96 protein-coding genes, 2 rRNA genes, 1 other RNA gene, 2 pseudogenes and 1 riboswitch (2 of these 102 cut by a window edge) are annotated in these 115,343 nt (G+C 67.6%); of the genes and pseudogenes, 77 read left to right on the plus strand and 24 right to left on the minus strand.

Annotation, left to right across the window (positions count from 1 at the left end; all coding sequences use genetic code 11):
- From BA022_RS17460 to BA022_RS17500, 9 genes are all read left to right on the plus strand, one after another.
- A 23S ribosomal RNA gene (locus tag BA022_RS17460) occupies window positions 1-838 on the plus strand (it extends 2,038 nt beyond the left edge of the window).
- A 120-nt stretch (window positions 839-958) separates the two neighbouring features.
- Window positions 959-1,071: ribosomal RNA gene (gene rrf / locus BA022_RS17465) — 5S ribosomal RNA — on the plus strand.
- Between the two features lie 209 nt (window positions 1,072-1,280).
- Window positions 1,281-1,691, plus strand: a complete 411-nt coding sequence (locus tag BA022_RS17470; RefSeq protein WP_011806870.1) for a MerR family transcriptional regulator — start codon at window positions 1,281-1,283, stop codon at window positions 1,689-1,691.
- Between the two features lie 129 nt (window positions 1,692-1,820).
- On the plus strand, window positions 1,821-3,011 hold the full coding sequence (locus BA022_RS17475) for an isovaleryl-CoA dehydrogenase (protein ID WP_088888287.1): 1,191 nt from the start codon (window positions 1,821-1,823) through the stop codon (window positions 3,009-3,011).
- A gap of 55 nt (window positions 3,012-3,066) precedes the next feature.
- Window positions 3,067-3,729, plus strand: a complete 663-nt coding sequence (can, locus tag BA022_RS17480; RefSeq protein WP_015914330.1) for a carbonate dehydratase — start codon at window positions 3,067-3,069, stop codon at window positions 3,727-3,729.
- A gap of 37 nt (window positions 3,730-3,766) precedes the next feature.
- Window positions 3,767-5,596 (plus strand): bifunctional isocitrate dehydrogenase kinase/phosphatase, encoded by a 1,830-nt coding sequence (aceK, locus tag BA022_RS17485; RefSeq protein ID WP_088888288.1) that lies wholly within the window; start codon window positions 3,767-3,769, stop codon window positions 5,594-5,596.
- Entirely contained in the window at window positions 5,593-6,783 is a 1,191-nt protein-coding gene (locus BA022_RS17490) for an acetyl-CoA C-acyltransferase (RefSeq protein ID WP_088888289.1), read from the plus strand. The genes aceK and BA022_RS17490 overlap by 4 nt, the downstream gene beginning before the upstream one ends.
- Window positions 6,784-6,885: 102 nt before the next feature.
- Window positions 6,886-7,554 carry an SDR family oxidoreductase gene (locus BA022_RS17495; protein ID WP_088888290.1) on the plus strand — a complete coding sequence of 223 codons (669 nt, stop codon included), beginning with the start codon at window positions 6,886-6,888 and terminating at the stop codon, window positions 7,552-7,554.
- A 50-nt stretch (window positions 7,555-7,604) separates the two neighbouring features.
- Entirely contained in the window at window positions 7,605-8,735 is a 1,131-nt protein-coding gene (locus BA022_RS17500) for an acyl-CoA dehydrogenase family protein (RefSeq protein ID WP_088888291.1), read from the plus strand.
- A gap of 70 nt (window positions 8,736-8,805) precedes the next feature.
- On the opposite strand, the gene BA022_RS17505 is transcribed toward BA022_RS17500, so the two are convergent.
- Window positions 8,806-9,273 carry a DUF421 domain-containing protein gene (locus BA022_RS17505; RefSeq protein WP_015914325.1) on the minus strand — a complete coding sequence of 156 codons (468 nt, stop codon included), beginning with the start codon at window positions 9,271-9,273 and terminating at the stop codon, window positions 8,806-8,808.
- A 55-nt stretch (window positions 9,274-9,328) separates the two neighbouring features.
- On the opposite strand from BA022_RS17505, the gene BA022_RS17510 reads away from it, so the two are divergent.
- Together BA022_RS17510 and BA022_RS17515 are read left to right on the plus strand one after the other, a co-directional pair.
- Window positions 9,329-9,730 carry a YchJ family protein gene (locus BA022_RS17510; RefSeq protein WP_088888292.1) on the plus strand — a complete coding sequence of 134 codons (402 nt, stop codon included), beginning with the start codon at window positions 9,329-9,331 and terminating at the stop codon, window positions 9,728-9,730.
- Between the two features lie 12 nt (window positions 9,731-9,742).
- On the plus strand, window positions 9,743-11,596 hold the full coding sequence (locus BA022_RS17515) for an ATP-binding response regulator (RefSeq protein ID WP_228403650.1): 1,854 nt from the start codon (window positions 9,743-9,745) through the stop codon (window positions 11,594-11,596).
- Here the strand turns inward: BA022_RS17515 and BA022_RS17520 are convergent.
- Complete coding sequence (locus tag BA022_RS17520; RefSeq protein WP_088888660.1) at window positions 11,590-12,201, minus strand: response regulator transcription factor; 612 nt, start codon at window positions 12,199-12,201, stop codon at window positions 11,590-11,592. The two genes, BA022_RS17515 and BA022_RS17520, sit on opposite strands and share 7 nt — an antisense overlap.
- 326 nt (window positions 12,202-12,527) lie before the next feature.
- Between BA022_RS17520 and BA022_RS17525 the strand changes: the two genes are divergently transcribed.
- Window positions 12,528-13,514, plus strand: a complete 987-nt coding sequence (locus BA022_RS17525) for a hypothetical protein (RefSeq protein WP_148665199.1) — start codon at window positions 12,528-12,530, stop codon at window positions 13,512-13,514.
- A gap of 292 nt (window positions 13,515-13,806) precedes the next feature.
- On the opposite strand, the gene BA022_RS17530 is transcribed toward BA022_RS17525, so the two are convergent.
- Entirely contained in the window at window positions 13,807-15,318 is a 1,512-nt protein-coding gene (locus BA022_RS17530; protein ID WP_088888294.1) for an ABC transporter substrate-binding protein, read from the minus strand.
- A 125-nt stretch (window positions 15,319-15,443) separates the two neighbouring features.
- Here BA022_RS17530 and BA022_RS17535 point away from each other — a divergent pair, with 125 nt between their 5' ends.
- The gene (locus tag BA022_RS17535; RefSeq protein WP_088888295.1) at window positions 15,444-17,495 is read left to right on the plus strand and encodes a diguanylate cyclase domain-containing protein; all 2,052 of its coding nucleotides are present in this window, start codon (window positions 15,444-15,446) and stop codon (window positions 17,493-17,495) included.
- Window positions 17,485-18,165, plus strand: coding sequence for an HAD family hydrolase (locus BA022_RS17540; RefSeq protein ID WP_088888296.1), 681 nt, complete (start codon window positions 17,485-17,487; stop codon window positions 18,163-18,165). Before BA022_RS17535 ends, BA022_RS17540 begins: the two co-directional genes overlap by 11 nt.
- Window positions 18,166-18,224: 59 nt before the next feature.
- Here the strand turns inward: BA022_RS17540 and BA022_RS17545 are convergent, their stop codons facing one another.
- Window positions 18,225-19,295 carry an AraC family transcriptional regulator gene (locus BA022_RS17545; RefSeq protein WP_088888297.1) on the minus strand — a complete coding sequence of 357 codons (1,071 nt, stop codon included), beginning with the start codon at window positions 19,293-19,295 and terminating at the stop codon, window positions 18,225-18,227.
- A 144-nt stretch (window positions 19,296-19,439) separates the two neighbouring features.
- Between BA022_RS17545 and BA022_RS17550 the strand changes: the two genes are divergently transcribed.
- From BA022_RS17550 to BA022_RS17585, 8 genes are all read left to right on the plus strand, one after another.
- On the plus strand, window positions 19,440-21,176 hold the full coding sequence (locus tag BA022_RS17550) for an AMP-binding protein (RefSeq protein WP_088888298.1): 1,737 nt from the start codon (window positions 19,440-19,442) through the stop codon (window positions 21,174-21,176).
- Between the two features lie 14 nt (window positions 21,177-21,190).
- Entirely contained in the window at window positions 21,191-22,795 is a 1,605-nt protein-coding gene (locus tag BA022_RS17555; RefSeq protein WP_088888299.1) for a carboxyl transferase domain-containing protein, read from the plus strand.
- 10 nt (window positions 22,796-22,805) lie between these two features.
- The gene (locus tag BA022_RS17560; protein WP_088888300.1) at window positions 22,806-23,315 is read left to right on the plus strand and encodes a DinB family protein; all 510 of its coding nucleotides are present in this window, start codon (window positions 22,806-22,808) and stop codon (window positions 23,313-23,315) included.
- Entirely contained in the window at window positions 23,312-24,094 is a 783-nt protein-coding gene (locus BA022_RS17565) for an enoyl-CoA hydratase/isomerase family protein (RefSeq protein ID WP_088888301.1), read from the plus strand. Before BA022_RS17560 ends, BA022_RS17565 begins: the two co-directional genes overlap by 4 nt.
- 6 nt (window positions 24,095-24,100) lie before the next feature.
- Complete coding sequence (locus tag BA022_RS17570) at window positions 24,101-24,820, plus strand: DUF4126 domain-containing protein (protein ID WP_088888302.1); 720 nt, start codon at window positions 24,101-24,103, stop codon at window positions 24,818-24,820.
- Between the two features lie 115 nt (window positions 24,821-24,935).
- The gene (locus tag BA022_RS17575) at window positions 24,936-26,954 is read left to right on the plus strand and encodes an acetyl/propionyl/methylcrotonyl-CoA carboxylase subunit alpha (protein WP_088888303.1); all 2,019 of its coding nucleotides are present in this window, start codon (window positions 24,936-24,938) and stop codon (window positions 26,952-26,954) included.
- A gap of 38 nt (window positions 26,955-26,992) precedes the next feature.
- Window positions 26,993-27,913 (plus strand): 2-hydroxyacid dehydrogenase, encoded by a 921-nt coding sequence (locus BA022_RS17580; protein WP_015914313.1) that lies wholly within the window; start codon window positions 26,993-26,995, stop codon window positions 27,911-27,913.
- Window positions 27,914-27,941: 28 nt separating this feature from the next.
- Window positions 27,942-28,856 carry a hydroxymethylglutaryl-CoA lyase gene (locus BA022_RS17585; RefSeq protein ID WP_088888304.1) on the plus strand — a complete coding sequence of 305 codons (915 nt, stop codon included), beginning with the start codon at window positions 27,942-27,944 and terminating at the stop codon, window positions 28,854-28,856.
- 14 nt (window positions 28,857-28,870) lie between these two features.
- Here the strand turns inward: BA022_RS17585 and BA022_RS17590 are convergent, their stop codons facing one another.
- On the minus strand, window positions 28,871-30,391 hold the full coding sequence (locus BA022_RS17590) for a diguanylate cyclase (RefSeq protein WP_088888305.1): 1,521 nt from the start codon (window positions 30,389-30,391) through the stop codon (window positions 28,871-28,873).
- Window positions 30,392-30,716: 325 nt separating this feature from the next.
- Here BA022_RS17590 and BA022_RS17595 point away from each other — a divergent pair, with 325 nt between their 5' ends.
- The 6 genes from BA022_RS17595 (at window position 30,717) to BA022_RS19375 (ending at window position 35,830) form a co-directional block, all read left to right on the plus strand.
- Window positions 30,717-31,205 carry a YbaK/EbsC family protein gene (locus BA022_RS17595; RefSeq protein WP_088888306.1) on the plus strand — a complete coding sequence of 163 codons (489 nt, stop codon included), beginning with the start codon at window positions 30,717-30,719 and terminating at the stop codon, window positions 31,203-31,205.
- Window positions 31,202-31,486, plus strand: coding sequence for a DUF1289 domain-containing protein (locus BA022_RS17600; RefSeq protein WP_088888307.1), 285 nt, complete (start codon window positions 31,202-31,204; stop codon window positions 31,484-31,486). Before BA022_RS17595 ends, BA022_RS17600 begins: the two co-directional genes overlap by 4 nt.
- Window positions 31,483-32,136 carry a 2-hydroxychromene-2-carboxylate isomerase gene (locus BA022_RS17605; protein ID WP_015914308.1) on the plus strand — a complete coding sequence of 218 codons (654 nt, stop codon included), beginning with the start codon at window positions 31,483-31,485 and terminating at the stop codon, window positions 32,134-32,136. The genes BA022_RS17600 and BA022_RS17605 overlap by 4 nt, the downstream gene beginning before the upstream one ends.
- A 446-nt stretch (window positions 32,137-32,582) precedes the next feature.
- Window positions 32,583-34,277, plus strand: a complete 1,695-nt coding sequence (locus BA022_RS17610) for an MFS transporter (RefSeq protein ID WP_015914307.1) — start codon at window positions 32,583-32,585, stop codon at window positions 34,275-34,277.
- 238 nt (window positions 34,278-34,515) lie between these two features.
- Window positions 34,516-35,520 (plus strand): porin, encoded by a 1,005-nt coding sequence (locus BA022_RS17615; protein ID WP_088888308.1) that lies wholly within the window; start codon window positions 34,516-34,518, stop codon window positions 35,518-35,520.
- A 142-nt stretch (window positions 35,521-35,662) separates the two neighbouring features.
- On the plus strand, window positions 35,663-35,830 hold the full coding sequence (locus BA022_RS19375) for a hypothetical protein (RefSeq protein ID WP_172734575.1): 168 nt from the start codon (window positions 35,663-35,665) through the stop codon (window positions 35,828-35,830).
- Between the two features lie 86 nt (window positions 35,831-35,916).
- Here the strand turns inward: BA022_RS19375 and BA022_RS17625 are convergent, their stop codons facing one another.
- Window positions 35,917-37,041: an ABC transporter substrate-binding protein gene (locus BA022_RS17625; protein WP_088888309.1), complete on the minus strand. Its 1,125-nt coding sequence runs from the start codon at window positions 37,039-37,041 to the stop codon at window positions 35,917-35,919.
- 134 nt (window positions 37,042-37,175) lie between these two features.
- Window positions 37,176-38,288, minus strand: a complete 1,113-nt coding sequence (locus tag BA022_RS17630; protein ID WP_088888310.1) for an ABC transporter substrate-binding protein — start codon at window positions 38,286-38,288, stop codon at window positions 37,176-37,178.
- Window positions 38,289-38,446: 158 nt separating this feature from the next.
- Between BA022_RS17630 and uvrA the strand changes: the two genes are divergently transcribed.
- From uvrA to BA022_RS17665, 7 genes are all read left to right on the plus strand, one after another.
- A complete protein-coding gene (gene uvrA, locus BA022_RS17635) occupies window positions 38,447-44,272 on the plus strand; it encodes an excinuclease ABC subunit UvrA (protein ID WP_088888311.1) in 5,826 nt (1,941 codons plus the stop codon).
- 137 nt (window positions 44,273-44,409) lie between these two features.
- Window positions 44,410-44,919, plus strand: coding sequence for a hypothetical protein (locus BA022_RS17640; protein WP_088888312.1), 510 nt, complete (start codon window positions 44,410-44,412; stop codon window positions 44,917-44,919).
- A gap of 138 nt (window positions 44,920-45,057) precedes the next feature.
- A complete protein-coding gene (gene pyrC, locus BA022_RS17645; protein WP_088888661.1) occupies window positions 45,058-46,101 on the plus strand; it encodes a dihydroorotase in 1,044 nt (347 codons plus the stop codon).
- 35 nt (window positions 46,102-46,136) lie between these two features.
- Window positions 46,137-47,000 carry an NYN domain-containing protein gene (locus BA022_RS17650; RefSeq protein ID WP_088888313.1) on the plus strand — a complete coding sequence of 288 codons (864 nt, stop codon included), beginning with the start codon at window positions 46,137-46,139 and terminating at the stop codon, window positions 46,998-47,000.
- Window positions 46,997-47,770: a DUF3025 domain-containing protein gene (locus BA022_RS17655; protein ID WP_088888314.1), complete on the plus strand. Its 774-nt coding sequence runs from the start codon at window positions 46,997-46,999 to the stop codon at window positions 47,768-47,770. The genes BA022_RS17650 and BA022_RS17655 overlap by 4 nt, the downstream gene beginning before the upstream one ends.
- Before the next feature lie 127 nt (window positions 47,771-47,897).
- Window positions 47,898-48,776, plus strand: coding sequence for a protease HtpX (gene htpX, locus BA022_RS17660; RefSeq protein WP_088888315.1), 879 nt, complete (start codon window positions 47,898-47,900; stop codon window positions 48,774-48,776).
- Window positions 48,777-48,870: 94 nt separating this feature from the next.
- Complete coding sequence (locus BA022_RS17665) at window positions 48,871-49,233, plus strand: YXWGXW repeat-containing protein (protein ID WP_011806832.1); 363 nt, start codon at window positions 48,871-48,873, stop codon at window positions 49,231-49,233.
- A gap of 13 nt (window positions 49,234-49,246) precedes the next feature.
- Here the strand turns inward: BA022_RS17665 and BA022_RS17670 are convergent, their stop codons facing one another.
- The gene (locus BA022_RS17670) at window positions 49,247-50,185 is read right to left on the minus strand and encodes a LysR family transcriptional regulator (RefSeq protein WP_088888316.1); all 939 of its coding nucleotides are present in this window, start codon (window positions 50,183-50,185) and stop codon (window positions 49,247-49,249) included.
- 132 nt (window positions 50,186-50,317) lie between these two features.
- On the opposite strand from BA022_RS17670, the gene BA022_RS17675 reads away from it, so the two are divergent.
- From BA022_RS17675 to BA022_RS17730, 12 genes and pseudogenes are all read left to right on the plus strand, one after another.
- A complete protein-coding gene (locus tag BA022_RS17675; protein ID WP_088888317.1) occupies window positions 50,318-52,435 on the plus strand; it encodes a 3-hydroxyacyl-CoA dehydrogenase NAD-binding domain-containing protein in 2,118 nt (705 codons plus the stop codon).
- A 142-nt stretch (window positions 52,436-52,577) separates the two neighbouring features.
- On the plus strand, window positions 52,578-53,777 hold the full coding sequence (locus BA022_RS17680; protein ID WP_011806829.1) for an acetyl-CoA C-acyltransferase: 1,200 nt from the start codon (window positions 52,578-52,580) through the stop codon (window positions 53,775-53,777).
- 10 nt (window positions 53,778-53,787) lie between these two features.
- Entirely contained in the window at window positions 53,788-54,987 is a 1,200-nt protein-coding gene (locus tag BA022_RS17685) for an acyl-CoA dehydrogenase family protein (protein WP_088888318.1), read from the plus strand.
- A gap of 25 nt (window positions 54,988-55,012) precedes the next feature.
- A complete protein-coding gene (locus tag BA022_RS17690) occupies window positions 55,013-56,143 on the plus strand; it encodes an acyl-CoA dehydrogenase family protein (RefSeq protein ID WP_088888319.1) in 1,131 nt (376 codons plus the stop codon).
- 109 nt (window positions 56,144-56,252) lie between these two features.
- On the plus strand, window positions 56,253-57,083 hold the full coding sequence (locus BA022_RS17695; protein WP_088888320.1) for an oxepin-CoA hydrolase, alternative type: 831 nt from the start codon (window positions 56,253-56,255) through the stop codon (window positions 57,081-57,083).
- 35 nt (window positions 57,084-57,118) lie between these two features.
- Window positions 57,119-58,354 (plus strand): CaiB/BaiF CoA transferase family protein, encoded by a 1,236-nt coding sequence (locus BA022_RS17700; protein WP_011806825.1) that lies wholly within the window; start codon window positions 57,119-57,121, stop codon window positions 58,352-58,354.
- A 70-nt stretch (window positions 58,355-58,424) separates the two neighbouring features.
- Entirely contained in the window at window positions 58,425-59,420 is a 996-nt protein-coding gene (locus tag BA022_RS17705) for a Bug family tripartite tricarboxylate transporter substrate binding protein (RefSeq protein ID WP_011806824.1), read from the plus strand.
- An 11-nt stretch (window positions 59,421-59,431) separates the two neighbouring features.
- Entirely contained in the window at window positions 59,432-60,406 is a 975-nt protein-coding gene (locus BA022_RS17710) for an NAD(P)H-dependent flavin oxidoreductase (protein ID WP_011806823.1), read from the plus strand.
- A 21-nt stretch (window positions 60,407-60,427) separates the two neighbouring features.
- Entirely contained in the window at window positions 60,428-61,177 is a 750-nt protein-coding gene (locus BA022_RS17715) for an electron transfer flavoprotein subunit beta/FixA family protein (protein ID WP_015914289.1), read from the plus strand.
- A gap of 21 nt (window positions 61,178-61,198) precedes the next feature.
- Complete coding sequence (locus BA022_RS17720; RefSeq protein WP_088888321.1) at window positions 61,199-62,131, plus strand: electron transfer flavoprotein subunit alpha/FixB family protein; 933 nt, start codon at window positions 61,199-61,201, stop codon at window positions 62,129-62,131.
- Window positions 62,132-62,398: 267 nt separating this feature from the next.
- Window positions 62,399-63,152: pseudogene (locus BA022_RS17725) on the plus strand (amidohydrolase); the annotation flags it as partial.
- A 56-nt stretch (window positions 63,153-63,208) separates the two neighbouring features.
- A complete protein-coding gene (locus tag BA022_RS17730) occupies window positions 63,209-63,460 on the plus strand; it encodes a trimeric intracellular cation channel family protein (RefSeq protein ID WP_302076988.1) in 252 nt (83 codons plus the stop codon).
- Window positions 63,461-63,472: 12 nt separating this feature from the next.
- Here the strand turns inward: BA022_RS17730 and BA022_RS17735 are convergent, their stop codons facing one another.
- The 5 genes from BA022_RS17735 to cysK form a co-directional block, all read right to left on the minus strand.
- Window positions 63,473-65,254, minus strand: coding sequence for an NAD(P)/FAD-dependent oxidoreductase (locus tag BA022_RS17735; RefSeq protein ID WP_088888322.1), 1,782 nt, complete (start codon window positions 65,252-65,254; stop codon window positions 63,473-63,475).
- Between the two features lie 102 nt (window positions 65,255-65,356).
- Window positions 65,357-66,409: a lysylphosphatidylglycerol synthase transmembrane domain-containing protein gene (locus BA022_RS17740; protein WP_088888323.1), complete on the minus strand. Its 1,053-nt coding sequence runs from the start codon at window positions 66,407-66,409 to the stop codon at window positions 65,357-65,359.
- 13 nt (window positions 66,410-66,422) lie between these two features.
- Window positions 66,423-67,640, minus strand: coding sequence for a cardiolipin synthase ClsB (clsB, locus tag BA022_RS17745; protein WP_088888324.1), 1,218 nt, complete (start codon window positions 67,638-67,640; stop codon window positions 66,423-66,425).
- On the minus strand, window positions 67,640-68,410 hold the full coding sequence (locus BA022_RS17750) for an endonuclease/exonuclease/phosphatase family protein (RefSeq protein WP_187305987.1): 771 nt from the start codon (window positions 68,408-68,410) through the stop codon (window positions 67,640-67,642). The genes clsB and BA022_RS17750 overlap by 1 nt, the downstream gene beginning before the upstream one ends.
- Window positions 68,411-68,606: 196 nt before the next feature.
- On the minus strand, window positions 68,607-69,524 hold the full coding sequence (gene cysK, locus BA022_RS17755; RefSeq protein ID WP_011806815.1) for a cysteine synthase A: 918 nt from the start codon (window positions 69,522-69,524) through the stop codon (window positions 68,607-68,609).
- A gap of 243 nt (window positions 69,525-69,767) precedes the next feature.
- On the opposite strand from cysK, the gene BA022_RS19380 reads away from it, so the two are divergent.
- Both BA022_RS19380 and rnpB read left to right on the plus strand, forming a co-directional pair.
- Window positions 69,768-69,938 (plus strand): hypothetical protein, encoded by a 171-nt coding sequence (locus BA022_RS19380; protein WP_015914283.1) that lies wholly within the window; start codon window positions 69,768-69,770, stop codon window positions 69,936-69,938.
- A 49-nt stretch (window positions 69,939-69,987) separates the two neighbouring features.
- Window positions 69,988-70,329, plus strand: an RNA gene (gene rnpB / locus BA022_RS17760) — RNase P RNA component class A.
- Between the two features lie 65 nt (window positions 70,330-70,394).
- Here the strand turns inward: rnpB and BA022_RS17765 are convergent.
- The 6 genes and pseudogenes from BA022_RS17765 to BA022_RS17790 all read right to left on the minus strand — a co-directional run bounded on the left by BA022_RS17765 (window position 70,395) and on the right by BA022_RS17790 (window position 75,999).
- Entirely contained in the window at window positions 70,395-71,519 is a 1,125-nt protein-coding gene (locus BA022_RS17765) for a M48 family metallopeptidase (protein ID WP_088888325.1), read from the minus strand.
- Between the two features lie 58 nt (window positions 71,520-71,577).
- A complete protein-coding gene (locus BA022_RS17770; RefSeq protein WP_088888326.1) occupies window positions 71,578-72,837 on the minus strand; it encodes a YjgN family protein in 1,260 nt (419 codons plus the stop codon).
- A 147-nt stretch (window positions 72,838-72,984) separates the two neighbouring features.
- Window positions 72,985-73,784: pseudogene (locus BA022_RS17775) on the minus strand (rRNA pseudouridine synthase).
- Complete coding sequence (locus BA022_RS17780) at window positions 73,777-75,483, minus strand: MBL fold metallo-hydrolase (RefSeq protein WP_088888327.1); 1,707 nt, start codon at window positions 75,481-75,483, stop codon at window positions 73,777-73,779. Before BA022_RS17780 ends, BA022_RS17775 begins: the two are co-directional and overlap by 8 nt.
- 34 nt (window positions 75,484-75,517) lie before the next feature.
- On the minus strand, window positions 75,518-75,718 hold the full coding sequence (locus BA022_RS17785) for a hypothetical protein (protein WP_011806784.1): 201 nt from the start codon (window positions 75,716-75,718) through the stop codon (window positions 75,518-75,520).
- Between the two features lie 83 nt (window positions 75,719-75,801).
- Window positions 75,802-75,999, minus strand: a complete 198-nt coding sequence (locus BA022_RS17790; protein ID WP_015914278.1) for a hypothetical protein — start codon at window positions 75,997-75,999, stop codon at window positions 75,802-75,804.
- A gap of 194 nt (window positions 76,000-76,193) precedes the next feature.
- On the opposite strand from BA022_RS17790, the gene dapF reads away from it, so the two are divergent.
- The 24 genes from dapF to ftsZ all read left to right on the plus strand — a co-directional run bounded on the left by dapF (window position 76,194) and on the right by ftsZ (window position 104,369).
- Entirely contained in the window at window positions 76,194-77,072 is an 879-nt protein-coding gene (gene dapF, locus BA022_RS17795) for a diaminopimelate epimerase (RefSeq protein ID WP_088888328.1), read from the plus strand.
- Window positions 77,069-77,761: a DUF484 family protein gene (locus tag BA022_RS17800; RefSeq protein WP_088888329.1), complete on the plus strand. Its 693-nt coding sequence runs from the start codon at window positions 77,069-77,071 to the stop codon at window positions 77,759-77,761. The genes dapF and BA022_RS17800 overlap by 4 nt, the downstream gene beginning before the upstream one ends.
- 99 nt (window positions 77,762-77,860) lie before the next feature.
- Complete coding sequence (locus BA022_RS17805; RefSeq protein WP_088888330.1) at window positions 77,861-78,832, plus strand: tyrosine recombinase XerC; 972 nt, start codon at window positions 77,861-77,863, stop codon at window positions 78,830-78,832.
- Between the two features lie 91 nt (window positions 78,833-78,923).
- On the plus strand, window positions 78,924-80,111 hold the full coding sequence (locus BA022_RS17810; RefSeq protein WP_088888331.1) for a class I SAM-dependent rRNA methyltransferase: 1,188 nt from the start codon (window positions 78,924-78,926) through the stop codon (window positions 80,109-80,111).
- Between the two features lie 107 nt (window positions 80,112-80,218).
- Entirely contained in the window at window positions 80,219-81,295 is a 1,077-nt protein-coding gene (locus tag BA022_RS17815) for a CobW family GTP-binding protein (protein WP_088888332.1), read from the plus strand.
- A gap of 23 nt (window positions 81,296-81,318) precedes the next feature.
- Window positions 81,319-82,164: an RNA polymerase-binding protein DksA gene (dksA, locus tag BA022_RS19520; RefSeq protein ID WP_228403853.1), complete on the plus strand. Its 846-nt coding sequence runs from the start codon at window positions 81,319-81,321 to the stop codon at window positions 82,162-82,164.
- A gap of 53 nt (window positions 82,165-82,217) precedes the next feature.
- Window positions 82,218-84,026, plus strand: a complete 1,809-nt coding sequence (locus BA022_RS17825; protein ID WP_088888333.1) for an STAS domain-containing protein — start codon at window positions 82,218-82,220, stop codon at window positions 84,024-84,026.
- Between the two features lie 93 nt (window positions 84,027-84,119).
- The gene (gene hslV, locus BA022_RS17830; protein ID WP_088888334.1) at window positions 84,120-84,665 is read left to right on the plus strand and encodes an ATP-dependent protease subunit HslV; all 546 of its coding nucleotides are present in this window, start codon (window positions 84,120-84,122) and stop codon (window positions 84,663-84,665) included.
- Between the two features lie 95 nt (window positions 84,666-84,760).
- Window positions 84,761-86,101, plus strand: coding sequence for an ATP-dependent protease ATPase subunit HslU (gene hslU, locus BA022_RS17835; RefSeq protein ID WP_088888335.1), 1,341 nt, complete (start codon window positions 84,761-84,763; stop codon window positions 86,099-86,101).
- A gap of 264 nt (window positions 86,102-86,365) precedes the next feature.
- The gene (gene mraZ, locus BA022_RS17840) at window positions 86,366-86,794 is read left to right on the plus strand and encodes a division/cell wall cluster transcriptional repressor MraZ (RefSeq protein ID WP_011806773.1); all 429 of its coding nucleotides are present in this window, start codon (window positions 86,366-86,368) and stop codon (window positions 86,792-86,794) included.
- A 9-nt stretch (window positions 86,795-86,803) separates the two neighbouring features.
- A complete protein-coding gene (gene rsmH, locus BA022_RS17845) occupies window positions 86,804-87,730 on the plus strand; it encodes a 16S rRNA (cytosine(1402)-N(4))-methyltransferase RsmH (RefSeq protein WP_088888336.1) in 927 nt (308 codons plus the stop codon).
- 109 nt (window positions 87,731-87,839) lie between these two features.
- The gene (gene ftsL, locus BA022_RS17850; RefSeq protein WP_088888337.1) at window positions 87,840-88,142 is read left to right on the plus strand and encodes a cell division protein FtsL; all 303 of its coding nucleotides are present in this window, start codon (window positions 87,840-87,842) and stop codon (window positions 88,140-88,142) included.
- Window positions 88,139-89,887: a peptidoglycan D,D-transpeptidase FtsI family protein gene (locus tag BA022_RS17855; protein ID WP_088888338.1), complete on the plus strand. Its 1,749-nt coding sequence runs from the start codon at window positions 88,139-88,141 to the stop codon at window positions 89,885-89,887. The genes ftsL and BA022_RS17855 overlap by 4 nt, the downstream gene beginning before the upstream one ends.
- Window positions 89,884-91,389 carry a UDP-N-acetylmuramoyl-L-alanyl-D-glutamate--2,6-diaminopimelate ligase gene (locus BA022_RS17860; protein ID WP_088888339.1) on the plus strand — a complete coding sequence of 502 codons (1,506 nt, stop codon included), beginning with the start codon at window positions 89,884-89,886 and terminating at the stop codon, window positions 91,387-91,389. Before BA022_RS17855 ends, BA022_RS17860 begins: the two co-directional genes overlap by 4 nt.
- On the plus strand, window positions 91,386-92,834 hold the full coding sequence (locus tag BA022_RS17865; RefSeq protein ID WP_088888340.1) for a UDP-N-acetylmuramoyl-tripeptide--D-alanyl-D-alanine ligase: 1,449 nt from the start codon (window positions 91,386-91,388) through the stop codon (window positions 92,832-92,834). Before BA022_RS17860 ends, BA022_RS17865 begins: the two co-directional genes overlap by 4 nt.
- The gene (gene mraY, locus BA022_RS17870; protein WP_088888341.1) at window positions 92,825-94,003 is read left to right on the plus strand and encodes a phospho-N-acetylmuramoyl-pentapeptide-transferase; all 1,179 of its coding nucleotides are present in this window, start codon (window positions 92,825-92,827) and stop codon (window positions 94,001-94,003) included. Before BA022_RS17865 ends, mraY begins: the two co-directional genes overlap by 10 nt.
- The gene (gene murD / locus BA022_RS17875; protein WP_187305988.1) at window positions 94,000-95,904 is read left to right on the plus strand and encodes a UDP-N-acetylmuramoyl-L-alanine--D-glutamate ligase; all 1,905 of its coding nucleotides are present in this window, start codon (window positions 94,000-94,002) and stop codon (window positions 95,902-95,904) included. Before mraY ends, murD begins: the two co-directional genes overlap by 4 nt.
- Window positions 95,901-97,181: a putative lipid II flippase FtsW gene (ftsW, locus tag BA022_RS17880; RefSeq protein WP_015914263.1), complete on the plus strand. Its 1,281-nt coding sequence runs from the start codon at window positions 95,901-95,903 to the stop codon at window positions 97,179-97,181. Before murD ends, ftsW begins: the two co-directional genes overlap by 4 nt.
- Window positions 97,182-97,275: 94 nt before the next feature.
- On the plus strand, window positions 97,276-98,475 hold the full coding sequence (murG, locus tag BA022_RS17885) for an undecaprenyldiphospho-muramoylpentapeptide beta-N-acetylglucosaminyltransferase (RefSeq protein WP_088888342.1): 1,200 nt from the start codon (window positions 97,276-97,278) through the stop codon (window positions 98,473-98,475).
- Window positions 98,472-99,905: a UDP-N-acetylmuramate--L-alanine ligase gene (gene murC, locus BA022_RS17890; RefSeq protein ID WP_088888343.1), complete on the plus strand. Its 1,434-nt coding sequence runs from the start codon at window positions 98,472-98,474 to the stop codon at window positions 99,903-99,905. Before murG ends, murC begins: the two co-directional genes overlap by 4 nt.
- Entirely contained in the window at window positions 99,902-100,900 is a 999-nt protein-coding gene (locus BA022_RS17895) for a D-alanine--D-alanine ligase (protein ID WP_015914261.1), read from the plus strand. The genes murC and BA022_RS17895 overlap by 4 nt, the downstream gene beginning before the upstream one ends.
- Entirely contained in the window at window positions 100,897-101,730 is an 834-nt protein-coding gene (locus BA022_RS17900; RefSeq protein WP_015914260.1) for a cell division protein FtsQ/DivIB, read from the plus strand. Before BA022_RS17895 ends, BA022_RS17900 begins: the two co-directional genes overlap by 4 nt.
- A gap of 17 nt (window positions 101,731-101,747) precedes the next feature.
- On the plus strand, window positions 101,748-102,977 hold the full coding sequence (ftsA, locus tag BA022_RS17905; RefSeq protein ID WP_015914259.1) for a cell division protein FtsA: 1,230 nt from the start codon (window positions 101,748-101,750) through the stop codon (window positions 102,975-102,977).
- 162 nt (window positions 102,978-103,139) lie between these two features.
- Complete coding sequence (gene ftsZ, locus BA022_RS17910) at window positions 103,140-104,369, plus strand: cell division protein FtsZ (RefSeq protein WP_011806759.1); 1,230 nt, start codon at window positions 103,140-103,142, stop codon at window positions 104,367-104,369.
- Window positions 104,370-104,510: 141 nt separating this feature from the next.
- Here ftsZ and BA022_RS17915 read toward each other — a convergent pair whose 3' ends face one another.
- Complete coding sequence (locus BA022_RS17915) at window positions 104,511-106,250, minus strand: methyl-accepting chemotaxis protein (RefSeq protein WP_088888344.1); 1,740 nt, start codon at window positions 106,248-106,250, stop codon at window positions 104,511-104,513.
- Window positions 106,251-106,469: 219 nt separating this feature from the next.
- On the opposite strand from BA022_RS17915, the gene lpxC reads away from it, so the two are divergent.
- The 3 genes from lpxC (at window position 106,470) to thiC (ending at window position 109,677) form a co-directional block, all read left to right on the plus strand.
- Complete coding sequence (gene lpxC / locus BA022_RS17920) at window positions 106,470-107,393, plus strand: UDP-3-O-acyl-N-acetylglucosamine deacetylase (RefSeq protein WP_088888345.1); 924 nt, start codon at window positions 106,470-106,472, stop codon at window positions 107,391-107,393.
- A gap of 18 nt (window positions 107,394-107,411) precedes the next feature.
- Window positions 107,412-107,588, plus strand: coding sequence for a hypothetical protein (locus BA022_RS19385; protein WP_011806756.1), 177 nt, complete (start codon window positions 107,412-107,414; stop codon window positions 107,586-107,588).
- Window positions 107,589-107,621: 33 nt separating this feature from the next.
- A riboswitch (TPP riboswitch) is annotated at window positions 107,622-107,731 on the plus strand.
- 101 nt (window positions 107,732-107,832) lie between these two features.
- On the plus strand, window positions 107,833-109,677 hold the full coding sequence (gene thiC / locus BA022_RS17925; RefSeq protein ID WP_088888664.1) for a phosphomethylpyrimidine synthase ThiC: 1,845 nt from the start codon (window positions 107,833-107,835) through the stop codon (window positions 109,675-109,677).
- Between the two features lie 51 nt (window positions 109,678-109,728).
- Here the strand turns inward: thiC and BA022_RS17930 are convergent, their stop codons facing one another.
- Window positions 109,729-111,354 carry a methyl-accepting chemotaxis protein gene (locus BA022_RS17930; protein WP_088888346.1) on the minus strand — a complete coding sequence of 542 codons (1,626 nt, stop codon included), beginning with the start codon at window positions 111,352-111,354 and terminating at the stop codon, window positions 109,729-109,731.
- 254 nt (window positions 111,355-111,608) lie between these two features.
- Here BA022_RS17930 and BA022_RS17935 point away from each other — a divergent pair, with 254 nt between their 5' ends.
- Window positions 111,609-113,261 (plus strand): methyl-accepting chemotaxis protein, encoded by a 1,653-nt coding sequence (locus BA022_RS17935; RefSeq protein ID WP_088888347.1) that lies wholly within the window; start codon window positions 111,609-111,611, stop codon window positions 113,259-113,261.
- Window positions 113,262-113,297: 36 nt separating this feature from the next.
- Here the strand turns inward: BA022_RS17935 and ruvC are convergent, their stop codons facing one another.
- The 3 genes from ruvC to aroE all read right to left on the minus strand — a co-directional run.
- Complete coding sequence (gene ruvC, locus BA022_RS17940; protein WP_015914253.1) at window positions 113,298-113,858, minus strand: crossover junction endodeoxyribonuclease RuvC; 561 nt, start codon at window positions 113,856-113,858, stop codon at window positions 113,298-113,300.
- 79 nt (window positions 113,859-113,937) lie between these two features.
- Entirely contained in the window at window positions 113,938-114,660 is a 723-nt protein-coding gene (mtgA, locus tag BA022_RS17945; protein WP_088888348.1) for a monofunctional biosynthetic peptidoglycan transglycosylase, read from the minus strand.
- Window positions 114,661-114,663: 3 nt separating this feature from the next.
- On the minus strand, window positions 114,664-115,343 hold the 3' portion of the coding sequence (gene aroE / locus BA022_RS17950; protein ID WP_088888349.1) for a shikimate dehydrogenase. Its footprint extends 169 nt past the window's final position; the window shows 680 of its 849 coding nt (coding positions 170-849); its start codon lies beyond the right edge, outside the window; its stop codon occupies window positions 114,664-114,666.

A 115,343-nucleotide genomic window follows, 5' to 3' on the forward strand; every position in this document is an offset into this window, starting at 1 on the left:
CATGAACCTTTACTGTAGCTTTGTATTGGACTTTGAACGGATCTGTGTAGGATAGGTGGGAGGCTTTGAAGTGAGGTCGCTAGATCTCATGGAGCCAACGTTGAAATACCACCCTGGTGCGTTTGAGGTTCTAACCTAGGTCCATTAGCTGGATCGGGGACAGTGCATGGTAGGCAGTTTGACTGGGGCGGTCTCCTCCCAAAGCGTAACGGAGGAGTTCGAAGGTACGCTAGTTACGGTCGGACATCGTGACGATAGTGCAATGGCATAAGCGTGCTTAACTGCGAGACTGACAAGTCGAGCAGATGCGAAAGCAGGACATAGTGATCCGGTGGTTCTGTATGGAAGGGCCATCGCTCAACGGATAAAAGGTACTCTGGGGATAACAGGCTGATACCGCCCAAGAGTTCATATCGACGGCGGTGTTTGGCACCTCGATGTCGGCTCATCTCATCCTGGGGCTGTAGTCGGTCCCAAGGGTATGGCTGTTCGCCATTTAAAGAGGTACGTGAGCTGGGTTTAAAACGTCGTGAGACAGTTTGGTCCCTATCTTCCGTGGGCGCTGCAGATTTGAGGAAGCCTGCTCCTAGTACGAGAGGACCGGAGTGGACACACCTCTGGTGTATCGGTTGTCACGCCAGTGGCATTGCCGAGTAGCTAAGTGTGGAAGAGATAACCGCTGAAAGCATCTAAGCGGGAAACTCGTTTCAAGATGAGATCTGCCGGGGCCTTGAGCCCCCTGAAGGGTCGTTGTAGACCACGACGTTGATAGGCTGGGTGTGGAAGTGCAGCAATGCATTAAGCTAACCAGTACTAATTGCCCGTGCGGCTTGACCCTATAACTTTGACTGCCAATCGCAGCTCAAGACTGTTATGCCAAGTACGCAATCAAATCCACGCTGATTCACAGACTCTATGAATTCGCTGTGCAGTCCTCACTGCTCAGCAACCCTTTATGCCTGATGACCATAGCAAGTTGGTCCCACTCCTTCCCATCCCGAACAGGACAGTGAAACGACTTCGCGCCGATGATAGTGCGGGTTCCCGTGTGAAAGTAGGTCATCGTCAGGCTCTTACAGCCCAAACCGCCCTCCCACTAACATAGTGGGAGGGCGTTTTGCTTTGGGCTTGAGCGGTCAACATCAGCTGGCGCACAGCATTCAACAACTCCCCTGTAGATCTGCAGCCGCTTGATGTGTTGACGGGGATGTATCTGCTGTAGCATTGACGTTCACGTCAACTAACACGCTACATTGGAGCAGCCTCCCGGTCTGCAATGCATGGCTACCTACACCATCAGTGATCTTGCCAAAGAATTCGATCTCACCACTCGCGCTATGCGGTTCTACGAGGACATGGGCTTGCTGCGTCCGGAACGGGCAGGTCCAGGGGGGCGGAATCGGATTTACAGCGCACGCGATCGCACACGGCTCAAATTGACACTGCGGGCAAAGCGCCTGGGTCTATCGCTCACTGAAGCCAAAGAAATCATCGACCTCTACGACAGCCCTCGTGACACGGGGGTGCAACTGCGCAAGTTCCTAGAGGTTCTCGCGGTTCATCGTAGGCAGTTGGAGTCCCAGATGACGGACTTGCAAGCCAATCTGGACGAGGTGCGGGAGCATGAGCGTGAGGCTCAGGAACTGCTTCAAAAAATTGAAGCCCCAACGCCCAAAGTCGTGGATAATTGACGTTTACGTAAACGTCATATTTGCGCGTCCTGGCTTTGTCCGGCCTGTAGCGTCGTCGTCTTGGGCGTATCGCAGTGGGGACATATCGAGCCAACGACCCGTGAGAGATCATCTTCCGAGGAGACACCCATGAGCACCGCCACCCAGTTGCCAGGCCTGAACTTTCAGTTGGGCGAAGACATTGACGCCCTGCGCGACGCGGTGCGCGAATTCGCGCAAGCCGAGATTGCGCCTCGCGCTGCCGAGATCGATCGCAACGACCAGTTTCCCATGGACCTGTGGCGCAAGTTCGGTGATCTGGGCGTGTTGGGTATCACCGTGCCGGAGCAATACGGTGGTGCCGACATGGGCTACCTCGCGCACATGGTGGCCATGGAGGAGATTTCTCGCGCCAGCGCATCGGTGGGTTTGAGCTACGGCGCGCACAGCAACCTGTGCGTGAACCAGATCAACCGCAATGGCAACGAAGCACAGCGTAAGAAATACCTGCCCAAGCTGATCAGCGGGGAGCACGTTGGCGCCCTCGCCATGAGCGAGCCCGGTGCCGGCTCCGACGTGATCAGCATGAAGCTGCGTGCGGAGGACAAGGGCGGCTACTACCTGCTCAACGGTTCCAAGATGTGGATCACCAATGGTCCGGATGCCGACACGCTGGTGGTGTACGCCAAGACCGAGCCTGAACTGGGTGCGCGCGGCGTGACCGCCTTCCTTATCGAAAAAGGCATGCAAGGCTTCAGCGTTGCGCAGAAGCTCGACAAGCTCGGCATGCGCGGCAGTCATACGGGGGAGCTGGTGTTCCAGAACGTCGAGGTACCGGCTGAGAACGTGCTGGGCGGCGTGAACAACGGTGCCAAGGTGCTGATGAGCGGCCTGGACTACGAGCGCGCCGTACTGACGGGTGGGCCGCTCGGCATCATGCAGAGCGTGATGGACAACGTAGTGCCCTACATCCACGACCGCAAGCAGTTCGGCCAGAGCATTGGCGAGTTCCAGCTCATCCAGGGCAAGGTGGCCGACATGTACACCGTGCTGCAGGCGGGCCGCTCGTTCGCCTACACGGTGGCCAAGAACCTGGACATGCTGGGTTCCGACCACGTGCGCCAGGTGCGCAAGGATTGCGCCAGCGTCATCCTCTGGTGCGCCGAGAAAGCCACTTGGATGGCTGGCGAAGGTGTGCAGATCTACGGCGGCAACGGCTATATCAACGAATATCCGCTCGGTCGCCTGTGGCGGGATGCGAAACTCTACGAAATCGGCGCCGGTACCAGCGAGATCCGCCGCATGCTGATCGGCCGGGAGCTGTTTGCCGAAACCTGCTGATGGCCCGCGCCGACGCCGCTCATTCATTCACAGCAAGAAGAAAAGGATTGCCTTTATGACCACCGCCTCCATCGACGAGCTGTTTGCCCACAACCGCGAGTGGGCGGAACGGATGGAGCGTGACCGGCCAGGGTTCTTCACCGGCTTGCTGGCGCAGCAGAAACCGCGCTACATGTGGATCGGTTGTTCAGACAGCCGCGTACCGGCCAACCAGATCACGGGGCTGGAGCCGGGCGAGGTGTTCGTCCACCGCAACATCGCCAACGTGGTCGTGCCCACCGACCTCAACTGCCTGTCGACCATCCAGTACGCGGTCGACCAGCTCAAGGTCGAGCACCTGATGGTCGTGGGCCACTACGGCTGCGGTGGTGTATTGGCGGCGCTGCAGGACGCACGCATTGGTTTGGCGGACAACTGGATCCGCCATGTGAAGGACGTGCGCGACAAGCACGCTGCCCTGCTTGAAGGCATGGACGTGCAATGGCGCCACGACGCGCTGTGCGAACTCAACGCGATCGAGCAGGTGATGAACATCGCCCACTCCACGGTGATGCAGGATGCCTGGGCGCGTGGTCAGAAGGTGCAGCTGCACGGATGGTGCTACAGCCTGAACAACGGCTTGATCACCAATCTGCAGATGTCCGTACCTGACGTGGCGGGGCTCGGCGAGGCGCACCGCCAGGCGGTGGCCCTGGTGGCCAGCCGCGTGCGCCAATAGGGCGCACCGCACTGCGCGCGGTTCTGCAGGCACGGTCATGTTTCCCGAGCGACTCGATGCCCCGCAGGCCTACGACATCGCCAAGGCGATGATGGATGGCTTCAACCGCCACTACCGCCTGTTTCGCGCCGAGTCTGCGCGCGCCAAGCACCGCTTCGAGACCGCCGACTGGCATGGCCAGCAACGCGCCCAGCGCGAGCGCATCGAGTTCTACGACCTGCGCGTCAAGGAGTGCGTGCGCCGCCTCGACAAGGAGTTCCACGCGGGCGACCAGTCCATGGAGGTGTGGCACCAGATCAAGCTGCACTACATCGGGCTCATGGTGAACCACCTGCAGCCCGAGCTGGCCGAGACCTTCTTCAATTCGGTCACCACCAAGATCCTGCACCGCACGCACTTCCATAACGACTTCATCTTCGTGCGACCCGCGGTGAGCACGGAGTACATCGAAAGCGACGACCCCGGGGCGCGGCCCACCTATCGCGCCTACTACCCGTCGCGCGACAACCTGCACGAGACCGTTGTGCGCATCGTCGAGCACTGCGCCCTGCAGCGGGACTTCGAGGACCTGCCGCGCGATGCGGGCTACGTGGTGCAGGCCCTGCAGCAGCGCCTGGGCGCGGTCAAGCTGCGCACCAACTTTCAGGTCCAGGTGCTGTCCAGCCTGTTCTTTCGCAACAAGGGTGCGTACCTGGTCGGCAAGGTCATCAACGGCTATAACGAACTGCCGTTTGCGTTGCCCATCCTGCATGGTGAGGATGGTCGCCTGCTGATCGACGCCGTGCTGTTCGGCGAGAACGACCTGCAGATGCTGTTCTCCTTTGCGCGGGCCTACTTCATGGTGGACATGGAGATCCCCAGTGCCTACGTGCAGTTCTTGCGCAGCCTCATGCCGCGCAAGCCCCGTGCCGAGCTCTACACCGCGCTGGGCTTGGCCAAGCAGGGCAAAACGCTGTTCTACCGCGATTTCCTGCACCACCTGCGTTATTCCACCGACAAATTCCGCATCGCCCCCGGCATCAAGGGCATGGTGATGCTGGTGTTCGACCTGCCGAGCTTTCCTTACGTCTTCAAGCTCATCAAGGATCAGTTCCCAGCACCGAAGGACACCACGCGTGAACAGGTGCAGGGCAAGTACCTGCTGGTCAAGCAGCACGACCGCGTGGGGCGGATGGCCGACACGCTGGAATACAGCCTGGTTGCCTTTCCCCGCGAGCGTTTTTCCGACGAACTCATCGAGGAGATCCGCAGGCACGCGCCGAGCCAGATGGAGATCAGCGACCGCGACGGCGATGGCCGCCAGGAGGTCATCATTGCGCACCTGTACATCGAGCGGCGCATGATCCCGCTGAACATCCACCTGCAGGAATGTTTCGATACCGGGCTGGACAAGCCCGAGGCACGCAGCGCGCTGGAGCATGCCGTCACCGAATACGGCAACGCCATCAAGGACATGGTCGCCGCCAACATCTTCCCCGGGGACATGCTCTGGAAGAACTTCGGCATCACCCGCAATGGCAAGGTCGTGTTCTACGACTACGACGAGATCGAATACCTCACCGACTGCAACTTCCGCCGCGTGCCGCCGCCGCGTTGTGAGGAGGACGAAGTGTCTGGCGAGGTCTGGTGGCCCGTGGGGCCGCACGATGTGTTCCCCGAGACCTTCGGCCCGTTCCTGCTGGGTAACGACGCCGTGCGCGAGGCGTTCATGCGCCATCACGCCGACCTGCTGGACGTGGAGTTCTGGCAGTCGCACAAGGAACGCATCCAGGCCGGCCACGTGTACGACGTGTTTCCCTATGACAGTGCGCGGCGCTTTCGCTGCGCAAACCCTTCTTCATTTCAAACCCAAGGAGATTCCACATGAGCCAACACCACGACCCCGTCGTCATCGTCAGCGCCGCGCGCACGCCCATGGGCGCCTTCATGAGCGACTTTGCCGACCTCGCGGCGCATGACCTGGGCGGCGCTGCCATCAAGGCCGCCGTCGAGCGTGCCGGCATTGCCCCCGAGAAGGTGGACGAAGTGCTGTTCGGCAACTGTTTGATGGCCGGCCAGGGCCAGGCGCCTGCGCGCCAGGCGGGCTTCAAGGGTGGGTTGCCGCAGAGCACCGGCGCGGTGACGCTGTCCAAGATGTGCGGCGCGGGCATGGAGGCCACCATCCTGGCCCATGACCAGCTGATCGCCGGCAGCCGCGACGTGATGGTCTCCGGCGGCATGGAGAGCATGACCAACGCCCCCTACCTGCTCAAGAAAGGGCGCGGCGGCTACCGCATGGGCCATGACAAGGTGTACGACCACATGATGCTCGACGGCCTGGAAGACGCCTACGAGGCCGGCCGCTCCATGGGCACCTTCGGTGAGGACTGCGCCGTCAAGTACAGCTTCACGCGCGAGCAGCAGGACGCCTTTGCCATCGAAAGCGTCAAGCGCGCGCAGCAGGCGACGCAAAGCGGCGCCTTCGCCACCGAGATCACACCCGTAACGGTCAAAACCCGCAAGGGCGATGTGACGGTGAGCATCGACGAAGGCCCGGCCAAGGCCAAGCTGGACAAGATCGCCGGCCTCAAGCCCGCGTTCAAGAAGGACGGCACCATCACCGCCGCCTCCAGCTCCAGCATCAACGACGGCGCCGCCGCCCTGGTGCTGATGCGCCAGTCCACCGCCCAGCAACTGGGCTGCAAGCCGCTGGCGAAGATCGTGGCGCACGCTACGCATTCGCAAGCGCCCGAGTGGTTCACCACCGCCCCCGTGGGCGCAACCCAGAAGGCCCTGAAGAAGGCCGGCTGGAAGGTCGAGGACGTGGACCTGTGGGAGGTGAACGAGGCCTTCGCCGTCGTGCCCATGGCGCTGATGGCCGAGCTGAACGTGCCGCACGACAAGGTCAACGTGCATGGCGGCGCTTGCGCTCTGGGCCACCCCATCGGCGCCAGCGGCGCGCGCATCATCGTCACATTGATCCACGCGCTGCAGCGCCATGGCAAGAAGAAGGGCCTGGCCACGCTGTGCATCGGCGGCGGCGAAGGCACGGCCATGGCCATCGAACTGGTCTGACCCGCCAGCCATGGGCGCCCCTGCACACGCAGTGGCGCTCTCTTTTTAATAGCTGCTAGCGTTTGCTGAATAAGCGCTGGCGGCCTATTTGGCTTATCACTTATGTCCACAGTCCTGGTGATTGGAGCGTCGCGCGGCATCGGTCTGGAGCTGGTGCGCCAGTACGCGGCCGACGGCTGGCGCGTGCTGGCCACGGTGCGTGACGAAGCCGGCCGCGCGCGCGTGCAGGCGGTGGGCGCGCAGGCCCTCACCGTGGACGTGGCCCAGCCCGCCAGCGTAAGCGGACTGGCCTGGATGCTGGACGGCGAAAAGCCCGACCTGGCGTTGTATGTCGCAGGCGTGATGCGCCGCCCCGGTGCGCGCACCCCGCCCACGCGCGAGGACTTCGACGCCGTCATGCATACCAACGTGCTGGGTGCCATGCAGGTCATTCCGCAGGTGGCGCCGCTGGTGGAGGCCGCGGGCGGCGTGTTTGCCTTCGTGTCCTCGTCCATGTCGCTGATCGGCGGCGTGCCGGACAGCAACGCCTGGCTGTACCGCACCAGCAAGGCGGCGCTGAACATGGCCGTGGCAGCGGCGCAGCACGATTACCCGGCCGCGACGCTCGTCACCATCGACCCCGGCTGGGTGCAGACCGACATGGGCGGCGAGGCCGCTCCGCTCACCGTGGCCGACAGCGTGCGCGGCATGCGCGCGGTGCTGGCGCAGGTCACACCCGCGGACCGCGCACGCCTGCTGCACCACGACGGCCGGCGCGCCACGCACTGGTAAGCCCCGCGCAACGCGCCACTTCAAGAACCACTGAACCCTACGGAGACACGATGCTGCTGACCCAAGACCAGGAAATGATCCGCGACGCCGTGCGCGACTTCGCCCAGCAGGAGCTGTGGCCGAATGCCGCGCGCTGGGACAAGGAACACCACTTTCCACGCGAGGCGCACCAGGGCCTGGCCGCACTGGGCGCTTACGGCATCTGCGTGCCCGAGGAGCTGGGCGGTGCGGGCCTGGACTACCTGACGCTGGCCCTGGTGCTGGAGGAAATCGCCGCCGGCGACGGTGGCACGAGCACCGCGATCAGCGTGACCAACTGCCCGGTCAACGCCATCCTCATGCGCTACGGCAACGCACAGCAGCAGCGCGACTGGCTCACGCCCCTGGCGCGCGGCGAGATGCTGGGCGCGTTCTGCCTGACCGAGCCGCATGTGGGCTCCGACGCTTCGGCCTTGCGCACGACGGCCGTCAAAGAAGGCAACGAGTACGTCATCAACGGCGTCAAACAGTTCATCACCAGCGGCAAAAATGGGCATGTGGCCATCGTGATTGCCGTGACCGACAAGGGCGCGGGCAAGAAAGGCATGAGCGCGTTCCTGGTGCCCACGAATACGCCCGGCTACGTGGTCGCGCGCCTGGAGGACAAGCTGGGCCAACACAGCAGCGACACGGCGCAGATCAACTTCGACCACTGCCGCATCCCGGCCGAGAACCTCATTGGCGCGGAGGGCGAGGGCTACAAGATCGCGCTGGGCGCGCTCGAAGGTGGCCGCATCGGTATCGCCGCGCAAAGCGTGGGCATGGCGCGCAGCGCGTTTGATGCGGCGCTGGCGTACTCGAAAGAGCGCGAGAGCTTCGGCCAGCCCATCTTCAACCACCAGGCCGTGGGCTTTCGCCTGGCCGACTGCGCCATGCAGATCGAGGCCGCGCGCCAGCTCATCTGGCACGCCGCCGCGCTGCGCGATGCGGGGCGCCCCTGCCTGAAGGAAGCTGCCATGGCGAAGCTCTTCGCCAGCGAAATGGCCGAGCGCGTGTGCAGCGCCGCCATTCAGACATTGGGCGGCTATGGTGTGGTGAACGACTTCCCGGTGGAGCGCATCTACCGCGACGTGCGCGTGTGCCAGATCTACGAAGGCACGAGCGACGTGCAGAAGATCATCATCCAGCGTGCACTGGCGTGATGGTGCTATTGTTTGAATAGCTGCTCGCGCCCGCCAGACGGGCGCGACAGGCCATTTTGATGTAGATGCGTCAGCGCTTCTTGAGCACCACGGTGATGGTGCCGTTGGTCTCCAGCGTGGCACGCTCCACCTCGTGGGTATGCAGGCAGCCGCCCATGCGCAGCGCGGCAGCCAGGTCGCTGGGAGAGATCAGCTCGCGCCGCAACAGCGCCTCGTCCACCTGTCCGTCCTGCACGACCACCTGCGCGTGACCGTCGATCAGGCGTTCCAGCCACCGCATGCGGAACGTGAGCTGCGCCAGCGCCACATGGCACAGGATCAATGTGGAGGCCGAGATCAGCCCGCCGATGAGCGAGTTGTCGCCCGCGTTCATCGAGTTCTGCACCGCGTTCGAGAGGATCAGGAGCAACACCAGATCGAACGGTGCGTACTGCCCCGTCTGGCGCTTGCCCGTCAGGCGCAGAAACACCAGCAAAAAGACATACACCACCACGCCGCGCAGCACGAATTCCCACCACGGAACACCCATAGACCACATGCAAGGCCCCCCATCTGCAACGTGAGGGGGGCAGTCTACGTTCAATAATCGCCGCATGACCTTGCAGCCCTGCCCCTGCGGCGCCACTCACCGGCGCCGGCCCCTGGCCTATGCCGACTGCTGCGGCCGCTACGTGGAGCATTTCGACACCGAGCCCGCGCCCAGCGCCGAGGCGCTCATGCGCTCACGCTACACCGCCTTTGTGCGCGAGGATGCCGGCTACCTGCTGGTCACCTGGCATGCCACGCAGCGGCCGACAGCGCTGCCGTTCGAGCCTGGCGTGCGCTGGCTGGGGCTGCAGGTGCGCGCCTACCTGCCGCTGAGCGAGACGCATGCCGAAGTGGAGTTCGTCGCCCGCCAGCGCGACGGCAGTGGCCGCGCCCACCGTCTGCACGAGCGTAGCCGTTTCGTGCGCGAGGGCGGGCGCTGGTACTACGTGGACGGCGACCTGCTCTGAGCGGGGTACCGCATGAGGGCACGCGACAGCCTGCATCCGCACGCCTGGAGCAACTCGCTGCCGCCCGGCAGCGGAGCCTCGGCCTTCGACCTGGCCATGCGCCGGCGCTTGCTCAGGTCGCTGGCGCAGCGCGGCTCCTCGGAGGTGGCGGTGCTCATCGTTCCCGGTGTGTTGTGCTGGGTGTACGGACGCGACGCGCCCGCCGCCCCCATGCTGGTGTGGTGGGCGTCGTTCATCCTGCTGATGCTGGTACTCATGGCGCTGCGGCGGCGCATGGAGGCCGAGGCCTCCGTCCCCGACAGCGTGGCCGTGCCGCGCTGGGAGCGCCTTTTCGGCTGGCTGGCGCTGGCGGTGGGCGCCTTCTGGGCCGCGCCCATCGGCATTGCCCTGCACCCAGGATCGAGCGACTTCCGGCTGCTGCTGTACCTGACACTGACCGCGGTGCTCGCCTCGGCGACCACCTTCCTGGCTCCGCTGCCCGGCCTCTTCTGGCGCTTCTTTGCCGCCCTGTACCTGCCCCTGCTGGGCGGAGTGTTCTGGTTCTTTCCCACGCGCTGGCCCTATCTGCTGCCCCTGCTGCTGGCTTTCGGCGCGGTGATCGCCCGCCATGCTGCGGGCGGGCGGCGGTTCGTGCAACTGCAGGCACGCCAGGAGCGCCGGCGCCTGCGGCTGGCGGAGCAGTACCGCACCGCCAAGGAGCAGGCCGAGCGGGCGCTGGCGGACAAGAACCGCTTCATTGCCATGGCCAGCCATGACCTGCGCCAGCCGCTGCACGCCATGGGCCTGCTGACGGAGACGGCGCGGCAGCGCAACCGGGACCCGTCCTTGGCTCCGGTGTTGCAGGACATGCATGGTTGCGTGCGCTCGCTGAGCTTTCTTTTCGAGGCGCTGCTGGACCTGTCGCGCCTGGAGGACGGCAGCATGCGCCCGCGCATGGAGAGCGTGTCCCTGGACATGCTGTTCGGCGAAGTGGCCACCGTGTTTACGCCGCAGGCCGCGCAAAGCGGGCTGCGCCTGCGCTGCCGCGCTCCCCTCAGGGGCACCGCGTGGGTCCATGCCGATCCCGCACTGCTGCGCCAGATGGTGTTCAACCTGCTGCACAACGCGCTGCGCTACACCCGTGAAGGTGGCGTCCTGCTGGGTGCGCGCCGGCGGGGTGCGCGCTGGCGCATCGAGGTCTGGGACACGGGCTCCGGCATCGCGCCCCAGGAGCGGGCGCGCATCTTCATGCCGTACGCGCGCGGACGCGCAGGTGCCTTGGTCGGCGGCCCTGGCTACGGCCTGGGCCTGGCCACGGTGGCGCTGTGTGCGGGCAGCATGGGGGTGGAATATGGCGTCGACTCGGTACCCGGCCGCGGCGCATGCTTCTGGCTGCTGGTGCCGGCGGTGCCGCCGCGGCTGCACCACGGGGCACCGCCCCCGGCGGATCAGGACAGGCCGCAGGCAGGCCCCGCCCACCAGCTGCTCGCCGGGGAATGCCTGGTGGTGGACGATGATCCTCAAGTGCGCGCGGCCCTGGCGCTGCTGATGCAGTCGTGGGGCTTGCAGGTGGAAACGGTCGCCAGCGGTGCCCAGGCGCTGCAGTGGCTGGCGCAGGGCGGCCGGCCACAGGCGGTGCTGTGCGACCAGCGCCTCCAGGGGGGCGAAAGCGGCTTTGCCGTGCTGTGCGCCGTGCTGGAGCACTGCGGTCACGCGCGCGGAGTCATGCTCAGCGCGGAACATGACTCGCCGCAGCTGCGACAGGCCGAGGAAGAAGGCTATCTGGTGTTGTCCAAGCCCGTGTGCCCCGATCTGCTGCATGCGCTGCTATCACGCTGGCTCGGGGAAGGCGCGCCTTCCGGCGCTGCGCAACGGGCGCCTCAGTAAGGCAGTTCCAGCCGCACGCCGCGCAGCCGGGCGATGGCCTCCACCCGGTTGCGGGCGCCCAGGCGCTCCAGAATGGCTGCCACATGGTCCTTGACTGTGTGTTCCGACAGGTTCAGCGCCGCAGCGATCTGCTTGTTGGCCAGGCCTTGCAGCAGCAGCTCCAGCGCCTGGCCCTGGCGCAGCGTCAGCCCCAGGTCGGCGGGATGGAGTGCGACCTCGCGCGCGCTTGTGGAACTGGCCGCAGCTGAAGGGGACGCCGCGGGAAACCAGGTGCCTCCCGCCAGCACTGCGGCGACGGCCTGGGCCACGACCTCGGGCGGCTGCTGCTTGTGCACAAAGCCATGGGCGCCACTGGTGCGCGCCTTGAGCGCCACCGCCGGATGGTCGTCACCGCTGGTCATCAGCACGCGCATCTGGGGGGCCAGGGCCAACAGCTCGCGCACCAGTCCGTCCGTGGCGCCCTCGGGCAGCCAGAAGTCCACCAACGCCAAGACCGGCCGGCCGCACCGCACGATGGTGTGCAGCGCCTCATGGGCGGAACCGGCATGCACGGCCTCGTCCAGCCCCTCCTGCAGGCCCAGGAAGGTCGTCAGGCCGTGCGCCATGAACGGGTGGTCATCCACGACCAGCGCGTATCGACGGGGTGGGGTGAGATGGGGAATTTCGGGGTTGGAGAGACACGTCACGAAGAGGGCCTGCGCATCGGATGCCTGCCCGCACGGGGTGCGCTGCGGGAGTAACAAATACCCCTCTAGCGGGGGATAGGGCAAGGGCGGGACTGTAACCACAATTCTGGGCGCTGCGCCACATTCGCACCCATGTGGTGCCAAAAGGGTCCACCGCCGCTGGCGGGACGCGCCTCCAGACCCGCTGCCAGCGCACCCGCGACGGCGGCCTCACAACACCCCATCACAACGACAAGGGAATACCCATGATGACTGCAGACATCCACCGCCGCGCGGCATTGACCGCTATCACCGCCCTGTTGGCGGGTTGCGGCGGCGGCGGCGACAACGACGACACACCAGGTGAGTCTCCTGCCCCATCACCCGCGCCAGCCCCATCCCCAGCTCCTGGCATGCTAACGGGACAGTATCGCTGCGAGGAGCCCTCGGAGGCGCTCGATACCTCGCTGGCTGCTATGAACGCGCTGGGCGCACGAGGCTACGCGTTCGTGTCCGTGCTGGCGCAGGCAGATGGCTCGGGGGACTTCTACCTTTCCGACTCGGCGCACCAGGGTGTGCGCCTGGAATACGCCCTGGCCCCCCAGGCCGCATCGAGCGAGGCGGAGCTGGCACGCTGCAACCAGCAGGGTGCGAGCGGCTGGGCTTTCAAGGGGCCTGTAGGTTACGGCGGCGCGGTGTACACGCTGTTCGTGCGCGAGATCGGCGGCAAGCAGCGCTTCGTCTATGAAAAGATGCCCCTTCCCACGGCCTTGTCCCAGGCAGGCTTCCAGGCGCAGCTCAATGCGCAAGGGGCCCGGGGCTTCCGCCTGGTGGGACCCATGTCTGTCGGAGGGGAGATCTTCAACCTGTACGTGAAGGATGCGTCCACCACCACTTACAGTTACTCCCTGCAGGACGTCACCGACATGCACCTGCCGCAAGTGCTGCTCAAGCGCCTGGAGACCATGGGTGCACAGGGCTATCTCTATCTGGGAGGCATGGTGCTGGCGGGATCGACGGGTGCACAGGTCTACGAGAAAAGTTCGGCGCAAAGTGGCCGGGTGGACTACCACCTGCAGGAGCTTCCAGATCAGACCTCGCTGGCACAGTTCCTCGACGGCCTGAACGAGCGCGCGGCCCAGGGCTATTTCTTCTACGGCGAACTAGTACTTGGCGGGCAGCGCGTGCACAAGCTGTCCGTGCGCGGCGCAGTGGCCCTGCGGCATCCGCTGGCAGGGATCACCTTCCCCTGACGCCTTGCCCTCAGCACCCTGGTCGACCGCCAACCCATTGCCCACGGCGCGCGCTGCGAAACGCGGGGCGCGTCGGGCAGCTTCTGTCCCCCAGAGGCCTTGCGCCTGCTCCTCGGCAGGCACTGGGTGCGGCGGCGACTCATTCACCGCTGGCACGAAAGCGACCTTCCGGCGCAGGCCAGAGGGCTGATGGTTCGTGGTCGGGCAGCCTGGAGATCGGCTAGATGTCAAATTCGGTCGCGAGCCATTGTTGATAAGTGCCAACAGCTATGAAATAGAGAGTGATGGTTGCTCACTCCCACCACATGGCGGCGATCTGGTGCGCAAAGATGGGGTAATTCATCCAGGTGCCGCGCAGGCCCTTGCGTACCACGGTGCCGATCTGCGGGGCAAAGATCCAGGCGTTGACGGCATCCTGCGCCAAGTGCCGCTGCATCTGGGAGAACAGCATCTGGCGCTCGCGCGCGTTGGTGGCGCTGGCGTGGCGCTCCACCAGGGCGCGAAAGGCCGGGCTGTCGTAGCCGAAGTAGTAGCCCGGATCGGTGTAGATGCGGTAGTCCAGCGGCTCCACATGATTGATGAGAGTCATGTCGAACTGGCCCTTGAACGGGCCCTGCAGCCACTGCTGCCAGCTCAGCTGCTGGATGTTGGCCTCGATGCCCACCTGGGCCAGGTCGCGGGCGATCAATGGCCCACCCACGTGTGCGTACGGTGCGGGAGGCAGGGCCAGTTCCAGCCGCAGCGGCGTCTGCACCCCGGCCTGTTTCAGCAGGGCGCGTGCGCGGGCGGGGTCGTAGGGGTGCAGGCTGGCCAGGTGCACGTAACCCGCGTCCGTGGGACTGAAGTGGCTGCCGATCACCACGCCGCGCCCATCCAGCGCGGTGCGGATAAAGCCCTCGCGGTCGATGGCGTGGGTGATGGCGCGGCGCACGCGCACGTCGTCCAGGGGTTTGCTGCGGTGGTTCAACGCCAGCATCCCCTTGCCGCCGGAGGCCCCGATCAACACCTGGTAATGGCTGTTGTCCTGAAAGCGCCGCACCGTCTGCGTGGCGAAGTTGAACAGCACGTCGATCTCGCCCGCACGCAGGGCGTTGTCCTGCGCCTCCAGGTCGTGCAGAAAGCGGTACACGGCACGCTCCATGCGCACCTGGGCTGCGTGGCGGTGGGACTCGGCCTTGACCAGCGTGATGCGTTGGCCGCGCTCCCAGCGCTGTACGCGGTAGGGGCCCGTGCCCACCGGGGCGCTGGCCGCCTGTGCGGCCGTGTCCGGGTGCAGGATCACGGCCGGCCCCTCGCCCAGGCGGAAGAGCAGGTGCGGATCGGGGTGGTGCAGCGTGAGCGTGACGGTGTGCGCATCGGGCGTGACCACCGTGGCGATGTTGTCGAAGAGCGCCTTGCGGGACTTGTTGGTGGAGCCGGGCGCGACGGCACGCTCGAAGCTGAAACGCACGGCCGCGGCGTTGAGCGCGCTGCCGTCGTGAAAACGCACCCCCTGGCGCAGCCGGAAGGTGCACGCGAGGCCGTTCGGGTCGGTGTTCCAGGACTCGGCCAGCAGCGGCTGTACCGCGCCGTTTTCCGTGATCTGCGTCAGCCCCTCCAGCACGTTGTAGTGCGTCACCTCGCCCACGGCGGCGGCAGCGGCCATGGTGGGGTCCAGGCTGTCGGGCTCCAGGGAGAGGTTGATCACCACGGAGCGTTCCGCGGCACGCGGTGAGACCTGCGCGGCGGCCGGCGAAGCGCACAGCGCGAGGGCCTGGGCCAGGCAGGCACGGCGGGTGAGGGAAGTGGGAGGCTGCGCAGGCATGGGCTACACCATCAGGGATGGGGGCCTGTGGCCCCGGTGCTCGAATGCTACAGACTGTGACATAGTAGGGGCACATTGGCTATTCCTATCGTCCCCTGGGGGTTCAACCCGCGCCGTTTTCACCCATGACTTCGCCTGTGGCCTCGCTCCGCCTACCGGCGCCTGCCCGCGCGTGGTGGGCGCTCGGGTTGCTTGTCGCCCTGCTGTTTGCGGCGATTGGCTGGGGGGTGCATGCCATCTACCAGGCGCGTGAGCAACGCTACCGCCACCAGATCGAAGGCGGCCTGCAGGCCGTGAACCACATGCAGGTGCGGGGGGTGACGGACTGGCGGCGCCGGCGCTTGCAGGAGGCGGCGGCACTCACCGACGACCGCCTTCTGGCACAGGCGGTGGCCCGCTGGCGCGCAACGGCGGCGCCTGACGCCGAACAGGCGGTGCGTGAGCGGTTGCGCATCCTGGTCGAGCATGTGCGCTATACCGCTGCCTATTTCGTCGATCCGCAGGGCCGGCTGATCCTGGATGCCGGCGGGCCGGCCACGGGCGCGCTGCAGCCACCCGAGATGCGCGCGCTGGAGGGCGCGCTGGCGCGGGCCGAGCCCGGCATTGTCGAGCTGCGCCGCGACCCGGCCTTCGCCTTTCCGTTCTTCGGATTGCTGGCGCCGCTGTATGACGGAACCGCGTCGCTGGGGGCCATCTGGCTGGTGATGGATGCGCGCACCACGCTCTACCCATTGCTGGAGACCTGGCCCACCAGCAGCCGCACCGCCGAATCGGTGCTGGTGGAGCGGCAGGACGATACGGCCTTGTTCCTCAGCCCCCTGCGCCATCGCAGCGATGAACCACTGGCGCTGCGCCTTCCGGCGGAGCCGGGCAGCCGCGATCCCATGGTGCTGGCCGTCGCGGGCGTGCGGGGCGCCTTCTACGGCAGCGACTATCGCAACCAGCCGGTGCTGGCGGTGGCCAGCGCGGTGCCGGACTCGCCCTGGCTGCTGGTGTCCAAGGTGGACGTGGCCGACGCCTTCACCGCTGCCCAGCGGCGCGAATGGCTGGCCCTGAGCCTGTTCGTCAGCCTGGGGCTGCTGTCGCTGGGCTGCGTCGTGGTGCTGTGGCAGGGGCGGGCCTGGCGGCGCGAACGGGCGTTGAAGGCGGAGCTGGAGCGCAACCTGCGCTGGCTGGACAACGCGCAGAAGGCGGCCTCGGTGGGCTACTTCGTCTATGAGGGGCAGAGCGAGGCATTCATCATGTCGCGCATGGCCAGCGCCATCTTCGGCCTGCCATCCGACGGGCGCATGACGCTGCGCCAGTGGGTGGGGATGCTGCACCCCGACGAGCGCGCGCAGACCCTGGAGATCCACGGCCGTGCCATGAGCGAGCGCATTCCGCTGCGCACCCAGTACCGCATCCAACGCAACGGCGACGGCCAGGTGCGCTGGATCGAGGTGTGGGGCGAGTACGGCGACTCCGCCGGCAACGGCGAGCCGCTGCTGATGACCGGCACCGTGCAGGACATCACCGACCGCAAGCACACCGAGGACGAACTCGCGCGTTACCGCAACGCGCTGGAGTCGCAGGTGCGCATGGACCCGCTCACCCAGGTGGCCAACCGCCTGGCGCTGGACGAGGCCGTGGCGCGCGCCTGGAGCCAGGCGCTGCGCGAGGGTTCGTCGCTGGCGCTGCTGATGATCGACGTGGACCATTTCAAGGCCTACAACGACTATTACGGCCACGTGGCGGGCGACCGCTGCCTGCAGCGCGTAGCGTCGGCGCTGGCGTCGGCCTTGGGGCGGCCGGGTGACCTGCTGGCGCGCTATGGAGGCGAGGAATTCGCCGTGCTGCTGCCGGGCGCGGACGCCGATGCCGCCCTGGCCGTGGCGCACCGCCTGCAGGAGGGGCTGCGCGCCCTGTCGCTGGAGCACCGCGCCAACCCGGGCGGATTCACCGTCACCGCAAGCATGGGCCTGGCCCACCTGCGTCCGGCCGACGTCGTGTCCGCAGGCACCGAAACGCGCGCCGGCGTGGACGCGGCCCAGCCCCTGTTCCAGCAGGCAGACGCCGCGTTGTACCGCGCCAAACAGCTGGGCCGCGACCGCGTGGTGAGCTACGACGCGCAGTGCGCGGCCACCCTGTACGAGGCCGGGCAGCCCGCGCCTGCGATCATGCTGACCTATGACATTTGAAGCGATATTGTTCGATTGCGATGGCGTGCTGGTGGACAGCGAGCCCATTACCAACGGCGTGCTGTGCGAGATGCTCAATGAAGCCGGCTGGCTGCTGGCGCCCGAGGAGTGCATGCGCCTGTTCATCGGCAAGACCGTGCGCAGCGAGGCTGCGCGCATCGAGGCCGAGACCGGCCGCCCGCTCACCGACGCGTGGATGGCCGAGTTCTACGCGCGCCGCAACGCACGCCTGCAGGCCGAACTGGTGGCCATCCCCAACGCGCCCCAAGCCGTGCGCGCCGTGCACGGGCTGCTGCAGGGGCGCATCGCCTGTGCCTCCGGCGCCGACCGGCAGAAGGTGGAGATGCAACTGGCGCAGGTGGGCCTGGCGCCGCTGTTCGCGGGCCGCGTTTTCAGCGGCCACGAGATGCCCGCCACCAAGCCTGCACCCGACGTGTATCTGGCAGCGGCGGCAGCCGTGGGCTTGCCGCCCCTGCGCTGTCTGGTGGTGGAAGACACGGTGACCGGCGTCACGGCCGGCGTGGCCGCGGGCGCCACGGTGCTGGGCTACAGCCCGTCGCCCGTGGGCCATGGCTCTGCCGAGGCGCTGCGCGCCGCTGGCGCCGTGCAGGTCATGGCCGATATGGCAGAACTGCCCGCGCTGCTGCAGGCCATGCGGGTTGCGGTTTAAGCCAAATTGGGCTCTAGCGCTTGCTGGGTAGGCGCTAGCAGCTACTAATAAATGAGCGTCTATACCGCTACGGAGCGCGCGCCGCGGCGGAACTCCGCGGGCGACTGGCCTGTCCAGCCGCGAAACGCGCGGATGAAGCTCTTCTCGCTGGCAAAGCCCGTGGCCTGCGCCACCTGCTTGATGGGGCGGTCGCTGCGGTGCAGCAGCTCGATCGCGCGGCTGCGGCGCACCTCGTCTTTCAGCGACTGCAGCGACGCGCCTTCCTCCTTGAGTTGGCGGTGCAGCGTGCGCGCCGAGACGTGCAGCTGCTCGGCCAGCGTGTGTGCGCTGTGGGTCGCGTCGGGCAGGGCGGCCAGCACCTGGCGCACGCGCTGCACCAGCAGCCGGTCGCGGCGGTACTGGCGCACGGTGAGGGGCAGCGCGTGCTGCAGCATCTGGCGCATGGCCGCCTCGTCGCGCGTGATCGGCAGCGCGAGGTAGCGCGCATCGAAATGCACGGCCGCGTGCGGTGCCTGAAAGCGCGTCGGGCCGCTGAAGAGCACGCCATAGGCCTGCGCATGGGGCGGTGGCGCGAAGGGGAACTCGGCCGCCAGCACCGGCAAGCGCGAGTCGATGAACCAGCTGGCCAGCCCGAGCGCGTTGCGCAGCGTGGAAACCAGGCAGAACTCGCGCAGCGTGCCCAGGTCGCGCTGCTCGGCGATGGTGAGCGTGGCCTGCTGGCCCTCGGCGTGTAGGTGCAGCGTGATGTCGTCCGTCAGCAGCGCGTGGTGGCGGCACCAGCGCGCCAGCGCCAGGCCCAGTGTGGGTGCACTCAGCGAGGCGCGCGCCAGCAGGCCGTAGCTGCCCCAGGGCAGGCGGCGGGAGAACCAGCCCAGGGCTTCGTCGTCCAGCTCGCGCATCGCACCGGCGGACAGCACCTCCATCTGCTGCGCCGTGATGCGGCCCGCAGAGTTGCCAACCTGCTCTGGCGGGATTTGTGCCAGCGCCAGCACCTGCGCCGCGTCCATTCCGCGCGCTGCGTAGGCCTGCACGATGGCCTGCACAAACGCCATGGGCGTGGCGGCCGTGGGTGTAGCGAGGAGTGCGGTGGGTGCGGGCGGTGGCGGCGCGGGGTCAGGGTGGTTGGGCATGCGTGGAGTCTGCAACTCCGTGGCGCAATTTGCAACCTTTCTGACCCATCTCGGTCACCGCGCGTGCGGGGGTGCGGCGTATGCTGTGCAGCCTGTTGCCGGGCCCCGCGCGGGCGCTGGCCCCCCCGACCAGGAGACAAGCCCATGGAACCCGCATCCACCCCATCGGCCGCGTTGAGCCATGCGCGTGGCAGTGCCGCCACCCCCCTCATCGAGCAGACGCTGGGCGACTTCTTCGCCGGCATGGCGCAGCGCCAGCCCACGCGCGAGGCACTGGTCAGCCGCCACCAGGGCCTGCGCTACACCTACGCCGAGCTGCACCAGGCGGCCCGCCAACTGGCCAGCGCGCTGCTGGGCCTGGGGCTCGCCAAGGGCGACCGCATCGGCATCTGGTCGCACAACAACGCCGAATGGGTGCTGATGCAACTGGCCACGGCGCAGGTGGGCCTGATCCTGGTGAACATCAACCCGGCTTACCGCACGGCCGAGGTGGAGTACGCGCTGAACAAGGTCGGCTGCAAGGCACTGGTGGCCATGCCGCAGTTCAAGACCAGCGACTATCTGGGCATGCTGCGCGAGCTGGCACCCGAATTGGCCGCGTCCCAGACCGGCGCACTGCAGGCCGCGCGCCTGCCCACGCTGCGCACGGTGGTGTGGATCGACGTGGCCGGCTCAGGCGTGGCGGGCCAAGGCGACGAACAGCCGGGCATGCTGCGGTTTTCCACGCTGATGGCGCGGGGCGACGCGCAGGACGCGCGCATCGACGCCATTGCCGCCCAGCTGCACAACACCGACCCCATCAACATCCAGTTCACCAGCGGCACCACCGGGTTCCCGAAGGGCGCCACGCTCACGCACCGCAACATCCTGAACAACGGTTTCTTCATCGGCGAGTGCATGCGCCTCACGCCCGAGGACCGGCTGTGCATTCCCGTGCCGCTGTACCACTGCTTCGGCATGGTGCTGGGCAACCTGGCCTGCCTCACGCATGGCAGCACCATCGTGTACCCCAACGACGGCTTCGACGCCCTGACCGTGCTGGAGACCGTGCAGGCCGAGCGCTGCACCGGCCTGCACGGCGTGCCCACCATGTTCATTGCCGAGCTGGACCACCCGCGCTTTGCCGAGTTCGACCTGCGCACCCTGCGTACCGGCATCATGGCCGGCAGCCCGTGCCCGATCGAGGTGATGAAGCGCGTGGTGGGCGACATGCACCTGTCGGAGATCACCATCGCCTATGGCATGACCGAGACCAGCCCCGTGAGCTGCCAGAGCGACGCCGAAACGCCGCTGGCCAAGCGCGTGTCCACCGTGGGCCGCGTGCAGCCGCACCTGGAGGTGAAGATCATCGACCCCGAGACCGGCGCCGTGGTGCCGCGCGGCGAGCGCGGCGAGCTGTGCACCCAGGGCTACTCCGTCATGCACGGCTACTGGGGCGACGAGGCCAAAACCCGCGAGGCGATCGACGAAGGCGGCTGGATGCACACGGGCGACCTGGCCACCATGGACGACGAGGGCTACGTGAACATCGTCGGCCGCATCAAGGACATGGTGATCCGCGGCGGAGAGAACGTGTACCCGCGCGAGATCGAGGAATTCCTCTACCGCCATCCCATGGTGCAGGACGTGCAGGTGGTGGGCGTGCCCGACCAGCGCTTCGGCGAGGAACTGTGCGCCTGGATCATCGCCAAGCCCGGCACGCGCCCCAGCGAGGACGACATCCGTGCCTTCTGCAAAGGCCAGATCGCGCACTACAAGGTGCCGCGCTACATCCGCTTCGTTACCAGCTTCCCGATGACGGTGACGGGCAAGATCCAGAAGTTCAAGATCCGCGACGTCATGAAAGACGAGCTGGGCCTTGCCGAAGACAAAACCGCTTGAAACGAGCCACTGCCATGATTCTTGAATCCCAACTCAACCCGCGCTCGGCCGACTTCCAGGCCAACGCCGCCGCCATGCGCGCCGTGGTGGAGGACCTGCGCGCCCAGATCGAGCGCGTGTCCCAGGGCGGCGGCGAGGCCGCCCGCGCCAAGCATGTGGCGCGCGGCAAGCTGCTGCCGCGCGAGCGCGTGGAGATGCTGCTGGACCCCGGCACGCCGTTCCTGGAGATCGCCCCGCTGGCGGCCCTCAACATGTACGGCAACGACGCGCCCGGCGCGGGCCTGATCGCGGGCATCGGCAGCGTGGCCGGCATCGCCTGCATGATCGTGTGCAACGACGCCACGGTGAAGGGCGGCACCTACTACCCCATGACGGTGAAGAAGCACCTGCGCGCGCAGGAGATCGCGCAGCAGAACTGCCTTCCGTGCATCTACCTGGTGGACTCGGGCGGCGCCAACCTGCCCAACCAGGACGAGGTCTTCCCCGACCGCGACCACTTCGGCCGCATCTTCTACAACCAGGCCAACATGAGCGCGCAGGGCCTGGCGCAGATCGCCGTGGTCATGGGTTCGTGCACGGCCGGCGGCGCCTACGTGCCGGCCATGAGCGACGAGACCATCATCGTCAAGAACCAGGGCACCATCTTCCTGGGCGGCCCGCCGCTGGTGAAGGCCGCCACGGGCGAGGTCGTCAGCAGCGAAGACCTGGGCGGCGGCGACGTGCACACGCGCCTGTCCGGCGTGGCCGACCACCTGGCACAGAATGACCTGCATGCGCTCTCGCTGGCGCGCGGGGCTGTCAAAAATTTGAATAGAAATCAGCCCGTAGCGCCCACGGATCAAGCGCCAGTAGCTCCTAAATATGCAGCAGAAGAGCTGTATGGCGTCATCCCCGTGGACACGCGCAAGCCCTTCGACGTGCGCGAGATCATCGCCCGCATCGTGGACGGCAGTGCGTTCGACGAGTTCAAGGCGCGCTATGGCAACACCCTGGTGTGCGGCTTCGCGCGCATCGAGGGCATGGCAGTGGGCATCGTGGCCAACAACGGCATCCTGTTCAGCGAGAGCGCGCAGAAGGGCGCGCACTTCATCGAGCTGTGCTGCCAGCGCAAGATTCCGCTCGTCTTCCTGCAGAACATCACCGGCTTCATGGTCGGGCGCAAGTACGAGAACGAGGGCATCGCCCGCCACGGCGCCAAGATGGTCACGGCGGTGGCCACGGCCAACGTGCCCAAGTTCACGGTGATCATCGGCGGCAGCTTCGGCGCGGGCAACTACGGCATGTGCGGCCGCGCGTACTCGCCGCGCTTTCTGTGGATGTGGCCCAACGCGCGCATCAGCGTGATGGGCGGCGAGCAGGCCGCCAGCGTGCTGGCCACCGTCAAGCGCGACGGCATCGAGGGCAAGGGCGGCAGCTGGAGCATGGAGGAAGAAGAGGCCTTCAAGACGCCCATCCGCCGCCAGTACGAGGAACAGGGCCACCCCTACTACGCCACCGCCCGCCTGTGGGACGACGGCATCATCGACCCCGCCGACACGCGCCGCGTGCTGGCGCTGGCGCTGGCGGCTTCGCGCCATGCGCCGATCGAAGACATGAAGTTCGGCGTGTTCCGCATGTAAGGCGCGGTCCATGGATGCCGTCACCCATTTCAGCCTGCTCGCGCGCTACAACGTGTGGGCCACGGCGCGCCTGCTGGCCGCCGTGCAGGTGCTGCCCGAGGCGGACTACCGGCGCGACATGGGCCTGTTCTTTCGCAGCATCCATGGCACGCTCAACCATCTGCTGGTGGGCGAGCACCTGCTGTGGTTCGCGCGCTTTGCCGAAGGCGCGTCGCCCCGCATGGCGCTGGATGCCGAGGTGGAGAGCGATCGCGCGCGCCTGGCCGAGCGGCTTCGGGAAGGCGCCGCGCGCTGGGAGCCGCTGATCGCCGGCTTTGCGCCAGCGCGCTGGGAGGGTGCGCTGTCCTACACCACCATGCGCGGCACGCCCGCCGTGCTGCCGTTTGCCGCCACGCTGGCGCATGTGTTCAACCACGGTACGCACCACCGCGGACAGATCACGGCGGCACTCACCGCGCTGGGCCAGCCGTGCCCGACGCTCGACCTTGTCTACTTCCTGCAGAACCCGGATACGCCATGAGCCAGAACCTTTCCATCACCCAATCGGGCGCGGTGGCGCGCATCACGCTGACGCAGCCCGAAATCCGCAATGCCTTCAGCGACGAAGTGATCGCAGAGATCACCGCGGCCTTCACGGAAGTCGGGGGACGCGCCGACGTGCGCGCCGTGGTGCTGGCCGCCGAGGGGCCGGCCTTCTGCGCGGGTGCCAATCTGAACTGGATGCGCCGCATGGCCGACTACACGCGCCAAGAGAACCTTGCCGACGCCGCCAAGCTGGCCGAGATGCTGCGCGTGATCTACGAATGCCCCAAGCCCACCGTGGCGCGCGTGCAGGGTGACGTGTACGCCGGCGGCATGGGGCTGGTCGCGGCCTGCGACATGGCGGTGGCGGTCGATACCGCGGGCTTTTGCCTGTCCGAGGTGAAGATCGGCCTGATCCCCGCCACCATCAGCCCCTACGTGATCCGCGCCATGGGCGCGCGCGCCGCGCACCGCTACTTCCTCACCGCGGAACGCTTCAGCGCGGCCGAGGCCTTGCGCATCGGTTTCGTGCACCAAGTGGTCGGCGCAGATCAGCTCGACGCCCAGGTGGACGAGCTGCTCAAGGCACTGACGGCCGCGAGCCCGAACGCCGTGCGCGCCTGCAAGACGCTGGTGCGCGATGTGGCCGGGCGCGAGATCGACGCCGCACTCATCGCCGCCACGGTGGAGGGCATTGCCGACATCCGCGCGAGCAGCGAGGGCCGCGAGGGCGTGCAGTCGTTCCTGCAAAAGCGCAAGCCCTCCTGGCTGGGCTGATCCGCCATGGACGCGCTCTGGCTCCAGATCGTGCAGTGGCTCCACAGCGTGGGGCTGCATGTCGATGCGGGTACCGCCCAGGCGGTAGCCGAAGGGGCTGCGCGCGCCACGCAGCAGCTGGACATGCCCGCCCTGCTGGCGCTGGCAGCCGCACTGGGCTGGGCCAGCGGCTTTCGCCTGTACGCCGTGGTGTTCCTGGTGGGCATGATGGGCGTGGCCGGCTGGCTGCCGCTGCCGCCGGGGCTGGCGCTGCTGCAGCACCCGCTGGTGCTGATGGCCAGCGGCTTCATGCTGCTGGTGGAGTTCTTCGCCGACAAGGTGCCGTGGTTCGACAGTGCCTGGGATGCCATCCACGCCTTCATCCGCGTGCCCGCCGGTGCGCTGCTGGCAGCTGGCGTGTTCGGTGCCGACAACGCCACCATGGCGCTGGCCGCGGGGCTGCTGGGCGGCTCGCTCTCGGCCACGGCGCTGGCCACCAAGATGACCACGCGGGCGGCGGCCAACACCTCGCCCGAGCCGTTTTCCAACTGGGGCCTGTCGTTCTTTGAGGACGGCCTGGTCGTCGGCGTGGTCTGGCTGGCTACGCAGTATCCGCTGGCCTTCGGCATTGCGCTGGTGGTGATGCTGGCGCTGTCGGCGCTGCTGCTGGTGGTGCTGTTCAAGTTCCTGCGCGCCGTGCTGCGGCGCATTTCCTCTTTCTTTTCCGATTCCGCCAAGGTGGACTGAATGTTCCAAAAAATCCTGATTGCCAATCGCGGCGAAAACGGCTGCGCAGCAGACGTTTCACCAAATTGCAGGGCACGCGTGGCGTGCGCAGGCGGTCTCGCCGCGGAGGCAGCCCATGTTTGACAAGATCCTGATCGCCAATCGCGGCGAGATCGCCTGCCGCGTGGCCGCAACCGCCCGCCGCATGGGCGTGAAGACCGTGGCCGTGTACTCCGACGCCGATGCCCAGGCCAAGCATGTGGCCGCCTGCGACGAGGCCGTGCATATCGGCGGCAGCGCCCCCAAGGACAGCTACCTGCGCTGGGAGCGCATCATCGAGGCCGCCCAGGCCACGGGTGCGCAGGCAATCCACCCGGGCTACGGCTTCCTGAGCGAGAACGAAGACTTCGCCCAGGCCTGTGCCGCTGCGGGGCTGGTGTTCATCGGCCCGCCGCCTTCGGCCATCAAGGACATGGGTTTGAAGGCCGAGTCCAAGCAGCTGATGGAGAAGGCGGGCGTGCCGCTGGTGCCTGGCTACCACGGCAAGGACCAGGACCCGCAACTGCTGCAGCGCGAGGCCGACCGTATCGGCTACCCCGTGCTCATCAAGGCCAGCGCCGGTGGCGGCGGCAAGGGCATGCGCCTGGTGGAAAAGAGCGAGGACTTTGCAGCGGCGCTGGCCAGCTGCCAGCGCGAGGCCATCAACAGCTTTGGCGATGATGCCGTGCTGGTGGAGAAGTACGTGCTGCGCCCGCGCCACATCGAGATCCAGGTGTTCGGCGACACGCAGGGCAACTGCGTCTATCTGTTCGAGCGCGATTGCTCCGTGCAGCGCCGCCACCAGAAGGTGCTGGAAGAAGCCCCCGCCCCCGGCATGACCGAGGCCCTGCGTCGCCAGATGGGCGAGGCTGCCGTGGCAGCCGCCAAGGCCGTGGGCTACGTGGGCGCGGGCACAGTGGAGTTCATCGTGGAACAGCCCGGCGGCTACGACGCGCCCGAGCAGATGAAGTTCTACTTCATGGAGATGAACACCCGCCTGCAGGTGGAGCACCCCGTGACCGAGGCCATCACCGGCGAAGACCTGGTGGAGTGGCAGCTGTGCGTGGCCAGCGGGCAGCCTTTGCCCAAGCGCCAGGACGAGCTGAAGATCCTCGGCCACGCCATCGAGGCGCGCATCTGCGCCGAGAACCCTGACAACAACTTCCTGCCAGCCACTGGCCAGCTGCACGTGTACCGCAAGCCGGCATGCACCAGCTTCGAACGGGGCAGCGTGCGCGTGGATGACGGCGTGCGCGAGGGCGACGCCATCAGCCCCTTCTACGACAGCATGATCGCCAAGCTCATCGTGCACGGCGACACGCGCGCGCAGGCCCTGGCGCGGCTGGACGATGCGCTGGCGCAGACCCACATCGTGGGCCTGGCGACCAACGTGCAGTTCCTGCGCCATGTGGTGAAGAGCGATTCGTTCGCCCAGGCGCGGCTGGACACCGCGTTGATCCCGCGCGAAGAGGCCGTGTTGTTCGGCCAGGAGCGCGTAGGCCTGCCTTTGGCCGCAGCCGCCGCCGTGGCCAGCCAGTTGCAGCGTGAGCAGGCGCAGGAAGGCGCCAATCCGTTCAGCCGCCGCGACGGCTGGCGTTCGCTCGTAGCGTGCCGCCGGCGTTTCGAGTTCGACTTCAATGGCACACATGCCAAGGCCTGGCTGACCTATGAACGCGACGGCGGCTACCAACTGACCGTGGGAGAAGGCGAGGGAGCCGCGCAGGGTCCGCTGGCTTTCACGCCCTGGGCGGGCGGCCTGGACCTGCAATACGCCGGCCAGCGTACCTGCGCAACGGTCTATGCCCAGGGCGAGACCGACCACATCTTCACCCCCCGTGGCGCCACGCGCATCGAGGCATTGGACCTGCTGGCCCATGCGGGCGAAGCCGCCAGCGAGGGCGGGCGTCTCACCGCGCCCATGCCGGGCAAGGTGGTGTCGTTTGCCGTGCAGGCCGGCGACAAGGTGACCAAGGGCCAGCCCCTGGCGGTGATGGAGGCCATGAAGATGGAGCACACCATCGCCGCCCCCGCCGATGGCGTGGTGCAGGAGCTGCTCTACGCGCCAGGCGACCAGGTGGCCGAAGGCGCAGAACTGCTGCGGCTTTCCGCCGAGTGACGGCGGGGGCTTGCCCAGCCGCGGTACGCTCGTTGGCCATGAAGATTACCTTTTGCTGTACCGATACCAAGGCCGAACCCTGGCTGCAGGGGCTGGCCGCCGCCCTGCCGGGAGCCGACATTACCGTCTGGCAGCCCGGAGCCCCGCAGGCCGACTACGCCGTGGTCTGGGCACCGCCCCAGCAGTTCATCGACGAACAGCCCGCTTTGCGGGCGCTGTTCAACATCGGTGCGGGGGTGGATGCGCTGCTCAAGCTGCGCCTGCCGCCGTCCGTGCGCGTCGTGCGTCTGGATGACGCCGGCATGGCCGTGCAGATGGCCGAATACGTGTGCCACGCGCTGATCCGGCATTTCCGCGAGTTTGACCAGTACGAGGCCGCCATGCAGGCGGGCCAGTGGAGCTACCGCAAGCCGCGCCTGCGCCAGGACTTTCCTGTGGGCGTGATGGGCCTGGGCGTACTGGGCGAGCGCGTGGCGCGCGCGGTGGCGCAGTTCGACTTTCCCGTGCTCGGCTGGAGCCGCAGTCCGAAGCAGATGGCGGGCGTGCGCTGTTTCAGTGGGCAGGAGGGCTTCAACGAGTTCCTGGCCGCTACCCGCGTGTTGGTCAATCTGCTCCCGCTCACGCCCGAGACGCAGGGCATCATGAACCGCGACACGCTGGCCCGCCTCCTGCCCGGCGCCTACGTGATCAATGTGGCGCGTGGCGCGCACCTGGTCGAGGAGGACCTGCTCGCGCTGATCGACGCAGGCCATGTGGCGGGCGCCACGCTGGACGTGTTCCGCACCGAGCCGTTGCCTGCCGGGCATCCCTTCTGGGGACATCCCAAGATCACCCTCACACCCCACACTTCGGCACGCACGCTGCGCGACGAGAGCATCGCCCAGATCGCCGGCAAGATCGCGGCGCTCGCGCGCGGCGAGGCCGTGGCCGGCGTGGTGGATGCCGGACGCGGCTACTGACGAATCCCTCACCCAAGGACACCCACCGATGAACCCGAACATCCCCTCCCGCGTCAAGCTTGTGGACGTGGGCCCGCGCGACGGGCTGCAAAATGAGAAGCAGCCGGTGCCGGCGGCCGTCAAGATCGAATTGGTGCACCGCCTGCAGCAGGCGGGCCTCAAGGAAATCGAGGTCACCAGCTACGTTTCTCCGAAGTGGGTGCCGCAGATGGCCGACAACCATGAGGTCATGCAAGGCATTACACGCGTGCCCGGCGTGCGTTATTCGGTACTGACGCCCAACCTGAAAGGCTGGGAGGCGGCCGTGCTCGACAAGCCTGACGAGATCGTGGTCTTCGGCGCCGCCAGCGAGGCCTTCAGCCAGAAGAACATCAACTGCAGCATTGCCGAGAGCATCGAGCGCTTCGCTCCCGTGGTCGAGGCCGCGCGCGCCGCTGGCGTGTATGTGCGTGGCGCCATGAGCTGCACCGTGGGCTGCCCCTACGAGGGCGAGATCGCGCCCGAGCGCGTGCAATACCTGGCCGGGCTCATGAAGGGCATCGGCGTGCAGCACATCGGGGTGGCCGACACCATTGGCGTGGGTACGCCGCGCAAGGTGCAGCGCGCCATCGAGGCAACGCTCAAGCACTACGATCTGAACGACGTGTCCGGCCACTTTCACGACACCTACGGCCAGGCGCTGGCCAACACGCTGGCGGCGCTGGAGCTGGGCGTGTGGCAGTTCGACACGTCCGTGGCCGGCCTGGGCGGCTGTCCCTATGCCAAGGGCGCCACGGGTAACGTGGCCACCGAGGACGTGGTCTACATGCTGCACGGCATGGGCATCGAGACCGGCATCGATCTGGACCAGCTGATCGACGCCGGCGCCTACATCAGCGACTTCCTGGGCCGCAAGCCGCAGTCGCGCGTGGCCGTGGCGGTGCTCACCAAGCGCAAGGGCTGAGCGGCCACCCGGCGTCAGGCCAACGGCAGAGCCGGCGCTGCCGGGTGCTGCGCCGCGTCCTTGTGCGCCTGCTTGGCCTGGTACATGCGCTGGTCGGCGCAGCGCATCAGCTCCGTCAGCGTGGGGCCGTCCTGCGGGCTGTGCGCAACGCCCGTGCTGACGCCCACGCACAGTTCCTGGCGCTGGAAGTACACCGGCTGGCAGATAGCCAGCTCCAGATGCTTGACCAGCGCCGTCAGGGCGTCGCCCGCGGGCGCGTGGGCCAGCATGACCACGAACTCGTCACCGCCCAGCCGGGCCACGATGTCGCCGGACCGCGTGTGCGTCTGCAGCCGTGTGGCAACGGCGCGCAGCACCTCGTCGCCGGCGTCATGGCCATAGGTGTCGTTGATGGGTTTGAAGCGGTCCAGGTCGAGCAGCAGCAGGGCGTGCGTGCCCCCTTCCGACAGCAGTTGCGTTGCGCCCTGGGTCAGCCCCATGCGGTTGGTCAGGCCCGTGAGAGGGTCGGTGGTCGCGGCCTTGGCCAGATGGTCCGCGCGCAGCCGCAGGGCGATCTGGGAGGCGTTCAGGCTGTCGATGCGGGTGCTCAACGCAACGGCGAACACCACCATCTCGGCCGCCACGCCGATCTGCAGGCCGTTGGCCAGCATGAAGGGCGCGTCGATCACCTTCCAGTTGCTCAGCACCACGCCGGCCACCGTGACGAACAGCAGCGCCTGCGCGCCCAGGTACCAGCGCGCGGGCGTGAAGCCTCGGCGCAGCACCAGAATGGCCGCGAGCGACGCGGCCGCGATGCCGGCGCTGGCCAGCAGTTCGTTCTGCGTCTGGGCGATGGCAAATTGCCCGAGCCCGCCGAGCACGGCGGTGAGCGCCGCCAGCAGGCCGATTGCCACCAGCACTCCGTCCATCAAGGGCGTCTGCCGGGTGTCCAGGAAACTGCGCGTGAACAGCGCGCCGAAGAACAGCCACAGGCTGGGCAATACGAAATAGCTGCGCTCCTGCCACCACGGCGTGTCGCCCCACAGGTAATGGGCCGTGTGGCCGTTGAAGGTGGCCAGCGTCAACAGCGCGAAGATGCACTGGCCGACGTAGAAGGTGTACGTGGTGTCCCGAAAGATGCCCACGAGCGTGAGGTTGTAGACCAGCAGTGCGATCAGGATGCCGTAGCAGATGCCGTCGAACAGCCGCTTGTGCTGGCGCCATTGCAGGTATTCGGCCGTGTCCCAGACGGACAGGTCGAAGGACGGCGCCGTCTCGCTGTACAGCCGGGCGTAGACCGTGTAGGCGCCCGGGCCCGGGGGCTGCAGGCGCATGAGGTAGCGCTCGCTGCCCAGGGGCCGCGTGGCGAAGGGCTGCGCCAGGCCTGTATGCACTGGCGGCGCAAGCGCCGTACCCGACGCATCGAACGGGCCGTAGAACCGCACGTCCTGCAAAGACGTGGTCTGGGTGGCCAGCACCCAGTCGCCGCTGGCCGCGCGCTGCTCCAGGACCACTTTGAACCAGTGGTAGGCCGGTGTGGCCCCGCGCAGCGGCATGCGGGGGGCGGGCCGAAGCGCGCATCGGTGGCCGCTGCGCGCACATCGTCGATGGTGAGGGTGCCCAGGTCGTCCACGAGCCACAAAAGCTGGCCGGTGCTTCCCAGCGATAGGCCCTTGCGGTGATCGTCCAGCACCGCAGGGGCGCCACCGGCCCAGGCCAGTTTGCCGACGAGAAGCCACAAGAGCAGGCAGGCGCGAAGCAGGTTCATGGACAATGGATGGCAGCTATCACACTGTAACCCCGCCTGGGGCTTGTGGCTGCGCCGAGGCACTCCGCATCCGTGCGTGCGCTTCGCCGTCCCAGGCCCCGCATTGCCCTGTTATGCACGCATTACCTGAAAGCACCCAGCGGGTGGCTGCCGAGCTGCAGCGCCTGCGCCACCCCCACGCGCCGCGCATGCTTGACGACGCCGCGCGCACCGCGCAGCAGGCGGCTGACGGGCTGGGCGTGGCGCTGGGGCAGATCGCCAAGAGCATCATCTTCCGGCGCAAGAGCGATGACGCAGCCGTGCTGGTCATTACCTCCGGCGACAGGCGCGTGGACGAGAAGAAGGTCGACGCCCTCGTGGGCAAGACGGGCCGCGCCGACGCGGAATTCGTCAAGGCCAAGACCGGATTCGCCATCGGCGGCGTCTCGCCCGTGGCCCATTCCACCGCGCCTGTCACCCTCATCGACCGCGAGCTGTTCCGCTTCGATGTGATTTGGGCTGCCGCCGGCCATCCCCACGGCGTGTTCCAGTTGAGCCCGCACGATCTGCAGCGGCTCACCGGTGCCCCGGTGGCCGACGTGGTGCAGGAGATCAGCGCATGAGCGACGCCGCAGTGAATGCTTCTGAATTGATAGCTGCTCGCGCTGGTGAAATAAGCGCTAGAGGCCAATTTGGCTTAAATTCCCAGGAGCCGGTTCCGTCGCCCTGTGTGTCGGTCTGCCGCATGACGGCCGACCGCAGCCATTGCGAGGGGTGCTTCCGTACGATCGACGAGATCCGCGCCTGGTCGAAAGCCGATGGCGCCGCGCGCCGCGCGATCTGGACCGCCGCATTGCAACGCGCGGGGGTGGACCTTCCCGAAGAGCTGGAGCCACTGGCATGAAGCACATCACGTTCTACCTGGATTTCGTCTCGCCGTACGCGTGGCTGGCCTTCGAGCGGCTGCCGCAGGTACTGGAGGGGCTGAGCTACCACCTGCACTACAAGCCGGTGTTGTTGGGCGCGCTGCTGCAGCAGCATGCCAACCCCGGGCCGGCCGGCGTGCCGCCCAAGCGCGACTGGACGTACCGGCACGCCACCTGGCTGGGCCATGCGCTGGGCTGCGGTCTGGACATGCCGGCGCGCCACCCCTTCAATCCGCTGCCGTTGCTGCGCCAGGCGCTGGCGTGCAGCGACGATGGCACGGTCAACCGCTATGTCGCCGGCACCGTGCTGCGGCATGTCTGGCTGGGTGGGCAGGATGCGCTGGACCCCGCGCGCCTGGACGTGCTGGCGCAGGCCCTGGCAGAGCAGTTGCGGCCCGACGCCGAAGGCGCGGGCGCCCTGCCCAAGGCCCTGCTGCGCGCCAACACGGACGAGGCGTCGGCCCGTGGCGTGTTTGGCGTGCCGGCCTTTGAGGTGGAGGGGCGCCTGTTCTGGGGGCTCGACAGCCTGCCTATGTTGCGCGCCTACCTGGACGGCGACGCGTGGTTTGACGGGCCGGCATGGGATGCGGCCCCCGCGGTGCCATCGGGCCTGCCTTCCGTGCGCTGAAGCGCATTCCTCGGCGGCGGTCGACGGGGCCGCGGCAGGCGTTCCAAGGCGCCGCAGACAGCGTTCTGCGGCGCCTTTTTGCATGGGGCCGTGCCCAGCACTGTGCGGCGGGTATGGGTTTGTCATGCGTCAAGGGTTTGTCCTAGGGAGGGCAAACCCTGGCGAAAAACTGCGGGGTTACCCGTGTCTGGTGCCGTGCGCGGGACTCACCGCAGCCTCGCGCAGTCCAATTTTTCGCATCAAGAAAAACGATCTGCGGGTTGCCACGGAGTTTGTCAGATGGCCGTAAGACTGGGGTGGCGGCAGCGTTTGGCGCATGTCAGCTTTCGGTCAGATGGCGGCCCGATATTGCGTCGCAAGCACCGCAGAGTGCTTCAGATCGTCGGTTTTTCGCGCTTTCTTACGCGCATTTTCGATTCCATCCCAATAAGCAGGAGACAGCATTCATGGCTACCAGCACTGCATACGCCGGCCGCCCCGGCGCTGCCGCCCGACCGATGTCGGCGGAAGAAAAGAAGGTGATCTTCGCCTCGTCCCTCGGCACCGTGTTCGAGTGGTACGACTTCTACCTCTACGGCTCGCTCGCGGCCATCATTGCCAAGCAGTTCTTCAGCGGGCTGGATGCTGGCGCGGCGTTCATCTTCGCGCTGCTGGCCTTCGCGGCCGGCTTCCTGGTGCGCCCGTTCGGCGCGCTGGTGTTCGGCCGCCTGGGCGACATGATCGGGCGCAAGTACACCTTCCTGGTGACCATCCTGATCATGGGCATCTCGACCTTCATCGTCGGCGTGCTGCCCAGCTACGCCAGCATCGGCATCGCGGCACCGGTCATCCTGATCGCGCTGCGCATGCTGCAAGGCCTGGCGCTGGGCGGTGAATACGGCGGTGCGGCCACCTATGTGGCCGAGCACGCGCCCCATGGCCGCCGCGGTGCCTACACCTCGTGGATCCAGACCACGGCCACGCTGGGCCTGTTCCTGTCGCTGCTGGTGATTCTGGGCACCCGCACCATACTGGGCGAGCCCGTATTCAACGACTGGGGCTGGCGCATTCCGTTCCTGGTGTCCATTCTGCTGCTGGGCATCTCGGTGTGGATTCGCCTGTCGCTGTCCGAGTCGCCTGCTTTCCAGAAGATGAAGGCCGAGGGCAAGACGTCGAAGGCGCCGCTGTCCGAGTCGTTCGGCGAATGGAAGAACCTGAAGATCGTGATCCTGGCGCTGGTGGGCCTGACCGCCGGCCAGGCCGTGGTGTGGTACACGGGCCAGTTCTATGCGCTGTTCTTCCTGATGCAGCAGCTCAAGGTGGATGCCGTCACGGCCAACCTGATGATCGCCGCCGCGCTGCTGATCGGCACCCCGTTCTTCGTGGTGTTCGGCTCGCTGTCCGACAAGATCGGCCGCAAGCCCATCATCATGCTGGGTTGCGTGCTGGCCGTGCTGACCTACTTCCCGGCCTTCAAGATGCTGACGGAAGCCGCCAACCCCGACCTGGCCAAGGCCCAGGCGACCGCGGGTGTCGTGGTGACCGCCGATCCCGCTACCTGCTCGTTCCAGGGCAACCCCGTGGCCCGCGAGATCGACTTCAAGAGCTCCTGCGACATCGCCAAGCGCTACCTGGTGCAGAACTCGGTGAGCTATGACAACGCCGCAGGCGCACCTGGCTCCCAGGCGGTGGTGAAGATCGGCGACAAGGTCGTTACGGCACCCAGCGGCACCGTGGTCAACCACAAGTTCGACGAGGCAAGCGTGAAGGCCATCGCCGCCTTCAAGAAGGAGATGGCCGAAGACCTGAAGCTCGCCGGCTACCCCTCCAAGGCCGATCCCGCCAAGATGAACAAGGTGATGATGATCGTCATCCTGACGTATCTGGTGATCCTGGTGACCATGGTCTACGGCCCCATCGCGGCCATGCTGGTGGAACTGTTCCCCACGCGCATCCGCTATACCTCCATGAGCCTGCCGTACCACATCGGCAATGGCTGGTTCGGCGGCCTGCTGCCCACGACATCGTTCGCCATCGTGGCGTCCACCGGCAATATGTATAACGGCCTGTGGTACCCCATCATCATCGCCGGCATGACGGCAGTGATCGGCACGCTGTTCATCCGCGAAACCAAGGACGTGGACATCTACGCCAACGACTGACCTCGTTCCGCTCTTTTGTCAGGGTTTTCCCTGACTGAACCCTGCCGCCACACCTTTGCCTATGCGAAAGTGTGGCGGCAATACGTCAGGGGTATTACAGGCGGGACTTTCCCCTGTGTTGGCCCAGATGGTTACACCTAGAATTTGCGCCGTAGCTGCACATTGTGCTAACCGGCTCCCTGCGGGCGGCGAGCTGTGCCTACCACAACTGATGGACACAAGCATTCAAGGAACTCAAATGCAAAAACCAAGTCGTTTGCTGCTCGCTACCCTGGCTCTGCTGGGTACTTCCGCTGTTTTCGCGCAAAGCAGCGTGACCCTGTACGGCCGCGTGAACACGTCGGTGGAACGCCAGAAGGTCGGCGGTACCAGCAACACCGTCATGCAGAACAACTCCTCGCGCTTCGGCTTCAAGGGCACTGAGGACCTGGGCGGCGGCCTGAAGGCCGGCTTCCAGCTGGAAAGCGGCTTCAACTCCGATACCGGCACGGGCTCGGGCTGGACCCACCCCACCACCGGCATGACCTTCGCCCGCCAGAGCGAAGTGAACCTGTCCGGCGGCTTCGGCATGATCCGCCTGGGCAACTTCACGCCCGAGTCGTACTACGCTACGGCCGACTACGTGAGCATGCACAACCATGACACGGGCACGTCTTCGGACGCTCTGTACTACGATCCCGTGTGGTTCGGCGGCCTGAGCACCACCAACAAGATCGGCTACCGCTCGCCTAGCCTGGGCGGCCTGACGATCGATGCCTCCGTGAATCTGCACGAGCAGACCACCGGCGGCAAGAACGGCTATGACCTGGCTGCCAACTACAACATCGGCGCGCTGAACCTGGGCGCCGGCTACAGCCAAGTGGACAGCAATCGCCAGCTGGGCCTGCGCGCGTTGTACACCTTCGGCCAGTTCGTCGTGGGTGGCTACTACCAGCGTAACAAGGACGACAACCAGCTCCTCGCCACGGGCGCAGGCAACCGCAACAACTTCCGCCTGGCGGGCGCCTACATGATGGGTGCTTCCGAGTTCCACGTGAACGTGGGCCGCGCTGGCAAGTGGAGCGACATTGCCGACAGCTCCGCTACGCAGTGGACCCTGGGCTACAACTACAACTTCAGCAAGCGCACCAAGGTGTACGCTTTCTACACGAAGGTGGACAACAAGGCAGGTGCTACCTACATGACGGGCGCCGCTGGCCAGGACTTCAGCTCGCTGGCGCTGGGCGTTCGCCACAACTTCTGATGCACCGGCAGCGTAAGCTGCCTGCAATGCAAGCCTGATTCAATGGAGTCGGGCTTGCGATCAGACAGGCCTCACACGATCGTGTGAGGCTTTTTTATTGGTGCCGCCCTTTTCCGTCGACAACAATTTTCAGGAGATGAGCATGTGGAAGATCGTGGTGGGTTTCGTGGTGTTCGCAGTGATCATGCTGTTCGTGATCATGAAGGCAGGAGACCAGGTGGACATGAGCGGTGAAAAGCATGGGGTGGAAGCGACGCACGTGCCCGAGTCCGCAGCTGCTCCCGCATCCGGCGCCAGCGCAGCGCAGTGAACTGGCCCCACCCATCCAAAACGCGGAGCCAGGCTCCGCGTTTTGGATGGGGCGGTGGACTCCGCCGCCGTGGCGTTACGGCCCGCTCAGCGCTGGAACCGGCCGTCCGCTCCGATGATGGACAGGTCGGCGAAGTCCAGCCCCGAGTGTTCCTTTGCGCTGTAGGAAAGCTCCAGGCCCCCCAGGTCGAATTTGCTCAGGCTTTCCAGGGCCGCGTGCAGCCGTGCACGGTCCGGCTTGGGGCCGGCGCGGCGCAGGCCCTCGGCCAGCACCTTGGCGTTCACGAAGCCCTCGACCATGGCCGGAGTGAGTTCCTTCAGCCCCTGCGCCTTCGCCAATTCCAGGGCTTCCTTGATCACCGGGTAGTTCAGCGACCGCTCGGACGGAAAGACCTGCGTGACGATGACGCCGCGGGCCTGGTCGCCCAGCGCCTTGGTGAAGCCCCCCGACGCATTGTTTGACAGCGTGACGATCTGCCCGCCCACGCCGGCCGCGCGCAGTGCCTTGATGCCGTCCACGACCGCCGCGCCCGTGCCGATGAAGATGACGGCCTGAGGTTCCTGCGCACGCACGCGCGGGGCGATGGCTGAGAAATCGGGCTTCGCCCGGTCGAACTTCTCCACGAACAAGGCGGGCAGCTTGTTGTTCTGCAGGCCCTTTTGCGCACCGGCCAGGCCGTCCTGGCCGAAGGCGTCGTCCACATGCACGATGCCGATGCGCTGAACTCCCAGCAGCGCAAGGTGGGCGATGGCTTTCTCCACCTCGCGCTGGTAGGGCGCGCGGACGTTGAATATATTGCGGGAAACGGGCTGGTGTAGCGCCATGGCGCCCGTGGAGGGCCCCACCAGCGGCACGCCGTACTTGTCCAGCAGCGCAACGATGCCCTGGGTGTGGGGCGTGCCGCGCGTCATGAACAGTGCCAGCACACCCTTGTCCTCGATGAGCGTGCGGGCGTTGTCCTGCGTTAGCTTGGGATCGAATTTGTCGTCGAGTGCGACGAGCTCGATCTTCTGCCCGTTCACGCCGCCGCGGGCGTTGACATGGTCCAGGTACAGCGACGCACCCAGCATCGATTCCTTGACGGTTGCCGCCGCGGACCCGGTGATGCCGACGGTCTGGCCCACGAGCAACTGCGCGTGGGCCAATGATGAGGCCGCACTGACCACCGCAAGGGTGCACGCTGCGCCCCACTTTTTCCAATGTGTATTCATGAGGTGTCTCTTCCCTGTGTATTTGCGCGTGAGTGCGAGCAGGGGCGAGTGTATCGGCGGCAGCCTACGCTGGAATGACGTGCCGCAGACGCCGCGCGATCACCCAGGCGGCGTCTGACCTCATGAAAGGGGTTTCAGCGGCGGAACTTGCCGTCCGTGCCGATGATGGAAAGATCGGCGAAATCCAGGCCCGTGTGGTCGTCGGGGCCGTAGGAGATGTCCAGTCCGCCCAGATCGAACTTCTGGATGGATTCCAAGGCCGTCTGGATCTTCTCGCGCGACGGCTTCGGGCCGGCGCGGCGCAGGCCTTCGACCAGCACTTTGGCGGCGGCAAAGCCTTCGAGCATGGCCGGGCTGACCTCGGTCATTCCCTTGGCCTTGGCCAGGTCAATGGCTTCCTTGACCAGCGGGAAGGTCAGGCTGCGCTCGTTCGGGTAGACCTGCGTGACGATCACGCCGCGGGCATTTTCGCCCAGGCTCTTGATGAAGCCGCCCGAGGCATTGTTGGACAGCGTGACCACCTGTGCCGTGGAGCCCGCCTGGCGCAGCGCGTTGTAGCCATCCACCACCGACGTGCCCGAGGCGACCATCAGGACGGCCTGTGCCTGCGCCTGGGAGATCTTGGCCACCAGCGGGGTGAAGTCCGGCTTGGCGCGATTGAACTTCTCCAGCACCACGGGCTGCAGCTTGGCCTGGGCCAGGCCTTTTTGCGCGCCCGTCACGCCATCGGCACCGAAGCTGTCGTCCGCGTACAGCACGGCGATGCGCGTGATGCCCATCGAGGCCAGGTGGGTCATGGCCTTCTCGGCCTCGCGCTGGTAGGTGGCGCGCACGTTGAAGATGTGTTTGCGCACCGGCTGGTGCAGCACCATGGCGCCCGTGGACGGGCCCACCAGGGCCACACCATGTTTGTCCAGGTGCGGGATCATGGATTCGGTGTGGGGCGTGCCGCGCGTGAGGAACATGACATGCACGTTCTTGTCCTCGATCAGCGTGCGCGCGTTCTCGCCGGCGGTCTTGGGGTCGAACTTGTCGTCCATCGAGATCAGTTCGATCTTCTGCCCGTGCACGCCGCCCTTGCCATTGACCGCGTCCAGGAACAGCTTGGCGCCCTGCGTGGTCTCCTGCACCCCTGCGGCCACCTGGCCGGAGAACCCGGCCGTCTGCCCCACCAGGATCTGTGCATGGCTTGCGCCCAGCGTTGCGCCCAGGACCAGGGCGGCCCCCCATTTATGCCATGGCTGCATGGCGTCTCCTCTCTTTGGTTGTTGGTGCGGCGCAGTCTAACGGATAGGGCCGGATGCGCCATCACCTGCGTGACCGGCTGTGGTGTGGTGTCCACCCGGTCGATGCGGAATCCGGCTCGTCCCTAGAATGTTCCGCCTCATTGCAGAAAGACCCGCTCATGACCCAGGGACTGATCCGTATCCACGGCGCGCGCCAGCACAACCTCAAGAACATCGACCTGGACATCCGCACTGGCGAGCTCACCGTGGTCACCGGCCCCAGCGGCTCCGGCAAGTCCAGCCTGGTGTTCGACACGCTGTATGCCGAGGGCCAGCGCCGCTACGTGGAGACCTTCAGCGCCTACGCGCGCCAGTTCCTGGACCGCATGGACAAGCCCGCCGTGGACAAGGTGGAGGGCGTGCCCCCGGCAATCGCCATCGACCAGACCAACCCGGTGCGCTCGTCGCGCTCCACCGTGGGCACGATGACCGAGCTGAACGACCACCTCAAGCTGCTGTTCGCGCGCGCCGGCCAGCTCTTCGACCGCGAGACGGCGCTGCCCGTGCGCCACGATTCGCCGGACACCATCCATGCCGAGTTGCAGCGGCGCTGCGCCGCCGAGGACGACCCGCGCATCGTGCTCACTTTTCCGGTGGAACTGCCCGCGGGCACCACCGCGGAGCAGCTGGAGCAATGGCTGTCGGCGAGCGGCTTCACCAAGGTGCAGGCCGAGCGCGAGGTGGCCACGCCCACAGGCCCGCGCAAGCTGCTGGACGTGGTGGCCGACCGCTTTCGCATGGGCAACGTGGAGCGCGCGCGCGCGGTCGAGGCGATCGAGGTCGCGCTCAAGCGCGGCGGGGGGCGGCTCAACGTCTATCGCCTGCGGGACGATGGCGAAGCAGACCTGTGGCGCTTCTCCACCGGCCTGCATTGCCCCGAGAGCGACCTGCGCTACGCCGAGCCCATCGCGTCCATGTTCTCGTTCAACTCCGCCGTTGGCGCCTGCGACACCTGCCGGGGCTTCGGCCGCGTGATCGGCGTGGACTACGGCCTGGTCATTCCCAACGACAAGCTCACGCTGCGCGCCGGTGCGATCAAGACCATCCAGACCCCCGCCTGGAAAGAAGCGCAGGACGACCTCATGCGCCACGCCGAGGCCGCCGGTATCCCGCGCGACACGCCCTGGTACAAGCTCACCGCGGAGCAAAAGCACTGGGTGATCGAAGGCACGCCCGGCTTCAAGAACGGCAACTGGAACAAGCAGTGGTACGGCATCCGCCGCTTCTTCGAGTACCTGGAGAGCAAGGCCTACAAGATGCATATCCGCGTGCTGCTGTCCAAGTACCGCAGCTACACGCCATGCCCGGTGTGCGCCGGCGCGCGACTGAAGACCGAGAGCCTGCTGTGGCGGCTGGGCAGCAAGGAGGACGCCGATGCCGTGCTCGACCCCGCGCAGCGCTTCCTGCCGCAGGGCGTGGCCTGGACGCGCGCGCAGCTGGAGGCGCTGCCCGGCCTGTGCCTGCACGACCTGATGTTGCTGCCCATCGACCGCCTGCGGCGCTTCTTCGCGCGCATGGCGGGTGTGCAGAATGCTCCTGTTTCAATAGCTGGTGGCGCTCTCCAGGTAAGCGCTACAGGCCAAAACGACTCTCAGGCTGGCGATCGCCAGGCGCTGCAACTGCTGCATGACGAGATCGCCACGCGCCTCAAGTACCTGTGCGACGTGGGCATCGGCTACCTCACGCTGGACCGGCAAAGCCGCACGCTGTCGGGCGGCGAGGTGCAGCGCATCAACCTGACCACGGCGTTGGGCACCTCGCTGGTGAACACGCTGTTCGTGCTGGACGAGCCCAGCATCGGCCTGCACCCGCGCGACATGCACCGCATCACCGAGGCCATGCTGCGCCTGCGCGACGCGGGCAACACGCTGGTGGTGGTGGAGCACGACCCCGCCGTGATGCTCGCGGCCGACCGCGTCCTCGACTTCGGCCCCGGGCCCGGCGAGCGCGGCGGACAGATCGTGTTCGACGGCACGGTGGGCGAACTGCGCCGCGCGCCCACGCTGACCGGCCAGTACCTCGGCGGGCACAAACAGATCGGCACCGGGCTCAAGCGCCTGGTGACCGATGCGACGCCGCGCCTGGTGCTGGAGGGTGCGCGCGAGCACAACCTGCGCGATGTGAACGTGGAATTCCCGCTGCAGCGCCTGGTCACCATCACCGGCGTGTCGGGCTCGGGCAAGTCCACGCTGATCCAGGACGTGCTGGCGCCGGCACTCATGCGCCACTTTGGCAAGGCCACGGAGACGCCCGGCGCGCATGAGCGCCTGCTGGGCGCCGACCACCTGAGCGACGTGGTGTTCGTGGACCAGTCGCCCATTGGCAAGACGGCGCGCTCCAACCCCGTGAGCTATGTGGGCGCGTGGGATGCCATCCGCGAGCTGTTCGCCGTGGCGCCGCTGGCCCGGGAGCGCAGCTACACCGCGGCCAAGTTCAGCTTCAACTCGGGCGACGGGCGCTGCCCCACCTGCGGCGGCTCGGGTTTCGAGCATGTGGAGATGCAGTTCCTGTCGGACGTGTACCTGCGCTGCCCCGACTGCGACGGCAAGCGCTACCGGCCCGAGATCCTGGAGGTGCGCATCGAACGCGGTGGCAGGCTGCTCAACGTGGCGGACGCGCTGGACCTCACCGTGCACGAGGCGGCAGAGCTGTTTGCGAAAGACCGCGAGGTGATCCGCGCGCTGCAGCCCATCGTGGACGTGGGGCTGGAGTACGTGAAGCTGGGCCAGCCCGTGCCCACGCTGAGCGGTGGCGAGGCGCAGCGCTTGAAGCTGGCGGGCTTCCTGGCCGAGGCGGCCCGGAGCCAGGCGAAGTCGCGCCAGCCGCTGGCCCGCAAGGGCACGCTGTTCCTGTTCGACGAGCCCACCACCGGCCTGCACTTCGACGACATCGCCAAGCTCATGCGCGCATTGCGCAAGCTGCTGGACGCGGGGCACTCGCTCATCGTCATCGAGCACAACCTGGACGTGATCCGCGCCAGCGACTGGCTCATCGACCTGGGGCCCGAAGGCGGCGACGCCGGCGGCCAGGTGGTGGCCGAGGGCGCACCCGAGGAGGTGCGCCAGCACCCCACGTCGCACACCGCGCAAGCGCTGCGCGAGTACGAACTGGCGCTGGGCGAGGGCGGCCATTCGGTGCACGAGCAGCAGGCGGTGCTACGAAAAGAGAAGCTGCTCGCGCTGGATGGAAAAGCGCCAGAGGCCAAAAACGCCATAGAGATCGTGAACGCGCGTGAGCACAACCTGCGGCACCTCACGCTGGACATTCCTCGCGGCCGGTTCAACGTGATCACCGGCGTGAGCGGCTCGGGCAAGTCCACGCTGGCGTTCGACATCCTGTTCAACGAGGGCCAGCGCCGCTACCTGGAGAGCCTGAACGCCTACGCCCGCAGCATCGTGCAGCCGGCCGGCCGGCCCGAGGTGGACGCGGTGTACGGCATTCCGCCCACCGTGGCCATCGAGCAGCGTCTGTCGCGCGGCGGGCGCAAGAGCACCGTGGGCACGACCACCGAGGTGTGGCACTTCCTGCGCCTGCTGTATGTGAAGCTGGGCGTGCAGCACTGCGTGCACGACGGCGCGGCGGTGCAGCCACAGACGGCCGAGAGCATCGCCGCGCAGCTGCTGCGCGACTACCGCGGCCAGCACATTGGGCTGCTCGCGCCGCTGGTCGTGAACCGCAAGGGCGTCTATACCGAACTGGCCGACTGGGCGCGCCCGCGTGGCTACACCCACCTGCGCGTGGACGGCCACTTCCTGCCGACCGCGGGCTTTCCGCGCATCGACCGCTTCAAGGAGCACACCATCGAGCTGCCCGTGGCCAGCGTGGACGTGTCGCCGGAGCATGAAGACACGCTGCGCACGCAACTGTCCAAGGCGCTGGAGCTGGGCAAGGGCGTGGTGCATGTGCTGAGCGGCCTGGACGGCCTGCAGCAGGCGCTGCAGGAGGGCACGCCTACGGCGCACATCGGGCGGTTGCAGGTGTTTTCCACCAAGCGCGCCTGCCCCGTGTGCGCCACCAGCTATGCCGAGCTGGACCCGCGCCTGTTCTCCTACAACAGCAAGCATGGCTGGTGCCCCGACTGTGTGGGCACGGGCGTCAAGCTGACATCGGCGCAGAGAAAGGTGTTGGACGACTCCGTGCAGTCGGAGGACAACCGCGGCCGCGAGCAAACCTTTGCCGAGCCCGAGATGGAGGACGTGGCCGACGCCGCCTGTCCCACCTGCCAGGGCACGCGCCTGAACCCGGTGGCGCGCGCCGTGCGGTTCGCCGGCACGCCGATCACCGAGGTGGCGCGCCTGTCGGTGGCCGAGGTGCGGCAGTGGATCGCCGGGCTGCAGCTGTCGGGGCGCGAGGCGGAGATTGCGCGCGACCTTGTGCCCGAGATCCAGAGCCGGCTGGAATTCCTGGAGGAAGTCGGGCTGTCCTACCTCACGCTGGACCGCGGCGCGCCCACGCTCAGTGGCGGCGAGGCGCAGCGCATCCGCCTGGCGGCGCAGCTGGGCAGCAACCTGCAGGGCGTGTGCTATGTGCTGGACGAGCCGACCATCGGCCTGCACGCGCGCGACAACCAGATCCTGCTGAACGCCCTGCACAAGCTCGGCGACAAGGGCAACACCCTGGTGGTGGTGGAGCACGACGAGGACACCATCCGCCGCGCCGACCACATCATCGACATCGGCCCCAGCGCGGGCAAGCGCGGCGGGCGCCTGGTGGCCCAGGGCACGGTGGCCGACGTGCAGGCGGCTGCGGACTCGCAGACCGGCCGCTACCTGCTGCATGCCATGCGCCACCCGCTGCAGGCGCGTCGTCCGGTAGATGCTATTGAAAAAGTAGCTGATGGCGCCCATCCGGCGAGCGCTGGAGGCCAAAAGGATGCGGAACCCCTGCGCTGGCTCACCGTGCACGGCGCGCACCTGCACAACCTGCAGCAGGTCACTGCACGCGTGCCGCTGCAGCGGCTGGTGGCCGTCACGGGCGTGAGCGGCTCGGGCAAGTCCACGCTGGCGCGCGACGTGTTGCTGGCCAACGTGGCCGCCTGGGTGCAGCAACGCAGTACCAAGGCCGGGCGCGACGCCATGGATGCGGGCAAGGCGCCGCCGCTGGCCGGCTGCAGCGGCCTGTCGGGCTTCGAGACCATCGACCGCGTGCTGGAGGTGGACCAGACGCCCATCGGCAAGACGCCGCGCAGCTGCCCCGCCACCTACATCGGCTTCTGGGACACCATCCGCAAGCTGTTCGCCGAGACGCTGGAGGCCAAGGCGCGCGGCTATGCGCCCGGGCGCTTCAGCTTCAACACCGGCGAGGGGCGCTGCCCGGCCTGCGAAGGGCAAGGCGTGCGCACCATCGAGATGAGCTTCCTGCCCGATGTGAAGGTGCCCTGCGAGGTCTGCCACGGCGCGCGCTTCAACCCCGAGACGCTGGCCGTCACCTGGCGCGGCAAAAGCATCGGCGACGTGCTGCAGATGGAGGTGGACGAGGCCGTGGAGTTCTTCGCCAGCATGCCCGGCATAGCCCACCCACTGCAGCTCTTGAAGGACGTGGGCCTGGGCTACCTCACACTGGGCCAGCCCAGCCCCACGCTGTCCGGCGGCGAGGCACAGCGCATCAAGCTGGTGACCGAGCTCACCAAGGTGCGCGACGACGTAGGCCGGCGCGGGCAGAAAAGCCCGCACACGCTCTACGTGCTGGATGAGCCTACCGTGGGCCTGCACATGGCCGACGTGCACAAGCTCATCCAGGTGCTGCACCGGCTGGTCAACGGCGGCCACAGCGTGGTCGTGATCGAGCACGACCTGGACGTGATTGCCGAGGCCGACTGGATCATTGACCTGGGCCCCGAAGGCGGCAAGGACGGCGGGCACATCGTGGCCGCGGCCACGCCTGAGGACGTGGTGCGCCAGGGCACGCACACCGGCAAGGCGCTGGCACCGGTGTTGGCGCGCTGACCGGGCCGCGGGGGCTTTTCCTACAGGGTGCGGCGTGCGTGGCTCACACGCCGCCCCTGGGCGCGCTTTCTAGGATCGAACCCATGTTGCCAGCACGCGTTGCTGGCGGTGTTCAACCCCCAACAGCACACAGCGCCATGAATACCTTTGTCAGAACCTCCTGCGCCGCGGCGGTGGCCGCCACTGCCCTTCTTCTCAGCGCCTGCGGCGGAGGCAACGACGACGATCCCACGCCCAGCGACCAACTGGGCGTGTTGACCGTCACCGGCTCCACCGTGGACGGCCTCAACGGGGTGTATGGCGACGGCAACATCAACCTTACCGATGTGGACAAGAAGAACCCCATCGGCTCCTACCCCGAGGTGTGCACCTTCCGCTTCGACGGTGCCAACCGCGTGGGCGGCAGCGGCCAGGCGTTTGGCGACATCCGCTACCAGCCCGATGCCACATCGGTGTACGAGGCCTTCTTCACCTTCATGGACCGCGAGTTCCGCGCCGACGACGGCTGGAGCGACGTGGCCGTGGTGCGCGACACCGATCGCATCCGCCTGGTCAACAAGACGCTGACGGCCACCGACGGCTCGGGCGCCCGGGTGACGGTTTCAGGCGTGATCCCCATGCGGCCCAACCGCCCGTCGGGCTGCTGAGTACCGCTTCCTCCCGCTCTTTTACGGCTCTCTTTTGCTTACCCCTCGCCCCTACTACGGGGTTTGCCCCGGCCCGCTACGGCGCCGGGGCTCTTTTTTGCGCGTGTTGCGCACGTAGTGGATGGGACAATGCGGTCCATGACCGCCACCACCGACACCCTCACGATCACCCGCCCCGACGACTGGCACCTGCACGTGCGCGACGGGGAGCCGCTGCGCACCGTGGTGCCGCACACGGCCGCGCAGTTCGGCCGCGCCATCATCATGCCCAACCTGCGACCGCCGGTGACCACGGCGCAGCAGGCCGCTGAGTACAAGCAGCGCATCCTCGCCGCCGTCCCCGAGGGGGTGGCCTTCGAGCCGTTGATGACGCTCTACCTCACCGACAACCTGCCGCCCGACGAGATCGCGCGTGCCAAGGATGCGGGCGTGGTCGCCGCCAAGCTCTACCCCGCAGGCGCCACCACCAACAGCGACGCGGGCGTGACCGATCTGCGCAAGACCTACAAGACGCTGGAGGCCATGCAGAAGGCGGGTCTGCTGCTGCTGGTGCATGGCGAGGTCACCAGCAGCGACATCGACCTGTTCGACCGCGAGGCGGTGTTCATCGAGAAGCAACTCATTCCGCTGCGCCGCGACTTCCCCGAACTGAAGATCGTCTTCGAGCACATCACCACGAAAGAGGCGGCGCAGTACGTGCAGGAGGCCGGCCGCTTCACGGCCGCCACCATCACCGCGCACCACCTGCTGTACAACCGCAACGCCATCTTCACCGGCGGCATCCGCCCGCACTACTACTGCCTGCCCGTGCTCAAGCGCGAGGTGCACCGCCAGGCGCTGGTGCAAGCGGCCACCAGCGGCAGCGACAAGTTCTTCCTGGGCACCGACAGCGCGCCGCACCCCGCGCACCTGAAGGAGCATGCCACCGGCTGCGCGGGCTGCTATACCGCGCACGCCGCCATCGAGATGTACGCCGAGGCCTTCGACAACGCGGGCGCGCTGGACAAGTTGGAAGGCTTTGCCAGCTTCCACGGCCCGGCGTTCTACGGTCTGCCGCGCAATACGGGCACGGTCACGCTGCGCCGCGAGAGCTGGACGCCGCCCGACAGCTTCGCCTTCGGCGAAGCCGCGCTCAAGCCGCTGCGCGCGGGCGAGGCGCTGCCCTGGCGCCTGGTGGCATAAAAAACGTCACAACCCACACAGGGGGGAGGTCACCCATGGCGGAACGCCAATTGCGCATTGCGCTGCTGATCGACGCCGACAACGCGCCGGCCGACAAGATCGACGAGATCCTCACCGAACTGTCCACGCTGGGCGAAATCAACGTGCGCCGCGCCTACGGCAACTGGACCAAGTCCGGCCTGGGCGGCTGGCAGCAGCGGCTGCTGGAGTTCGCCATCCGGCCGATCCAGCAGTTCGACTATTCCAAGCGCAAGAACGCCACCGACATGGCGATGACGGTGGACGCGATGGAACTGCTCTATTCAGAGCGGCCCGACGCGTTCGGCATCGTGTCGTCCGACGCCGACTTCACCCCCTTGGTCATGCACCTGCGGGCCAAGGGCTCGGCGGTGTACGGCTTTGGCGCCGCGCAGACGCCCAAGCCTTTCGTGAACGCCTGCTCGCGTTTCCTGTACCTGGAGTCGCTGGTCAGCGAGGAAGACGCCGAGGGCGCAGCCTTGCCGGCCCAGCCCGAGGCCACGGCCGCGCCCGCGCCCGCGCAACCCGCCCCCGCCAAGACCGAGGACGTGCCCGCCCCCGGCGTGCCGCTGTGCCCCTCCACGCTGCGCGTGCCCACGGCCCAACTGCGCCAGGACACGCGCCTCATGAACCTGCTGCGTGATGCCGTGCAGGCGTGCGCGGACGAAACCGGCTGGGCCCGCGTGGGTGCGGTGGGCACACAGATTGGCAACAAGACCTCGTTCGATGCCCGCAACTACGGCTATGCCTCGCTGTCCAAGCTGCTGGCGGCCACGCAGGCCTTCGAGTTCCGCGACGAGGGCACCTCGCGCGTGGCCGTGCGCGACAAGCGCGCGGCGCGTGCTCCGGCCCCGCCCGCCGGTGGGCTGGCCAGCACGTGAGCGAACCCTCCGCCGCGCAGGCGTTGGCGGCCATCGACTGGCAACGCCCCTGGCTTGCGCCGCTGGCGGTCCTGGGGCCACAGGTGGCGGCACGCGTGCAGGCCGGCGCCTGCGTGGCCGACGCGCTCAACGCCGCCATGGACTGCGCGGGGCTGGCGCCGGGTATTCGCTTCGCGCCGCAGCAGGCACTCCCAGCGGGCGAGGCTTATGAGCAGTTCGTCCATGGCCAGCGCCGCGTGCCCACGCGCGACAACCTGCATGACTTCTTCAACGGCCTGATCTGGCTGCACTACCCGGCTACCAAGCGGCGTCTCAACGACTTGCAGGCCCGCGCCATCGCTGCGCAGGGCGTGGGCGCGGTGCGCGGGCCGCTGCGTGACGCGGTCACGGTGTTCGACGAGAACGGCGCCGTGCTGCTGGCGCCGCAACCTCTGTATGAAGCCCTGGCCGCGCGCGAGTGGCGCCGGCTGTGCGTGGAACTGCGCCCGCTGTGGCGGCAGGCGCGGCTGCTGGTCCTGGGCCATGCCCTGCTGGAAAAGCTGGTGTCACCCCGAAAATCGATCACAGCGCACGTTTATCAAGCGCAGGCAGCTATCAAAATAGAAGCAATGGTGGACCAGGCGCTGGCGCGAGACCTCAGCGCGCCATGGCTCGCGGCCAAGCCGTTCAATCCCCTGCCGGTTCTGGGTGTGCCGGGCTGGTGGCCCGAGAACGAGAACTTTTGCTTCTATGATGACTCCCTCGTTTTCCGCAGCGCGCGCGTCGCATAACGCAACCACAACAGGCGCACCCTTCGCTGCCCGCGCGGCTTGAAGCGCCGCGCTCCATCCCCAACTTGTTTTCTGCCCGCCGCGCCTGTCCGCGGCCTTACCGTCGCTTTCCACGGAGAAGCCATCGATGAAACGCATTGCGCTCTTTTTGCTGACCAACGTCGCCGTCGTGGTGGTGCTGGGCATCGTTGCCAGCCTGCTGGGCGTGAACCGCTACCTGACGGCCAACGGCCTGAACCTGGGCGCCCTGCTGGGCTTTGCCTTCATCATGGGTTTTGGCGGCGCCATCATCTCGCTCCTGATGAGCAAGCCCATCGCCAAGATGAGCATGGGCGTCACCATCATCAACGCGCCGCGCAACGGGGATGAGGCCTGGATCGTGGAGACCGTGCGTGCCTTCTCCGAAAAGGCCGGCATCCAGATGCCCGAGGTCGGCATCTACGAGGGCGAGCCCAATGCCTTCGCCACGGGCGCGTTCAAGAACTCGGCCCTGGTCGCCGTCTCCACGGGTCTCTTGCAGGGCATGACGCGCGAGGAAGTCGAGGCCGTGATCGGCCACGAGGTCGCGCACGTGGCCAATGGAGACATGGTCACCATGGCGCTGATCCAGGGCGTGATGAACACCTTCGTGGTGTTCCTGTCGCGCGTGATCGGCTACGCGGTGGACAGCTTCCTGCGCAGGAACGACGAGAACAGCTCGGGCCCCGGCATCGGCTACATGATCACTACCATCGTGCTGGACATCGTGCTGGGCTTCTTGGCTGCCATCATCGTGGCCTGGTTCTCGCGCCAGCGCGAGTTCCGCGCCGACGCCGGCGCCGCCCAGCTCATGGGGCGCAAGCAGCCCATGATCAACGCGCTGCACCGTCTGGGCGGCATGCACCCGGGCGCTATGCCCCAGAGCCTGCAGGCCATGGGCATCACGGGCAACATCGGCAAGCTGTTCAGCTCGCACCCGCCCATCGAGGAGCGCGTGGCCGCACTGCAAAACAGCCAGAGCGCCTGATCCAGCGCACGGTCTTTACCTTCGCTTCACAAGCCCCTGTCAACAACCGGCAGGGGCTTTTGCGTTGTAAAGGCATGACTGCCAGGAATGCGCCATGACGATGAACTTCCCTGTTTCTCTGGGCATGCGCCGCGTGCTGCCAGCCGTGGCGCTGGCCAGCGCCATCGCGGCACTGACCGGCTGCGTGGTGGCGCCAGCGTATCCCGTCGTGCCGCAGGGCGAGGTGGTGTATGCGCCGGCGCCCCCGCCGCCGCTGCGCACCGAGGTGATTCCTGTCGCGCCCTCGCCGGTGCATGTGTGGATCAACGGTTACTGGGGCTGGGGTGGCGGGCGCTATGCATGGACGCCGGGCTACTGGGCCGTGCCGCCGCACCGCGGCCACGTGTGGCACCCCTACCGCTGGCAACAGGGCCCGCAGGGCTGGTACCGCGGTGGCGGGCGCTGGGGGCCGCGCTGAACCCGACCGGCGATCAACCGCCGGTCGCGGCTGCCTCTGGCGCCGCCTGCGGGGCGGGCGGCAGCGCACTGCGGCCTGCCTTGGCCAACAGGAAGTCGATGCAGGTGCGTACCGCGCGCGTCTGGTGCCGGTTGGGCATGTACAGCAGGTACATGTGGGTGCCGAAGATGCTCAGGCGGTAGTCCTGCAGCGTGGTCAGCACCTCGCCGCTGGCGATCTTGTCCTGCACCACATAGTCCGGCACCACGCCCACGCCCAAGCCCGCCAGCACACCCTGGCGCAGGAAGGGAAAGTGCTCTGAGATCAGTGTGGGCTCCAGCATCACCTCTTGCCGCTCCAGCCCCTGGTAGGCCGCCAGGCGCAACTGGCGCCCCATCACGCCGGCCGTGATCACCGGGGCATTGCGCAGCTCCAGCAGCGTGCGCGGCAGGCCGTGGCGGGCGGCGTAGTCCAGCGATGCGCAGGCCACATAGCGCACGTCGCCCAGGCTGCGCGCCACCACCGACAGCGGCGGCTCCTGGATCACGCGGATGGCGATGTCCACCTCGTCGCGCAGGTTGTCGGCGCGGTTCTCGAACAGCACGTCCAGCACGATGCCCGGGTACAGCTGCTTGAACTCGATCAGCCAGTCGCTCATCACCATCTGGCCGTAGCCGCTGGGCACGCTGATGCCCACGCGCCCGCGCAGTTCCTGGCCCAGGCTGGTGATGGTCTCCTGTGCGGCGGCCAACTCGTTGCGCACATTGCGGCCATGTTCATACAGGCGCAGCCCCACCTCGGTGGGCTCCACGCGGCGCGTGGTGCGCTTGACGAGCTGCACGCCCAGCGACTTCTCCAGCTGCGCCAGGTGGTAGCTGACGTTGGCGCGGGTCATCTTCAGCTTGCGCGCGGCCTGGCTCAGGTTGCCGCTGTCCACGATCTCCACCAGCAGGGTCAGGGCATTCAGGTCCATGTCAGGCTCCGGTGGAAGGTAGGTATTTGTTCAAAAAGATTTGACGCTCTGTCAATTTGACTGTGGATTGTAAAGAACCATTATCAGAACAAGAATGCGACTTTTCCGTTACGAGACACCGGAGACGTACGCATGAGCCCTGCCGCCCAGGCCCCTGAAGTCCAGACCCGCCGCGAAGGCGCGGTGCTGGTGGTCAGCATCAACAACCCGCCCGTCAATGCCCTGGGGCATGCTGTGCGCGCCGGCCTGCTGGCCGCGGTGGAGCAGGCCGAGGGCGACGCCGCCGTGCGCGCCCTGCTGATCGTGGGCGAGGGCAAGGCCTTCATCGCCGGTGCCGACATCCGCGAGTTCGGCAAGCCCCCGGTGCCGCCGTCGCTGCCCGAGGTGTGCAACCGCCTGGAGTCCTGCGGCAAGCTGGTGGTCGCCGCCATCCACGGCGCCGCGCTGGGCGGCGGGCTGGAAGTGGCGCTGTCTGCGCACTACCGCCTGGCCTTGCCCGCGGCCAGCCTGGGCCTGCCCGAGGTGAACCTGGGCCTGCTGCCCGGCGCCGGCGGCACCCAGCGCGCGCCGCGCCTGATGGGCGTGAAGGCGGCAGCCGAGCTGATGCTCAGCGGCAAGCATTTGAGCGCCAAGGCCGCCGCCGCGGCGGGCCTGGTGGACCAGCTGGTGGAGGGCACCGACCCCGTGGCCGCCGGCCTGGCCTACGCCAACGAGCTGCTGGCCCAGGGCGCGCAACCGCGCCGCACGCGGGACCTGAAGATTGCCGACCAGGCCGCCGCGCTGGCCGAGCTGGACGCGCTGGCGCTTGAGACCGCCAAGAAGACACGCGGCCTGTTTTCGCCCGGCAAGATCGTGGAATGCGTGCGAGCCGCTGTGGAGCTGCCGTTCGACGAGGGCATCGCCAAGGAGCGCGCGCTGTTCGTCGAATGCCTGAACAGCCCGCAGCGCCAGGGCCTGGTGCACGCGTTCTTCGCCGAGCGCGAGACCGCCAAGATCCCCGAGGCGCAGGCCGCCGCGCCGCGCCACTTCGCCAAGATCGCCATCATCGGCGGCGGCACCATGGGCGCGGGCATCACCGTGGCCGCGCTGGACGCCGGCCTCACCGTGACCATGATCGAGCGCGACGCCGAATCCATCGCGCGCGGCCAGAAGAACGTCGAGAAGGTCTACGACGGCCTGATCGCCAAGGGCCGCATGACCGCGGAAGGCAAGGCCGCCATCCTGGCGCGCTACACGCCCAGCACCCGCTACGACGATATCGCCGATGTGGACCTGGTGATCGAGGCCGTATTCGAGGACCTGGAGGTCAAGAAGGCCGTGTTCAAGGAGCTGGACCGCGTCTGCAAGCCGGGCGCGGTGCTGGCCACCAACACCTCGTACCTGGACATCGACGCGATTGCCGCCGTCACCTCGCGCCCGCAGGACGTGATCGGCCTGCATTTCTTCAGCCCGGCGAACATCATGAAGCTGCTGGAGATCGTGGTGCCCGCCAAGGTGGCGCCCGACGTGGTGACCACCGCCTTCGCGCTGGCCAAGAAGATGAAGAAGGTGCCCGTGCGCGCCGGCGTGTGCGACGGCTTCATCGGCAACCGCATCCTGGCCGTGTACAAGCAGGCAGCTGACTACCTGATGGAAGACGGCGCCAGCCCCTACGAGATCGACGAGGCCGTGCGCGGCTTCGGCTTTGCGATGGGCCCGTTCCAGGTGACCGACCTGGCCGGTGGCGACATCGGCTGGGCCACGCGCAAGCGGCGCGCCGCCACGCGCGACCCCCAGGCCCGCTACGTCGAGGTGGCCGACCGCGTCTGCGAGCGCGGCTGGTTCGGCCAGAAGACCGGCCGGGGCTTTTACCTCTACCCGCAGGGCGCCCGCGTGGGCCAGCCCGACCCCGAGGTGCTGGCCATCGTGGACGCCGAGCGCGCCAAGAAGGGCATCACGCCGCGCCAATTCACGGCCGACGAGATCATGCGCCGCTACATGGCCGCCATGGTCAACGAAGGCGCCAAGGTGGTGCAAGAGGGCATTGCCCTGCGCCCGCTGGATGTGGACGTGACCTTCCTGTCCGGCTACGGTTTTCCGCGCTGGCGCGGCGGCCCGATGAAGTGGGCCGACATGACGGGCCTGGACAAGGTGCTGGCCGACATCCGCGCCTTCGAGAAGGAAGACCCGCTGTTCTGGAAGCCCGCGCCGCTGCTGGAACAGCTGGTGGCCGAGGGCCGCAACTTCGACAGCCTGAACAAGGCAGCTTGATTCTCTGGCCGATTATCAAAAACAGGAGCTGCCAGCGCTTGTCATTCAAAGGTTTCAAGGGGTTTTCATGCTTGAGGGCCCGTTGAACAAGCGCTAGCAGCTATCAAAAACACAGCATCCCGAGACACCCAGGAGACCCGCCATGCGCGAAGCCGTCATCGTTTCCACCGCCCGCACGCCGCTGACCAAGTCGCACCGCGGCGAATTCAACCAAACCCCGGGCGCCCAGCTGGGGGCCTTCTCGGTGCAGGCTGCCGTGCAGCGCGCCGGCATCGACCCCGGCCTGATCGAAGACCTGGTCTGGGGCTGTGGCTACCCCGAGGGCACCACCGGCCGCAACATCGGCCGCCAGACTGCGCTGCGCGCCGGCCTGCCGGTGACGGTGGGCGGCACGGTGATCAACCGCTTCTGCTCCTCGGGCCTGCAGGCGATCGCCGTGGCCGCGGGGCGCATCGTGCTGGAGGGCGTGCCCGCCATGGTCGCCGGCGGCGTGGAGAGCATCTCGCTCATGAACCCCGCCGGCCGCAGCGGCGCTTCGCACCTGGACCCCTGGCTGGTGGAGCACAAGCCCGCGCTGTTCATGGAGATGATCGACACCGCCGACGTGGTGGCCCAGCGCTACGGCATCACGCGCGAGGACCAGGACGCGTTTTCGCTGCAAAGCCAGCAGCGCACGGCGGCCGCGCAGGCCAGTGGCGTGTTCGACAACGAGATCGTGCCCTGCGCCACCACCATGGCCGAGAAGAACAAGGAAACCGGCGAGGTGACCTACCGCGAGGTGGTCGCCACCATGGACAACTGCAACCGCCCCGGCACCACGCTCGAAGGCCTGGCCAAGCTGGAGCCCGTGAAGGGCGCGGGCAAGTTCGTCACTGCGGGCAATGCCTCGCAGTTGTCCGACGGCTCGGCCGCTTGCGTGATGATGGAAGCCAAGGAGGCCGAGCGCCGCGGCCTGCAGGCCCTGGGCGCCTTCCGCGGATTTGCGGTGGCGGGCTGCGAGCCCGACGAGATGGGCATCGGCCCCGTGTTCGCCGTGCCGCGCCTGCTGGAGCGCGCGGGCCTGAAGGTCGAAGACATCGCCCTGTGGGAGCTGAACGAGGCCTTTGCCTCGCAGGCCCTGTATTGCCAGCGGCAACTGGGCATTCCCATGGAGCGGCTGAACGTCAACGGCGGCGCGATTTCCATCGGCCACCCGTTCGGTATGACGGGCGCGCGGCTGGCCGGCCACGTCTTGCTGGAAGGCCAGCGCCGCAAGGCCAAGGACCCGTCCGTGAAATGGGCCGTGGTGACCATGTGCATCGGCGGCGGCCAGGGCGCGGCCGGGCTGTTTGAAATTTTCTGAAGAGACTCCCATGGATCTGCAATTCACCCCCGAGGAGCAGGCATTTCGCGACGAAGTGCGTGCGTTCCTGAAAGACAAGCTGCCCGCGCGCATCGCCGCCAAGGTCAAGGCCGGCCAGCGCCTGACCAAGGAAGACCAGGAGGAATGGCACGCCATCCTCAACGAGCGCGGCTGGCTGGCCAACCATTGGCCCCAGGAGCACGGCGGCCCCGGCTGGGGCGCGGTGCAGAAGTTCATCTTCGACACCGAATGCGCGCTGGCCGGCGGCCCGCGCATCGTGCCGTTTGGCGTGAACATGCTCGGCCCGGTGCTGATCAAGTACGGCAACGAGCAGCAAAAGAAGTACTGGCTGCCCCGCATCCTGAACGGCGATGACTGGTGGTGCCAGGGCTATTCGGAGCCTGGCGCGGGCTCGGATCTGGCCTCGGTCAAGACCACGGCCGTGCGCGACGGCGACCACTACATCGTCAACGGGCAAAAGACCTGGACCACCCAGGGCCAGCACGCCAACATGATCTTCTGCCTGGTGCGCACCAACAAGGAAGCCAAGGCGCAGGCCGGTATCAGCTTCCTGCTGGTGGACATGACGGCGCCCGGCGTGGAGCTGCGCCCCATCCGCACGCTGGACGGCGACAAGGAAGTCAACGAGGTGTTCTTCACCGACGTGAAGGTGCCCGTGGAAAACCTGGTCGGCGAAGAGAACAAGGGCTGGACCTACGCCAAGTACCTGCTGACGTATGAGCGCACCGGTATCGCCGGCGTGGGCTTTTGCATCTCGGCGCTGGCCAAGCTCAAGGTCATCGCCGCCAAGGTACATAAGAACGGCAAGCCTTTGAGCCAGGACCCGCTGTTCGCCGCGCGCATGGCGCGCGTGGAGATCGACCTGGAAAACATGAAGACCACCAACCTGCGCGTGATCGCCGCCGTGGCCGGCGGCGGCGTGCCCGGTGCGGAAAGCTCCATGCTGAAGATCCGCGGCACCGAGATCCGCCAGGAAATCCTGTCGCTGATCCGCCGCGCCATGGGGCCGTATGCCGTGCCCTACATCGACGAGGCCCAGTACGAGGGCTGGAACGAGGCGCCCGTGGGCGGCATCGACGAGGCCGCCACCGCCGCGGCCAGCTACTTCAACTACCGCAAGCTGTCGATCTTCGGCGGCTCCAACGAAATCCAGAAGAACATCATCTCCAAGATGATCCTGGGCCTGTGACCTGATCGCGCGGGAAGAAAAGCACATGAACTTCGCACACACCGAAGACCGCCGCATGCTGGCGGACACGCTCGGCCGCTTCGTCTCCGAGCAGTACGCCATCGAGGCGCGCAACCGCATCGCCTATGGCGACGAGGGCCACAGCCCGCAGCTGTATGCGCAGTTGGCCGAACTGGGCGCCATCGGCGCGCTGTTTCCCGAGTCCGAAGGCGGCTTTGGCGGCGCGGGCTTTGACATCAGCGTGGTGTTCGAGAGCCTGGGCCGCGGCCTGGTGGCCGAACCCCTGCTGGGCGCGCTGGTGGTGGGCCAGGCGCTGATCGCCGCGGGCAGCGACGCGCAGAAGGCGCGGCTGGAAGACCTCGTGGCCGGCACCGCCATCGCCGCGCTGGCGCATGACGAGCCCGGCGGCCACTACGAGCTGAACCGCGTGACCGCCACTGCCGCACGCACGGCCGGCGGTTGGGAGCTGAACGGCGCCAAGGGCGTGGTGGCCTTCGGCGAAAAGGCCGACCTGCTGCTGGTCTCGGCACGCACGGCCTGCGGGCCGCTGGACGAGGCCGGCATCAGCCTGTTCCTGGTCGATGGCAACGCGGCCGGCATCGCCAAGCGCGCCTACAACCGCTTCGAGGGCGGCCGTGCGGCCGAACTCACCTTCAACAATGTGCAACTGCCGGCCGATGCGCTGCTGGGCGCCGAGGGCGAGGGCCACGCCGTGCTGCAGCACATCGCGGGCTATGCGCTGCTGGCGCTGTCCGCCGAGTCGCTGGGCGCGATGGACGTGGCCAAGGACCAGACGCTGGAATACCTGCGCACGCGCAAGCAGTTCGGCGTGGCCATCGGCACCTTCCAGGCCCTGCAGCACCGCATGGCCGACCTGCTGCTGGAAGTCGAGCAGGCGCGCTCGGCCGTGATCAACGCCGCCGACGCCATCGACAACGCCCAGGGGGCCGCGCGCGACCGGGCGCTGTCCGCCGCCAAGTACACCGTGGGCTACGTGGGCACGCTGGTGGCCGAGGAGAGCATCCAGCTGCACGGCGGCATCGGCATGACCTGGGAACTGCCGCTGGCGCACTACGCCAAGCGCCTGGTGATGATCGACCACCAGTTTGGCGACGAGGACCACCACCTGCAGCGCTTCATGGCCCTGGCGGCCTGAGGCGGTTCTCTGGAGCCCCTTCTTCGTTGGAAGAGGGGGTTAAGCATAAAAATAGCCACGAGCCATTGCGCATCAAGCGCGGATAGCTACAAAATAAATAGCATAGGAGATGCCCGTGACCGACAAAGCCCTGGATGGCGCGCCAGACGGCGTCCTGCGCACCCGCCGCGAAGGCGCCGTGCTCGTGTTGTCCCACAACAATGTGGCGGCGCGCAATGCGTTGTCGCCCGCGTTCTATGCCGCCGTCACCCAGGCCTTGGTGGACGCCGTGGCAGACCCCACCATCGGCGCCGTGGTGCTGACCGGTGAGGGCGGGCACTTCTGCGCAGGGGGCGACCTGCGCCAGCTGGCCAAGCGCCGCGAGCTGCCCATCGCGGAGCGCCGCGCCAAGCTGGAAGGCCTGCACGACCTGATCCGCGCCGTGCGCGACTGCCCCAAGCCCGTGATCGCCGCGGTGGAGGGCGCGGCCGCGGGCGCCGGCCTGTCGCTGGCGCTGGCCTGCGACATGCTGGTGGCGGCAAAGAACGCGGTGTTCTCCGTGGCCTACGTCAAGGTGGGCCTCACGCCCGACGGCGGCGCCACGGCTTTCCTGGCCGAGTTCGTCTCGCGCCAGGTGCTGACCGAGCTGTGCCTGACGGGTGAGCGCATCAGCGGCGAGCGCCTGCACCAGCTCGGCCCGGTGAACCGGCTGTCCGAGCCCGGGCACGCACTGGCCGATGCGGTGGCGCTGGCCGCGCAGGTGGCCAGCGGCCCCGCGTGGACCATGGCCCGCATCAAGGAGCTGTGCCGCGCCGCGCCGCGCACCACGCTGGAGCAGCAGCTGGAGCTGGAGGCGCAGTGCATGGTGCGCGCGCAGGAGACCGCCGAATCGCGCGAGGGCATCGGGGCCTTTCTGGAAAAGCGCGCACCCGACTACACGAAACTGCGCGGCGCGCACTGATTTTCGTATTGGCCGATATCCAAGGAGACAAGCCCATGGCATCCAACGCACCGACCCACGACATCGACTTTCCGCTCGACGGCGTGAGGGTGCTTGATCTTTCCCGCGTGTTCGCCGGGCCGCTGTGCGGCCAGGTACTGGCGGACCTGGGGGCCGAGGTCATCAAGGTGGAGCACCCGGGCCGCGGCGACGATACCCGCGACTGGGGCATGCGCATCGGCAAGACCGAGACCACCTACTACAACAGCATGAACCGCAACAAGCGGTCCATCACCCTCGACCTGCAAAGCCCCGAGGGGCTGAAGATCGTCCACGAGCTGCTGCCGCAGTGCGACGTGGTGATCCACAACTTCAAGACCGGCGGCGCCGAGAAGCTGGGCCTGGGCTACGAGCAGCTCAAGGCGATCAAGCCGGATCTGATTTACTGCGCCGTGGCCGGCTACGACACCAGCGGCCCCGAGGCCAAGCGCCCCGGCTACGACCTGGTGATCCAGGGCGAGACCGGCCTCATGGCGCTCAACGGCGAGGCGGGCACGCCGCCGCTGAAGTTCGGTGTCGCCGTGGTGGACCTGATGACCGGCATGTACGCCGGCCAGGCCGTGCTGGCGGCGCTGTTCCAGCGCAGCAGAACGGGGCGCGGGCGCCTGATCGAGATGGCGCTGTACGACTGCGGCCTCACCATCACCGGCTACTACGGCCTGGACGCGCTCAAGCTCGGTCACGACCCCGAGCGCTACGGCAACGCGCACCCGTCCATCGTGCCGTACGGCATGTACGAGTCCGCTGACGGCCCGCTGATCATTGCGGTGGGCAACAACGCGCAGTTCGACAAGTTCTGCCGCCAGGTGATCGAGCGGCCCGACATCGTCGAGGACCCGCGCTTCGCCACCAACGTGAACCGTGCCAAGCACCGGCTGGAGCTGGGTCCCATGCTCAAGGAGCTGATCGCCACCTTCCCGCGCGACCTGCTGCTGCAGCGCCTGACCGCGGCCGGCATCCCCTGCGGCAAGGTGGCAGGCCTGCACGAAGCGCTGACCAGCGAGCGCACGCGCCGCGGCCGCCTGGTGCAGGACATGCCGCACCCCGTCGAGGGCACCACACCGGTGTTCGCACCGCCGTACCGGCTGGACGGCCAGCGCCTGCCGATCCGCAATGCCCCGCCCACGCTGGGAGAGGGCACGCGTGAGGTCTTGCACCGGCTGCTGGCGCTCAGCGATGAGCAGTTGCAGGCCTTGCAGGCGCAGGGCGTGCTGACGCTGCCACCGCAGTGAGCTATCTAAAAGATAGCTGCCAGCGCTTGATGGGTCAGCGCTGGAACCATTTTTTATTCTAGGAGACGTCATGAAATTTTCTGCAATCACCCGCCGCACCGCACTGGCCCTGGCCGCCGCGCCCCTGCTCGCCAGTGTGGCCGGCGGAGCCATGGCGCAGGCCGCCTGGCCCGACAAGATGGTCAAGCTGATCGTCCCCTTCCCGGCGGGCGGACCTACCGACACGGCCTCGCGCATCGTGGGCCAGAAGCTGGCCGACCGCCTCAAGCAGCCCGTGGTGGTGGAGAACCGCGCGGGGGCCTCCGGCTCGATCGCTGCCGCACAGGTCGCCAAGAGCCCGGCCGACGGCTACACGCTGATGATGCTGGCCACCCCCACGCTGCTGGCGCCTCACCTGTACAAGAAGGCGGGCTACGACACGGTGAAGGACTTCACCCCCGTGGCCATGGTGTACGACCTGCCCATCGTGGTCGTGGTGAACCCCACGCAGCTGCCTAACGTGACCGACCTGGGCTCGCTCATCCAGCATGCCAAGGCGCAGAAGGTGCCGATGAACTACACCAGCTCGGGCACGGGCAGCTTCGGCCACCTGAGCATGGAACTGCTCAAGCAGATGGGCGGCTTCGACATGCAGCACGTGCCCTACAAGGGCAGCGCCCCTGCCATCACCGACACCATCGGCGGCCAGGTGCCCGTGATGTACTCGGACCTCATCGCCGCGCTGCCGCACATCCAGGCCGGCAAGCTGCGCGCCATCGCCGTGGGATCGCCCCAGCGCGTGGGCGTGGTGCCCGATGTGAAGACCATTGCCGAGCAAGGCTTCAAGGGCTACGAGGCCGTATCCTGGGGCGGCTTGGTGGCGCCCTCGGGCACGCCCAAGGCCGTCGTGGACCGCGTGGCCCATGAGGTGCGCCAGATCCTGGCCGAGAAGGAAGTGCAGGACCGCCTGCTGGGCGCCGGGGCCATTGCCCATTTCATGGACCCCGCCCAGATGGGCCAGCGCGTGCAGCAGGACTACACCCGCTGGGGCCAGGTGATCCGCGACAAGGGCATCGCCAACGACTGAGCGAGCGCGCCATGAAGACCCGCATCACCGAGCTCTTCGGCATAGAGCACCCGATCCTCCAGGGCGGCATGCACCACGTGGGGTATGCCGAGCTGGCCGCAGCCGTCTCCAATGCCGGCGGGCTGGGCATCATCACCGGCCTGACGCAGAAGACGCCCGAGTTGCTGGCGCAGGAGATCGCACGCTGCCGCACGATGACCGACAAACCGTTTGGCGTGAACCTCACGTTCCTGCCGTCGGTGAATCCGCCCGACTACCCGGGCTATGTGAAGGCGATCATCGAGGGCGGCGTGAAGATCGTCGAGACGGCAGGCAACAACCCGCAGAAGTGGATGCCCGCGCTGAAGGAGGCCGGCATCAAGGTCATCCACAAGTGCACCTCGGTGCGCCACGCGCTCAAGGCCGAGTCCATCGGCTGCGACGCGATCAGCGTGGACGGCTTTGAATGCGGCGGCCACCCGGGCGAGGACGACATTCCCAACTTCATCCTGCTGCCGCGCGCTGCCGAAGAACTCAAGATCCCCTTCGTCGCCTCGGGCGGCATGGCCGATGGGCGCAGCCTGGTGGCTGCGCTGGCGCTTGGCGCTGACGGCATCAACATGGGCACGCGTTTCATCGCCACCCAGGAAGCGCCGGTGCACGAGAACGTCAAGCAGGCGATCGTTGCGGCCTCCGAACTGGATACGCGGCTCATCATGCGCCCGCTGCGCAATACCGAGCGCGTGCTCACCAACAGCGCCACCGAGCGCGTGCTGGACAAGGAGCGCGCACTGGGCGCCGCCATCACCTTCGCGGACATTGCGCCCGAGGTGGCCGGCGTCTACCCGCGCATCATGCAGCAGGGCGACATGCAGGCCGGCGTGTGGTCCTGCGGCATGGTTGCCGGGCTGATCCATGACGTGCCCACCGTGCAGCAGCTCATCGACTCCATCATGTCCCAGGCCGAAGCGCTGATCTCCCAGCGCCTGGCGGGCATGCTCCGATAACCCAGCAGAAAGAGACTTGTTATGAAAATCCTCGTCCCCGTCAAGCGCGTGGTGGACTACAACGTGAAGGTCCGGGTGAAGTCGGACGGCACGGGCGTAGACATCGCGAACGTGAAGATGAGCATGAACCCCTTTGACGAAATCGCCGTGGAAGAGGCGGTGCGGCTCAAAGAAAAAGGCGTGGCCACGGAAGTCATCGCGGTGAGCTGCGGCGTGGCGCAATGCCAGGAAACGCTGCGCACGGCGATGGCCATTGGCGCCGACCGCGGCATCCTGGTGGAGACCGATGCCGAGCTGCAACCCCTGGCCGTGGCCAAGCTGCTCAAGGCCCTGGTGGACAAAGAGCAACCGGGCCTGATCATCCTGGGCAAGCAAGCCATCGACGACGACGCCAACCAGACCGGCCAGATGCTGGCGGCCCTGGCCGACCTGCCCCAGGCCACCTTCGCCAGCAAGGTCGAAGTGGCCGGCGACAAGGTCAGCGTCACACGCGAAGTCGACGGCGGCCTGGAAACCCTGCAGCTGACCACCCCGGCCGTCATCACCACCGACCTGCGCCTGAACGAGCCGCGCTACGTCACGCTGCCCAACATCATGAAGGCCAAGAAAAAGCCGCTGGACACCGTCAAACCCGAAGACCTCGGCGTGGACGTGGCCCCGCGCCTCAAGACCCTCAAGGTGGCCGAACCCCCGAAGCGCGGCGCCGGCGTGAAAGTGCCCGATGTCGCCACGCTGGTGGACAAGCTCAAGAACGAAGCCAAGGTCATCTAAAGGCAGGACAGGAGAAACAACATGACCGTACTCGTCATTGCAGAACACGACAACGCCAGCCTCAAGGCCGCCACCCTGAACACCGTCACCGCCGCACTCGCCTGCGGGGGCGACGTGCACGTGCTCGTCGCCGGTGAAGGCGCGCAGGCCGCCGCCCAGGCCGCCTCCCAAATCGCCGGCGTCGCCAAAGTCCTGCACGCCGACGGCGCCAGCCTGAAGGACGGCCTGGCCGAGAACCTGGCCGCCCAGGTGCTGGCCATCGCCGGCAACTACAGCCACATCCTGTTCCCGGCCACCGCCAGCGGCAAGAACGTCGCCCCGCGCGTGGCCGCCAAGCTGGACGTGGCGCAGATCAGCGACATCACCAAAGTGATCTCCGCCGACACCTTCGAGCGCCCCATCTACGCGGGCAACGCCATCGCCACCGTGCAAAGCGCGGACAGCGTCAAGGTCATCACCGTGCGCGGCACCGGCTTTGACGCGGCGCCCGCCACGGGCGGCAGCGCCGCGGTGGAAACCACCGCCGCCGTGCCCGACGCCGGCAAGAGCAGCTTTGCCGGACGTGAAGTCACCAAGAGCGACCGGCCCGAGCTCACCGCCGCCAAGATCATCGTCTCGGGCGGCCGGGCGCTGGGCAGCAGCGAGAAGTTCAACGAAGTCATGACCCCGCTGGCGGACAAGCTGGGCGCGGCCATTGGCGCCAGCCGCGCAGCGGTGGACGCGGGCTACGCTCCGAACGACCTGCAGGTGGGGCAAACGGGCAAGATCGTGGCGCCGCAGCTGTACATCGCGGCGGGGATCTCGGGGGCGATCCAGCACCTGGCAGGGATGAAGGACAGCAAGGTGATCGTGGCGATCAACAAGGACCCGGAGGCACCGATCTTTGCGGTGGCCGACTATGGGCTGGAGGCCGATCTGTTCCAGGCCGTGCCGGAGATGGCCTCTCGGTTGTAACCGGGCGCACCCGCACGGCACTGGGGTGCCGTGCGGGATCGCACCTCTCGTCCTTCCTCAGGCTCCTGAGCGACGATCCGCGGCACCTTCTTGATCCCTCAGCTTGGCGTCGGAGCGGGCATTTCCAGCCGCATCGCGCTGCGCCGCCTGCCTCCAGCGGCATTCGTGTGCTGCCAGTAGTGTTTTGCGTATCGGCCTCGGACGGTGGTGTCGTGCGGAGACAGAATGCGGCACAGTTGCACACGCACACCAAGCCGGGAGCCGTCCATGAACCCACTCGCCGAGGCACTCAGGAGCCGCAGCGGCCCGCTGCTGGCGGAGCTGGAAGGCATCTACAAGGATCTGCACCAGCATCCCCAGCTTTCCATGCAGGAGGTGTGCACCGCGGGCATCGCGGCAGATTACCTGGAGGCGCTCGGCTATGAGGTTGCGCGAGACATCGGCGTCACCGGTGTCGTGGGAGTGCTGCGCAATGGCACCGGCGCTACTGTGATGCTGCGCGCCGACATGGATGCGCTGCCCATGGCTGAGAACACGGGCCTGCCCTATGCCAGCACCGTGCGTGCTGCCGATGAGGACGGTGCGGAGGTGGGTGTGGCCCATTCCTGTGGCCATTGACCTGCACGTGACCTGGCTGATGGGTGCCGCCCGCGTGCTGGCTGAGCACCGCGACGCATGGACGGGCACCGTACTGGTGGTCTTTCAGCCGGGCGAGGAAGTGGGCCGGGGCGCCAGCAGCATGGTTGCCGATTGGGATGATGCGCGCTTTCCCCGGCCGGACATCATCCTGGGGCAACACGTCATGGTGGGGGCCAGCGGTACCGTGAGCTACCGGCCGGGCGTCATCCTGTCGGCGGGCGACAGCCTGAAGATCCGGCTGTTCGGACGCGGCTCGCACGGCTCGCAGCCGCAGACGTCCATCGACCCAGTCATCATGGCCGCGTCCACGACGCTGCGCCTGCAGACCATCGTTTCGCGCGAGATCTCACCCATGGACAACGCGGTGCTTACCATCGGGTCGGGGCCCACAAGGCACTGCTCCACGGCCACAACGCCGAGCTGGCCATCCTCCTGGGGATGGTGACGGCCGTCGGCGGCGGCGTGGTGCGCGACGTGCTGCTCAACCGCGTACCGATCATCCTGCACAAGGAGATCTACGCGCTTCCGGCATTGCTGGCGGCGGCGATCCAGGTGATGGGGCAGCGTATGGAATGGTGGGTGACGCTGACGCCCTGGTTTGCTGCGTCGGTCTGCCTGGCCGTGCGTCTTCTGGCGTTGCGGTATTCGTGGAGCCTTCCGCCGGTCTGGAGAAAGGCGCCGCCGCAGTGAACTGGCCCCGGCTCAGGCCGCCCCACCCGAACCGCGCGTGCCCGAGGAGGGCAGCGGCAGGCCCAGCATCGCACAGGCCACGGCCTCGCCGACCTTGATGCCGTCCACGCCGGCCGAGAGGATGCCGCCCGCGTAGCCCGCGCCCTCGCCGGCGGGGTACAGGCCGGCGGTGTTCAGGCTCTGGAAGTTGTCGCCGCGGCCGATGCGCAGCGGCGACGAGGTGCGCGTTTCCACGCCCGTCAGCACCGCGTCGTGCATGTCGTAGCCACGGATCTTGCGGCCGAAGGCGGGCAGGGCCTCGCGCATGGCCTCGGTGGCGAAGGCGGGCAGGGCGTCGTCCATGCCGACCAGTGTGACGCCGGGCTTGTACGACGGCTGCACGTCCCCCAGCGCGGTGGACGCGCGGCGCGCCAGAAAATCGCCCACGCGCTGCGCCGGGGCGTTGTAGTTGCCGCCGCCCAGGCGATAGGCGTTCGACTCCAGCTGGCGCTGCAGCACGATACCGGCCAGCGGATGCACCTGCCCGGTGGGCAACGTGTCCACGCCGTGGGCTGCGCCCAGCGCGGCCTCGAAGGCCGCGGGGTCGCGCGGATAGTCCTGCGGGTCTACACCCACCACCATGCCGGCGTTGGCGTTGCGCTCGGCGCGCGAATACTGGCTCATGCCGTTGGTGACCACGCGCCCGGGCTCGCTGGTGGCGGCCACCACGGTGCCGCCGGGGCACATGCAGAAGCTGTACACGGTGCGCCCATGGCTGGCGTGGTGCACCAGCTTGTAGTCGGCCGCGCCCAGCAGCGGGTGGCCCGCATGCTTGCCCCAGCGCGCGCGGTCGATCACGCTCTGCGGATGCTCGATGCGCACGCCCACGGAGAACGGCTTGGCCTCCATGGCCACACCGTGCGTGTGCAGCATGGCGAAGCTGTCGCGCGCGCTGTGGCCCAGGGCCATGACCACGTGATCGGCGCGCAGCTCCTGCACTGCGCCGCTGGCCAGATCGCGCACGCGCAGGCCGCGCAGGTGGCGCCGGCCGGCGGTGTCGGTTTCGATGATCACGTCGTCCACACGCTGCTCGAAGCGCACTTCGCCGCCCAGCGCGATGATCTGCGCGCGCAGCGACTCCACCACTTTCACCAGCTTGAAGGTGCCGATGTGCGGGTGGGCCACGTACAGAATCTCGGGCGGGGCGCCCGCTGCGACGAATTCCTCCATCACCTTGCGGCCCAGGTGGCGCGGGTCCTTGATCTGGCTGTAGAGCTTGCCGTCGCTGAAGGTGCCGGCGCCGCCTTCGCCGAACTGCACGTTGGACTCGGGGTTCAGTTCGCGCTTGCGCCACAGGCCCCAGGTGTCTTTGGTGCGCTCGCGCACGGGCTTGCCGCGCTCCAGCACGATGGGCCGGAACCCCATCTGCGCCAGCACCAGCGCCGCGAAGATGCCGCAGGGCCCGAAGCCCACCACCACCGGGCGCTGTGCGGGCGCTTTGCCAGCGCAGCCCACCGGGCGCCAGGCCATGTCGGGCGTGGGCTGGATGTGCGGGTGGCCGGTATGGCGTGCCAGCAGGGCGCCGGCCTGGGACGCATCCGCGAGCTGCAGGTCCAGGATGTACACCGCCATCAGGTCGGCCTTGCGCGCGTCGAAGCTGCGTTTGTGCACGTGCAGGGCGGCGATGGCGGACTCGGGCACGCCCAGCACCTGTGCGGCCTGGGCGCGCAGCAGGGCGTCGGGGTGGGTGTCGGCGTCGTAGGCGCCGGCGGGCAGGGCTGCCAGCGGCAGCTTGATTTCGGAGAGGCGGATCATGGGGTGCGGCCCGTGACTATCGGGCGGTGCCAAAGAGGAGGGCGATCATAAGGGAGCGCCGCACGGCCATGACCGGTGCGGAGAACTCAATTTGCTATTGTATTAATAGCGACTTGCGCTTGTCTGAAAAGCGCTAGGGGCTGATTTTGCTTGAGAACTGGTGGTCGGCTGATGCCGCCGCCACCACAGCTCGGTCGCCAGCAGGGCCAGCGCCGCGGGCGCGAGCGGCGCGAAGTAGTACACCGCGCGGAAGGCCAGCACCACGGCCAGCGCCTGGCTCACGGGCAGGTGCACGGCCAGCACGGCCGTGCCCACGGCCTCCAGCACACCCAGGCCGGCGGGGATGCGCGAGACCAGCCCGGCCACCGCGCCCAGCAGCACCGTGGCCAGCGCCGCGGCGTAGGGCACCTGCTGGCGCGCCAGCACCCACACGGACGCGGCCATCAACGCCCAGTGGGTGCACGACAGCACCAACTGCAGCAGCGCCACGCGCCAGGTCGGTAGCGGCAGGCGTCGCCCGCGCAGCATCAGCGGTCGGTGCCCGCCGCGCCGCGCGCACAGCGCCAGGTAGCCCAGCGCGACGCAGGCCAGCACCGTGCCCAACCAAGGGAGCTGGCCGCTGCCCATACGCCAACCCTCGGGCAGCGGCGGTGTCCAGGCCCAGAACAGCGCACAGGCCAGCACGCAGTAGCCCAGCCAGTTGGTGGCGATGGACAGGCTGATCACCTGCGCGATCTGGCCCACGTCCAAGCCCTGGCGCGAATACAACCGGTAGCGCACCGAAGCGCCGCCGATCAGCGAGCCCAGGTTGAGCGTGAAGGGGTAGGCGATCAGCGTGACGCCCATGGTGCGGGCGGCGCCCAGCCCGTGGCGTACCACGTGGCGACCGAACAGGTCGAAGCACCCGTACACCAGGTGGCCGGCCCAGGCCAGGGCCGCGGCTGCAGCCAGCGTGGGCACAGGCAGCGCGCGCAGCGCCTGCCATACGCTGGGCCAGTCCACCTGCAGGCCCTGGCGCACCAGCAGCCACACCACCAGAGCGGCCACCGCTGCCATGGCCACGCCGGCCAGCCAGCGCCAGCCCCGTAAGCGGCGCCACCCGCTGCGGCGACGGCGGTGCGCGGTGTGGACAGGCGAAGTGGCAGGGCCGTGCATGGGCTGCCTTGCCTCAGGACGCGCGCGCCGTTTGGTCAGCGGGCGGCTCGGCCTGCATGACGGCGATGGCGGGCTCGTGTCGCGGCAGCCAGCCCGCCCAGGCGGGAAACCAGCGCATGAGGTGGTACACGCAGTAGCCGCGCAGCAGGCGCAGTGCCTCCCAGGCGCCGCGCGGAGCGGGCTCCACCTGGCGGCAGTGCCGCTGCATCAGGCGCGACAGGCGCTGATACAGCAGCGCATTGAAGGAGGCATCGCGGATGACGACGTTCGCCTCCAGGTTGAGCGACAGGCTGAGGGGGTCGAGGTTGCTGGAGCCCACGGTGGACCACTCGCGGTCCACCAGCGCCACCTTGCCGTGCAGCGGGCGCTCGCAGTACTCGTAGATGCGCACCCCCGCGCGCAGCAGGTGGTCGTACAGCAGGCCGGCCGCGGTCTTCACGATGGGCATGTCGGGTTCGCCCTGCAGGATCAGGCGCACGTCCACCCCGCGCCGCGCGGCGCGGCGCAGTTCGCGCACCAGCCGGTAGCCGGGGAAGAAATACGCGTTGGCGATCACCACTCGCTCGCGCGCGGCGCGCAGGGCGATACGGTAGTGGCGCTCGATGTCGTTGGTATGCCGGTGGTTGTCGCGCGTGACGAACATGGCGTGGGCTGAGCCCGCTGCGGGCAGCTGCGGCAGCGGTTCGTGGCGGTGGGTGCGCTGGACAGACGGGGGCAGGACCGCCGTGCGGGTGAAGCGGTGCATGTGCGCCACGATGGGGCCATGCACCTCGACGGCATAGTCTTGCTTGGCCTGCGGGCCGAAGTCCGCCACATGGTCCGCCGAGTAGTTGATGCCGCCGATGAAGCCCAGCGTGCCGTCCACCACCACAATCTTGCGGTGCATGCGCCGCAGCAGGTTCAGGCGCTGGCCGAAGAGGCGCCGCCCTGGGTCGAACACACGAAAACGCACGCCCGCCTGCACCAGGCTGTCGACAAAATGATCAGGCAGGTCGGGCGAGCCAAAGCCGTCCACCAGCAGGTTCACCGACACGCCGCGCCGCGCGGCCTGCAGCAGCGCCGCGTGCAGCCCCTGGCCGATGTGGTCGTCGAACAGGATGAAGGTCTCCACCATCACCTCGCGCTGCGCCTGGGCAATGGCCTCGAACACGCGCGGGAAGAACTCCTCGCCGTTCTCCAGCAGGCGAAAGTGGTTGCCGGGTATCCAGCGCGAGGACGGGCGCGGGCGCATCACAGGAGGATCTCCGCGGCCAGCGGCGCATGGTCCGACAGGCGGTTCCAGGGCCTGCGCGGCAGGCTCATCGGCGTGTGCACCGAGGTGCCGCGCACATAGATGCGGTCCAGCGGCAGCAGCGGCAGCGATGCGGGAAAGGTGCGCACGGCACGCCCGCAGGCTTGCACGAACACTTCATGCAGGCCGGCTTCGCGCTGCAGCACGTCGTGCGCGCGGCCGCGCCAGTCGTTGAAGTCACCCGCGACGATCACCGGGTCCTGCGTGGGAAACGAATGCACCAGCGCGGACACGCGGCGCAACTGCTGCTGGCGGTGCGCCTCCTGCAGGCCCAGGTGTACGCAGATGGCATGGACCGGCCGTGAATGCTGGGGCGGCTGCAGCACGCAGTGCAGCATGCCGCGGCGCTCCGGGCCGCTGACCGAGATGTCGTGGTTCTCGTAGTGCACGATCGGGAACTTGGACAGCAATGCGTTGCCGTGGTGGCCATCGGTGTAGACCGCATTGCGGCCATAGGCGTACTGCGTCCAGATGGAGTCGGCCAGGAACTCGTAGTGCGGCTCCTGTGGGAAATTGGTCACGCGCCCCGCATGGCGCTGGTGCGTGCCCAGCACCTCCTGCAGGAACACGAGGTCGGCCGATACCTGGCGCACCGCCTCGCGCAACTCGTGCAACATGAAGCGGCGGTTGAAGGACGTGAACCCCTTGTGCACGTTCACGGTCAGCACCTTGAACGCGACGGGGGAGGAAGAAGGCGGGTTCTGAGTCATGGGGAAATCCAATGCCGGCCCGCTGCCGGGGGGCGCACCGCAGCGCGGCAGCGGAGGGCGATGGGGCATTGTTTCCCTGGCGGTCGGCACGCGGCTGTAGGACGGTGGACCATGCCGGTGCGTGAACATGCCGCGTCGTTGCGTTGGCGGCAAGGCATAAAAAAGGCCCCTTGCGGGGCCTTGTCAAAAAGGTGCGTCAGGCGGGCAGGAAACCCTCGACCGACAGATAGCGTTCGCCGGTGTCGTAGTTGAAGCCCAGCACCCGCGCGCCCGCGGGCAACTCGGGCAGCTTCTGGGCAATGGCGGCCAGTGTGGCGCCGGAGGAAATGCCCACCAGCAGCCCTTCCTCGCGCGCGGCGCGGCGGGCGTATTCACGCGCGGGCTCGGCCTCGACCTGGATCACGCCGTCCAGCAGGCTGGTGTCCATGATCTGCGGCACGAAGCCCGCGCCCAGGCCCTGGATGGGGTGCGGGCCGGGCTGGCCGCCCGACAGCACGGGCGATTGCGAAGGCTCCACCGCGAACACCTTGAGTTGCGGAAACTGCGCCTTGAGCACGCGCGCCACGCCCGTGATGTGCCCGCCCGTGCCCACACCGGTGACGAGTGCGTCCAGCCCGTCGGGGAAGTCGGCGGCGATTTCCTGCGCCGTGGTGCGCATGTGCACTTCGACGTTGGCCGGGTTTTCGAACTGTTGGGGCATCCAGCTGCCGGGTGTCGCGGCCACCAGTTCCTGCGCGCGGGCGATGGCGCCTTTCATGCCCTTTTCCTTGGGCGTGAGGTCGAAGCGGGCGCCGTAGGCCAGCATCAGGCGGCGGCGTTCGATGGACATGCTGTCAGGCATCACCAGCACCAGCTGGTAGCCCTTGACGGCCGCTACCAGCGCCAAGCCAATGCCGGTGTTGCCCGAGGTGGGCTCGATGATGGTGCCGCCGGGCTGCAGAGCGCCACTGCGCTCGGCCGCCTCGACCATCGCCAGGGCGATGCGGTCCTTGATGGAACCGCCGGGGTTGGCGCGCTCGGACTTCACCCACACGTTGGCACCCGCGCCGAACAGGCGATTGATGCGCACATGGGGAGTGTTGCCGATGGTGTGCAGGATGTTGTCGACTCGCATGGTGTCTCCAGGGTAGAGGGTGGGAATCCGGCAAAGCGGGAGAGGCGTCCATTGTGGGGGAGTCGTTCAGCGGCGTCGCGATATGGATATTCCCGCTGTGGATATGGCGCCGGCGTGAATCGTCCGCCTGCGGGCCGGCTCGATTGATATGCATCAAGATTTGCCGGCGCGTGCGCGCCTGCCTGCGCCATCGGTCGGGTGCGCGCGCGACAATGGTCTCGTCTTCACTTTCCCTCCTGCGCCATGACCTTGCTGCACACCACCATGCTCATGCTCACCGCGAGCTGTGCGCTGATGCTGATCGGTTTCTCGGCGCGCGAGTCGCGCTGGGGCCCGGCGCTGATGATGGTGGGCATCGTGGGCGCGCTGCTGCTCATCGCCTACAACATCTTCCAGTTGTTGCCCGCGCATTGAGCGCGCCGGCCGCGCGCCGCAGCGGAGAAACGCGGATAATTGCGCCCGTGAAGCACGCCAGACCGCCGCTGGTGCAATCTGGGAAACCAGGCACTGGAGGAACGTCCGGACTGCACAGGACAGCGTAGCAGCTAACGGCTGCCCACCGTGAGGTGAGGATCAGAGCAACAGAGACGAGTCCCGGGGGAGTGCCTGCGAAGGCAGACCACTGGGGGTGAAACGGGCAATCTCTACGCGCAGCAATACCAAGTAGGCCAGCGTTGACGTGGTTCCGCGGAGCTGGCGGGTAGGTAGCACCGAGCCGTGGTGGTGACACCCGGCCCAGATTAATGGCGGTCACGCTGCGGGCAACCGCAGTGCACAGAATCCGGCTTATCGGCGCGCTTCACACTTTTATGCCAAAAAAGCTGCCAGCCCTTGCCAGTCAAGCGCTGGCAGCTCTTTTTTCAGGAGCGCTCAGGAGCAATACGGCGCACGGCCGGCGCGCAGCGCGGTGGCGCGCTCCAGCGTGTCCGGATGGGTGCTCAGCAGCGTCCACAGGCCGTGGGATTGCGGCGGGTCCTCGGGCGTGGGAGGGGCCTTGCCGGCCTGCGGGGAGGGGGTTGTGGAATCCTCGTCCCGCAGCATGGCCAACAGCAGGTCGCCCATCGGTGCGGTGGGCAGGCCGGCATGGCGCATCAGTGCGAGCGCGTGGCAGTCGGCCTCGCGCTCATGGCTGCGGCTGTAGGCCAGGCCCGTGAGCAACGAACTGCCCGTGGCCACCAGGCCGGACACGTCACCCAGCGCCAGCCCCAGACCCACCTGCAGCACCCCCTGCTCGACGAGCATGCGCGTGGTATGCCGGTGGGCCACATGGCCGATCTCGTGTGCCAGCACGCCCACCAGCGCGTCGTCGTCCAGGCGTTGCGCGCGGGCGGTTTCCACCAGCGCATCGGTCATCACCACCGTGCCGCCGGGCAAGGCGAAGGCATTGGGCCCCAGGCCGGAGCGGAACGCGAGCGTGTAGTGCGGCGCGTAACCGCCATAGCGCTGCAGCGCCGCGGGCGAAGCGGCCAGCAGCGCATCGAAACGTGCACGCAGCGCGGCTTGGCGCGCAGGCGTGAGCGTGGTGGGTTTGAGCGTGCCCGCGTCCATCTGCGCCAGCGCGCTCTGGGCCAGCGCCACCTCCCAGGCCAGCGGCACATGGCGCGTGAGCTGCGCGGCCAGCCAGGGCGTGCCGTGGCGGTAGAACGCGAACAACCCGGCCACGGCCAGCACCAGGACGACGGCAAACACGCCCCAGCGCGTCTGCATGCGCTGCGCCAACCCCGGCCGGTGGCCGGCCGCATCCAGCGCGGCCTGCCAGGCGGCGGGGTCGTCGATCTCCAGGCTGCCGTCGTCGCCCAGATCGGCCACGAGTTTTGGTTGCGGACGCCGGGCGTTCCAGGCCTCGGGCCAGGTCACGGCGCGGTGGGCAAAGCGGCGCGGCGGCGCACCGGGCACATGCAGTTCCAGCGCGGGGCCGTCGGGCGCGGGCAGCAGCCGCACCTGCACCGCGCGCGGTCGGCTGCTGCGCCCGTCGAACCAATGGGCGAGCACCATGCCCGTCAATCGCGTCTCCGCGAGGGGGCGCTGGGCGAAGGTGTTTTGGGGCGACCGGTCATCCGATAAGGTCCAGGCCCGCCGCGTCAGCCAGCGCATCGCCGATGCCGCCCGGCTGCTGCCGGCCCAGGTGCCCCGCCACCTGGTCCACGCCGCCCTTGACATGGACGGTGACGGATTCGAGCTTCATGCGGTATTCGCTCACCATGGCGAATGGGCGGAAGAACCCCAGCGTCAGTACCGTGAGCAGCATGTTGCGCAGCCGCAGCAGCACATAGCCGCCCGTGCTGAGGTTGCACTTGAAGCGCGCGATGCGGCTCACACCGATGTTGCTCCAGGTCAGGCGAAACAGCGCGGCCTCGCGATAGGCGCGTGCCGGCGCGGTGGCCAGCATCATCGCCAGCAGCGCGCCCACGAAGGCCGCCATGATCAGCACGAAGATGCCCAGCCCCATCCCGCCCTTGCCCAGCTTGGAAACGAGTCCGAGCGAGCCCGTGAAGAGGCCCGCGACCAGCGCGACGAGCACCAGCAGCGAGACGAGAAACACCGCCAGCGTGGCCAGCCACAGCTTCACGAAATCCATGTACACGGGCTTCCAGCGGCCGGCCTCGTTGCCGATGCGTGAGCGCAGCACCAGGAGGCTGCGGTAGTTGAACTCCAGCCGGATGATGCACAGCACCGTGAGCAGCAGGCCCAGCGCCACCAGACCTATCAGCGGCGCGGTGACCTCGGGCAGCTTGCGGCCGGTTTCTTCGTTCACCACCGCGGCCGGGGCCAGGGACTGCAGGCCCCAGAACACGCCCAGCCACACCAGTGCCAGAGCGAACACGGGCCAGCTTGCGGTGTAGACCTCGCGCCAGCTCGCCACGAACTGCAGACGCAGCCCGCGCCAGCGCGTGTTGGCCAGGCGAAAGCGCATAGCGCTGCCCCAGATCAGCGGCGACAGGGCCGCGCCGCCGAGGATGAAAAGGCCCACGGCCGTGTCCTGCCCCGTGTTGACGGCCAACTGGTAGGCCACCGTGAGCAGCAGCAGCACGACGAAGCCCACCACCATGCGCCGCTGCTGCGCGGTGAATTCCAGGGGGCTGCCCGCCACCAGCGTGTGGCCGTAGAAGTACTGAGCCGTACGCCGCCGCGCCCAGGGGGTGTACAGGCCCAGCGTCAGAATGCTCAGCAGTACGTTCACGATCCACACGCGGAAGTACTCGCCGCCGCTGCCCGTGAAGCGCATGGTGTGTGGCTCGATGTCCTGTGACTCGAAGGACGAGCGCAGCCCAGAGCGCGCCCGCGCGCGCTCGGACGATACCTGGACGTCCATGGTTTTTCCCTCTCTGGTGGTTGTTGGCGCGCAGTGTAGCGCAGCACTAGGAGTGCTGTATCTTCTTGTTAAGAATGGCTGTATCGGTTGTCAATAAAGCGCTAGCAGCTATGTTTAGAGTAGCAATTCAGGCTTGGGCCACGGACCTCAGAACCGCTCCCACGGCTGCAGGTAGCGCCACTGCCCCTCGGGCACCTTGGCCAGGGGCACGCGGCCGATGCGGATGCGCTTGATGGCCCGCACGGACAGGCCCACGGCTTCGCACATGGCCGGGATCTGGCCGGGGCGGATGCCCTTGAGCGCGAAGCGCAGGCGTGTCTCGCTTTGCCAGCTGACCTTGATGGGCGGCAGCGGCCGGCCGTTGAAGCTCAGGCCGTGGCAGAGCTTTTGCAGGCCGCCGTCCGCGATCTGGCCTGCCACCTCCACGATGCACTCCTGTTCCAGCGTTTCGATGTCTTCCTGCAGCTTGCGGGCCACGCGCCGGTCCTGCGTGTAGACCACCAGGCCGCTGGCCTCGGTGGGCAGCGGCGTGAAGCATTCGAGCTGTTTGAAATGGCGCAGCAGCACGCGCGTGCCGGCGGCATCTTCGGGCAGGTGCGACTGCGCGTTGAGCAGCGCGACGGCTTGCGGCGCGCCCTGGCTGCGGCTGCCGTGCGCGCCCGGGGCGCCGTGTGTCGCGCCAGTGACCAGGCCCAGCCCCGCCTCGTAGCCCGGCGGCTTGTGCAGCAGCAGGGTGACGGGGGTGAGCTCCATCGGGTTGGCGTCTGGCGCCAGCACCACGCTTTGCGCGGACGCCACGCGCGCACCGGGCAGCTCGACCACCTGGCCGTCCACCGACACCCATCCCCCTCGATGTACTGCTCTGCCGTGGTGCGCGAGCACTGGAACTGCTGCGCCACGCGCTTGGACAGGCGCACCGCGTCCGTTGGATGGCTGGACTCAGTCATTGCCGGGCTCCAGCATGCGGATGCGCTCCACATGCGCGAGCAGCGAGCGCTGCGCGATGGGCCACATGCGCGGCGGCACGTCGTCGTAGGCCAGGCGCACCCAGTCGTCCATGCTGCCTTCGGGCTGGGCCTGCATGGCGGCCAGCACCTTGGCTTCGCGCGCCAGGCGGTGGGCCTTCAGGCGCGCGATGGCGGTGCGCGCCCCATCTTCCGGGCCTCCCAGCACGTAGCCGTGCGCGGGCAGGATGAATTCGGCGCCGTGCTCGGCGCACAGCGCGTCCAGCCGGTCCAGCGAATCCAGGTAGTCCGCCATGTTGCCGTCGGGCGGGTCGATGACGGTGGTGCTGCCGTTCAGGATGTGGTCGCCCGAGAACAGCAGCCCGTCCTCGCGCAGCAGCAGGCACAGATGGTTGGCCGCGTGGCCGGGCGTGTGGATGGCCTGCAGGGTATGGGTGATTTCGCCGTCCGGCCCTTGTCCAGCAAGCGTGAGCAGCTCATTATCTTGTAGCGAGCGATCGGGCGTGAATTGGCTGGCTGCACGCGCCGTGGGCGCCGAGGGCAGTCCCAGAATGGGCGGTGCGGCGCGCCCGCCGCGCACGCACATCGCCTGCAGCGGCGCGGCGCCGGGTGAGTGGTCGGGGTGCGAATGGGTGCACACGATCATGCGGATGTCCCCGCCCGCGGCGCGCCAGAGCTTGTCCAGGTGCTCGGTGTCGGCCGGACCGGGGTCGATGGCGATGTAGCCCGTGGCCGGGTCGCCCACCAGGTAGCTGTTGGTGCCGGGGCCGGTCATCACGCCGGGGTTGGGGGCGGTGAGGCGCTGCACGTTCTTCAGCAGCGGCACGGGCGTCTCGCTCTGCCAGTCCAGCGCATGCTCGCCGCGGCCCGTGGGCGTGACCAGCGCCAGCTCGCCGAAAGGCGCCTCGTCCTCCATGAAGCGCGCCTCCTTGCCGCCCAGCAGGCCCGAGCGCGGGCTGCTCACCCACAGGGGCTGCTCGTGCGCGACGGCGGCGAGCACGGCGTCCACGTCCGCAAACTGCGCCAGGCGCTGCAGCGTGCGGATGGTGGGGAAGATCATGAAGAACTGCCCCGCCTCGTGGCGCGCCAGCGCGTCGGCCGGGCTTACCCACACGGGCTCGAACTGCTCGGACTCGTCGGCCACGGGCTCCTGCCCCTCGGGCATGCGCGCGACGAGAAAGGGCACGGCGAAGCGCTTCGGTAAATTGCGGTCGGCCGTCCAGTGGGCCAGCCAGTACACGCGGTCGGCCGCCAGGCGCAGGCCGCGCGCGGCGCATTGCGCGGCGAACGTGGTGCCGGCCGGTGCTTGGCGTGCGATGGCGGCGATGTCGTCGGCCCCGGCCCAGCGGCCGTCGCCGTGGCGCGCCAGCAGCACGCCCAGCTCCTCGAAGCTTTCGCGGATGGCGGCCAGCGCGTCGGTCAGGCGCGCGGCGGTCTGCGCCGGGCGGTGGTCGGCCAGGGCGTGGGTGGCGGGGTCGGCGTCCTGCGTCTCGATGCCGCCGCCGGGGAACACGTAGGCGCCGGGCACGAAGCTGGCCTTGTCCGAGCGGCGCGTCATCAGCACCTGCAGCGTGCTGCCGCCGCCGGGTTGGGGCGCATCGCGCAGCAGCAGCACGGTGGCCGCGTGAAGGGGGGTGACCGGCTCGCGGTGGGGGTGTAGTTGTTGGCTCAGGCGTGGCATCGGCGCATTATCGGCAGGCGCACGCCGCCCGCCATCAGCCCTGCAGCGGGCGCAGCTGGGACAGGCGCTCCAGCACCGGGCCGATCAGCGGCTTGGCGCGCGGGATGCCCACGCTCCAGAGCATCTCCAGCAGCTCGATCAGCGCGGCGCCGTCGGCGCTGCGTTGCACGAGATGGGTGGCGGTGGCAACGTCTTCGGCATGCAGCCGGTCAAGTACGTCAACGGTCAGAGTCATGGTGGCCTCGCTATCTCTTTTCTGGGGGCGATCAAAGGGACAACCTGCCCATGCCGGCCGAACCGCACCCGCGGCGGACGTGTTCAATCCGTGGGACGCAGCTGCAGCAGCCGCTGGAGCACGGGCTCCAGCAACTGCGGCGCGCGCGGAATGCCACAGTTCCACAGCATCTCCAGCAGTTCGATGAGCGCCACGGCGTCGGCGCTGTCTTGCACCAGTTCCGTCGCGGCATTCGGGTCGGCGGCATGCAGCCGGTCGAGTACATCCATCGTCAGGGTCATCGCACCTCCGTTGTCGTTATCGTGGCCCGCCGCGGCCGGCAGGGCGGCGCGGCGGGAACCCCGGATGCTCCCCATGCAGCCCAGGGGCGGGCTGATCGAAATCAATAGCCGAGCAAAAAACTCGGATGTCAGCCGTGCGGGGTTTCCCCGTGGTTGCACCCAGGCGACGCGCGCATGCGGCGGATAATCGCGCCATGCACATCCGCTTCACCAAGATGCAGGGCGCGGGCAACGACTTCGTGGTGCTCGACGAGACGCAGGGACGCCTGGGGCTCACGCCCGCGCAGTACCGCTTTCTGGCCGACCGCCACTTCGGCGTGGGCGCCGACCAGATCCTCACCGTGCGCCCCTCGCCCGGCGCGGGCATCGACTTCGAATACGTGATCCACAACGCCGACGGCGGCCAGGTGGAGCAGTGCGGCAACGGCGCGCGCTGTTTCGCGCGCTATGTGCGCGACAAGGGCCTCACCGCGCAGGACACGATCCGCGTGCAGACCATGGCCGGCGTGATCGCCCCGCACCTGACCGCCGACGGCCGTGTGACGGTGGACATGGGCCGCCCCGAGCTGGAGCCGGCGCGCGTGCCGTTCGACACCACGGGCCTCGCGCCCGTGTCGCAAGGTTCGGGCCAAAAATGGCCTCTGGCGCTTGATGGACAGGCGTCAGCAGCTACGCTATTAGTAGCAGTAGTGTCCATGGGCAACCCGCACGCCGTCCAGTTGGTCGACGATGTGGACACTGCCCCCGTGGCGCAGACCGGCCCCTTGATCGAAAGCCACCCGCGCTTTCCCCAGCGCGTGAACGCGGGCTACCTGCAGATCGTGAACCGTGGTGAAGTGCGCCTGCGCGTGTACGAGCGCGGCGCGGGCGAGACGCTGGCCTGCGGCACGGGCGCCTGCGCCGCCGTGGTGGCCGGCATCCGCCTGGGGCTGCTGGATGCGCGCGTGCAGGTGCACACGCGGGGCGGCCTGCTCACCATCGACTGGGCCGGCGGCTTGCAAGACCCCGTATTCATGACCGGCCCCGCTACCACCGTCTTCGAAGGCGAGATCGACATTCCGGACGCTTTATGACCTCTTCCTCTCCCGTATCCCCCATCACCGAAGACGACATCGCGCACTTCCTGGCGAACACGCCGGGCTTCTTCGAGCGCCATGCCGAGTTGCTGGCCAGTGTCACCATCGCCAGCCCCCACGGCCAGCGCGCCGTGAGCCTGCACGAGCGCCAGGCCGAAATGCTGCGCGAGAAGATCAAGGGCCTGGAACACCGCGTGATGGAGATGGTGCGCCACGGTACCGAGAACGCCGCCATCACTCAGAAGATCCACCAGTGGACGCGCGAGGTGGCCGCCGTGCGCGATGCGGCCCGCCTGCCGCGCGCCGTGGAGAACGGCCTGCGCACGCTGTTCGACGTGCCACAGGTCGCGCTGCGGGTGTGGAACGTCGCGCCCGAGCACGCGGGCCTCGTCGCCACCCAGCCGGTGAGCGAGGACCTGCGCCTGTTCGCCTCGTCGCTGACCATGCCGTTCTGCGGGCCCAACCTGGGTTTCGAGGCCACGGCCTGGCTGCCCCAGGCGGGCGAGGTGCAGTCGCTGGCGCTGCTGCCGCTGCGCGAAGGCGCGATCGACAGCGCCGACCAGCCGGCCTTCGGCCTGATCGTGCTGGGCTCGCACGACCCGCACCGCTTCGAGGCCACCATGGGCACCGAATTCCTCTCGCGCATGGCCGAGCTGGCCAGCTCGGCACTGTCGCGCATGCGATGAAAAAGTGAGCGGCTTGCGCTGAGTGGATAAGGGTTTGCGTAGGTTTTTTGCCTGAGATCACCACGCATCAAGCGCAAGAAGCTCCTTATTCAGTAGCAAATGAACGACACGCCAGTTGCCCTGCACCTGCCGCCTGAGGCGTTGCAGTACCTGGAGCATGTGCGCGTGGAAAAGCGCCTGGCCGCGCGTACCCTCACGCTCTACACGCTGGACCTGCAGCGCCTGGCCGCCATGGCCGCGGGCGTGGATCTGCCGCTGCTGCGCCTGACCAGCGCGCACATCCGCCGCTTCGTGGCGCAGATGCATGCCAGCGGGCGCAGCGGGCGCGGCATCGCGCTCATCCTCTCGGGCTGGCGGGGGTTCTACACCTGGGCCGCGCGCCAGGGGCTGGTGCCGCACAACCCCGTGCAGGACGTGCGCGCGCCCAAGGCGCCCAAGCCCCTACCTAAGGCCCTGCCCGTGGACGAAGCGGTGCGCCTGGCCGAGCACCAAGAGACGGGCGCCGACCCCTGGCTGGAGGCGCGCGACGCGGCCATCGTCGAGCTGCTCTACGGCTGCGGCCTGCGTGTGGGCGAACTGGTGGGCCTGGACGTGGCGCCCAGCCCCGCCGCGCACCAGCAGGGGCGCGGTTGGGTGGACCTGCAGGCGGGCGAGGCGCATGTCTTCGGCAAGGGCTCCAAGCGACGCAGCGTGCCCGTGGGCCGCGCCGCGGCCGAGGCGCTGCAGGCCTGGCTGGCGCAGCGCGCGCTGCCGTTGGGTGCCGCGGGCGCGGCGCGGCTGGAGCCGGCGCTGTTCATCGGCCGGCGCGGCGCGCGGCTCACGGCGCAGTCCGTCTGGTCGCGCCTGCGCCAGCGCAGCCAGGTGGCGGGCCTGACCACGCCCGTGCACCCGCACATGCTGCGCCACTCGTTCGCCAGCCACCTGCTGCAGTCCAGCGGCGACCTGCGCGCCGTGCAGGAGCTGCTGGGCCACGCCAACATCACCACCACCCAGGTCTACACGCGGCTGGATTTCCAGCACCTGGCGCGGGTGTACGACGCGGCGCACCCGCGCGCACGGCGCAAGCCCTAGGTGGCGGGCGGCGGGCGGTAGCCTGGTCCCGCACGCTCTGCGTCCGGCCGGGTGCGACAAAAGCGCTCACCCGCGCGCGCACAATCCAGGGATGAAAACCATTCGACTGAAACCCGGCAAGGAGCGTTCGCTGCAGCGCCGCCATCCCTGGATTTTTGAAGGTGCCATCGCCAAGGGCGGCGGCGACAGCGGCGAGACGGTGCGGGTGGAGTCGGCGGAGGGCCAGTTTCTTGCCTGGGCGGCGTTCAGCCCCCAGTCGCGCATCCGTGCCCGGGTGTGGAGCTTTGACGAGAAGCAGCGCATCGATGCTTCTTTTTTTATAGCTGCTTGCGCCCGATCCATAAGCGCTAGAGGCCGTTTTTCTATTGAGAGCAATGGCGTGCGGCTGGTCCATGGCGAATCCGATGGGCTGCCGGGGCTGATCGTGGACCGCTACGAGGACACGCTGGTGGCCCAGTTCACCAGCGCGGGCACGGAGCGCTGGAAGGCCGTCATCGCCGATGCGTTGCTTCAGGCGACAGGCCTGTCGCGCCTGTACGAGCGCTCCGACGCCAGCGTGCGCCAGTTGGAAGGCCTGGCGCCGGCCACCGGCTGGCTGCGCGGGCAGGGGCCGCAGGAGCTGACGATCCGCGAGCATCGCTGGCGGCTCACGCTCGATATTGCCGAAGGGCACAAGACGGGCTTCTACCTCGACCAGCGCGACAGCCGGCACCATTTCTTTGGCACGGTGCAGCGCCTGGGCCTGCAGCGTGTACTCAACTGCTATTGCTATACGGGCGGCTTCACGGTGGCGGCGCTGGCCGGCGGCGCGGGGCAGGTCACGTCCATCGATTCTTCCGGCCCCGCGCTGGAGCGTGCGCGGGCGCACGTGCAATTGAACGGGTTTGACGCGGCGCGGGCCGAATTTCTGGATGCCGACGTGAATGGATCCCTGCGCCGCTTCCTGGCCGAAGGGCGGCGCTTTGACGCCATCGTGCTCGACCCGCCGAAGTTCGCCCCCACGGCGGCGCATGCCGAGCGTGCGGCGCGCGCGTACAAGGACATCAACCGCCTCGCGCTGCAACTGCTGGAGCCGGGCGGCGTGCTGTATACCTTTTCCTGCTCGGGCGGCATCAGCGCCGACCTGTTTCACAAGATCGTGGCCTCGGCGGGTGCGGATGCGGGCGTGGACGGCTACGTGCTGGGGCGCCTGGCCGGCGCGCCCGACCACCCGATGACGCTGGAGTTCCCCGAGGGCGAGTACCTCAAGGGTCTGGCCATCATGCGCAAGCCGGCATGACGCTGCGGGCGCGAAGGTCTTGACAGGCTCTGTACACTGAAATTCGATTCCCATGCGGCGGTCGTCCAGGCCGCCGTTTTGCGTTTGCACTCCACGGAAAGCGACCCATGGCCCTGATTCCCGTCACCATCCTCACCGGCTTCCTCGGCTCCGGCAAGACCACGCTGCTCAAGCGCGTGCTGTCCGAAATGCACGGCCAGAAGATCGCCGTGATCGAAAACGAGTTCGGCGAGGAAAACATCGACACCGACATCCTCAAGACCGAATCCAAAGAGCAGATTCTGCAGATGAGCAACGGCTGTATCTGCTGCACCATCCGGGAGGATCTGCGCGAAACCCTGCAGCTGTTGGCCGCCAAGCGCCGCAAGGGGCTGGTGGCGTTCGACCGCGTGGTGATCGAGACCACGGGGCTTGCCGACCCCGGCCCCGTGGCGCAGACTTTTTTCATGGACGATGAGATCGCCGAGACCTATCTCATCGATTCCATCATTACTTTGGTGGACGCCAAGCACGCCCAGCAGCAGCTGGACGACCGCCAGGAGGCACGCCGGCAGGTGGGCTTTGCCGACCAGATCTTCCTGTCCAAGACCGACCTGGTGAGCGAGGAGGAAAAGAACGACCTGATCCACCGCCTCAAGCACATGAACCCGCGCGCGCCCATCCGCGCGGTGCATTTTGGCGATGTGCCGCTGGCCGAGGTGCTGGACCTGCGTGGCTTCAATCTCAATGCCAAGCTGGACATCGACCCGGACTTCTTGAAGGAAGAAGACGCGCACGACCACAGCCATTGCGACCATGACCACGGGCACTGCGAACACGAGCACGACCATGGTCATGAGCACAAGCATGACGAGCACTGCAAGCACCCGCATCACCACCACCATGACGACGACGTCAAGAGCTTTGTCTACCGCGCCGACCGTGCCTTCGATCCGGCCAAGCTGGAGGACTTCCTGGGCGCCATCGTCAATATCTACGGCCCGCGCATGCTGCGCTACAAGGGCGTGCTGAATATGAAAGGCACCGACCGCAAGGTGATCTTCCAGGGCGTGCACCAGCTCATGGGCAGCGACCTGGGTCCCCAGTGGGCCGAAGGCGAGGCGCGCCAGAGCAAGATGGTGTTCATCGGCATCGACCTGCCGCAGGATATCCTGCAACAGGGGCTGGAGCAGTGCCTGGTGTGAGACCCGTGGTGGCTGGCGGTAAAGTGCACTACGCCTGTGTGGTATCCACAACGTTTTGCGCTCGGCCAGCGCAGGTCTATACAATCGCGCCCCGGCAAAAACGCCCCCTGGGGCGCGTGCCATTCGCACCGTGCTGCACGAGGGGCCCTGGGCCCCGCACGCAGGCGGAAAAAGCCCGAACTGCGAGGAGACAGGAAGTGAAAGCCCAGTCCAGCAAAGCCCAGGCTGCGGCCCAGGCCAAGCGCGCGGGCGACGAACCCGCGCCGGTAACCGCGCGGCGCCTCCGGCCTTCTCCTTCCGGTTCCGGGCAATTGACCGTACCATCCAAGGCCACCGCGGCGGCGCCCGGCGCCCCCGAAGCCAGCTTTACCCAAACTATGCCTACGACCCTGCAAACCCCTGTGGCGGCCGCCAAGAAAGATCCCAAGCTGGCCAACAACTGGAAGACCAAGTCTGCCGAAGACCTGACGGATGCCGAAGTGCTGGCCATGCCCGAGAGCGAGTACATGAATGAGAAGCAGCTGGCGTTCTTCCGCCACAAGCTGGCTCAGCTCAAGCAGGACATGCACAACAACGCGGGCGAAACCACCGAGCACCTGCGCGAGGACACCGTGGTGGTCCCTGATCCGGCCGACCGCGCGACGATCGAGGAAGAGCACGCGCTGGAACTGCGCACGCGCGACCGCGAGCGCAAGCTGCTCAAGAAGATCGAGCAGTCCATCGCGCGCATCGACGCCGGCGACTACGGTTATTGCGACGAGACGGGCGAGCCCATCGGCGTAGGCCGCCTGCTGGCACGCCCCACGGCCACGCTGTCGCTGGAGGCGCAGCAGCGCCGCGAACTCAAGCAGAAAATGTTTGGCGACTGATCCAGCGGTCGATTGCCGCAAGACACCCGCACTGCGCACGCCCATTTGCATCCATGAGCAAGGAAGACACCACCACATCCGGCGGCCTGCTGTCCAAGATGGTGCGGTTCGTGCGCAATCCCACCGTCAACTGGTCCGATCTCGATGCGGTCGAGGCGGACCGCGAGAGCCAGTACAGCAAGCAGATGCTCAAGGAGATGATCGAGCGCAAGCGGCGCAACGATTTCGTGCGCCGCCGCGAGTTCGATCAACTGCGCAAGCTGCGCCAGCGCGAGGCCTTGCACGGCCAGCGCCCTGAAGACATCACTGCGCGCACGTCGTTCTTCCAGACCAGCATGACCTCGCCCGATGAGCGGGCCGTCACGCTCAAGAAGATCGACGAGATCGAGGCGCAGATGTCGCAGCAATGGTGGAAGGGCAAAGGGTCGGCAGAAACCCCGGCCCCAACCCCTGCGGCGCCCGCGCCTGACGGTGCGGCGCTGCCCGCAGCGTCCGCAGCCCCCGCGCCGCGACCCGCACCGGTGGCTGCCGCGGCTTTTGCCGCTGCACCCATCGCAGGACAACCGTCGCCTGCGGCCGCGGCCATGGCGGCGGCGCTGGCCTCCAGCGGGCTGGCCGGCGACCCCGCGCGCGCCTTTGCGCCGACGGCGCCGCTGAGCCTGCCGCCGACGCTCGACAAGGCGCCCGCCGTCGAGCCGATGTTCCACGACGCGAGCCCGGTGGTCGTACCCCCGCCGCTCGCGGAGGACGCGCCGCAGCCCGCGCCGTCCCAACCGGAGAAGTTCGTGCACGAACCCGACCTGGAAGAGGCCGCGATCCGCTTTGCCAATGGCGACTATGCCGGCGCGGAGTCGGGCCTGAAGGAAGTGCTGGTCCAACACCAGCACAGTGACCCCCAGCAACAGCATGACATCTGGATGACCCTGTTTGACCTGTACCGGGCTACGGGCCAGCAGGAGCCTTTCGACGCGCTGGCCATTGACTATGCCGCTCGTTTCGGTCGCTCGGCGCCGCTGTGGTTCTCGTTGCCCGAACAGCTGGGTTTGAAGGCCATGACGCCTGACGTGGGTGCACCCGCCATCCCGCAGAGGGAACTGAGCTGGAGTGCGCAATCCACCCTCACGCAGCAATCGATTGCGGCGCTGCAGGCCTCGCTGGCGCGTTCCGCGCCGCCCTGGACCCTGAACTGGACGCGGCTGACCGCGATCGATCTGCCGGCGGTCACCGCGCTGGCCGAGCTGTTCGAGGCCTGCGCGGAGCGGGATGTGCAGATCCACTTCGTCGGCACCGCCGCGCTGCAGGGGGTCCTGCAGGCCCACACCCAGTCGGGGGACCGCGGCGCCGATCCACAGTGGTGGCGGCTGCGCATGGCGGCGCTACGGCTCATGGGGCTGCCCGATGAATTCGAACTCGTCGCGCTGGACTACTGCGTCACCTACGAGGTCTCGCCGCCATCGTGGGTGCCTCCGCGCTGCGGCTACAGCGGCGACGACGGTGCGCAGCCACCGGCCACGCCCGAGGCGGCCGACAGCACGCTGTACGCGTCGGGGTTCGCGCTGTCGCAGCCGGGCGGCGTGGACGAGGGGCCTGCCGCCACGCTCGAAGGCCACATCGAGGGGGATGCGGCCTCCGTCCTGGAGCCGCTGGAGCCTCTCGTGCGCCCCGGTGTGCCGCTGAACGTGGCCTGCGACCGGCTGATACGCATCGATTTCGCTGCCGTGGGCTCGGTGCTGAACTGGGCGGCCACCCAGCAGGCGCAAGGGCATGTGGTGCAGTTCACCAACCTGCACCGGTTGGTCGCCGTGTTCTTCAACGTGATCGGCGTGAACGAGCACGCCTGGGTGGTGCCCCGCAAGAACTGAGGCCGCACCGGCTATTTGCCACTCCGGGGCCGTTGCCGAGAAGGTGCTCTGCCGTGCTTGCAAGGCGGCGTGGCGCCCCCATATGCACGAGCTATGGAACAGTACCACGGCACCACCATCCTCAGCGTCCGACGCCAGACGGCAGACGGCATCCAGGTCGCCCTTGGCGGCGACGGACAGGTCACCCTGGGCAACATCGTTGTCAAGGGCACGGCGCGCAAGGTGCGCAAGCTCTACCAGGGGCGGGTCCTGGCAGGCTTTGCCGGCGCCACGGCCGATGCGTTCACGCTGTTTGAGCGTTTCGAGGCCAAGCTGGAAAAGCACCATGGCCAACTGACGCGCGCGGCCATCGAACTCACCAAGGATTGGCGTACCGACCGCGTGCTGCGCCGCCTGGAGGCCATGCTGGCCGTAGCGGACCATTCCGCGTCCCTCATCATCACCGGCAACGGCGACGTGCTGGAACCCGAGCAGGGCATCGTCGCCATCGGCTCGGGCGGCGCCTACGCCCACTCGGCCGCCAAGGCGCTCTTGAGCAACACCGACCTGCCCGCGGCCGAGATCGTCAAGAAGTCGCTGGAGATCGCGGGCGAGCTGTGCATCTACACCAACATGCACCACACCATCGAGACGTTGTAGGCGTCGTGTGGTGGGCTATCTTTTTTGTAGCTGTTTGCGCTTGTCTATCAAGCGCCAGCGGCTCATTTGACTCATAAAGACAGGCAGGCTGCAGCATGTCCTCCATGACTCCCCAGGAAATCGTCTCCGAACTCGACCGCCACATCGTCGGCCAGAACGGCGCCAAGCGCGCCGTGGCCATTGCACTGCGCAACCGCTGGCGCCGCCAGCAGGTGGACGCCAGCCTGCGGCACGAGATCACGCCCAAGAACATCCTCATGATCGGCCCCACGGGCGTGGGCAAGACCGAGATCGCGCGGCGCCTGGCGCGCCTGGCGGACGCGCCGTTCATCAAGGTCGAGGCCACCAAGTTCACCGAGGTGGGCTACGTGGGCAAGGACGTGGATTCCATCGTCCGCGATCTGGTGGAAGTGGCCGTGAAACAGACGCGCGAAGCCGACATGAAGAAGGTGCGCGTGCGTGCCGAAGACGCCGCCGAGGACCGCATCCTGGATGTGCTCATTCCTCCGGCGCGCGGCGCCAGCGTCGATACCGCGCGCACCGGCGAGCCCGCGGGTGACAGCACGGCGCGCCAGGTGTTCCGCAAGAAGCTGCGCGAGGGCCAGCTGGATGACAAGGAGATCGAGATCGACCTGGCGGATGCGCGGCCGCAGTTCGAAATCATGAGCCCGGCCGGCATGGAGGAGATGACCGAGCAGTTGCGTGGCATGTTCAGCCAGATGGGCCAGGAGCGGCGTCGCGCGCGCAAGCTCAAGATCGCCGAGGCCATGAAGCTGCTGGTCGAGGAAGAGGCCGCCAAGCTGGTCAATGAGGAAGAGGTCAAGACGCGGGCGCTGGCCAACGCCGAGCAGAACGGTATTGTTTTCATCGACGAGATCGACAAGGTCGCGTCGCGCCAGGAGGCCGGCGGCGCCGACGTCTCACGCCAGGGCGTGCAGCGCGACCTGCTGCCGCTGGTGGAGGGCACCACAGTGTCCACCAAGTACGGCATGGTCAAGACCGACCACATCCTGTTCATCGCCTCGGGGGCATTCCACCTCGCCAAGCCGAGCGACCTGATCCCCGAGTTGCAGGGGCGCTTCCCCATCCGCGTGGAACTCACCTCCCTGTCGGTGCAGGACTTCGAGGCCATCCTCACGCAGACCCATGCGTCGCTGGTCAAGCAGTACCAGGCGCTGCTGGAGACGGAAGGCGTCACCCTGGATTTCACGCCCGAGGGCATCACCCGCCTGGCCCACATTGCCTTCGAGGTGAATGAGCGCACCGAAAACATCGGCGCGCGCCGCCTGTCCACGGTGATGGAGCGGCTGCTGGACGAGGTGAGTTATGACGCCACGCGCCTGTCGGGGCAGACCGTGGTGGTGGATGCCGGCTACGTGAATGCGCGGCTGCAATCGCTGAGCCAGGACGAAGACTTGTCCCGATACATCCTGTGATGCCTGGTTGCGTGGGGCGTCAAGCCTTCATAAACCACTTGCATACCTGCAGCTAAGTGCTTAATCAATAAGGACATTTGCCTGATTTTCACCTTGGAAATCGGCGCTAAGTCCTTGATTTCATTGCAAAATTTTGTTGCGGCGCCTCTTGCCTGGTGTTCTTTTCCTGCTACAGTGCAAAAAAGTGCAATTAAGTGGTGAAAAGTGCCCTTTGCGCCCTCTCTCGGGGTGGAAAGCGGCAGTAGCGGGCAAGGGGTTCCATCGGTGTTTCAAGGGGCGTCATCGCTGAGTCTGGATGCAAAGGGGCGGCTGTCCGTGCCGACCCGGCATCGTGACGCCCTCACGGCGCAGGCGGGCGGCCAGCTCACGCTCACCAAGCACCCCGATGGCTGCCTGATGGTCTTCCCGCGTCCCGAGTGGGAGAAGTTCCGCGAGCGCATTGCCCAGCTGCCCATGTCCGCGCAATGGTGGAAGCGCATCTTCCTCGGCAACGCGATGGACGTGGAGATGGACGGCACCGGCCGGGTGCTGGTCTCGCCCGAATTGCGCGAGGCGGCCGGCCTGTCCAAGGACGCCATCCTGCTGGGCATGGGCAACCACTTCGAGCTGTGGGACAAGGCCACCTACGAGGCCAAGGAAGCCGCGGCCATGCAGGCCGAGATGCCCGATGTCTTCAAGGATTTCTCTTTCTAGGGGCCGCGTGTGAACCAGCCCCTGCAACACACCACGGTCCTGCTCGACGAGGCGGTGCACGCCTTGCTGGGCGAGGGCGATGCGCCTGCGGGCACCTTCGTGGACGGCACCTTTGGCAGGGGAGGGCATTCGCGGCTCATCCTGCAGCGGTTGGGGCCGCAAGGCCGGCTGGTGGCGTTCGACAAGGACACCGAAGCCATTCAAGCAGCGGCGCGCATCACGGATGCGCGCTTTTCCATTCGGCACCAGGGGTTCAGCCATCTCGGGGAACTGCCCGCCGCCAGCGTGTCCGGTGTGCTGCTGGACCTGGGCGTGAGCTCCCCGCAGATCGACGACCCCCAGCGCGGGTTCAGTTTTCGTTCCGATGGTCCGCTGGACATGCGCATGGACACCACGCGTGGCCAGAGCGTGGCCGAGTGGCTGGCAGATGCCGAAGCGGCACAGATTGCGGAGGTGATACGTGACTACGGTGAAGAACGGTTTGCTGGCCCCATTGCAAAGGCGATTGTTGCTCGGCGCACGGAACGCGGCCCCATTGCAAGCACCGCCGAACTGGCCGACATCGTGGCTGGCGCGGTCAAGACCCGCGAGCCGGGCCAGAACCCTGCAACGCGCACATTTCAGGCTCTTCGGATTTTCATCAACGCCGAGCTTGAGGAGCTGCAGCAGGCGCTAGAGGGCAGCCTGCACGTGCTGCGGCCCGGTGGCCGGCTGGTGGTCATCAGCTTCCACTCGCTGGAAGACCGCATCGTCAAGCAGTTCATCGCACAGCACTCCAAGGAGGTCTACGACCGCCGTGCGCCGTTCGCGCCGCCCCAGCCGATGCGGCTCAGGGCGCTGGAGCGCATCAAGCCGAGCACGGACGAGGTGGCCGCCAACGCGCGTGCGCGCAGCGCCGTGATGCGCGTGGCGGAACGCACGGAGGTGCCCGCATGAGCGACGCGCGGATGTGCCATGTCGCCACGCCGCTGCACGCGCATGCGCGGGGCGCGCTCGCTCCGCGGCACAGTCCTTCGAGCGTTGCAGGGCACACGGGAGGCGGGCGATGACGCGCATCAGCCTTGTGCTGCTGCTGGCGGTGATGGCCAGCGCGCTATACCTCGTGCATACGCAATACCAGTCGCGAAGGCTGTTCACCGAACTCGATCGCGCGGTGGCTGAGTCGCGCCGCCTGGAGACCGAGCACCAGCGTCTGCAGGTGGAAAAGCGCGCGCAGGCCACGCCGCTGCGCGTGGAGCGCCTGGCGCGCGACCGGCTGCAGATGCGTACCGCCACGCCGGCCATTACCGAATACGTGACCGACGGCGGTAACGTCGTCGTGCCAGCCGGCGAGGGGCGCGCGCCGTGAGCAGCCGCAGCGTCAACTACACCTCCAGCCCTCTGCTGGCCAGCAAGACACCTGTCTGGCGCAGCAAGTTCATCGTCGCCCTGGTGGCGCTGGGTTTCGTGGGCCTGGCGGGGCGCGCCGCCTACGTGCAGGTGATCGGCAACGACTTCTTTCAGCGTCAGGGCGAGGTGCGCTTTGCGCGCACGCTGGAGCTGCCGGCCAACCGGGGCCGCATCCTCGACCGCAATGGCCTGATCCTCGCTTCCAGCGTTCCGGCGGCCAGCATCTGGGCCATCCCTGAAGATGTGGAAATGGCCAAACCCGAGGTGCGCGCCAAGCTCAAGGACCTGGCGCGTCTCATGGACATGCCGCTGTCCACGCTGCAGGGCAAGCTGGCCGACGAGGACAAGACCTTCGTCTGGATCAAGCGCCAGCTCGACTGGGACGTGGGCCAGCAGATCACCGCCCTGGGGCTGAAGGGCATCTACCTGCGCAAGGAATACAAGCGCCAGTATCCCGAGGGCGAAGCCGCCGCGCACGTGGTGGGCTTCACGAACGTGGAAGACCATGGTCAGGAAGGCATGGAGCTGGCCTTCGACAAGGATCTGGCGGGCAAGCCAGGGTCGCGCCGCGTCATCAAAGATCGCCTGGGCCGCGTGGTGGAGGGCGTAGGCGCCGAGGTGCCGCCCGTGGATGGCAAGGACATGCAGCTGTCCATCGACAGCAAGGTGCAGTTCTTCGCCTACCAGAAGCTGCGCGACACCGTGCAGGCGCACAAGGCCAAGGCCGGCAGCGTGGTGGTGCTGGATGCGCGCACGGGCGAGGTGCTGGCCTTGGCCAACTACCCCAGCTATGTGCCCGACAAGCGCCAGAACCTGACGGGCGAGCAACTGCGCAACCGCGCGCTCACCGACGTGTTCGAACCCGGCTCCACCATCAAGCCCATCACGGTGGGGCTGGCGCTGGAGAGCGGCCGCTTCAAGCCCGAAACCAGCGTGGACACCACGCCAGGCCGCCTGACCATCACCGGCTCGACGATCAGCGACACGCACAACTACGGGCTGTTGACCGTGGAGGGCGTGATCCAGAAGTCCAGCAACGTGGGTACCACGAAGATCGCGATGCAGCTGCCGGCGCAGGAAATGTGGGAAACCTTCTCTGCCGTCGGCTTCGGGCAAAAGCCGCAGATCGCCTTTCCGGGGGTGGCGAGCGGGCGGCTGCGCCCCTACAAAAGCTGGCGGCCTATCGAGCAGGCCACCATGTCCTACGGCTACGGGCTGTCGGCCAGCCTGTTCCAGATGGCGCGCTCCTATACCGTGTTTTCCAACGGCGGCAAGGTGATTCCCGCCACCATGCTGAAGACCCACGAAGCGCCCGTGGGCGTGCCCGTGTTCTCCGAACGCACCGCCAACCAGGTGCGCAAGATGCTGCAGATGGCCGCGGGGCCCGGCGGCACGGGCCAGAAGGCGCAGACGGTGGGCTATTCCGTGGGCGGCAAGTCCGGCACGGCGCGCAAACAGGTGGGCAAGAGCTACGCCTCGGGCAAGTACCGCGCCTGGTTCACCGGGCTTGCGCCCATCGACCACCCGCGCATCATCGTGGCCGTGATGGTCGACGAGCCCAGCAACGGCGTGATCTACGGCGGTGCGGTTGCGGCACCAGTGTTCAGTGAAGTGGTGCAGCAGACCCTGCGCATGATGGGCGTGGCGCCCGACATGGCTGTCAAGCCGCTCATCGTCTCCAACGGTGTGGAGGAATCGCTGTGAACGCACTGCACACGCTCACCACCCTGCAGGAGGCCGTGGACTGGCTGCGCCAGCGCGTCACGGGCACGCTGCAGACGGACAGCCGCCTGATCCAGCCGGGCGATGGGTTCATCGCGTGGCCCGGCGCGGCTACGGACGGGCGCGCCCACGTGGGCGACGCCGTGGCGCGCGGCGCTGCCGCCTGCCTGGTGGAGTGCGAGGGCGTGGAGCCCTTCGCCCTCGCGGGAGACCACATCGCGGCCCTGCGCGGCCTCAAGGCCGCGACCGGCATGATTGCTTCCGAATGGTTCGGCCACCCCACCCAGCGCCTGCAGGTGTTGGCCGTGACCGGCACCAACGGCAAGACCAGCACGGCCTGGTGGCTGGCGGATGCGCTCAATCAGCTATCAAAAGAAGAGCTGTCAGCGCTTGCTGGATGCGCGCTGGTGGGTACTTTGGGCATGGGCGTGCCGCCAGCGTTGCAGACCACGGGCATGACGACCCCCGACCCCGTGCGCCTGCAGCGCGCCTTCGCGCAGTTTGCGGACGCGGGCCACCGTGCCTGCGCCATCGAGGCATCGTCTATCGGCCTGGCCGAGCACCGCCTGGACGGCACACGCATTCACGTGGCGCTGTTCACCAACTTCACGCAGGACCACCTGGACTACCACCCGGGCATGGCCGCCTACTGGCAGGCCAAGCGCGCACTGTTCGACTGGCCGGGGCTGCGCGCATCTGTGGTGAATGTGGACGACCCGCAGGGCGCCGCTCTGCATGCCGAGCTGCAGGGCAGTGACCTGGATCTGTGGAGCGTCTCCCTGCAGGGCCCCGCCCGCCTGCAGGCCAAGCACATCGTGCACACGGGTGCCGGCCTGGCCTTCACGGTGGCCGAAGGCGCGCATACCGAGGTGCTGCAAACGCAGGTCATCGGCCTGTACAACGTGTCCAACCTGTTGGGCGTGATTGCAGGCATGCGTGCGCTGGGGGTGCCCCTGGCGCAGGCGCTCCAGGCCTGTGCGCGCCTGCGGCCCGTGCCCGGACGCATGGAGCAGTTGGCGGCCGCTGGCCAGCCGCTGGTGGCTGTGGACTATGCCCACACGCCCGATGCGCTGCACCAGGCGCTGGCCGCGCTCAAGCCCGTGGCGGCGCAGCGCGGAGGGCGGCTGTGGTGCGTGTTCGGCTGCGGTGGCAACCGCGACGCCGGCAAGCGCCCGCTGATGGGAGCCGTGGCACAGCGCGAGGCCGACGAGGTCATCGTCACCAGCGATAACCCGCGGGGTGAGGAGCCGCAATCCATCATCCACCAGATCCTGCTGGGCACGATTGCAGGCACCAGCGTGCGTGCCAAGGTCGACCGTGCCGCGGCCATCGCGCAAGCGCTGGCCGATGCCGGCGCCAACGATGTGGTGCTGATTGCCGGCAAGGGCCATGAGGACTACCAGGAGACGGCGGGCCAGCGTGTGCCGTTCTCCGACATGGCGCACGCACGTGCAGCGCTCGCGCGCCGAGGAGGCGTGGCATGAGCCACCACCAGAACAACTCCCCCATGATGACGCTGCAACAGGCGTTTGATCTGCTGCGCGCCCGCATTCCTGGTGCGCGACTGATCGGCGAAGGTGCCACGCCGCTCGCGCGCGTGCACACCGATACCCGCACGCTGGCCGCAGGTGACCTGTTCGTGGCGCTCAAGGGTGAGCGTTTCGATGCGCACCAGTTTCTGTCCCAAGCGCGAACGGCCGGCGCCGCGGCGGCCATTGCGCATGCGGGCCTGGCCGACGCCGGCCTGCCCGGCATCGAGGTTCCCGACACCCTGGCCGCCCTGGGTGCGCTGGCCGCTGGCTGGCGCGCGCAGCAGGACCTGCCGCTGATCGCCGTGACCGGCAGCAACGGCAAGACCACGGTCACGCAAATGATCGCGGCGGTGCTGCGGGCCTGGAAAGGCGACGCCGCGCTGGCCACGCAGGGCAACTTCAATAACGACGTGGGCGTACCCCTCACGCTGCTGCGCCTGCGGCCGGGCCATGAGGCTGCGGTGGTCGAGTTGGGCATGAACCATCCCGGCGAGATCGCGAATCTGGCGGACATTGCCCGGCCCACCGTGGCCCTGGTCAACAACGCCCAGCGCGAGCACCTGGAATTCATGCACACGGTCGAGGCCGTGGCGCGCGAGAACGGCAGCGTGCTGTCTGCCCTGCCGGCTGATGGCACGGCTGTGTTCCCGGCGGCAGATGCCTTCACGCCCTTGTGGCGCGAGCTGGCCGGCACGCGGCACTGCCTGACCTTTGGCGAGGCCGCGGGCGAGGTGCGCTGCGCCGCAGCGCAATGGGGCGACGGCGCATGGCAGGTGCGCATTGACACCCCCAACGGCGCGTTCGATACGCGGCTGGCCATCGCAGGGCGCCACAACGTCACCAATGCCCTGGCCGCCACGGCCTGCGCGCTGGCGGCGGGGGTGCCTCTGGCGGGCATTGCGCAAGGGCTGGCGGCTTTCGCGCCGGTCAACGGGCGCTCGCGCGCACTGGCCGTGCGTTGCGGGGGACGTTCCATCACGGTGGTGGACGACAGCTACAACGCCAACCCCGACTCGGTGCACGCGGCCATCGAGGTGTTGGCCGCACTGCCTGGCCCGCGCCTACTGGTGCTGGGAGACATGGGCGAGGTGGGCGACCAGGGGTCGCAGTTCCACGCCGAGGCCGGTGCGCACGCCCGTGCGCGCGGCATCGAGCAGCTGTTTGCGCTGGGCGACCTAAGCGCCCACGCCGTGCAGGCCTGTGGGACGGCCGCACGCCATTTCAAGGACATGGCCACGCTGCAGGCCGCAGTGGGGCAGGCCCTGCCCACGGTGGGCAGCGTGCTGGTGAAGGGATCGCGATTCATGAAGATGGAACAGGTCGTGCAGGCGCTGCAGGCACTGCATGAGGACGGCGCCGCAGGCGCTGCCGCGCAAGGGGGAGCCGCATGCTGCTGATGCTGACCCAATGGCTGCAAGGCCTGTCGCCCGAGCTGAGCTTTCTGCGGGTGTTCCAGTACCTCACGCTGCGGGCGGTGATGGCGGCGCTGACGGCGCTGCTCATCGGCCTGATCGCGGGGCCGAAGGTCATCCGTATGCTGACCTCGCTCAAGATCGGCCAACCGATCCGCGGCTACGCCATGCAGACGCACCTGTCCAAGAGCGGCACGCCCACCATGGGCGGCGTGTTAATTCTGGGCTCCATTGCCATCTCCACGCTGCTGTGGTTCGACCTGTCGAATCGTTTCGTGTGGATCGTGCTGGCCGTGACGCTGGGGTTTGGCGCCATTGGCTGGGTGGACGACTGGCGCAAGGTGGTCAACAAGGATCCCGAGGGCATGCGTTCGCGCGAGAAGTATTTCTGGCAATCGGTGATCGGCCTGCTGGCCGCGCTGTACCTGGTGTTCAGCATTTCCGAGAACTCCAACACGCGTGTGTTCGAACTGTTCATCACCTGGGTGCAGTCCGGCTTTTCGATGGACCTGCCGCCCAAGGCCGGCCTGCTGGTGCCGTTCTTCAAGGAAGTGAGCTACCCGCTGGGGGTGCTGGGCTTCGTGATCCTGACCTACCTGGTGATCGTGGGCTCCAGCAACGCCGTGAACCTGACCGACGGCCTGGATGGCCTGGCCATCATGCCCGTGATCATGGTGGGCGCCTCGCTGGGGATCTTCGCCTACGTGACCGGTAACGCGGGCTATGCGAAATACCTGCTGTTCCCTTATATCGCCGGCTCGGGCGAGCTGTTGATCTTCTGCGCCGCCATGGCGGGCGCGGGCCTCGCCTTCCTGTGGTTCAACACCCACCCGGCCCAGGTCTTCATGGGCGACGTCGGCGCGCTGGCTTTGGGCGCTGCGTTGGGCACGATCGCGGTCATCGTGCGCCAGGAGATCGTGCTGGCCATCATGGGCGGCATCTTCGTGGTGGAAGCGCTGTCGGTGATGCTGCAGGTGACCTGGTTCAAGTACACCAAGCGCAAGTATGGCGAGGGCCGGCGCCTCCTCAAGATGGCGCCGCTGCACCACCACTTTGAGAAGAGCGGCTGGAAGGAGACGCAGGTCGTCGTGCGCTTTTGGATCATCACCATGCTGTTGTGCCTCGTGGGTCTGACCACGCTGAAGCTGCGATGAACACTGGCCACCACGATCCCCTGCACCCCGACGCACTCGGCGCCGCAGCGACGACTGTGCCCCCGGCGCCCCCGTCCACGCCCACGCCCACGCCCGGAGAGCGGGACGACGCGTTGCTGGAGGATGCGGCGCACGACAGTCCGCCGCAGGATCTATCGCCCTTGCCAGCGCCCGCGCAAGATGCAGCGGCGCGCTATGACTACACCGCACCCGCGGTGTCAGCCGCGGCCGCCGCGGCCGAGTTCGTGGCGCGCATCTTTGCCGACGCGGCTCCGGCGGACGGTGGCGCTGGCGCGTCTGCTGAAGACACACCCGTTTCTCCGGCTGCGGACCACGCCGTTGAGGAGCCTGCCGTCGCGTCCGAGGAGGCCCCGCAGGCGCCGCCCGCGCTTGCCGGCAAGCAGGTGCTGGTGCTGGGTCTGGGCGCCTCGGGCCTGGCCATGGCGCGCTGGTGTGTGCGCTGTGGTGCGCAGGTCACCGTGGCCGACACGCGCAGCAGTCCGCCGCAGCTGGCGGTGCTGCGCGCAGAACTGCCGCAGGTGGAGTTCGTCGCCGGCGCCTTCGATGAGACCCTGGTGCAGGGGCGCGCGCTGCACGCGGTATACCGCTCGCCAGGTCTGAGTCCGAATGAGATTGCTCCTGTTGTTATAGCTGCTCGCGCTCGCCAGATAAGCGTGGAAGGCGAATTGGGCTTATATGCGCAGGCGCTGCGCGAGCTGCGCGCCGGTCAGGGCTACGCGCCCGCTGTGCTGGCCATCACCGGCACCAATGGCAAGACCACCGTGACCTCGCTCACGGGGCTGCTGGTGGAGTGCGCGGACAAGCGCGTGGCGGTGGCCGGCAACATCGGCCCCACGCTGCTGGATACGCTGGCGCAGCACATCGACGCGGGCACGCTGCCCGAGGTGTGGGTGCTGGAGCTGTCGAGCTTTCAGCTCGATGGCGTGCAGGGCTTCGAGCCCACAGCCGCGGCCGTGCTCAACATCACGCAGGACCACCTGGACTGGCACGGCAGCCTGCAGGCCTACGCACAGGCCAAGGGGCGCATCTTCGGCGAAACCGGCCTCATGGTGCTCAACCGCGAGGACGCGGAAGTCATGGCCCTGCTGCCGCCGCCAGTGCGCGTGAAGCTGCAAAAGCCCCAGTTGCGCGCACACGTGACCTTCGGTGGCGACATGCCGCAGCGCCCGGGGGACTTCGGCATCGAGGTGGTCAGCGGCATGGCCTGGCTGGTGCGTGCACACGAGGCAGACGAAACGGCCAAGCGCGGCAAGGCGCAGGACGCCGAGCTGCACATCCAGCGCCTGATGCCCGCCGACGCGCTGCGCATCCGCGGGCGGCACAACGCCATCAATGCTCTGGCTGCGCTGGCGTTGGCCCAGGCTGCGGGGTGCCCGCTCGCGCCCATGCTCTACGGCCTGCGCGAATACCGCGGTGAGCCGCACCGCGTGGAACCCGTGGGCATCGTGCGCGAGGTGGAGTACTTCGACGACAGCAAGGGCACCAACGTGGGCGCCACGGTGGCTGCGCTGACCGGGCTGGGCGCCGACCGGCGCCTGGTGGTGATCCTGGGTGGCGACGGCAAGGGTCAGGACTTCTCGCCGCTGGCCGCGCCCGTGGCGCGCTATGCGCGCGCGGTGGTGTTGATCGGGCGCGACGCGCCGCAGATCCGCGCCGCGCTGCAGGGCTGCGGCGTGCCGCTGCAGGACGCCGCCACGCTGCCCGAGGCCGTGCAGTTGGCCACACAGCGCGCCCATGTGGGCGACGCCGTGCTGCTGTCGCCCGCCTGCGCCAGCCTGGACATGTTCGACAACTACGCGCACCGCGCTCGCGTTTTCTGCGAAGCCGTGCAGGCGCTGGCCGAAGACGCCGGCCAGACGCTGGAAGGAGGGACGGCATGACCGCCGCGACCGCCGCTTCCCGTCCCTCGTTGTGGCAGCGCATGCGGGCCTGGGCGGGTGCCGCGCCGGCCGCAAACGCCGACGTCCTGCCCGTGCGCGTGGGCGGCACCGAATACCGTCGCACGGCCGCCACGCCCGCGCGCGTGCTGGGCTTCGACCAGGCGCTGTTGTGGGTGGTGGTCCTGCTGCTGGCCTTCAGCGTGGTGATGGTGTATTCGGCCTCGATCGCCATGCCGGACAACCCGCGCTTTGGCAACATCGCGCCCACGCACTTCCTGCTGCGCCACGCAATTGCCATCGGCGTGGGGTTCGTCGCGGCACTGATCGCGTTCCAGGTATCGATGGACACCTGGGAGCGCATGGCGCCGTGGTTGTTCGTGGCCTCCATCGTGCTGTTGATCGCGGTGCTGATCCCGCACGTGGGCACCATGGTGAACGGCGCGCGGCGCTGGCTCAGCCTGGGGTTCATGAACTTCCAGCCGTCCGAGCTGGCGAAGTTCGCGGTGCTGATCTACGCCTCGGACTACATGGTGCGCAAGATGGAGGTCAAGGAGCGGTTCTTTCGCGCCGTGCTGCCCATGGCCGCCGCCGTGGCGGTGGTGGGTGCGCTGCTGCTGGCAGAGCCCGACATGGGCGCCTTCATGGTGATCGCGGTGATCGCCATGGGCATCCTGTTCCTGGGGGGCGTGAACGCGCGCATGTTCTTCCTGATTGCGGGTGTGCTGGTGGCGGCCTTCGCCATCATGATCGCCAGCTCACCCTGGCGGCGCGAGCGCGTGTTTGCCTACCTCGATCCGTTCAGCGAGCAACACGCCCTGGGCAAGGGCTACCAGCTCTCGCATGCGCTGATCGCCATCGGCCGCGGCGAGATCTTCGGTGTGGGGCTGGGTGGCAGCGTCGAGAAGCTGCACTGGCTGCCCGAGGCGCATACCGACTTCCTGCTGGCGGTGATCGGCGAAGAATTTGGCCTGGTGGGTGTGCTCACGCTGATCGTCGCCTTCCTGTGGATGACGCGGCGCATCATGCACATCGGCCGCCAGGCCATCGCGCTGGACCGCGTGTTCTCGGGCCTCGTGGCCCAGGGCGTGGCGATCTGGGTGGGCTTTCAGGCCTTCATCAACATGGGAGTGAACCTGGGGGCGCTGCCCACCAAGGGGCTGACGCTGCCGCTGATGAGCTTTGGCGGGTCGGCCATCCTGATGAACCTGGTCGCCATCGCGGTGGTCCTGCGTGTGGATTACGAAAACAAGCTGCTCATGCGCGGAGGCCGTGCATGAGGAACCTTATTCACCACCTCGGGCTTGTGGCAGTGCGTCGGTACTGCCGGCTTGCCATGCCCCTGCGCGCGCACCGCGCACCAGGAGCGCCGACATGACGTCACGTTTCGGCCACAGCCAGCACCCCCGCCGTGGGCGATCCGCGCGCGCGCGGGCCGGACGGCGCGAGGGCGTTCAGTCCAACTTTCCCGCGACGCAGGTCCTGGAGCGCTCTGCGCACTCCCTTCCCGCGCGCCAACGCACGGCGCTGGTCATGGCCGGTGGAACGGGTGGACATATCTTTCCTGGCCTGGCACTGGCTGAGGCGCTGCGCGAACGTGGCTGGCAGGTGCATTGGCTGGGCACGCCCGGCAGCATGGAAGAGCGCCTGGTGCCGCCGCGCGGTTTCGCGTTCGAGCCCATCGACTTCTCCGGCGTGCGCGGCAAGGGTCTGAAGACGCTGCTGGCCTTGCCGCTGCGGCTGGCACGCGCATGCCTGCAGGCGCGCGCGGTCGTGCGCCGGTTGCAGCCGGACGTGGTGATCGGTCTGGGCGGGTACGTCACCTTCCCTGGCGGCATTGCCGCGCGCCTGGCGCGCAAGCCGCTGCTGCTGCACGAGCAGAACTCCGTGCCCGGAATGGCCAACAAGCTGCTGTCGCGGCTGGCCACGCGGGTCTACACGGCCTTTCCCAATGTGCTGCCCGATGCGCAGTGGGTGGGCAACCCCATGCGGCGCGCCTTCACGCGCCAGCCCCGTCCCGAGCGGCGCCTTGCCGGGCGCGAAGGTCCGCTGCGCCTGCTGGTGGTGGGCGGCAGCCTGGGCGCCAAGGCGCTCAACGACATCGTGCCCCAGGCGCTGGCATGGATCCATGAGCAGGACCGCCCCATCGTCACCCACCAGAGCGGAGAGTCCCAGATCGAGGCGCTGCGCCGCAGCTACGCGGCGGCGGGCGTCGAGGCCACGCTCACGCCGTTCATCGAGGACACCGCAGCCGCGTTCGCCGAAGCGGACCTGGTGCTGTGCCGCGCGGGCGCCAGCACGGTGACGGAGATTGCGGCCGTGGGGGCTGCGGCGGTGTTCGTGCCATTCCCGCACGCGGTGGACGACCACCAGACCACCAACGCGCAGTACCTGGTGAAGGTGGGCGGGGGCTGGCTGGTGCAGCAGGCCGACCTGACCGCCCACGGCCTGGCCGAGATGCTGCAGAACATGAAGCGCCAGGAGCTGCTGGCCAAGGCGCAAAAGGCACGCACGATGCGAAAGATCAACGCAACCCGCGACATCGTCGCGGCATGTGAAAGGCTGGCACGATGAAGCAGGCCATTCGCCACATCCACTTCGTCGGCATCGGTGGCTCCGGCATGTGCGGCATTGCCGAGGTGCTGCACAACCTGGGCTATGTGGTTTCCGGCTCCGACCTGGCCGACAGCCCCACGCTGCGCCGCCTGCAGTCATTGGGCGTGGCCACCCATGTGGGCCACGCGGCGGCGCACATCGCTGGTGCGGACGCCGTGGTGACCTCCACCGCTGTGCAGGCCGACAACCCCGAGGTGCTGGCCGCGCGTGAGCGCAAGATTCCCGTGGTGCCGCGCGCGTTGATGCTGACCGAGCTGATGCGCCTGCGCAAGGGCATCGCCATTGCCGGCGCACACGGCAAGACCACCACCACCAGCCTGGTGGCCAGCGTGCTGGGGGAGGCGGGGCTGGACCCGACCTTCGTGATCGGCGGGCGGCTGAACAGCGCGGGCACCAATGCCAAGCTGGGCCAGGGCGAGTACATCGTGGTCGAGGCCGACGAGTCGGATGGCTCGTTCCTCAACCTGCTGCCCGTGATGGCGGTGGTCACCAACATCGATGCCGATCACATGGAGACCTACGGCCACGACTTCGGCCGGCTCAAGCAGGCGTTCGTGGACTTCCTGCACCGCATGCCGTTTTACGGCACGGCCATCCTGTGCATCGACAACCCAGCGGTGCGCGACATCCTGCCGCTGGTGACCTGCCCGGTGACGAGCTACGGCCTGTCCGAAGATGCCGAGGTGCGCGCCGTAGATGTGCGTGCCGTGGGCACGCAGATGCATTTCACCGTGCAGCGGCGCAACGGCGTGACGCTGCCGGACCTGCAGGTCGTGCTCAACCTGGCCGGCGAGCACAACGTGCTCAACGCCCTGGCGGTGATCGCCGTGGCGGCCGAGCTGAACCTGCCCGACGAGGCCCTGCTGCGCGCACTCGCCGGTTTCACCGGGGTGGGTCGGCGCTTCCAGCGCCACGGCGACCTGCCCGCGCAGGGCGGGGGGCACTTCACGCTCATCGAGGACTACGGGCACCACCCTGTGGAGATGGCGGCCACGCTTGCGGCCGCGCGCGGGGCGTATCCGGGGCGGCGCCTGGTGCTGGCCTTCCAGCCGCACCGCTACAGCCGCACGCGCGACTGCTTCGAGGACTTCGTCAAGGTGCTGGGCACAGCCGACGCGGTGCTGCTGACCGAGGTCTATGCCGCGGGCGAGGCGCCCATCGTGGCGGCCGACGGCCGGTCGCTGGCGCGCGCACTGCGCGTGGCCGGCACGGTGGAGCCGGTGTTCATCGACAACGTGGCCGACATGCCGCAGCGCATTGCCGCGGGCGCCCGGGATGGCGATGTGGTGCTGTGCATGGGGGCGGGCTCGATCGGTGGCGTACCCGCCAAGGTGGTTGATTTGCTACAAAAAAATGAGCTGCTAGCGCAGGAAGGACGGGCGCAATGAGCCAAAATGACCCCAAGATTGATGTGAAGGCGCTGGGCAAAGTGGCCGTGCTCATGGGGGGCACGTCGGCCGAGCGTGAGGTGTCGCTGATGTCGGGCGGCGGCGTGCTGCAGGCGCTGCGCTCGCGCGGCGTGGACGCGCATGCGTTCGACCCCGCGCACAGTGATCTGTCGGAGCTCAAGGCCCACGGCTACAGCCGCTGCTTCATCGCGCTGCACGGCCGCCATGGCGAGGACGGTACGGTGCAGGGCGCGCTGGAGCTGCTGGGCATTCCGTACACCGGTCCCGGCGTGATGGCGTCCAGCATCGCCATGGACAAGATCATGACCAAGCGCATCTGGCGCGCGGACGGCCTGCCCACGCCAGACTGGCGCCTGGTGTCCAGCAGTGCGGAGACGGCCCAGGCCTTCCAGGAGCTGGGCGCGCCGATGATCGTCAAGCCCTCGCGCGAGGGCTCCACCATCGGCCTGACCAAGGTCACTTCGCTGGGGCAGTGCGAACAGGCGTATCGGCTGGCCGCGCAGCATGACCCCGAGGTGCTGTGCGAGCAGTTCATCGATGGTGACGAGACCACCTGTCCCATACTGGGCCAAGGCGCCGAGGCGCGCGCGCTGCCGGTGATCCGCATCGAGGCGCCGCAAGGCAACTACGACTACCAGAACAAGTACTTCACCGACGTCACGCAGTACCACTGCCCGAGCGGCCTGCCCGAGGCCGAGGAGCGCGAGATCCAGCGCATCGTCGTGCAGGCTTACCGTACGCTGGGTTGCCGCGGCTGGGCGCGCGCCGACATCATGATCCGCGCGAGCGACCGCAAGCCCTTCCTGCTGGAAATCAACACCTCGCCCGGCATGACCGGTCACTCGCTGGTGCCGATGTCGGCCAATGCCAGCGGCATCAGCTACCCCGACCTGTGCCTGCGCATCCTGGCGAGCGCGTCGCTGGACGCGCTGCAGGGCCGGGCCGGTGCGGCAGGAGGACGGGAGCCGGTATGAACAACACGCTGCCCGCACCGCTGGACGTTCGCCTCATGAACATGACCGCTACGGTCCTGTTCCTGGGCTGCGCCCTGGCCGTGCTGGCGGTGGGCGGAGGCTGGCTGCTGCGCCATCCTGCGTTTTCGATCGGGCGCATCGTGGTGGAGGGCGACCTCGTGCACACCAGCGCGTTGAGCCTGCGTGCCAACGTTGCGCCGCAACTCGTGGGCAACTTCTTCACCATCGACTTGCAGGCCGCGCGCCGCGCCTTCGAGCAGGTGCCCTGGGTGCGGCAGGCCTATGTGCGACGCGAGTTCCCCAGTGGCCTGCGCGTGCAGCTGCAGGAGCACGACGTGGTCGCCTACTGGGGCGCCGAAGGCAGCGACACCCTGGTCAATAGCCGGGGCGAGGTCTTTGAAGCCGACGCGGGCGACCTGGAGCAAGACAACCTGCCGCGCCTGATGGGCACGCCCGAGCGCTCCGCGGAGTTGCTGCAGATGTACCGCCAGCTGGCGCCCGCGTTGGCGCCGCTGGGTTCCGGCATCGACTCGTTGCAGCTCACGGGGAATGGAGGCTGGCGGGTCACGCTGGACAGCGGTGCGGTGCTGGAGCTGGGGAGTGGCTCGACGCAATTGCTGATGCAGCGCGTGTCGCGTTTGGTGCACACGCTGCCGGACGTGGCGCAACGGCAGGGGCGTCGCGTGGATGCGCTGGAGTACGCCGACTTGCGGCATGAAAGCGGCTATGCGCTGCGCCTGCGCGGCGTCACCACCGTGAGTACGGACGCACAGAAGGCGGCTGCGCTGCGCGCGGCGTCGCGTGCGCGCAGGGCGGGGCAGAACAACTGAGGGCAGGACAAAGAACTATGGCAAGAGAATACAAAGACGTGGTCGTGGGGCTGGACATCGGCACCGCCAAGGTCATGGCAGTCGTCGCTGAAGTGCTGCCCGGGGGCGAGCTGAAGCTGGCCGGCCTGGGCGTAGCCCCCAGCAATGGCTTGAAGCGCGGCGTGGTGGTGAACATCGACGCCACGGTGCAGAGCATCCAGCAGGCGCTGAAGGAGGCCGAGTTGATGGCCGACTGCAAGATCCAGCGCGTCTATACCGGCATCACGGGCAGCCATATCCGCGGCCTCAACTCCAGCGGCATGGTGGCGGTGAAGGACAAGGAGGTCACGCCGGCGGACGTGGCGCGCGTGGTGGAAACGGCCAAGGCCATCAACATCTCCAGCGATCAGCGGCTGCTGCTGGTGGAGCCGCAGGAATTCGTGATCGACGGGCAGGATGTCAAAGAGCCCATCGGCATGAGCGGCATCCGCCTGGAGGCCAAGATCCACATCGTGACCGGCGCGCAGAGCGCGGCCGAGAACATCATCAAGTGCGTGCGCCGCTGCGGCCTGGAAGTGGAGCAGCTGATGCTGAACCCGCTGGCGAGCAGCCAGGCCGTCCTTACCGATGACGAGCGCGAACTGGGCGTGGCCGTGGTGGACATTGGCGCGGGCACCACCGATGTGGCCATCTTCACCGGGGGGGCGATCCGCCACACGGCGGTGATCCCGATCGCGGGCGACCTGATCACCAGCGATATCGCGATGGCGCTGCGCACACCCACCAAGGACGCCGAGGACATCAAGGTGGAGAGCGGCTACGCCAAGCAGTTGCTCGCCGACCCTGAGGCGCAGGTCGAGGTGCCGGGCCTGGGCGACCGCAGCCCGCGCATGCTGTCCAAGCAGGCGCTGGCGGGTGTGATCGAACCGCGCGTGGAGGAGATCTTCTCGCTGGTGCAGCAGGTGATCCGCGAGTCCGGCTATGAGGAGGTGCTGTCCTCGGGCATCGTGATCACGGGCGGCAGCTCCGTCATGCCGGGCATGGTGGAGCTGGGCGAGGACATCTTCCTCAAGCCCGTGCGCCGCGGCATCCCGAAGTACTCCAGCGCGCTGGCCGACATGATTGCCCAGCCGCGCGCCGCTACCGTCATGGGCCTGCTGGAAGAGGCGCGCCTGGCGCGCCTGCGCGGCTTCAAGGTGGCAGCCAAGAGCGGGTCGGTGAAGACCGCATTTGGCCGGTTCAAGGACTTCATCGTGGGGAACTTCTGACATGACCTTCCCCCCGCTCTGGATGGCACGCGCCAGTCCGCCGCCGCGGCGCCGCGGGCGATGGCGAAGTACCGCGCCTCCGCCCGACGGCAATGACCGTCCCCTAACAAACACCAACCTACGGCAATTGCAAATCACAACCCAAGTTTCAGGAGCACCATCATGACCATCGAAATGATCGAGTCCGAAGAGTTCAACCAGGGCACGCAGATCAAGGTGATCGGTGTCGGCGGGGGCGGCGGCAACGCCGTCGAGCACATGATCTCGCGCAACGTGCAGGGCGTGGAGTTCGTCACGGCCAACACCGACGCGCAGGCGCTCACCCGCAGCACGGCGCATCGCACCATCCAACTGGGCGCAAGCGGCTTGGGCGCGGGCAGCAAGCCCGACAAGGGCCGCGAGGCCGCCGAGGCTGCGCAGGAGGACATCCGCCAGGCCATCCAGGGCTCGCACATGCTGTTCATTACCGCCGGCATGGGCGGCGGCACGGGCACGGGCGCTGCGCCCGTGATCGCGCGCGTGGCCAAGGAGATGGGCATCCTCACGGTGGGCGTGGTCACCAAGCCCTTCGACTGGGAGGGCGGGCGCCGCATGAAGAACGCCGACGATGGACTGGCCGAGCTCGAAGCCAACGTCGACTCGCTGATCGTCGTGCTCAACGAGAAGCTGCTGGAGGTGCTGGGCGATGACATCACCCAGGAAGAAGCCTTCGCGCACGCCAACGATGTGCTCAAGAACGCGGTCGGCGGTATCGCCGAGATCATCAATGAGTACGGCCAGGTGAACGTGGACTTCGAGGACGTGCGCACCGTGATGGGCGAGCCCGGCAAGGCGATGATGGGCACGGCCACGGCCAGCGGCCCGGATCGCGCGCGCATTGCAGCCGAGCAGGCCATCGCCTGCCCGCTGCTCGAAGGTATCGACCTGTCGGGCGCCAAGGGCGTGCTGGTGCTGGTCACGGCCAGCAAGGGCAGCCTCAAGCTGGCCGAATCGCGGCTGGCAATGAACACCATCAACGCCTACGCCTCGCCGGACGCGCATGTGATCTTCGGTGCGGCATACGACGACACGCTGGGTGACGAGATCCGCGTGACCGTGGTGGCCACGGGCCTGTCGCGCCAGAACGCGCGCCGCCAGCCCATGCAGGTGGTGCAGGGCAGCCTGCGCACCGGCACGGACAACGTGGCGTACCAGATGCCCATGGCCGGCGCAGCGGTCGGAGTTTCCGCCGGCATGGTGGGCGGTGCGGCCCAGGCCGACTACGGCAGCATGGCCGTGCCGAGCGTCTGGCGCACCAACCGTTCCGTGGCCACGGCGCGCGTGGATGCGCTGTCTTCGGGCGGCATGGATGAACTGGAGATTCCGGCCTTCCTGCGCAAGCAGGCGGACTGAAGCTCCACCGGCGCCACGACCAAGGTGCCTGAATGAAAAAGCCGCTGGCGTGCCAGCGGCTTTTTCATGTGTGGTCGCTCATCCGCATGACGTGCGCTACACGGCGCGCGCAGGCGCCTGCGGGCGCCGCTCGGATAGGCGTCAGAACGACTCCCAGTCGCCGTCGTCCGGGCCGGCGCCGGGCGCCTTGGCGGGCTTGGCCTGTAGCGCGGGTGCCGCGGGAGTGGACAAAGCGCGAGGTGCGCTTGCGGCCGGGCGCGCCGCGGGGGGTGCAGCACGCGTGGTTGCCGTGGCGGGGCGGGGCCGCTGTACCTCGCCTGCCTGCACGCGGAACAGCGCCACCACGTCCGTCAGCTTCATGGCCTGCTCGCGCAGGCTGGCCGCCGCGGCGGTGGATTCCTCCACCAGCGCGGAGTTCTGCTGCGTCATCTGGTCAAGCTGGTGCATGGCGGTGCTGACCTGGGCAATGCCCTGGCTTTGCTCGGAGGTGGCGGCGCGCACTTCGCCAATGATGTCCGTCACCCGCTGAACGCTGCTGACGATCTCGGTCATGGTGCTGCCGGCGCTGTCCACCAGTGTCGTGCCGGAGCGGACCTTTTCCACCGAATCGTTGATCAACGCCTTGATCTCCTTGGCGGCTTGCGCACTGCGCTGCGCGAGCGTGCGGACTTCTCCGGCCACCACGGCAAAGCCCCGGCCTTGTTCGCCGGCGCGTGCGGCCTCCACGGCAGCGTTGAGCGCCAGGATGTTGGTCTGGAAGGCGATACCGTCGATCACGCCGATGATGTCGCTGATCTTGCCGCTGCTGGCGTTGATGCCTTCCATGGTGCTCACCACCTGGGATACCACGTCCCCGCCGCGTGCCGCCACCTGCGCGGCCGATGCGGCCAGTTGGTTGGCGGTCTGGGTGGCGTCGGAGGTCTGGCGCACCGTGCTGGAGAGCTCTTCCATGCTGCTGGCCGTGGCCTGCAGGTTGCTGGCCGTGTCCTCGGTGCGATGGGCCAGGTCGTTGTTGCCCTGCGCGATCTCGCTGGCCGCGGTGGCAATGCTGTCTGAGGCGCTGCGCACCTCGACCACGAGGCGGCGCAGCGAGGCCACCATCTGCGACAGTCCATCCATCAGCGATCCCGCGGGCGCGGGAGGGATAGCGGTGTCCAGATGGCCCTGCGCGACTTCCGACATGACGCTCATGGCGTGGGCAGGTTCGCCGCCGATCTGGCGCACCACCGAGCGGAACACCGCAAAACCGACCACTCCCACGGCAAGGGTGACGAGCGCGACCACCAGCAGGTCGGTCAGCAGCGCCTGGTGCACTGCGGCATCGATATCGTCGGTGTACAGGCCGGAGCCCACCATCCAGTTCCATCCATCGATGCGCACGGCGTATTGCAGCTTGGGTGCGAGCGTCTGCTCGCCAGGGCGCATGAACCTGGCAGAGACATACGCCTTGCCATCCTTGCTGCGCTGCAGTGCGTCCGTGATCTGTTTGAGCAGGTCGTTGCCATCGCCGTCCTTGAGCTTGCCGGCCATGTCCTGGCCTTCCCACTCGGGCTTGATGGGATGCATCACGCCGCGGCTGTCCATGGTCCAGATGTAGAAATACTCGGTCTTGCCTTCCGCGCCGCCGTAGCGCGACAGGCGCAGGGCTTCCTTGGCGGCCTTCTGCGCGTCCGCTACGCTCATCGCGCCCTTGTCGGCCGCTTCCTTGTAAGCGGCGACGATGCTGTGCGCCGTCTGCACGGCGGTGGTCAGGGTTTCCTTGCGGGCGTCGATGATGAGCTTGCGCTCCTGCAGCAACGACAGGGTAGACATCACGATCAGCGCGAGCAGCGCCGTTCCCAGCATGGCAAGAATCTTCATCTTGAGGCTGAGCTTGGTCATGGGGGGGCTTCTCCGAAATTCGCCAAAATGGCGAGTTTTGTAAACATTTATTAACATAATTATCGCATTTGTTCCAATTTTGTTCGGCGACGCGCTCGTTGTCCTATGTGAGAGCTTCTGCAGATCGACGCGCAGCGCAGGCGGCAGAACGTTTCGCTGCTATCAACGTCATAGAAAAGGGGTACTGCCGGCCCGTGTCTGGCGGCCTAAAATCGGCGGATGCTTCAGCAACGTACCATCAAGACCCTGACCCGCGCCGTGGGCGTAGGCCTGCACAGCGGCCAGCGGGTCGAGTTGACGTTGCGCCCGGCACAGCCGGACACGGGGATCGTGTTCCGCCGCGTGGATCTGCCGGAGCCGGTGGATATTCCCATTACCGCCACGGCCGTCGTGGATACGCGCATGGCCTCGACCATTGGCGCTGGTGGTGCGAAGGTGCATACCGTGGAGCACCTCATGTCGGCCTGCGCAGGGCTGGGGCTGGACAACCTCTACATCGACATCACGGCGGAGGAGGTGCCGATCCTCGACGGATCGTCTGCTTCCTTCGTGTTCCTGCTGCAAAGCGCGGGGGTGGAGTTGCAGAATGCGCCCAAGCGCTTCATACGGGTCAAGCGCCCCGTGGAAGTGCGTGAAGGCACGGGCCAGCAGCTCAAGTGGGCGCGGCTGGAGCCGTACCATGGTTTCAAGCTGCGCTTCGACATCGACTTCGCCCACCCCGCCGTGGACTCCACGGGACAGAGCGTGGAGTTCGATCTGGGCGAAGGCAACTACGCGCGCGACATTGCGCGCGCCCGCACCTTCGGCTTCACGAAGGACGTAGAGATGCTGCGCTCCAGTGGCCTGGCGCTGGGTGGCGGGCTGGACAACGCCATCGTCATGGACGACTACAAGGTGCTCAACGCCGATGGCCTGCGCTACGACGCCGAGTTCGCCCGCCACAAGATCCTCGATGCCATGGGCGACCTGTACCTCGTGGGCAAGCCTCTGCTGGCGGCCTATAGTGCCTTCCGCTCGGGCCACGCCATGAACAATCTGCTGTTGCGCGAACTGTTGGCCCATGAGGATGCGTGGGAGATCGTGACCTTCGAGAATGAGCGCCAGGCGCCCGCAGGTTTCACACAGCCGGTGCGTGCCTGGTAACGGACGAGGGACGCGCGCATGTTGATCTTCCGATGGGCTGTCCTTCTGCTGCTGCTGGCTGCCGGCGTGTCGTTTGCCTTTTTCGCCGCTACGGGACAGCAGCGCTACAAGCGTTTTGGACTGGTCATCGTCAAATGGACCGTCATCGCGGCGTCCATGTTCTTCCTGGTGCTGATCCTCGAGCGTCTGCTGTAAGGCGCCTTGCTGGCGGTCAAGTCGCCTATACTCGGCCCCGCTCCGGGGTGCACGTAACGGCGTGCTGAGATGGCGGACCTGACCGCCGGAACCGCGAACTTGATCTGGTTCATACCAGCGTAAGAAGAGCTGCAGTTGGATAGGGGGGAACGGGTACACCCGCAAGAAGGGTCGTGCTCCGTCCGTCCATCCGATCGATAGCGGAGCACTTCCATCCATCCCACCGATGAAGGAGCTGCCCGCCATGAATGCCCCCGACAAGTTCGCCAGCCTGCTTGCGCTCACGCGCGAACCCTTTCCCGCTTCCACCAAGTCCTACCTCGCCGGCAGCCAGCCCGGGCTGCGCGTGCCGGTGCGCGACATTCAGCTCACCAACGGCGAAGTGGTGAGCGTGTACGACACGTCCGGCCCCTATACCGATCCTGCCGTGCAGATCGACGTGCGCAAGGGCCTGGCGAGCGTGCGGGGCGAATGGATTGCCGCGCGCGGTGACACCGAGGGCTATGAGGGTCGCGTGCGCAAGGCGCTGGACGACGGCCAGAAGGCCGAGGATGGCGACCGACTGGCCCAGCTGCGCGCCGAGGCTGCGGCGCTGCAGCGCCAGCCGCTGCGCGCCAGGATCGGCGCCAACGTCACGCAGATGCACTACGCGAAGAAGGGCATCGTCACTCCCGAGATGGAATACGTGGCCTTGCGCGAGAACGGTCGCCGTGAGTGGATGCAGCAGTACATGCAGGACGCCGCACGTGAGCAGCGCCTGGCCGGCAACCCACTGGGTGCGAGCATTCCGAAAATCATCACGCCCGAGTTCGTGCGCGACGAGGTCGCCCGTGGCCGCGCCATCATTCCCGCCAACATCAACCACCCCGAAGTGGAGCCCATGGCCATCGGGCGCAACTTCAAGGTGAAGATCAACGCCAACATCGGCAACTCCGCCGTCACGTCGAGCATCGAGGAAGAGGTGGAGAAGCTCGTCTGGGCCATCCGCTGGGGCGCCGACAACGTGATGGACCTGTCCACCGGCAAGAACATACACACCACGCGCGACTGGATCGTGCGCAACTCGCCCGTGCCCATCGGCACGGTGCCTATCTACCAGGCGCTGGAAAAGGTCGGCGGCATTGCCGAGGACCTGACCTGGGAGATCTTCCGCGACACGCTGATCGAGCAGGCCGAGCAGGGCGTGGACTATTTCACCATCCACGCGGGCGTGCGCCTGGCCTACATCCAGCTCACCGCCGCGCGCCGCACGGGCATCGTGTCGCGTGGCGGCTCCATCATGGCCAAGTGGTGCATGGCGCACCACAAGGAGAGCTTCCTCTACACGCACTTTGAGGACATTTGCGACATCATGAAGGCGTACGACGTGTCGTTCAGCCTGGGCGACGGCCTGCGTCCGGGCTGCGCCTCGGACGCCAACGACGAAGCCCAGTTTGCCGAGCTGCACACGCTGGGCGAGCTGACGCAGATTGCCTGGAAGCACGACGTGCAGACCATGATCGAAGGCCCCGGCCACGTGCCCATGCACATGATCCAGGCCAACATGACGGAGCAGCTCAAGACCTGCCACGAGGCGCCGTTCTACACCCTGGGCCCGCTGACCATCGACATCGCCCCCGGCTACGACCACATCGCCAGCGCCATCGGTGCCGCCATGATCGGCTGGATGGGCACGGCCATGCTGTGCTACGTGACGCCCAAGGAGCACCTGGGCCTGCCCGACCGCGACGATGTCAAGCAGGGCATCATTGCCTACAAGATCGCGGCCCACGCGGCCGACGTCGCCAAGGGGCATCCGGGTGCCCGTGCGCGCGACGACGCGCTGAGCCAGGCGCGGTTCGACTTCCGCTGGCAGGACCAGTTCAACCTGGGCCTGGACCCCGATACGGCCAAGGAGTACCACGACGAGACCCTGCCCAAGGACAGCGCCAAGGTAGCGCACTTCTGCTCCATGTGCGGGCCGAAGTTCTGCTCGATGAAGATCACGCAGGAAGTGCGCGAATTCGCCCAACAGGGCCTGCAGTCCAAGGCAGAGGAGTTCAACCGCACGGGCGGCGAGCTCTACGTGCCCATCCACCGCGCCGACTGACCCACGCAAAGCCGCCGGCCTGTCATGCCAGGCCGGCTCCAAGTGGCCGTATCAGGCCGCGGCCAGCAGCCGGGTGGGCATGGGCGACGGCAGTGCGTGCGCCAGTTCACCCGGCAGGCGGAAGCGGCTGACCTGCGCCGCCAGCTCATGGGCCTGGCCGCGCAAGCTCTCGGTGGCGGCCGCGGACTCTTCCACGAGGGCAGCGTTCTGCTGGGTCATCTGGTCCAGCCGGGACAGGGCCGAGTGGATGGAGAGGATGTCCTGCTGCTGCGCATGGTGGCTGGAGCGTATGTCGGCCATCGTGCGTGCGGCGTCCTGGATGGCCGCTACCACCTGCTCCATGGTCCGCCCCGCATCAGCGGCCAGGGTGGCGCCGGCATCCACCTGCTGCACGGACGCCTGGATCAATGCCTTGATCTCGCGCGCGGCCTCGGCCGAGCGGTTCGCCAGGCTGCGCACTTCGCTGGCCACTACCGCGAAACCGCGGCCCTGTTCGCCGGCACGTGCGGCTTCCACCGCGGCGTTCAACGCCAGGATGTTGGTCTGGAACGCGATCGAGTCGATCATGCCCGTGATGTCGCCGATCTGGTGCGCGCTGTGGGCCACTTGCTGCATGGTCTGCTCCATGCGCGTCACCACGTTGCTGCCTTCGTGCGCGGTGGCTGCCGCCTGTGCGGCGCGTGCCTCGGCATGCTCGGCGGTCTCGGCCGATTGTTGAACGGCGCGTGTCACATGCTCCAGCGCGGCGGCCGTTTCCTGCAGGCTGGCTGCGGCCTCCTCGGTGCGGGTGGACAGGTGGGCGTTGCCGTTGGCCATCTCGGACGAAGCCGTGTGCAGGCTGTGCACGGAGGTGCTCACCTGTCCCGCCAGGCTGCGTAGCGCGGACTGCATGACCGACAGGGACGTCAGCATGTGCCCGGTTTCATCCCGGTCGTGGCCCACGATGTCCTGGCGCAGGTCCAGCCCCGCAACACGCTGCGCGGTGTCGCTGGCCAGTGCAATGGGCCGCGTGATGCTGCGCACCAGCCACAGCGCGAGCAGGGTGCCCATCACCAGGGACAGGCTGCCGAACGCCAGCAGCGACCAGCGCGCCCGCAGGCTCCAGCCGCCCACGGCCAGGGCGGCCGTGTCGATGGACTGGCGCTGCGACTGCGTGAGCGCCTCCAGCGACCCCAGCAATGCCTGGGACGCGGGCAGGAAGCGCTCGCCATACACCTGCTGAATGCGTGACGTGAGGCCGAAGTCGCGTGCCTGCACCAGTGCGGCCTGGGCCTCGTGGAAGTCGGCGGCCCGCGCCTTCACGCGGGACAGCAGTTCCTCGTCGGCTGTGCCGGCCAGCCGCTGTGCCAGGGTGGCTACCAGCCTGTCGTACTGCTGCTGCGTAGCGGCAATGTCGGCGCCGATGGCTTGCCCCACCTCGGGTTCTGAACTCAAGGCCACGGCCTTGTAGCGCTCGGCATTGATGGCCTGCAGCCGATAGGCGTCGGCTACCAGTCGTTCGTTGGCCACGCTGTGCTGAACCATATCGTCCGTCGACTGGCCGATGTGCCGCAGCGACCACACGCCGATGGCCGAGCCGACCAGACTCAGCGCCAGCACCGTCATGAACAGGCCCAGCAGCCGGCGACCCAGCGGGCCGATGGAAAGAGAGCGGGTAGGGGAAGAAGAGAAGGACATGCGCGTGTTCGGGGTGACCAAAGCCCTAGGGCCGAACCGCACTATGGACAAAGATTGTGACAATATGTTTTCCGACCATGCCTTGCCGCGCTGCCTAAGCCCCGTCTCTCCAGAGACAACGGGGCCGTGAATACCCTGCCATGGAATGGAGCGCTTGCAACATACAGTTGCATTCCGGTCCGCCCACGAGGCGGTATCTCTGCCATGGCGTGGAACTTGCACACGCCGGTCATCATGTTCAGCAAAGGAATGCCATGAGGGTTCTGGGGCAGCTTTCCATTCGCGCGCGGCTGTATTTCGCCACGACTTTTTCCCTGGTCCTGCTGACTGCAGTGGGCGCTCTGGGCTACGTTGCGCTCGACCGCTCGCGCAGCACGCTGCAAGAGCTGTTTGCGCGGCAGGTGCAAACGCTCACCGACATGGCCGAACTTCGCACCGGCTTGGGGCACCTGCGCCGTGCCGAGAAGGACATCATCATCAACTTCAACAACGCCGTGGAGGTACAGGCGCTGCGTGAGGGCTGGAGCCGCCAGTTGGATGCGCTGCGCAAGAGCATGGCGCAGGTGCGCGAGGTGCAGGCCGGCAACGCGGAATTCACGGGTGCACTGGACAAGGCGCTGGCCGAGGTCGGGCAGTACGAAGGCGGGCTCGTGCCGATCTTCGACCAGATCGAGCGTGCCCTGCTCGACGGCGCGGGCGCGGGGGCGTATGCCGAACGTTTCAAGGCCCACATGGACACCACCGATGCCCTGCTGGCCAGCCTGGCCACGCAGGCGCGCGGCCACATGGAAGAGGCGCGCGCCGCCCTGGACCAGCGCACCGCCACCATGTCCACGCTGATTGCTGCAGCCGTGCTGTTGGGGTTGGCGGTGCTGGTGCCGCTGACGTTGTTCAGCGTGCGTTCCATCACGCAATCGCTGGAGCAGGCGCGCGCGCTGGCCGAGCGTATTGCCGCGGGCGACCTGTCGCATGCGGTGCAGTCCCGCCAACGTGACGAGATCGGCAGCCTCGTCGCTGCCATGGGCCGCATGCAGGATGCGCTGCGCACCCTGGTGGGCCAGGTGCAGCAGGCTGCGGGCAGCATCGCCACGGCCAGTGACGAGATAGCCCTGGGCAACCAGGACCTGAGCCAGCGCACCGAGCAGACCGCCGCCAGCCTGCAGCAGACCGCCTCGTCCATGGAGTTGCTCACCGGCACGGTGCAGCACAGTGCCGAATCGTCCCGCCAGGCCAGCGGGCTGGCGGCCAACGCGGCCGAGGTGGCGGTGCGCGGCGGCGCGGTGGTTGCGAAGGTGGTGCAGACCATGGGCGAGATTTCCGACAGCTCGCGGCGCATCGGCGACATCACGGGCGTGATCGACTCCATCGCGTTCCAGACCAACATCCTGGCACTCAATGCCGCCGTGGAGGCCGCGCGCGCCGGCGAACAGGGCCGGGGCTTCGCCGTCGTGGCCAGCGAGGTGCGCAGCCTGGCGCAACGTAGCGCCGACGCCGCCAAGGAAATCAAGGCGCTGATCGGCGCCTCTGTCGAGCGGGTGGAGGGCGGCTCGCGCCTGGTGGCGCAGGCGGGCGAGACCATGACCGAGATCGTGGCCAGCGTGCGCCGGGTTTCCGACATCGTGGCCGAGATCACCAGCGCGGCCGCCGAGCAGGCGGGCAGCATTGGCCAGGTAGGCCAATCGGTCAGCCACCTGGATCAGATGACGCAGCAGAACGCCGCGCTGGTGGAAGAGTCCGCAGCCGCGTCGCAGTCGCTGCGCGACCAGGCCGGCCGACTGACCGAGGCGGTCAGCCGCTTCAAGCTGCAGGGCAGCGCGCCGCAGCCGGGGGCCGTGGCGTTGGCGCGCGCAACCGCCGCGCGGGAAATGGCGGAGAAGGACGTTGGCTTGCCCGCGCTTGCTGCGTAGGGAAAGGCCCCAGAGGCAAGGGCCGCGTTCAGTCGTTCAGTAACTGCGCCCGGCCTTGTACATGGCGTGCTGGCGCCGCGTGAGCTGCGCGACCTCGCCCACGCGGGCCATGGCCGCGCCGGCATGCGCGTGGGTGATGGCCAGGCCCAGGGCGTCGGCGGCGTCGGTGCCCGGCAGGCCGGGCAACTCCAGCAGACGGCGCACCATCTCCTGCACCTGCGACTTGGCCGCGCGGCCGTGGCCTACCACGGCCTTCTTCATCTGCAGCGCGGTGTATTCGGCCACGGGCAGATTGGCATTCACCAGCGCGGTGAGCGCCGCGCCGCGCGCCTGGCCCAACAGCAGCGTGGACTGCGGGTTGACGTTGACGAAGATGATTTCCACCGCCGCCGTGCTGGGCTGGTAGCGCGCGGCCACCTCGCTCACGCCGTCGAACAGCACCTTGAGCCGGCCCGGCAGATCCCCCAGCGCGAGGCCCGTGGCGCGCCCCGTGGTGCGGATGGTGCCGCTGGCCACGTAGCGCAGGCGATGGCCGTCCACGTCCACCACGCCGAAGCCCGTGGTCTGCAGTCCGGGGTCGATGCCAAGGATTCTCATGGACTATTAAATTTATAGCTGTTCGCGCTTGCTGCTATTGGCCTGGAGGCCGATATTGCTTGTATAAATGACACGTGGTTCAGGGCAACTCGCTGCGCCCCATGCGCGCCAGCAGCGCGCGCGTGCGCCCGGCCAGGTAGGCCGAGCCGGGCGCCTTCTCGAAGCGTTTGGGCGCCGGCAGCATCACGGCCAGGCGCGCGGCCTCGGGCGCGGTGAGCTGGCGTGCGCTCTTGCCGAAGTAGCGCTGCGCGGCGGCCTCGGCGCCGAACACGCCTGCCCCCCATTCCACGTTGTTCAGGTAGATCTCCAGGATGCGCTGCTTGGGCAGGAGCTGCTCCAGCGCCAGGGTGAGCACGAATTCCTGCCCCTTGCGCACCAGGTTGCGCTCGCCCGACAGCAGCAGGTTCTTGGCCAGTTGCTGGGTGATGGTGGAGCCGCCGCGGATCTTGGGCGCGCGCCCTGTGGCCGACGGCCGGGCGGCCAGCTGCGCCTCGATGCGCGCATTGCGCTCCCAGGCCTTTTCGATGGCATCCCAGTCCACGCCGTCGTGGTTGACGAAGTTGTCGTCCTCCGATGCGACCACCGCGCGCTTGAGGTGGTCGGATATCTGTGCGTACGGCACCCATTGCTGGCGCCAGCGCACGCCGCTGTCTTGGGACCATTGCGCCCAGGCCTCGGACCGCTGGAGGGTGGTGGATTCCGGGTCGATCACCGCCATGGCCGCGATGCGCGCCACGAAGAACAGCTGCAGCGCCAGCAGTGCCAGCAGCACCAGCATGCACCAGCGCAGTGCGCCCCGCATGCCTCAGGCCCCCGCGGCGATGGCCGCGCGCAGCTCCTGCAGCACCGGGGCCGACGGCGGGCGCACGCCGCGCCAGAGCAGGAACGCTTCGGCCGCCTGCTCCACCAGCATGCCCAGCCCGTCGCGCGCGGTGGCGCCGTGGGCCGTGGCCCAGTCCAGAAAGGGCTGCGCCGCCGGGCCGTACATCATGTCGTAGGCCAGGCTGCCGGGGCGCAGCACGCTGGCGGGCACGGGCACCGGGCCGCCTTCCAGGCTGCTGGCCGTGGCGTTGATGATCACATCGAAATCGGCCCCTGGCGCTTGCATGTCCAGCGCCAGTAGCTCTGTTTTTTGTAGCGCTGCGAGCGCGGCGTGGCTGTCCACCAGTGCCTGGGCGCGCGCGGGCGTGCGGTTCACGACGGCGATGCGCCGGGGTTGCTGCCGCAGCAGCGGGCCCAGCACGCCGGCGGCCGCGCCGCCCGCGCCCACCAGCAACACGTCGCGCCCGGCGAGTGGAACGCCCGCGCCTTGCGTGATGTCGGCCACCAGACCCAGGCCGTCGGTGTTGTCGGCATGGATGTTGCCGCCGTCGAACACGAGGGTATTGGCCGCGCCGGCCAACTGCACGCGCTCGCTGCGCGTGGTGGCCAGCTGCGCGGCCTCCAGCTTGAACGGCACGGTGATGTTGCAGCCGCGCCCGCCTT

The organism is Diaphorobacter nitroreducens, assembly GCF_002214645.1.
GTDB lineage: Bacteria > Pseudomonadota > Gammaproteobacteria > Burkholderiales > Burkholderiaceae_C > Diaphorobacter > Diaphorobacter nitroreducens.

Coding starts and splice junctions, on each gene's coding strand:
- BA022_RS17665 (WP_011806832.1), top strand. CDS start 48,871: ATGACGATGAACTTCCCTGTTTCTCTGGGCATGCGCCGCGTGCTGCCA.
- BA022_RS17770 (WP_088888326.1), bottom strand. CDS start 72,837: ATGGACGTCCAGGTATCGTCCGAGCGCGCGCGGGCGCGCTCTGGGCTG.
- BA022_RS17515 (WP_228403650.1), top strand. CDS start 9,743: ATGAGGGCACGCGACAGCCTGCATCCGCACGCCTGGAGCAACTCGCTG.
- hslU (WP_088888335.1), top strand. CDS start 84,761: ATGTCCTCCATGACTCCCCAGGAAATCGTCTCCGAACTCGACCGCCAC.
- BA022_RS17780 (WP_088888327.1), bottom strand. CDS start 75,483: ATGCCACGCCTGAGCCAACAACTACACCCCCACCGCGAGCCGGTCACC.
- BA022_RS17615 (WP_088888308.1), top strand. CDS start 34,516: ATGCAAAAACCAAGTCGTTTGCTGCTCGCTACCCTGGCTCTGCTGGGT.
- BA022_RS17900 (WP_015914260.1), top strand. CDS start 100,897: ATGAACAACACGCTGCCCGCACCGCTGGACGTTCGCCTCATGAACATG.
- BA022_RS17535 (WP_088888295.1), top strand. CDS start 15,444: ATGACTTCGCCTGTGGCCTCGCTCCGCCTACCGGCGCCTGCCCGCGCG.
- BA022_RS17715 (WP_015914289.1), top strand. CDS start 60,428: ATGAAAATCCTCGTCCCCGTCAAGCGCGTGGTGGACTACAACGTGAAG.
- thiC (WP_088888664.1), top strand. CDS start 107,833: ATGAATGCCCCCGACAAGTTCGCCAGCCTGCTTGCGCTCACGCGCGAA.
- murC (WP_088888343.1), top strand. CDS start 98,472: ATGAAGCAGGCCATTCGCCACATCCACTTCGTCGGCATCGGTGGCTCC.
- aceK (WP_088888288.1), top strand. CDS start 3,767: ATGTTTCCCGAGCGACTCGATGCCCCGCAGGCCTACGACATCGCCAAG.
- mtgA (WP_088888348.1), bottom strand. CDS start 114,660: ATGCGGGGCGCACTGCGCTGGTGCATGCTGGTGCTGCTGGCACTGCTG.
- ruvC (WP_015914253.1), bottom strand. CDS start 113,858: ATGAGAATCCTTGGCATCGACCCCGGACTGCAGACCACGGGCTTCGGC.
- BA022_RS17810 (WP_088888331.1), top strand. CDS start 78,924: ATGAAAACCATTCGACTGAAACCCGGCAAGGAGCGTTCGCTGCAGCGC.
- BA022_RS17570 (WP_088888302.1), top strand. CDS start 24,101: ATGGACGCGCTCTGGCTCCAGATCGTGCAGTGGCTCCACAGCGTGGGG.
- BA022_RS17680 (WP_011806829.1), top strand. CDS start 52,578: ATGCGCGAAGCCGTCATCGTTTCCACCGCCCGCACGCCGCTGACCAAG.
- hslV (WP_088888334.1), top strand. CDS start 84,120: ATGGAACAGTACCACGGCACCACCATCCTCAGCGTCCGACGCCAGACG.
- BA022_RS19385 (WP_011806756.1), top strand. CDS start 107,412: ATGTTGATCTTCCGATGGGCTGTCCTTCTGCTGCTGCTGGCTGCCGGC.
- BA022_RS17510 (WP_088888292.1), top strand. CDS start 9,329: ATGACCTTGCAGCCCTGCCCCTGCGGCGCCACTCACCGGCGCCGGCCC.
- BA022_RS17740 (WP_088888323.1), bottom strand. CDS start 66,409: ATGCACGGCCCTGCCACTTCGCCTGTCCACACCGCGCACCGCCGTCGC.
- can (WP_015914330.1), top strand. CDS start 3,067: ATGACCACCGCCTCCATCGACGAGCTGTTTGCCCACAACCGCGAGTGG.
- BA022_RS17650 (WP_088888313.1), top strand. CDS start 46,137: ATGGCGGAACGCCAATTGCGCATTGCGCTGCTGATCGACGCCGACAAC.
- BA022_RS17930 (WP_088888346.1), bottom strand. CDS start 111,354: ATGTCCTTCTCTTCTTCCCCTACCCGCTCTCTTTCCATCGGCCCGCTG.
- BA022_RS17555 (WP_088888299.1), top strand. CDS start 21,191: ATGATTCTTGAATCCCAACTCAACCCGCGCTCGGCCGACTTCCAGGCC.
- BA022_RS17700 (WP_011806825.1), top strand. CDS start 57,119: ATGGCATCCAACGCACCGACCCACGACATCGACTTTCCGCTCGACGGC.
- BA022_RS17605 (WP_015914308.1), top strand. CDS start 31,483: ATGAAGCACATCACGTTCTACCTGGATTTCGTCTCGCCGTACGCGTGG.
- BA022_RS17690 (WP_088888319.1), top strand. CDS start 55,013: ATGAACTTCGCACACACCGAAGACCGCCGCATGCTGGCGGACACGCTC.
- BA022_RS17805 (WP_088888330.1), top strand. CDS start 77,861: ATGAACGACACGCCAGTTGCCCTGCACCTGCCGCCTGAGGCGTTGCAG.
- BA022_RS17895 (WP_015914261.1), top strand. CDS start 99,902: ATGAGCCAAAATGACCCCAAGATTGATGTGAAGGCGCTGGGCAAAGTG.
- htpX (WP_088888315.1), top strand. CDS start 47,898: ATGAAACGCATTGCGCTCTTTTTGCTGACCAACGTCGCCGTCGTGGTG.
- pyrC (WP_088888661.1), top strand. CDS start 45,058: ATGACCGCCACCACCGACACCCTCACGATCACCCGCCCCGACGACTGG.
- BA022_RS17575 (WP_088888303.1), top strand. CDS start 24,936: ATGTTTGACAAGATCCTGATCGCCAATCGCGGCGAGATCGCCTGCCGC.
- BA022_RS17705 (WP_011806824.1), top strand. CDS start 58,425: ATGAAATTTTCTGCAATCACCCGCCGCACCGCACTGGCCCTGGCCGCC.
- BA022_RS17595 (WP_088888306.1), top strand. CDS start 30,717: ATGCACGCATTACCTGAAAGCACCCAGCGGGTGGCTGCCGAGCTGCAG.
- BA022_RS17785 (WP_011806784.1), bottom strand. CDS start 75,718: ATGACTCTGACCGTTGACGTACTTGACCGGCTGCATGCCGAAGACGTT.
- BA022_RS17475 (WP_088888287.1), top strand. CDS start 1,821: ATGAGCACCGCCACCCAGTTGCCAGGCCTGAACTTTCAGTTGGGCGAA.
- murD (WP_187305988.1), top strand. CDS start 94,000: ATGAACACTGGCCACCACGATCCCCTGCACCCCGACGCACTCGGCGCC.
- BA022_RS17625 (WP_088888309.1), bottom strand. CDS start 37,041: ATGAATACACATTGGAAAAAGTGGGGCGCAGCGTGCACCCTTGCGGTG.
- BA022_RS17685 (WP_088888318.1), top strand. CDS start 53,788: ATGGATCTGCAATTCACCCCCGAGGAGCAGGCATTTCGCGACGAAGTG.
- BA022_RS17695 (WP_088888320.1), top strand. CDS start 56,253: ATGCCCGTGACCGACAAAGCCCTGGATGGCGCGCCAGACGGCGTCCTG.
- lpxC (WP_088888345.1), top strand. CDS start 106,470: ATGCTTCAGCAACGTACCATCAAGACCCTGACCCGCGCCGTGGGCGTA.
- BA022_RS17540 (WP_088888296.1), top strand. CDS start 17,485: ATGACATTTGAAGCGATATTGTTCGATTGCGATGGCGTGCTGGTGGAC.
- BA022_RS17815 (WP_088888332.1), top strand. CDS start 80,219: ATGGCCCTGATTCCCGTCACCATCCTCACCGGCTTCCTCGGCTCCGGC.
- BA022_RS17470 (WP_011806870.1), top strand. CDS start 1,281: ATGGCTACCTACACCATCAGTGATCTTGCCAAAGAATTCGATCTCACC.
- clsB (WP_088888324.1), bottom strand. CDS start 67,640: ATGCGCCCGCGCCCGTCCTCGCGCTGGATACCCGGCAACCACTTTCGC.
- BA022_RS17545 (WP_088888297.1), bottom strand. CDS start 19,295: ATGCCCAACCACCCTGACCCCGCGCCGCCACCGCCCGCACCCACCGCA.
- ftsA (WP_015914259.1), top strand. CDS start 101,748: ATGGCAAGAGAATACAAAGACGTGGTCGTGGGGCTGGACATCGGCACC.
- BA022_RS17505 (WP_015914325.1), bottom strand. CDS start 9,273: ATGTGGTCTATGGGTGTTCCGTGGTGGGAATTCGTGCTGCGCGGCGTG.
- BA022_RS17610 (WP_015914307.1), top strand. CDS start 32,583: ATGGCTACCAGCACTGCATACGCCGGCCGCCCCGGCGCTGCCGCCCGA.
- BA022_RS17790 (WP_015914278.1), bottom strand. CDS start 75,999: ATGACCCTGACGATGGATGTACTCGACCGGCTGCATGCCGCCGACCCG.
- BA022_RS17585 (WP_088888304.1), top strand. CDS start 27,942: ATGAACCCGAACATCCCCTCCCGCGTCAAGCTTGTGGACGTGGGCCCG.
- dapF (WP_088888328.1), top strand. CDS start 76,194: ATGCACATCCGCTTCACCAAGATGCAGGGCGCGGGCAACGACTTCGTG.
- BA022_RS17580 (WP_015914313.1), top strand. CDS start 26,993: ATGAAGATTACCTTTTGCTGTACCGATACCAAGGCCGAACCCTGGCTG.
- BA022_RS19380 (WP_015914283.1), top strand. CDS start 69,768: ATGACCTTGCTGCACACCACCATGCTCATGCTCACCGCGAGCTGTGCG.
- uvrA (WP_088888311.1), top strand. CDS start 38,447: ATGACCCAGGGACTGATCCGTATCCACGGCGCGCGCCAGCACAACCTC.
- BA022_RS17720 (WP_088888321.1), top strand. CDS start 61,199: ATGACCGTACTCGTCATTGCAGAACACGACAACGCCAGCCTCAAGGCC.
- BA022_RS17495 (WP_088888290.1), top strand. CDS start 6,886: ATGTCCACAGTCCTGGTGATTGGAGCGTCGCGCGGCATCGGTCTGGAG.
- BA022_RS17590 (WP_088888305.1), bottom strand. CDS start 30,391: ATGCCGCTGCGCGGGGCCACACCGGCCTACCACTGGTTCAAAGTGGTC.
- BA022_RS17935 (WP_088888347.1), top strand. CDS start 111,609: ATGAGGGTTCTGGGGCAGCTTTCCATTCGCGCGCGGCTGTATTTCGCC.
- BA022_RS17735 (WP_088888322.1), bottom strand. CDS start 65,254: ATGATCCGCCTCTCCGAAATCAAGCTGCCGCTGGCAGCCCTGCCCGCC.
- BA022_RS17765 (WP_088888325.1), bottom strand. CDS start 71,519: ATGGTGCTCGCCCATTGGTTCGACGGGCGCAGCAGCCGACCGCGCGCG.
- BA022_RS17490 (WP_088888289.1), top strand. CDS start 5,593: ATGAGCCAACACCACGACCCCGTCGTCATCGTCAGCGCCGCGCGCACG.
- BA022_RS17730 (WP_302076988.1), top strand. CDS start 63,209: ATGGTGACGGCCGTCGGCGGCGGCGTGGTGCGCGACGTGCTGCTCAAC.
- BA022_RS17670 (WP_088888316.1), bottom strand. CDS start 50,185: ATGGACCTGAATGCCCTGACCCTGCTGGTGGAGATCGTGGACAGCGGC.
- BA022_RS17565 (WP_088888301.1), top strand. CDS start 23,312: ATGAGCCAGAACCTTTCCATCACCCAATCGGGCGCGGTGGCGCGCATC.
- BA022_RS17915 (WP_088888344.1), bottom strand. CDS start 106,250: ATGACCAAGCTCAGCCTCAAGATGAAGATTCTTGCCATGCTGGGAACG.
- ftsL (WP_088888337.1), top strand. CDS start 87,840: ATGACGCGCATCAGCCTTGTGCTGCTGCTGGCGGTGATGGCCAGCGCG.
- BA022_RS17525 (WP_148665199.1), top strand. CDS start 12,528: ATGATGACTGCAGACATCCACCGCCGCGCGGCATTGACCGCTATCACC.
- murG (WP_088888342.1), top strand. CDS start 97,276: ATGACGTCACGTTTCGGCCACAGCCAGCACCCCCGCCGTGGGCGATCC.
- BA022_RS17750 (WP_187305987.1), bottom strand. CDS start 68,410: ATGACTCAGAACCCGCCTTCTTCCTCCCCCGTCGCGTTCAAGGTGCTG.
- BA022_RS17530 (WP_088888294.1), bottom strand. CDS start 15,318: ATGCCTGCGCAGCCTCCCACTTCCCTCACCCGCCGTGCCTGCCTGGCC.
- BA022_RS17825 (WP_088888333.1), top strand. CDS start 82,218: ATGAGCAAGGAAGACACCACCACATCCGGCGGCCTGCTGTCCAAGATG.
- BA022_RS17865 (WP_088888340.1), top strand. CDS start 91,386: ATGAGCCACCACCAGAACAACTCCCCCATGATGACGCTGCAACAGGCG.
- BA022_RS17640 (WP_088888312.1), top strand. CDS start 44,410: ATGAATACCTTTGTCAGAACCTCCTGCGCCGCGGCGGTGGCCGCCACT.
- BA022_RS17710 (WP_011806823.1), top strand. CDS start 59,432: ATGAAGACCCGCATCACCGAGCTCTTCGGCATAGAGCACCCGATCCTC.
- BA022_RS17675 (WP_088888317.1), top strand. CDS start 50,318: ATGAGCCCTGCCGCCCAGGCCCCTGAAGTCCAGACCCGCCGCGAAGGC.
- ftsZ (WP_011806759.1), top strand. CDS start 103,140: ATGACCATCGAAATGATCGAGTCCGAAGAGTTCAACCAGGGCACGCAG.
- BA022_RS17500 (WP_088888291.1), top strand. CDS start 7,605: ATGCTGCTGACCCAAGACCAGGAAATGATCCGCGACGCCGTGCGCGAC.
- cysK (WP_011806815.1), bottom strand. CDS start 69,524: ATGCGAGTCGACAACATCCTGCACACCATCGGCAACACTCCCCATGTG.
- BA022_RS17630 (WP_088888310.1), bottom strand. CDS start 38,288: ATGCAGCCATGGCATAAATGGGGGGCCGCCCTGGTCCTGGGCGCAACG.
- BA022_RS17800 (WP_088888329.1), top strand. CDS start 77,069: ATGACCTCTTCCTCTCCCGTATCCCCCATCACCGAAGACGACATCGCG.
- BA022_RS17560 (WP_088888300.1), top strand. CDS start 22,806: ATGGATGCCGTCACCCATTTCAGCCTGCTCGCGCGCTACAACGTGTGG.
- BA022_RS17550 (WP_088888298.1), top strand. CDS start 19,440: ATGGAACCCGCATCCACCCCATCGGCCGCGTTGAGCCATGCGCGTGGC.
- mraY (WP_088888341.1), top strand. CDS start 92,825: ATGCTGCTGATGCTGACCCAATGGCTGCAAGGCCTGTCGCCCGAGCTG.
- BA022_RS17600 (WP_088888307.1), top strand. CDS start 31,202: ATGAGCGACGCCGCAGTGAATGCTTCTGAATTGATAGCTGCTCGCGCT.
- BA022_RS19375 (WP_172734575.1), top strand. CDS start 35,663: ATGTGGAAGATCGTGGTGGGTTTCGTGGTGTTCGCAGTGATCATGCTG.
- BA022_RS17520 (WP_088888660.1), bottom strand. CDS start 12,201: ATGGCGCACGGCCTGACGACCTTCCTGGGCCTGCAGGAGGGGCTGGAC.
- ftsW (WP_015914263.1), top strand. CDS start 95,901: ATGACCGCCGCGACCGCCGCTTCCCGTCCCTCGTTGTGGCAGCGCATG.